This is a genomic window from Actinokineospora diospyrosa (genome assembly GCF_024171925.1).
GTDB classification, from domain to species: domain Bacteria; phylum Actinomycetota; class Actinomycetes; order Mycobacteriales; family Pseudonocardiaceae; genus Actinokineospora; species Actinokineospora diospyrosa.
This window is the reverse complement of the sequence record NZ_JAMTCO010000018.1, coordinates 1-115,343: the sequence shown is the minus strand read 5'-3', so window position 1 is coordinate 115,343 and position 115,343 is coordinate 1. Positions and strand designations below refer to the sequence as shown.

The 115,343-nt window shown below is 69.6% G+C and carries 116 protein-coding genes and 1 rRNA gene (1 of these 117 running past the window's edge); 99 read left to right on the top strand and 18 right to left on the bottom strand.

Annotation, left to right across the window (positions count from 1 at the left end; all coding sequences use genetic code 11):
• Positions 1-371, top strand: partial view of a S1 family peptidase gene (locus tag LV75_RS31195; protein ID WP_253890950.1) — the end only. The gene continues 397 nt to the left of window position 1, outside the view; only the last 371 of its 768 coding nucleotides appear in the window; its start codon lies off the left edge, out of view; the stop codon is at positions 369-371.
• 13 nt (positions 372-384) lie between these two features.
• Positions 385-819, top strand: coding sequence for a GNAT family N-acetyltransferase (locus LV75_RS31190; protein WP_253890949.1), 435 nt, complete (start codon positions 385-387; stop codon positions 817-819).
• 869 nt (positions 820-1,688) lie between these two features.
• Here LV75_RS31190 and LV75_RS31185 read toward each other — a convergent pair.
• Positions 1,689-2,849 carry an 8-amino-7-oxononanoate synthase gene (locus LV75_RS31185; RefSeq protein ID WP_253890948.1) on the bottom strand — a complete coding sequence of 387 codons (1,161 nt, stop codon included), beginning with the start codon at positions 2,847-2,849 and terminating at the stop codon, positions 1,689-1,691.
• 119 nt (positions 2,850-2,968) lie between these two features.
• Here LV75_RS31185 and LV75_RS31180 point away from each other — a divergent pair, with 119 nt between their 5' ends.
• The 6 genes from LV75_RS31180 to LV75_RS31155 all read left to right on the top strand — a co-directional run bounded on the left by LV75_RS31180 (position 2,969) and on the right by LV75_RS31155 (position 9,456).
• Positions 2,969-3,973 carry a cobalt-precorrin-4/precorrin-4 C(11)-methyltransferase gene (locus LV75_RS31180; RefSeq protein ID WP_253890947.1) on the top strand — a complete coding sequence of 335 codons (1,005 nt, stop codon included), beginning with the start codon at positions 2,969-2,971 and terminating at the stop codon, positions 3,971-3,973.
• Positions 3,974-4,004: 31 nt separating this feature from the next.
• Positions 4,005-5,177 (top strand): bifunctional cobalt-precorrin-7 (C(5))-methyltransferase/cobalt-precorrin-6B (C(15))-methyltransferase, encoded by a 1,173-nt coding sequence (locus LV75_RS31175; protein ID WP_253890946.1) that lies wholly within the window; start codon positions 4,005-4,007, stop codon positions 5,175-5,177.
• Positions 5,178-5,549: 372 nt separating this feature from the next.
• Positions 5,550-6,395: an alpha/beta hydrolase gene (locus tag LV75_RS31170; RefSeq protein WP_253890945.1), complete on the top strand. Its 846-nt coding sequence runs from the start codon at positions 5,550-5,552 to the stop codon at positions 6,393-6,395.
• Positions 6,396-6,447: 52 nt separating this feature from the next.
• Positions 6,448-7,371, top strand: a complete 924-nt coding sequence (locus LV75_RS31165) for a hypothetical protein (RefSeq protein WP_253890944.1) — start codon at positions 6,448-6,450, stop codon at positions 7,369-7,371.
• A 109-nt stretch (positions 7,372-7,480) separates the two neighbouring features.
• Positions 7,481-8,692 (top strand): uroporphyrinogen-III C-methyltransferase, encoded by a 1,212-nt coding sequence (cobA, locus tag LV75_RS31160; RefSeq protein ID WP_253890943.1) that lies wholly within the window; start codon positions 7,481-7,483, stop codon positions 8,690-8,692.
• A gap of 98 nt (positions 8,693-8,790) precedes the next feature.
• Positions 8,791-9,456 (top strand): COG1470 family protein, encoded by a 666-nt coding sequence (locus LV75_RS31155; RefSeq protein ID WP_253890942.1) that lies wholly within the window; start codon positions 8,791-8,793, stop codon positions 9,454-9,456.
• 25 nt (positions 9,457-9,481) lie between these two features.
• Here the strand turns inward: LV75_RS31155 and LV75_RS31150 are convergent, their stop codons facing one another.
• Positions 9,482-10,471 (bottom strand): helix-turn-helix domain-containing protein, encoded by a 990-nt coding sequence (locus LV75_RS31150; protein ID WP_253890941.1) that lies wholly within the window; start codon positions 10,469-10,471, stop codon positions 9,482-9,484.
• A gap of 350 nt (positions 10,472-10,821) precedes the next feature.
• On the opposite strand from LV75_RS31150, the gene aspS reads away from it, so the two are divergent.
• From aspS to LV75_RS31120, 6 genes are all read left to right on the top strand, one after another.
• Positions 10,822-12,642: an aspartate--tRNA ligase gene (aspS, locus tag LV75_RS31145; RefSeq protein ID WP_253890940.1), complete on the top strand. Its 1,821-nt coding sequence runs from the start codon at positions 10,822-10,824 to the stop codon at positions 12,640-12,642.
• A gap of 1 nt (position 12,643) precedes the next feature.
• A complete protein-coding gene (locus LV75_RS31140; protein WP_253890939.1) occupies positions 12,644-13,576 on the top strand; it encodes a DUF389 domain-containing protein in 933 nt (310 codons plus the stop codon).
• Between the two features lie 175 nt (positions 13,577-13,751).
• Entirely contained in the window at positions 13,752-14,978 is a 1,227-nt protein-coding gene (locus LV75_RS31135; RefSeq protein ID WP_253890938.1) for a hypothetical protein, read from the top strand.
• A gap of 82 nt (positions 14,979-15,060) precedes the next feature.
• On the top strand, positions 15,061-15,909 hold the full coding sequence (locus LV75_RS31130) for an SGNH/GDSL hydrolase family protein (RefSeq protein ID WP_253890937.1): 849 nt from the start codon (positions 15,061-15,063) through the stop codon (positions 15,907-15,909).
• A 10-nt stretch (positions 15,910-15,919) separates the two neighbouring features.
• Positions 15,920-17,020: a pyridoxal-phosphate-dependent aminotransferase family protein gene (locus LV75_RS31125; protein WP_253890936.1), complete on the top strand. Its 1,101-nt coding sequence runs from the start codon at positions 15,920-15,922 to the stop codon at positions 17,018-17,020.
• 126 nt (positions 17,021-17,146) lie between these two features.
• The gene (locus tag LV75_RS31120; RefSeq protein WP_253890935.1) at positions 17,147-18,193 is read left to right on the top strand and encodes a zinc-dependent alcohol dehydrogenase family protein; all 1,047 of its coding nucleotides are present in this window, start codon (positions 17,147-17,149) and stop codon (positions 18,191-18,193) included.
• A gap of 123 nt (positions 18,194-18,316) precedes the next feature.
• Here LV75_RS31120 and ssuE read toward each other — a convergent pair whose 3' ends face one another.
• The 4 genes from ssuE to LV75_RS31100 all read right to left on the bottom strand — a co-directional run bounded on the left by ssuE (position 18,317) and on the right by LV75_RS31100 (position 22,137).
• On the bottom strand, positions 18,317-18,853 hold the full coding sequence (ssuE, locus tag LV75_RS31115) for an NADPH-dependent FMN reductase (RefSeq protein ID WP_253890934.1): 537 nt from the start codon (positions 18,851-18,853) through the stop codon (positions 18,317-18,319).
• Between the two features lie 16 nt (positions 18,854-18,869).
• Positions 18,870-20,081 carry an acyl-CoA dehydrogenase family protein gene (locus tag LV75_RS31110; protein WP_253890933.1) on the bottom strand — a complete coding sequence of 404 codons (1,212 nt, stop codon included), beginning with the start codon at positions 20,079-20,081 and terminating at the stop codon, positions 18,870-18,872.
• A 12-nt stretch (positions 20,082-20,093) separates the two neighbouring features.
• Positions 20,094-21,224 carry a dimethylsulfone monooxygenase SfnG gene (gene sfnG, locus LV75_RS31105; RefSeq protein WP_253891033.1) on the bottom strand — a complete coding sequence of 377 codons (1,131 nt, stop codon included), beginning with the start codon at positions 21,222-21,224 and terminating at the stop codon, positions 20,094-20,096.
• Between the two features lie 268 nt (positions 21,225-21,492).
• Positions 21,493-22,137, bottom strand: coding sequence for a TetR/AcrR family transcriptional regulator (locus LV75_RS31100; RefSeq protein ID WP_253890932.1), 645 nt, complete (start codon positions 22,135-22,137; stop codon positions 21,493-21,495).
• 361 nt (positions 22,138-22,498) lie between these two features.
• Here LV75_RS31100 and LV75_RS31095 point away from each other — a divergent pair, with 361 nt between their 5' ends.
• From LV75_RS31095 to LV75_RS31005, 19 genes are all read left to right on the top strand, one after another.
• Entirely contained in the window at positions 22,499-23,779 is a 1,281-nt protein-coding gene (locus LV75_RS31095) for a cytochrome P450 family protein (protein WP_253890931.1), read from the top strand.
• Between the two features lie 34 nt (positions 23,780-23,813).
• Positions 23,814-25,319 (top strand): GMC family oxidoreductase, encoded by a 1,506-nt coding sequence (locus LV75_RS31090; RefSeq protein WP_253890930.1) that lies wholly within the window; start codon positions 23,814-23,816, stop codon positions 25,317-25,319.
• 198 nt (positions 25,320-25,517) lie between these two features.
• Positions 25,518-26,594 carry an alpha-hydroxy acid oxidase gene (locus tag LV75_RS31085; protein WP_253890929.1) on the top strand — a complete coding sequence of 359 codons (1,077 nt, stop codon included), beginning with the start codon at positions 25,518-25,520 and terminating at the stop codon, positions 26,592-26,594.
• Between the two features lie 466 nt (positions 26,595-27,060).
• Complete coding sequence (locus tag LV75_RS31080) at positions 27,061-28,452, top strand: class I adenylate-forming enzyme family protein (protein WP_253890928.1); 1,392 nt, start codon at positions 27,061-27,063, stop codon at positions 28,450-28,452.
• 100 nt (positions 28,453-28,552) lie between these two features.
• Positions 28,553-28,831 (top strand): acyl carrier protein, encoded by a 279-nt coding sequence (locus tag LV75_RS31075; RefSeq protein WP_253890927.1) that lies wholly within the window; start codon positions 28,553-28,555, stop codon positions 28,829-28,831.
• Entirely contained in the window at positions 28,824-29,072 is a 249-nt protein-coding gene (locus tag LV75_RS31070) for a hypothetical protein (RefSeq protein ID WP_253890926.1), read from the top strand. The genes LV75_RS31075 and LV75_RS31070 overlap by 8 nt, the downstream gene beginning before the upstream one ends.
• Complete coding sequence (locus LV75_RS31065) at positions 29,065-30,207, top strand: beta-ketoacyl-[acyl-carrier-protein] synthase family protein (protein ID WP_253890925.1); 1,143 nt, start codon at positions 29,065-29,067, stop codon at positions 30,205-30,207. Before LV75_RS31070 ends, LV75_RS31065 begins: the two co-directional genes overlap by 8 nt.
• Positions 30,204-30,878 carry a beta-ketoacyl synthase chain length factor gene (locus tag LV75_RS31060; RefSeq protein ID WP_253890924.1) on the top strand — a complete coding sequence of 225 codons (675 nt, stop codon included), beginning with the start codon at positions 30,204-30,206 and terminating at the stop codon, positions 30,876-30,878. The genes LV75_RS31065 and LV75_RS31060 overlap by 4 nt, the downstream gene beginning before the upstream one ends.
• Positions 30,875-32,503 (top strand): class I adenylate-forming enzyme family protein, encoded by a 1,629-nt coding sequence (locus tag LV75_RS31055; RefSeq protein ID WP_253890923.1) that lies wholly within the window; start codon positions 30,875-30,877, stop codon positions 32,501-32,503. The genes LV75_RS31060 and LV75_RS31055 overlap by 4 nt, the downstream gene beginning before the upstream one ends.
• Positions 32,500-33,762 carry a beta-ketoacyl-[acyl-carrier-protein] synthase family protein gene (locus LV75_RS31050; RefSeq protein WP_253890922.1) on the top strand — a complete coding sequence of 421 codons (1,263 nt, stop codon included), beginning with the start codon at positions 32,500-32,502 and terminating at the stop codon, positions 33,760-33,762. The genes LV75_RS31055 and LV75_RS31050 overlap by 4 nt, the downstream gene beginning before the upstream one ends.
• Before the next feature lie 32 nt (positions 33,763-33,794).
• Positions 33,795-34,325: a hypothetical protein gene (locus LV75_RS31045; protein ID WP_253890921.1), complete on the top strand. Its 531-nt coding sequence runs from the start codon at positions 33,795-33,797 to the stop codon at positions 34,323-34,325.
• Positions 34,326-34,470: 145 nt separating this feature from the next.
• Positions 34,471-35,547: a 4-hydroxyphenylpyruvate dioxygenase gene (gene hppD / locus LV75_RS31040; RefSeq protein WP_253890920.1), complete on the top strand. Its 1,077-nt coding sequence runs from the start codon at positions 34,471-34,473 to the stop codon at positions 35,545-35,547.
• 59 nt (positions 35,548-35,606) lie between these two features.
• Positions 35,607-36,518, top strand: coding sequence for a phytanoyl-CoA dioxygenase family protein (locus LV75_RS31035; protein ID WP_253890919.1), 912 nt, complete (start codon positions 35,607-35,609; stop codon positions 36,516-36,518).
• Positions 36,519-36,569: 51 nt separating this feature from the next.
• Positions 36,570-38,537, top strand: coding sequence for an FAD/NAD(P)-binding protein (locus tag LV75_RS31030; RefSeq protein ID WP_253890918.1), 1,968 nt, complete (start codon positions 36,570-36,572; stop codon positions 38,535-38,537).
• A 9-nt stretch (positions 38,538-38,546) separates the two neighbouring features.
• A complete protein-coding gene (locus LV75_RS31025; protein WP_253890917.1) occupies positions 38,547-39,017 on the top strand; it encodes an acyl-CoA thioesterase in 471 nt (156 codons plus the stop codon).
• A gap of 13 nt (positions 39,018-39,030) precedes the next feature.
• Entirely contained in the window at positions 39,031-39,819 is a 789-nt protein-coding gene (gene fabI, locus LV75_RS31020; RefSeq protein ID WP_253890916.1) for an enoyl-ACP reductase FabI, read from the top strand.
• 12 nt (positions 39,820-39,831) lie between these two features.
• Positions 39,832-40,764 carry a LipP1 family hormone-sensitive lipase gene (gene lipP1 / locus LV75_RS31015; RefSeq protein ID WP_253890915.1) on the top strand — a complete coding sequence of 311 codons (933 nt, stop codon included), beginning with the start codon at positions 39,832-39,834 and terminating at the stop codon, positions 40,762-40,764.
• Between the two features lie 51 nt (positions 40,765-40,815).
• On the top strand, positions 40,816-42,138 hold the full coding sequence (locus LV75_RS31010) for an aminotransferase-like domain-containing protein (RefSeq protein ID WP_253890914.1): 1,323 nt from the start codon (positions 40,816-40,818) through the stop codon (positions 42,136-42,138).
• A gap of 22 nt (positions 42,139-42,160) precedes the next feature.
• Complete coding sequence (locus tag LV75_RS31005) at positions 42,161-42,775, top strand: hypothetical protein (protein WP_253890913.1); 615 nt, start codon at positions 42,161-42,163, stop codon at positions 42,773-42,775.
• 462 nt (positions 42,776-43,237) lie between these two features.
• On the opposite strand, the gene LV75_RS31000 is transcribed toward LV75_RS31005, so the two are convergent.
• Positions 43,238-44,059, bottom strand: a complete 822-nt coding sequence (locus LV75_RS31000; RefSeq protein WP_253890912.1) for an FG-GAP repeat domain-containing protein — start codon at positions 44,057-44,059, stop codon at positions 43,238-43,240.
• Between LV75_RS31000 and LV75_RS30995 the strand changes: the two genes are divergently transcribed.
• The 8 genes from LV75_RS30995 to LV75_RS30960 all read left to right on the top strand — a co-directional run bounded on the left by LV75_RS30995 (position 44,019) and on the right by LV75_RS30960 (position 49,380).
• Complete coding sequence (locus LV75_RS30995) at positions 44,019-44,819, top strand: Hint domain-containing protein (protein ID WP_253890911.1); 801 nt, start codon at positions 44,019-44,021, stop codon at positions 44,817-44,819. The two genes, LV75_RS31000 and LV75_RS30995, sit on opposite strands and share 41 nt — an antisense overlap.
• A gap of 13 nt (positions 44,820-44,832) precedes the next feature.
• Entirely contained in the window at positions 44,833-45,327 is a 495-nt protein-coding gene (locus tag LV75_RS30990; protein ID WP_253890910.1) for a hypothetical protein, read from the top strand.
• Between the two features lie 265 nt (positions 45,328-45,592).
• A complete protein-coding gene (locus tag LV75_RS30985) occupies positions 45,593-46,606 on the top strand; it encodes an RHS repeat-associated core domain-containing protein (protein WP_308211077.1) in 1,014 nt (337 codons plus the stop codon).
• Entirely contained in the window at positions 46,539-47,036 is a 498-nt protein-coding gene (locus LV75_RS30980) for a Hint domain-containing protein (RefSeq protein WP_253890909.1), read from the top strand. Before LV75_RS30985 ends, LV75_RS30980 begins: the two co-directional genes overlap by 68 nt.
• Before the next feature lie 337 nt (positions 47,037-47,373).
• The gene (locus LV75_RS30975; RefSeq protein ID WP_253890908.1) at positions 47,374-47,832 is read left to right on the top strand and encodes a hypothetical protein; all 459 of its coding nucleotides are present in this window, start codon (positions 47,374-47,376) and stop codon (positions 47,830-47,832) included.
• A 149-nt stretch (positions 47,833-47,981) separates the two neighbouring features.
• Positions 47,982-48,452, top strand: a complete 471-nt coding sequence (locus LV75_RS30970; protein ID WP_253890907.1) for an SMI1/KNR4 family protein — start codon at positions 47,982-47,984, stop codon at positions 48,450-48,452.
• A gap of 164 nt (positions 48,453-48,616) precedes the next feature.
• On the top strand, positions 48,617-48,949 hold the full coding sequence (locus tag LV75_RS30965) for a hypothetical protein (RefSeq protein WP_253890906.1): 333 nt from the start codon (positions 48,617-48,619) through the stop codon (positions 48,947-48,949).
• A 74-nt stretch (positions 48,950-49,023) separates the two neighbouring features.
• Entirely contained in the window at positions 49,024-49,380 is a 357-nt protein-coding gene (locus LV75_RS30960; RefSeq protein WP_253890905.1) for a hypothetical protein, read from the top strand.
• 3 nt (positions 49,381-49,383) lie between these two features.
• Here the strand turns inward: LV75_RS30960 and LV75_RS30955 are convergent, their stop codons facing one another.
• Together LV75_RS30955 and LV75_RS30950 are read right to left on the bottom strand one after the other, a co-directional pair.
• Positions 49,384-50,217, bottom strand: coding sequence for a class II glutamine amidotransferase (locus LV75_RS30955; RefSeq protein ID WP_253890904.1), 834 nt, complete (start codon positions 50,215-50,217; stop codon positions 49,384-49,386).
• A gap of 77 nt (positions 50,218-50,294) precedes the next feature.
• On the bottom strand, positions 50,295-51,782 hold the full coding sequence (locus LV75_RS30950; RefSeq protein ID WP_253890903.1) for a substrate-binding domain-containing protein: 1,488 nt from the start codon (positions 51,780-51,782) through the stop codon (positions 50,295-50,297).
• 185 nt (positions 51,783-51,967) lie between these two features.
• On the opposite strand from LV75_RS30950, the gene LV75_RS30945 reads away from it, so the two are divergent.
• The 4 genes from LV75_RS30945 to LV75_RS30930 all read left to right on the top strand — a co-directional run bounded on the left by LV75_RS30945 (position 51,968) and on the right by LV75_RS30930 (position 54,072).
• Positions 51,968-52,570, top strand: a complete 603-nt coding sequence (locus LV75_RS30945) for a DUF5701 family protein (RefSeq protein WP_253890902.1) — start codon at positions 51,968-51,970, stop codon at positions 52,568-52,570.
• Between the two features lie 41 nt (positions 52,571-52,611).
• On the top strand, positions 52,612-52,962 hold the full coding sequence (locus LV75_RS30940; RefSeq protein ID WP_253890901.1) for a DMT family transporter: 351 nt from the start codon (positions 52,612-52,614) through the stop codon (positions 52,960-52,962).
• A 74-nt stretch (positions 52,963-53,036) separates the two neighbouring features.
• Positions 53,037-53,528, top strand: coding sequence for a TetR/AcrR family transcriptional regulator (locus LV75_RS30935; protein WP_253890900.1), 492 nt, complete (start codon positions 53,037-53,039; stop codon positions 53,526-53,528).
• Between the two features lie 40 nt (positions 53,529-53,568).
• Positions 53,569-54,072, top strand: coding sequence for a hypothetical protein (locus tag LV75_RS30930; protein ID WP_253890899.1), 504 nt, complete (start codon positions 53,569-53,571; stop codon positions 54,070-54,072).
• 61 nt (positions 54,073-54,133) lie between these two features.
• Here LV75_RS30930 and LV75_RS30925 read toward each other — a convergent pair whose 3' ends face one another.
• Positions 54,134-54,337, bottom strand: coding sequence for a hypothetical protein (locus tag LV75_RS30925; protein WP_253890898.1), 204 nt, complete (start codon positions 54,335-54,337; stop codon positions 54,134-54,136).
• A gap of 118 nt (positions 54,338-54,455) precedes the next feature.
• Between LV75_RS30925 and LV75_RS30920 the strand changes: the two genes are divergently transcribed.
• The 10 genes from LV75_RS30920 to LV75_RS30875 all read left to right on the top strand — a co-directional run bounded on the left by LV75_RS30920 (position 54,456) and on the right by LV75_RS30875 (position 63,826).
• Positions 54,456-55,319 (top strand): helix-turn-helix domain-containing protein, encoded by an 864-nt coding sequence (locus LV75_RS30920; RefSeq protein ID WP_253890897.1) that lies wholly within the window; start codon positions 54,456-54,458, stop codon positions 55,317-55,319.
• Between the two features lie 5 nt (positions 55,320-55,324).
• Positions 55,325-55,516 carry a DUF397 domain-containing protein gene (locus tag LV75_RS30915; RefSeq protein ID WP_253890896.1) on the top strand — a complete coding sequence of 64 codons (192 nt, stop codon included), beginning with the start codon at positions 55,325-55,327 and terminating at the stop codon, positions 55,514-55,516.
• Positions 55,517-55,696: 180 nt separating this feature from the next.
• Entirely contained in the window at positions 55,697-56,992 is a 1,296-nt protein-coding gene (locus LV75_RS30910; RefSeq protein WP_253891031.1) for a replication-associated recombination protein A, read from the top strand.
• Positions 56,993-57,089: 97 nt separating this feature from the next.
• Entirely contained in the window at positions 57,090-57,506 is a 417-nt protein-coding gene (locus LV75_RS30905; protein ID WP_253890895.1) for a DUF948 domain-containing protein, read from the top strand.
• Positions 57,503-57,769 carry a hypothetical protein gene (locus LV75_RS30900; protein ID WP_372504264.1) on the top strand — a complete coding sequence of 89 codons (267 nt, stop codon included), beginning with the start codon at positions 57,503-57,505 and terminating at the stop codon, positions 57,767-57,769. The genes LV75_RS30905 and LV75_RS30900 overlap by 4 nt, the downstream gene beginning before the upstream one ends.
• Before the next feature lie 60 nt (positions 57,770-57,829).
• Complete coding sequence (gene alaS / locus LV75_RS30895) at positions 57,830-60,493, top strand: alanine--tRNA ligase (RefSeq protein ID WP_253890894.1); 2,664 nt, start codon at positions 57,830-57,832, stop codon at positions 60,491-60,493.
• Complete coding sequence (ruvX, locus tag LV75_RS30890; protein WP_253890893.1) at positions 60,490-60,984, top strand: Holliday junction resolvase RuvX; 495 nt, start codon at positions 60,490-60,492, stop codon at positions 60,982-60,984. The genes alaS and ruvX overlap by 4 nt, the downstream gene beginning before the upstream one ends.
• Positions 60,981-62,165: an endolytic transglycosylase MltG gene (mltG, locus tag LV75_RS30885; RefSeq protein WP_253890892.1), complete on the top strand. Its 1,185-nt coding sequence runs from the start codon at positions 60,981-60,983 to the stop codon at positions 62,163-62,165. The genes ruvX and mltG overlap by 4 nt, the downstream gene beginning before the upstream one ends.
• A complete protein-coding gene (locus tag LV75_RS30880; RefSeq protein ID WP_253890891.1) occupies positions 62,152-62,997 on the top strand; it encodes a shikimate dehydrogenase in 846 nt (281 codons plus the stop codon). The genes mltG and LV75_RS30880 overlap by 14 nt, the downstream gene beginning before the upstream one ends.
• 259 nt (positions 62,998-63,256) lie before the next feature.
• Positions 63,257-63,826, top strand: coding sequence for a prepilin peptidase (locus LV75_RS30875; protein WP_253890890.1), 570 nt, complete (start codon positions 63,257-63,259; stop codon positions 63,824-63,826).
• A gap of 60 nt (positions 63,827-63,886) precedes the next feature.
• Here the strand turns inward: LV75_RS30875 and LV75_RS30870 are convergent, their stop codons facing one another.
• Both LV75_RS30870 and LV75_RS30865 read right to left on the bottom strand, forming a co-directional pair.
• A complete protein-coding gene (locus LV75_RS30870; RefSeq protein WP_253890889.1) occupies positions 63,887-64,105 on the bottom strand; it encodes a hypothetical protein in 219 nt (72 codons plus the stop codon).
• Positions 64,106-64,210: 105 nt separating this feature from the next.
• Positions 64,211-64,768, bottom strand: coding sequence for a hypothetical protein (locus LV75_RS30865; RefSeq protein ID WP_253890888.1), 558 nt, complete (start codon positions 64,766-64,768; stop codon positions 64,211-64,213).
• An 848-nt stretch (positions 64,769-65,616) separates the two neighbouring features.
• On the opposite strand from LV75_RS30865, the gene aroC reads away from it, so the two are divergent.
• The 4 genes from aroC to aroQ are packed head-to-tail and all read left to right on the top strand — an operon-like array spanning position 65,617 to position 68,883.
• Positions 65,617-66,807: a chorismate synthase gene (gene aroC, locus LV75_RS30860; protein WP_253890887.1), complete on the top strand. Its 1,191-nt coding sequence runs from the start codon at positions 65,617-65,619 to the stop codon at positions 66,805-66,807.
• Positions 66,804-67,340 carry a shikimate kinase gene (locus tag LV75_RS30855; RefSeq protein ID WP_253890886.1) on the top strand — a complete coding sequence of 179 codons (537 nt, stop codon included), beginning with the start codon at positions 66,804-66,806 and terminating at the stop codon, positions 67,338-67,340. Before aroC ends, LV75_RS30855 begins: the two co-directional genes overlap by 4 nt.
• Positions 67,337-68,446 carry a 3-dehydroquinate synthase gene (gene aroB / locus LV75_RS30850; protein ID WP_253890885.1) on the top strand — a complete coding sequence of 370 codons (1,110 nt, stop codon included), beginning with the start codon at positions 67,337-67,339 and terminating at the stop codon, positions 68,444-68,446. Before LV75_RS30855 ends, aroB begins: the two co-directional genes overlap by 4 nt.
• Complete coding sequence (aroQ, locus tag LV75_RS30845) at positions 68,443-68,883, top strand: type II 3-dehydroquinate dehydratase (protein WP_253890884.1); 441 nt, start codon at positions 68,443-68,445, stop codon at positions 68,881-68,883. The genes aroB and aroQ overlap by 4 nt, the downstream gene beginning before the upstream one ends.
• Before the next feature lie 67 nt (positions 68,884-68,950).
• On the opposite strand, the gene LV75_RS30840 is transcribed toward aroQ, so the two are convergent.
• The gene (locus LV75_RS30840; RefSeq protein WP_253890883.1) at positions 68,951-69,487 is read right to left on the bottom strand and encodes a B-4DMT family transporter; all 537 of its coding nucleotides are present in this window, start codon (positions 69,485-69,487) and stop codon (positions 68,951-68,953) included.
• Positions 69,488-69,525: 38 nt separating this feature from the next.
• Between LV75_RS30840 and LV75_RS30835 the strand changes: the two genes are divergently transcribed.
• From LV75_RS30835 to nusB, 3 genes are read left to right on the top strand one after another with little or no spacing between them, the layout of a single operon-like run.
• Entirely contained in the window at positions 69,526-70,617 is a 1,092-nt protein-coding gene (locus LV75_RS30835; protein WP_253890882.1) for a M24 family metallopeptidase, read from the top strand.
• A 42-nt stretch (positions 70,618-70,659) separates the two neighbouring features.
• The gene (gene efp / locus LV75_RS30830; RefSeq protein ID WP_253890881.1) at positions 70,660-71,223 is read left to right on the top strand and encodes an elongation factor P; all 564 of its coding nucleotides are present in this window, start codon (positions 70,660-70,662) and stop codon (positions 71,221-71,223) included.
• A gap of 1 nt (position 71,224) precedes the next feature.
• A complete protein-coding gene (nusB, locus tag LV75_RS30825; RefSeq protein ID WP_253890880.1) occupies positions 71,225-71,644 on the top strand; it encodes a transcription antitermination factor NusB in 420 nt (139 codons plus the stop codon).
• A 91-nt stretch (positions 71,645-71,735) separates the two neighbouring features.
• Here nusB and bldD read toward each other — a convergent pair whose 3' ends face one another.
• Positions 71,736-72,224, bottom strand: coding sequence for a transcriptional regulator BldD (gene bldD / locus LV75_RS30820; protein WP_018686187.1), 489 nt, complete (start codon positions 72,222-72,224; stop codon positions 71,736-71,738).
• A gap of 253 nt (positions 72,225-72,477) precedes the next feature.
• On the opposite strand from bldD, the gene pyrR reads away from it, so the two are divergent.
• From pyrR to LV75_RS30720, 20 genes are all read left to right on the top strand, one after another.
• The gene (pyrR, locus tag LV75_RS30815) at positions 72,478-73,068 is read left to right on the top strand and encodes a bifunctional pyr operon transcriptional regulator/uracil phosphoribosyltransferase PyrR (protein ID WP_308211076.1); all 591 of its coding nucleotides are present in this window, start codon (positions 72,478-72,480) and stop codon (positions 73,066-73,068) included.
• A complete protein-coding gene (locus tag LV75_RS30810; protein ID WP_253890879.1) occupies positions 73,065-74,015 on the top strand; it encodes an aspartate carbamoyltransferase catalytic subunit in 951 nt (316 codons plus the stop codon). Before pyrR ends, LV75_RS30810 begins: the two co-directional genes overlap by 4 nt.
• Positions 74,012-75,319 carry a dihydroorotase gene (locus LV75_RS30805; RefSeq protein WP_253890878.1) on the top strand — a complete coding sequence of 436 codons (1,308 nt, stop codon included), beginning with the start codon at positions 74,012-74,014 and terminating at the stop codon, positions 75,317-75,319. Before LV75_RS30810 ends, LV75_RS30805 begins: the two co-directional genes overlap by 4 nt.
• Positions 75,316-75,891: a PH-like domain-containing protein gene (locus LV75_RS30800; RefSeq protein WP_253890877.1), complete on the top strand. Its 576-nt coding sequence runs from the start codon at positions 75,316-75,318 to the stop codon at positions 75,889-75,891. The genes LV75_RS30805 and LV75_RS30800 overlap by 4 nt, the downstream gene beginning before the upstream one ends.
• A complete protein-coding gene (gene carA / locus LV75_RS30795; RefSeq protein WP_253890876.1) occupies positions 75,884-77,014 on the top strand; it encodes a glutamine-hydrolyzing carbamoyl-phosphate synthase small subunit in 1,131 nt (376 codons plus the stop codon). Before LV75_RS30800 ends, carA begins: the two co-directional genes overlap by 8 nt.
• On the top strand, positions 77,014-80,340 hold the full coding sequence (gene carB, locus LV75_RS30790; RefSeq protein ID WP_253890875.1) for a carbamoyl-phosphate synthase large subunit: 3,327 nt from the start codon (positions 77,014-77,016) through the stop codon (positions 80,338-80,340). Before carA ends, carB begins: the two co-directional genes overlap by 1 nt.
• The gene (gene pyrF / locus LV75_RS30785; protein WP_253890874.1) at positions 80,337-81,212 is read left to right on the top strand and encodes an orotidine-5'-phosphate decarboxylase; all 876 of its coding nucleotides are present in this window, start codon (positions 80,337-80,339) and stop codon (positions 81,210-81,212) included. The genes carB and pyrF overlap by 4 nt, the downstream gene beginning before the upstream one ends.
• Positions 81,213-81,580: 368 nt before the next feature.
• Positions 81,581-81,898 carry an integration host factor, actinobacterial type gene (gene mihF, locus LV75_RS30780; protein ID WP_018686179.1) on the top strand — a complete coding sequence of 106 codons (318 nt, stop codon included), beginning with the start codon at positions 81,581-81,583 and terminating at the stop codon, positions 81,896-81,898.
• Positions 81,895-82,515 (top strand): guanylate kinase, encoded by a 621-nt coding sequence (gmk, locus tag LV75_RS30775; RefSeq protein WP_253890873.1) that lies wholly within the window; start codon positions 81,895-81,897, stop codon positions 82,513-82,515. The genes mihF and gmk overlap by 4 nt, the downstream gene beginning before the upstream one ends.
• The gene (gene rpoZ, locus LV75_RS30770; RefSeq protein WP_092776269.1) at positions 82,512-82,799 is read left to right on the top strand and encodes a DNA-directed RNA polymerase subunit omega; all 288 of its coding nucleotides are present in this window, start codon (positions 82,512-82,514) and stop codon (positions 82,797-82,799) included. The genes gmk and rpoZ overlap by 4 nt, the downstream gene beginning before the upstream one ends.
• Entirely contained in the window at positions 82,796-84,043 is a 1,248-nt protein-coding gene (gene coaBC / locus LV75_RS30765) for a bifunctional phosphopantothenoylcysteine decarboxylase/phosphopantothenate--cysteine ligase CoaBC (protein ID WP_253890872.1), read from the top strand. Before rpoZ ends, coaBC begins: the two co-directional genes overlap by 4 nt.
• 52 nt (positions 84,044-84,095) lie before the next feature.
• The gene (metK, locus tag LV75_RS30760; protein ID WP_253890871.1) at positions 84,096-85,301 is read left to right on the top strand and encodes a methionine adenosyltransferase; all 1,206 of its coding nucleotides are present in this window, start codon (positions 84,096-84,098) and stop codon (positions 85,299-85,301) included.
• A gap of 79 nt (positions 85,302-85,380) precedes the next feature.
• Entirely contained in the window at positions 85,381-85,773 is a 393-nt protein-coding gene (locus tag LV75_RS30755) for a DUF5313 family protein (protein WP_253890870.1), read from the top strand.
• Positions 85,774-85,794: 21 nt separating this feature from the next.
• Complete coding sequence (locus LV75_RS30750) at positions 85,795-87,843, top strand: primosomal protein N' (protein ID WP_253890869.1); 2,049 nt, start codon at positions 85,795-85,797, stop codon at positions 87,841-87,843.
• Between the two features lie 82 nt (positions 87,844-87,925).
• Entirely contained in the window at positions 87,926-88,471 is a 546-nt protein-coding gene (gene def / locus LV75_RS30745) for a peptide deformylase (protein ID WP_253890868.1), read from the top strand.
• A complete protein-coding gene (fmt, locus tag LV75_RS30740; protein WP_253890867.1) occupies positions 88,471-89,397 on the top strand; it encodes a methionyl-tRNA formyltransferase in 927 nt (308 codons plus the stop codon). Before def ends, fmt begins: the two co-directional genes overlap by 1 nt.
• Positions 89,394-90,824 (top strand): RsmB/NOP family class I SAM-dependent RNA methyltransferase, encoded by a 1,431-nt coding sequence (locus LV75_RS30735; protein WP_253890866.1) that lies wholly within the window; start codon positions 89,394-89,396, stop codon positions 90,822-90,824. The genes fmt and LV75_RS30735 overlap by 4 nt, the downstream gene beginning before the upstream one ends.
• Positions 90,821-91,321: a flavoprotein gene (locus LV75_RS30730; RefSeq protein ID WP_253890865.1), complete on the top strand. Its 501-nt coding sequence runs from the start codon at positions 90,821-90,823 to the stop codon at positions 91,319-91,321. The genes LV75_RS30735 and LV75_RS30730 overlap by 4 nt, the downstream gene beginning before the upstream one ends.
• Positions 91,318-92,298 (top strand): asparaginase, encoded by a 981-nt coding sequence (locus LV75_RS30725; protein WP_253890864.1) that lies wholly within the window; start codon positions 91,318-91,320, stop codon positions 92,296-92,298. Before LV75_RS30730 ends, LV75_RS30725 begins: the two co-directional genes overlap by 4 nt.
• Before the next feature lie 32 nt (positions 92,299-92,330).
• A complete protein-coding gene (locus LV75_RS30720; RefSeq protein WP_253890863.1) occupies positions 92,331-92,978 on the top strand; it encodes an O-methyltransferase in 648 nt (215 codons plus the stop codon).
• A gap of 923 nt (positions 92,979-93,901) precedes the next feature.
• Here LV75_RS30720 and LV75_RS30715 read toward each other — a convergent pair.
• The 3 genes from LV75_RS30715 to LV75_RS30705 are packed head-to-tail and all read right to left on the bottom strand — an operon-like array spanning position 93,902 to position 97,137.
• Positions 93,902-94,645, bottom strand: coding sequence for an HNH endonuclease family protein (locus LV75_RS30715; protein WP_253890862.1), 744 nt, complete (start codon positions 94,643-94,645; stop codon positions 93,902-93,904).
• The gene (locus LV75_RS30710; protein ID WP_253890861.1) at positions 94,642-96,000 is read right to left on the bottom strand and encodes an AAA family ATPase; all 1,359 of its coding nucleotides are present in this window, start codon (positions 95,998-96,000) and stop codon (positions 94,642-94,644) included. The genes LV75_RS30715 and LV75_RS30710 overlap by 4 nt, the downstream gene beginning before the upstream one ends.
• 51 nt (positions 96,001-96,051) lie before the next feature.
• The gene (locus LV75_RS30705) at positions 96,052-97,137 is read right to left on the bottom strand and encodes an FAD-dependent oxidoreductase (protein WP_253890860.1); all 1,086 of its coding nucleotides are present in this window, start codon (positions 97,135-97,137) and stop codon (positions 96,052-96,054) included.
• A gap of 245 nt (positions 97,138-97,382) precedes the next feature.
• Here LV75_RS30705 and LV75_RS30700 point away from each other — a divergent pair, with 245 nt between their 5' ends.
• The 3 genes from LV75_RS30700 (at position 97,383) to LV75_RS30690 (ending at position 100,127) form a co-directional block, all read left to right on the top strand.
• Entirely contained in the window at positions 97,383-98,300 is a 918-nt protein-coding gene (locus LV75_RS30700; RefSeq protein WP_253890859.1) for an amino acid ABC transporter permease, read from the top strand.
• Positions 98,297-99,058: an amino acid ABC transporter ATP-binding protein gene (locus tag LV75_RS30695; RefSeq protein ID WP_253890858.1), complete on the top strand. Its 762-nt coding sequence runs from the start codon at positions 98,297-98,299 to the stop codon at positions 99,056-99,058. Before LV75_RS30700 ends, LV75_RS30695 begins: the two co-directional genes overlap by 4 nt.
• Positions 99,059-99,242: 184 nt before the next feature.
• The gene (locus tag LV75_RS30690) at positions 99,243-100,127 is read left to right on the top strand and encodes a transporter substrate-binding domain-containing protein (RefSeq protein ID WP_253890857.1); all 885 of its coding nucleotides are present in this window, start codon (positions 99,243-99,245) and stop codon (positions 100,125-100,127) included.
• 59 nt (positions 100,128-100,186) lie between these two features.
• Here LV75_RS30690 and LV75_RS30685 read toward each other — a convergent pair whose 3' ends face one another.
• Positions 100,187-100,885: a GNAT family N-acetyltransferase gene (locus tag LV75_RS30685; RefSeq protein ID WP_253890856.1), complete on the bottom strand. Its 699-nt coding sequence runs from the start codon at positions 100,883-100,885 to the stop codon at positions 100,187-100,189.
• Positions 100,886-101,027: 142 nt separating this feature from the next.
• On the opposite strand from LV75_RS30685, the gene LV75_RS30680 reads away from it, so the two are divergent.
• From LV75_RS30680 to LV75_RS30615, 14 genes are all read left to right on the top strand, one after another.
• A complete protein-coding gene (locus LV75_RS30680) occupies positions 101,028-102,056 on the top strand; it encodes an LLM class flavin-dependent oxidoreductase (RefSeq protein ID WP_253890855.1) in 1,029 nt (342 codons plus the stop codon).
• Positions 102,053-103,387, top strand: a complete 1,335-nt coding sequence (locus LV75_RS30675) for an NtaA/DmoA family FMN-dependent monooxygenase (RefSeq protein WP_253890854.1) — start codon at positions 102,053-102,055, stop codon at positions 103,385-103,387. Before LV75_RS30680 ends, LV75_RS30675 begins: the two co-directional genes overlap by 4 nt.
• Before the next feature lie 89 nt (positions 103,388-103,476).
• Complete coding sequence (argC, locus tag LV75_RS30670; RefSeq protein ID WP_253890853.1) at positions 103,477-104,496, top strand: N-acetyl-gamma-glutamyl-phosphate reductase; 1,020 nt, start codon at positions 103,477-103,479, stop codon at positions 104,494-104,496.
• Complete coding sequence (gene argJ, locus LV75_RS30665; RefSeq protein ID WP_253890852.1) at positions 104,493-105,677, top strand: bifunctional glutamate N-acetyltransferase/amino-acid acetyltransferase ArgJ; 1,185 nt, start codon at positions 104,493-104,495, stop codon at positions 105,675-105,677. Before argC ends, argJ begins: the two co-directional genes overlap by 4 nt.
• Positions 105,674-106,552 (top strand): acetylglutamate kinase, encoded by an 879-nt coding sequence (gene argB / locus LV75_RS30660; protein WP_253890851.1) that lies wholly within the window; start codon positions 105,674-105,676, stop codon positions 106,550-106,552. Before argJ ends, argB begins: the two co-directional genes overlap by 4 nt.
• Before the next feature lie 2 nt (positions 106,553-106,554).
• Positions 106,555-107,760, top strand: coding sequence for an acetylornithine transaminase (locus LV75_RS30655; protein WP_253890850.1), 1,206 nt, complete (start codon positions 106,555-106,557; stop codon positions 107,758-107,760).
• A gap of 1 nt (position 107,761) precedes the next feature.
• Positions 107,762-108,682, top strand: a complete 921-nt coding sequence (gene argF, locus LV75_RS30650) for an ornithine carbamoyltransferase (protein WP_253890849.1) — start codon at positions 107,762-107,764, stop codon at positions 108,680-108,682.
• Complete coding sequence (locus LV75_RS30645; RefSeq protein ID WP_253890848.1) at positions 108,679-109,215, top strand: arginine repressor; 537 nt, start codon at positions 108,679-108,681, stop codon at positions 109,213-109,215. The genes argF and LV75_RS30645 overlap by 4 nt, the downstream gene beginning before the upstream one ends.
• Complete coding sequence (locus LV75_RS30640; protein WP_253890847.1) at positions 109,208-110,404, top strand: argininosuccinate synthase; 1,197 nt, start codon at positions 109,208-109,210, stop codon at positions 110,402-110,404. The genes LV75_RS30645 and LV75_RS30640 overlap by 8 nt, the downstream gene beginning before the upstream one ends.
• Positions 110,405-110,471: 67 nt before the next feature.
• A complete protein-coding gene (argH, locus tag LV75_RS30635) occupies positions 110,472-111,899 on the top strand; it encodes an argininosuccinate lyase (RefSeq protein WP_301320122.1) in 1,428 nt (475 codons plus the stop codon).
• Positions 111,872-112,597: an SGNH/GDSL hydrolase family protein gene (locus LV75_RS30630; protein WP_253890846.1), complete on the top strand. Its 726-nt coding sequence runs from the start codon at positions 111,872-111,874 to the stop codon at positions 112,595-112,597. Before argH ends, LV75_RS30630 begins: the two co-directional genes overlap by 28 nt.
• Positions 112,591-113,217: a DNA-3-methyladenine glycosylase gene (locus LV75_RS30625; RefSeq protein WP_253890845.1), complete on the top strand. Its 627-nt coding sequence runs from the start codon at positions 112,591-112,593 to the stop codon at positions 113,215-113,217. The genes LV75_RS30630 and LV75_RS30625 overlap by 7 nt, the downstream gene beginning before the upstream one ends.
• Positions 113,218-113,265: 48 nt before the next feature.
• Positions 113,266-114,540 carry a tyrosine--tRNA ligase gene (gene tyrS / locus LV75_RS30620; protein ID WP_253890844.1) on the top strand — a complete coding sequence of 425 codons (1,275 nt, stop codon included), beginning with the start codon at positions 113,266-113,268 and terminating at the stop codon, positions 114,538-114,540.
• Positions 114,541-115,131: 591 nt separating this feature from the next.
• Positions 115,132-115,343, top strand: a 16S ribosomal RNA gene (locus LV75_RS30615); the annotation flags it as partial.

The following is a 115,343-nucleotide window of genomic DNA, read 5'->3' as shown; positions in this document are numbered from 1 at the left end:
CCTACCGCCCGCTGCCGCTGGCCGCCGACTGGGCCCAGTACGCCGCCGACCGCCCCGCCACCATCCTCGGCTGGGGCCGCGTCGCCGAGACCGGCCCGGCCTCCCGCTACCTGCTCGGCGCCGAGGTCCGCATGGTCGACGACACCGAGTGCGCCGCCGACTACGACAGCTTCCGCAGCACGCCGATGGTCTGCGCGGGCCTGCCCGAAGGCGGCATCGACACCTGCCAAGGCGACTCCGGCGGCCCCCTGGTCGTCGACGGCAGACTGGTCGGCATCGCCTCGTGGGGCCAGGGCTGCGCCGAGGCGGGCAAGCCGGGCGTGTACACCCGCGTCTCGACCTACGTGGACCTGATCAGCGACCACCTGTGATATCCACGCCCCCGTGACCCTGCACATCGTCCCCGGCCCCGCCCTGACCCCCGTTGACCTCTACGCCCTCCTGCGGCTGCGGGTCGATGTGTTCGTGGTGGAGCAGGAATGCCCCTATCCGGAGCTCGATGGGCGCGATCTGCTCCCCGACACGGTGCACGTGTGGTGGCAGCCGGAGTCTGTTCCCTTGGCCTGCCTACGAGTCCTGGGCGCACCCGGCGGCGAACGGCGAATCGGCCGAGTGTGCACGGCTGCAGATGCACGGGGTACCGGGCTGGGCAGCCATCTCATGACTGCCGCATTGGAGATCGTCGGAGCGGACGAGAGCGTGCTGGACGCACAGCTGCATGCACAGTCGCTTTATGCGCGGCATGGGTATGAGGTTGAGGGAGAACCGTTCGACGAAGACGGAATCCTGCATGTTCGAATGCGCCGAGCAGGGTGCTGACGGCTGATCGTACTGAGGGCTGTCCACAACGTCTTCTTTTGTCCACAGGCTGTGGTCGCTGCTGCCGGTTTGTCGGTGTCTCTCGGTAAGCTGTATATCGGGGGCTCTCGGTTCAGTTGATCTTGCGGTGGGCGGTTGTGGTGGTTGGTTATCCACAACGCCTTCTGCTGTCCACAGGATCCGGTTGCTGGTCTCGTTCTGTCGGGCGTTCTCGGTAGGCTGTATATCGGGGGCTCTTGGTGTAGATGATCTTGCGGAAGCGTTCTGTGGCGGGTGGTTGTCCACAACGGTTCCGTTTGTCCACAGGGCGTTGTTCACTGCTCCCGGGTTGTCGGTGCTGCGCGGTAAGCTGTGTATTTGGGGGCTTTCGATCAGGTTGATCTTGACGTCAGCCGTTGCTGGGGGTGCGGGGCAAGGGATTCGGGCCTCCGCCTTCGGCTCCGGTGAACGGCTCGCCTTCGGCATTGCATCTGATCCGCGATTTTCGAGCTTTGCTCGATGCGGTGGACCTGTTTTGCGCGGGGCCCCTACGACACCCGTGGCAGAACCGCAAAGCAGGGGCCGAAAAGACTGGCCCTGCCGCGCGGAAACGCTACGGGTGCCGTCCCCCCACACAAAACAGGTCCACCCCATCGAGCAGTTGGCACCAGCGAGTCCGACTGTCCAGGTGCTGGGAAAGTGGGTTGAGGCGGACCTGACGGGGGGCCAGTTGGCACCGCAGGGTCCGAGTGTCCAGGGGCTGGGTTGGCAGGGCCGACGAGAGCGGGCTGAGATAGCGCCGCAGCTTCCGAGTGTCCGGGGCTGGCCAGGTGGGTTGGGGCGGACTGACGGCAGGCGGGTTGGCGCCGGAGGCTTCCGGGTGGGGGAAACTACTTGGGTGCGCAGCGGGTGATTACGTCTACTGCTCGGTCGATGTCGCCCTCGGTCAGGTCGGCGCGGGCTGTCAGCCTCAGTCGGGAGATTGAGTCCGGGACTGAGGGTGGGCGGAAGCAGCCGACCCAGACGCCTGCGGCTCGGCAGTCGTTGGACCAAGTGAGTGCCGCGTCCGGTGATGGCGCTCGGACGGAGACCACGGCCGCGCTTGGGTCGCTTACCGAGAGTCCGGCGGCGGAGAGGCGTTCTGCGAGGGTCATTGCCACGGTCAGGGCGCGCTCGGCCCTCTCCGGCTCCTCCTTCAAGACGTTCAACGCCGACAATGCTGCTGCCACGCTGCTGGGCGCCAAGCCCGTGTCGAAGATGAAACTGCGTGCGTTCTCCACCAAGTGCCGAATCACGCGGCGCGGACCGAGAACCGCGCCCCCCTGTGCCCCAAGCGATTTCGACAGCGTCACCGTAGTGACCACGTCCGGGTCGCTGGAGAGTCCCGCAGCGGACACCGCTCCTCGGCCGCCTTCGCCGAGGACGCCTAGGCCGTGGGCGTCGTCGACGATGAGGGCGGCGTTGTTTTCCCGGCATGCGGCGGCGAGTTCCGCGAGTGGGGCGAGGTCACCGTCCACACTGAACACCGAGTCGGTGACGTACACGGCTCGGTCGGTTCGGCGGGTGGACAGGGCGCGGGCCGCTGCGGCTGGGTCGTTGTGGCCGACCACGGCGACCTCGGCGCGGGAGAGCCTGCAGCCGTCGATGAGGGAGGCGTGGATGTGGGAGTCGGTGACGATGGAGCAGTTCTTGCCGGACAGGGCGGTGACCGCGCCCAGGTTCGCGGCGAAGCCGGAGGAGAACACCAGTGCCGCCTGCGTGCCGCAGAAGCGGGCCAGGTCGAACTCCAGTTCGCTGTGCAACTCCGTCGTCCCGGTGACCAGGCGCGAGCCGGTCGCCCCCGCGCCCCAGCGCAGGGTGGCGGCCGCGGCGGCCCCGGCGACGCGCTTGTCCCTGGCCAGGCCCAGGTAGTCGTTGCCAGCGAGGTCGAGCAGGTCCGAGTCGTACCTGCGCGGCCGCAACTGCCTGCTCAGGCCCGCCTTGCGGCGGTCGTCGGCGTGGCCGTCGAGCCAGTCGAACACCTGGTTGGCGGGGTTGGGGGCGTCGCTCACGGGCACGAGTCTGACACCGGGCCAGGCGCGCGGGTGGGTGGGGTGAGTAGGCACCGGCTCGGGTGGGCGGGGGCGGGGGCACGCGGGCAGGACGATACGGTCGGGGAATGCGTGGCGCCGTGAGTTTCGTGGGAGCTGGACCGGGTGCGGCCGACCTCATCACCCTGCGCGGTGCGGCCCGGATCGCCGAGGCCGACCTGGTGCTCTACACGCCGAGCGCGGTGGACCCGCTGTGGCTGCGCGAGCACACCAGGGCCGACGCCGACCTGGTCGACCACGCCCGGCTCGGGACCGACGAGCTCGCCGAGCGCTACCGCGGGCTGGCGAGCAGGCACCAGAAGGCGGTCCTGCTGATCGCCGGTGACCCCGCGCACTGCGCTGACCTGCGCGAACAGCGGGAGCTGTGCGTCAAGATCGGCCTCGACGTCGAGGTGGTGCCCGGGGTGTCGCCGGTGTCGGCGGCGGTGGCGGCCACCGGGAACTCGCTCACCGAGACCGCGGGCGCCGACACCGCGATCATCACCGACGCGGCCACCGAGGCCGACTTCGAGCGCATCCGCGACCTCGCCGCCGACGGTCGCACCCTCGCCGTGCACGCCCCCGCCGCGCGGGCCGCGGAATTGGCCGAGGCGTTGACCGCAGCCGGGTTGGACCCGCAGGTGCCCGTGGTGGTGGCGCACAAGGTGAGCTGGGCGGACGAGAAGGTGCTGCGGACCACCATCGGTGAGCTCGTGGCCGAGGTGAAGCGCGCCAACCTGTGGCGGCACGCGCTGTTCCTGGTCGGAGACGTGCTGCGGCAGGCGAAGCCGAGGGCCGGGTACGCGCCGCGGTCGGTGGCGGGGGAGCAGGGCAAGCGGTGGACGTCGCGGTCGTGGCGGTCCGCGGGCTCCTGGTCGCGCAAGACCGACACCGGCGCCCCCGACACAGAGACCCCCGACGCCGAGAACCCCGACACGGAGAACACCGGGATCACCGACAGCCCCGGCGTGCCCGAGCAGACCCGCCCCGAGCCGGTCGAGGCAGTCGTTCCCGAGCCGAAGCCGGTGGTCAAGCGCACCGCCGCGGCCAGGAAGCAGCCGCCGAAGACCGCCCGGGCGACCGCGCGCCGCACCACGAAGAAGTGAGTGCTCTTCGCGAGCGTGGTCGAATGTCGCCATGACGGTGACCCTGTTAGGCGGCTCGTGGTCGGCACTCGACGATGAGCTGACAACCGTTCTGGACGCCGCGGACCTCGTCGTCGGTCCCAAGGCGCTGCTGGCCGGTTACACCGGTTCGGCGCGGGTGATCGAGACGACCGGCCCGCTAGCCGAGTCGACTGTGGACGCTCTGGCCGCCGCCGGGTCCGCGGTCGTGGTGACCACAGGTGATCCGGGGTTCTTCGGCGATCTGCGAGCGCTCAGGGAGCGCGGTGTCGCCGTGCTCGTGCGGCCCGGTCCGACCGACGTGCAGCGCATGGCCGCCCTGCTGCGCCGCCCGTGGGACGACATCACCGTGGTCAGCGCCCGCGGCCGCGACTTCCGCCGCGCCGTGAACGTCTGCCGCGCCCGCCCGGCCGTCGCCGTGCTCACCGCGCCGGGGGCCGGGCCCGCCGAACTGGCCGCGCAGCTGTCCGGGTGGCGCCGCCAGATCGCCGTGCTCGAGGACCTCGGCGGCACCGAGGAGTTGTCCATTGTGGACCTCGAAGCGGCCGGGGAGCGGACCTGGCGGGAGCCGAACCTGGTGCTCTGCCTGGCCGTCGCCGAATCGGTCGGGCTGGCGTCGTGGGTCGCCTGCGGTGAACCCGTTCCCCCGCGGGGCGGTTGGGCGCTGGGCGAAAGCGCTTTCGCCACCCGCGCGGGCGTCGGGACCTCGCCGGAGGTCCGCGCGGTCGCGCTGGCCCGCCTGGCGCCGCGCCCCGGTTCCCTGGTGTGGGACGTGTGCGCGGGCTCCGGTGCCATCGGCATCGAGGCCGCCCGCCTAGGGGCCGCGGTGATCGCCGTGGAGGCCGATCCCGGTCTCTGCGTCCGCATCGTCGCCAACGCCGCCGCGCACGACGTCGAACTCCGCCTGGCCGACGACGAACCCCTCGACCGGCTGCCCCGCCCGGACTCGATCTTCCTGGCCGACGCCCGCCCGGACCTGGTCCGCGCCTGCGCGGGCGCCGGTGCCGACCGGGTCGTCGTCCTGGTCGCCGAACTCGACCGCGTCACCGACACCCGGCGGTCCCTGGCCGGTGCGGGCTACCAGGTGGACGGCTGCCAGTTCAGCACCGCCGCCCTGGTCCCCGGTCACGACAGCACAACGCTCGCGCCCGCCGCCTCCGCCTTCCTCCTGTGGGCCACCCGCTGACGCAATACACAGAATTGCGAACTGGTCCACGACCGGCCCGCAAAACCCGGTTCCGGTTCCCGGCGCGACGATGATCGTCGACCGGGTGGTGGTCCCGGTGGCCGAATGGACGCGCCCACCCCCCATCGGTATTAGGCCGAATGCGTGAATGTATCGCCAAAGGTGCTGGTGAACCGAATGTGGGACGAATTCGCCCGCGTTGTCACACGCCGATCTGGACCCGTTGTCCGCCAACGGAGAGCGTTGCTGCAGGTGGCGGGGGTCGCCCGTACTGGGAGCGCTCTCCCGGCAACCGTTTCACTACGGAAGGGGCACAACGCGGCAGTAGACCAATAGGATTCGGCGCAGGGGTCCGTGAGGAGCGGAGAACTTGTGAACACTGCGCGAACTGTTCGGTTGTCCCGGCGCTCGGTGCTGTTGGCCGGGGCCGGGCTGGGCGCTGGGCTGGTGGCGGGTTGCCAGCAGGCCGGGCCGACGGCGTCCCCACCGGAGAACGTGCTGCAGACCAAGGCTCCCACCTCCGAGGTGGCACCGGTCGTCACCGGTCGCAACCTCTCGGCCGGTCGCTACCGCGAGGTGGACATCGTCATCATCCGCCCCGAGGGCGTGCCGCCGGAGCCGATCCCGGTGTGCATCGCGTTGCACGGCGGCCTGGGCGGGGCGAAGGTGTTCCTCGACTACGGCGTGCCGCAGGTGTTGACCCAGATCGTGAAGGACGGCGCGCAGCCGTTCGCGATCGTCGCGGTCGAGGGCGGCAACTGGATCGGCAACAAGGACGACGACCCGCACCGCATGCTCAACGAGGACCTGCCCGGCTGGTTGACCTACCACGACCTGGCGAGCACGCCGTTCTCCGTCGTCGGGTTCGGCGAGGGCGGTGCCGCGGCGCTCAACCAGGGCCGTTCCCCCGGGTTCCAGGCGGTCGCCGCGATCAGCCCGATGCTGTTCGCCTCCTGGGACGCCGCGCAGCGCACCAACATGTTCGACAACCAGGCGCGCTGGGAGCGGCTGGAACCGTTGCGCCACACCATGGAGCTGGGCAAGACCCCGATCGGCCTGTGGTGCGGCACCGAGGACGCCGCCCGGTTGGACCTGACCAAGCAGTTGGCGCAGAAGGTCAAGGCGGTCAAGACCTCCTTCGGGCCCGGCGGGAGCGACGACGCGTACTTCCGCGCGGCCATCCCCGATGCGCTGAAGTTCGTCGCGGGCTACCTGTAGCCTTTTTCGGGCGGCACGCTAAAGACCGCCGCCGACGACCTGGGGACCAGCGATGACCGACCGACCCGACCAGCCCGAGCCGCAGCACCCGTCGATCCCCGAGCCGAGGCGCACCGACCACACCGGTGCGATCCAGTTGGGCATCGTGGCGCTGCGCCCACTGCACCTGCCGGACTTCGTCGGCGGCATGTTCGGGGCGCTGCGGCGCAACGCGGGCGCCTTGCTCGGGGTGTCCTTCGGGGTGTCCCTCGCCGCGGAACTGCTGCGCAGGCTGCTGCTCACGCTGTTCGTCGGTGACCTGCCGCCGCTCGACACCCTGTCGGGCAAGCAGTTGGTCTGGGCGGACTTCAGCCCGTACCTCGCCGACCTCGTGATCACCGCGGCGACCCTGGGCCTGTTCACCCTGCTGCTGGTCGCCGTGGTCAACGTGGTCGTGCCGCGGGCGGTGTTCGGCCACACGACCAGCGCCAGGCACGCCCTCGGCGAGGCCGGGCCCACCCTGGGCCGGTTGATCGCGACCGCCGCCCTCTTGGTGGTCATCTTCACCGCGCTGATCGCCGTCGCCGTCCTCCCGGTGGCCGCCGCGGGCGCGGGCGGGATCCTCATCTCGATCCCCGCCCTGGTCGGCCTCGTCTACCTGTCCATCGCCTTCACCTTCGCCCGCGCGATCGCCGTCGTCGAGGGCCTGGGGCCCAGCGCGGCCCTGGACCGCTCGCGCAAACTCGTCCACGCCGTCGGCTGGTGGCGCTTGGCGGGCATCACCGCGCTGGTCGGCTTCGTGCTCGGCCTGATCACCGTGGTGGTCAACACCCTCTTCGCCCGGATCAGCGGCGACAGCGTGATCGGCGAGATCCTGGCCGTCGTGCTGGCGGGCACCTTCACCGGCGCGGTCAGCCTCACCATCGAGAGCCTCCTGTACGTCGACTACCGGGCCCGTTCCGAAGGCATCGACGGCCTCTGGCTCAAGGCGGGCTGACCCGCGCGGGCGCCGATCGTGACTGGGGTGTGATCCGGCGCGTCACGCCCGTCACACTGTCGGGCGGCGATTGCCGGTGCGGCCCGGGTGACCAGGCATGCTGTCCCGCATGGCAGTTGAGCAGCACTACCTGGCCGGTCTGGACCTGGCAGGCCGCCGGGTCGTCGTCGTCGGTGGGGGGACGGTGGCGCAGCGGCGCTTGCCCCGCTTGGTGCGCAGCGGCGCGGCGATCGAGGTGGTGTCCCCGGAGGTGACGCCGTCGGTCGAGGCGATGGCGGACGCGGGCGAGATCACTTGGCACAAGAGGGTCTTCCAGGCGGGGGATCTCTCGGACGCTTGGTACGTGTTGTGCTGCACCTCGGACACTGCGGTGAACGCCACGGTGGCTGAAGAGGCCGAGAAGACGCGCGTGTTCTGTGTCCGTGCGGACGCCGGTAGCGCCGGTAGCGCTGTCACACCTGCCACTGGTGACCACGACGGCCTTCTTGTAGGCGTACTCGCGGGCGGGGAGCACCAGCGTTCCGCGGCCATCCGCGACGGCCTCCTCGACGCACTGCGGGAAGGCCGGATCGAGGACCAGGAGCGGGAGCCCGCCGGGGTGGCGCTGGTCGGTGGTGGCCCGGGTGACCCCGAGCTGATCACCGTGCGCGGACGGCGGTTGTTGGCCCGCGCGGACGTGGTGATCGCCGACCGCCTAGGGCCAAGGGATCTGCTCGACGAGTTGGCGCCCTCGGTCACCGTCATCGACGCAGCCAAGATTCCTTACGGGCGCGCAGCGAGTCAGGACGCCATCAACGACGCTTTGGTCGAGCACGCCAAGGCGGGCAAGTTCGTGGTGCGGCTCAAGGGCGGCGATCCTTACGTGTTCGGGCGTGGGTTCGAGGAAGTGATCGCCTGCGCTAAGGCAGGTGTGCCTGTCACGGTCGTGCCGGGCGTGACCTCGGCTTTCGCCGTCCCCGCTGTCGCCGACGTTCCCGTCACACACCGGGGAGTCGCGCACGAGGTCGTTGTCGTTTCAGGGCACATCGGCCCTGACGACCCCAACACCCTCACCGACTGGGCGGCGCTGGCGCGGCTCGGTGGCACCATCGTCGTGATGATGGGCGTGGACAAGCTCGCGGCCATCGCCAAGGCCCTGATCAGCGGCGGTAGGTCCGCCGACACCCCGGTAGCGGTGATCCAGGAAGGCACCACCCGATCTCAACGGGTCCTGCGCTCCACTATGGACCGAGTGGCCGATGACCTGGTCGCGGCCGGGATCCGACCCCCCGCGGTCACGGTCATCGGAGAGGTGGCCGGACTTATTAGCGCGCTCGCTTAAGACAACAATCAGTACCCGTACTGCGTCGACTACGGATTGTTCCGCGTATGTCCGGACGGTGATGGTGAGGGTCCGCAGACCCAGAGGAGATCCCCACCGTGGCCTACGCGATCGACCCGTTCCTCAGCCCTAGCACCAGCCCGGGCGACTTCACCCTGTCCGTGGAGCCCCTCACGCTCCGCGTGGGGCGGCCTGGTGGCGCCACCGCCATCATCGCGACGAAGGCGGGAGCCGAGGCCCACACGTTGACCCTGGCGGTCACCGGGCTGCCCTGCGGGGCGATCGCCACGTTCGAGCCGAAGGTGGTCGACGCGGGCCGCTCGACCCGGTTGAGCATCGCGATCCCGGAGAAGGCGAGCCCGGGGGTCTACCCGGTCACCGTGCACGCCACGGCCGCGAACGGCATGACGGCACGGGCGTACCTGTCACTGACCGTCGACGACGCGTCGACGCACAGTGGCATCAAGGTGCGCTTAGCGCCCGAGGAGTCGACCACCCAACCCGGTTTCCTGACCCAGACGCGCGTCACCGTCTCCACGGACGAGCCCGTGGAGCTCAGCGTTGACGGCGTCCCGCCGGGGACCCGGGCCACGTTCAGCCCGGCGCGGTTGCCCGTCGGCGGCGGCGCCTGCACCCTCTGGATCTTCACCAGCCCGTCCGCCGCGCCCGGCGCGTACCCCATCGTCGTGTCGGCGCGGGGTGCGCACGGGCGCGTCGGCGAGGCCATCTTCGCCCTGACCATCACCGGGTGGGACCGGCCCTAGAGCCGGTCCCCGGTCCTGTGACCGGCTAGTCCGGCCACTCCCACCGCACGCAGAGGATCCCGGGACCGAAGTCCAGGGCCACCGCGTGCGCCTTGCCGTCCAGGGTGACGTCCAGCTTGCGCCGGTTGGTCACCTGGTCGTCCATGTCGACGGTGTACTGCTCCAGGTACGCGGGTAGCGCTCTGGGGTCGAAGCGCAGTTCGAGGACGAACTCGCGCACCGGTCCCGGGAACTTGCGGCAGTAGCTGTCGTCGCCGCGCGAGTACGGCGGTCCCGGGTGCCGCAGCGCGTAGTCCACGATCGTCGTCTCGCCCCGGTTGAGCGGCTGGTCGAGCAGGATCTCCCCTGCCAGCAGCCCCGCGGTGGGGTCTTGGGCGACCCGGCCGATGCGACAGGTGTCCCCCGCGACGATCTCGGGGAACGGCCTGCCCGGCACTTCAAGGTCGTAGACCAACAGCGTGCGATCGGCCCCGTCCCGCTCGGCGCGGAATACCTGGCGGATGTTGAGGGCCTTCTCGCCGCGGTCGACGGCGATCTCCATCTTGTCGTGCTGGCTGATCTTGGTCAGCGCGCTGTCCGTGGTGAAGTCGATGCGCTTGAGCAGGTGCGAGACCGGCTCGCTGTTGCCCCACAGCGCCTCGACGGTCAGCCGGGAGGACTCCCGGTTGACCCGCCCGCGCGGCCGCGGCGGGCCGAGCAGGGCGATCAGCGAGCCGGTGGGCACCCCGAGGACGTCCTCCAGATGGCCGAGCGCGGCCAGCGACTCCGCCCGCTCGGGCCTGCGCCGCCCGGACTGCCAGTAGCTCAGCGCGGTGACGCTGATGGACACGCCGCGGGCCCGCAGCCGGTACTGGATCCGGTCGAGGCTCAGGCCGCTGGCCTGGATCGCCGACCGCAACGCCGTGGGGAACGCGTCGGCCGCCAGCGACTCGGGCTGCTCGGCTGTCAACGCATGGCGGACACTCCCGTTCTGGTGAAGCTCACGAACTGGCTCGCGGGTGATACCGCTACCCATGTTCACTCCCTGGGTTACCCCTTACGCCCTGACGGTCACATTACGTCTTAGGGGCCCCGCTGGGTAGCGTCAGTGTTAATTCATGGGTAACCGGATCACTCCTGGGGGTCACCGGATAGCCTTAATGGCGCCGGTGCTATACCGCCGAACGGTCCATGAGAACCCTCCATAGGGTGCACCGGGACCGTTCCCGTTCCCATATGGCCGACCCGCCATGGGTCCCCGGACCGGTAAGCATAAACCTGCTGGACAGGGCCTTATGACCGTTGGTTAGCCTGGCTGCCACAGCCGCGGGTCCGCGCCCGCGAATCCGCACGTCACAACCTGATCGCGACAGGAGAGCGCACACCGTGATCCGCACGCACGAGGCCGGAACCCTCCGCGCCGAGCACGCCGGGCAGACCGTCACCCTCACCGGGTGGGTGGCCCGCAGGCGCGATCACGGCGGGGTCATCTTCATCGATCTCCGCGACGCCTCGGGCGTGTCGCAGGTCGTCTTCCGCGAGGGCGAGATGGCCGAGCGCGCCCACCGGCTGCGCGCGGAGTTCTGCGTGAAGGTCGTCGGCGAGGTCGCCGCCCGCCCGACGGGCAACGAGAACCCGGAGATCCCGACCGGCGCGATCGAGGTGCTGGCCACCGAGCTGCACGTGCTCAGCGAGTCCGCGCCGCTGCCCTTCCCGCTCGACGACCACCTGAGCGTCGGTGACGAGGTCCGGCTGCGCTACCGCTACCTCGACCTGCGCCGCAGCGCGCCCGCCAAGGCCATCCGGTTGCGCAGCGAGGTCAGCCGGATCGCCCGCGAGGTGCTGCACACCGAGCGCTTCGTCGAGGTCGAGACCCCCACGCTGACCCGCTCCACCCCCGAGGGCGCCCGCGACTTCGTCGTGCCCGCCCGGCTGCGGCCCGGCTCCTGGTACGCGCTGCCGCAGTCGCCGCAGCTGTTCAAGCAGCTGCTCATGGTCGGCGGCCTGGAGCGGTACTACCAGATCGCCCGCTGCTACCGCGACGAGGACTTCCGGGCCGACCGCCAGCCCGAGTTCACCCAGCTCGACATCGAGATGAGCTTCGTCGAGCAGGACGACGTGATCGCGCTCGGCGAGCGGATCATCGGCGCCGTCTGGCGCGAGCTGGCCGGGCACGACATCAGCGCGCCGCTGCCGCGGCTGACCTACGCCGACGCCATGTCGCGCTACGGCTCCGACAAGCCCGACATCCGCTTCGCCGTCGAGCTGACCGAGCTCACCGAGTACTTCGCCGAGACCCCGTTCCGGGTCTTCCAGGCGCCTTACGTCGGTGCCGTGGTCATGCCCGGGGGCGCGAGCCAGCCGCGCAAGCAGCTCGACGCCTGGCAGGAGTTCGCCAAGCAGCGCGGCCACAAGGGCTTGGCCTACGTGCTGGTCCAGGAGGACGGCACGCTCGGCGGCCCGGTCGCGAAGAACCTGTCCGAGACCGAGCGCGAGGGCCTGGCCAAGGCCGCGGGCGCCGAGCCGGGCGACTGCGTGTTCTTCGCCGCGGGCAACACCAACGACGCCCGCGCGCTGCTGGGTGCCGCCCGCCAGGAGATCGGCCGCCGCTGCGGGCTGATCGACGAGTCCGCCTGGGGCTTCGTGTGGGTCGTCGACGCCCCGATGTTCGAGGAGGCCGCCGCGGCCCAGTCCGCCGGTGACGTCGCCGTCGGCGGCGGTCGCTGGACCGCGCTGCACCACGCGTTCACCTCGCCGAACGCGGAGTGGATCGACCGGTTCGACCAGGACCCGGGCAACGCCCTGGCCTACGCCTACGACCTCGTGCTCAACGGCAACGAGATCGGCGGTGGCTCGATCCGTATCCACAACAAGGACGTCCAGGAGCGGGTCTTCCAGATCATGGGCCTGGACAAGGACGAGGCGCAGGAGAAGTTCGGCTTCCTGCTCGACGCTTTCGCCTTCGGCGCGCCCCCGCACGGCGGCATCGCCTTCGGCTGGGACCGGCTGGTCATGCTGCTCGCGGGCCTGGACTCGATCCGCGAGGTCATCGCCTTCCCCAAGACCGGCGGCGGCTTCGACCCGCTCACCGCCGCGCCCGCGCCGATCACCGCCGAGCAGCGCAAGGAGGCCGGGGTCGACTTCAAGCCCGCCAAGCCGACCGCGTCGGCCGCTGCGACCGACCCAGCCGCGGCGGACGCAAGCTGACGTGCTGCACCTGAGGGCCGTCTGCCCGCCCGCGAGCACTGAGCGGGCGCTGGCGGTGCTGCGCGAGCACCCCGGCGCCACCCACCTCGTGCTGTTCGCGGGCGCGGCGATCGATCCGAAGGGCGACGTGCTCGAGGCCGACGTGGCCCGCGAGGCGACCGACGAGGTCCTGGCCGCCCTGTGCGACCTGGGCATCGACCGCGACGGGGGCATCACCCTCGAGCAGATCGACACCTCGCTGTCCGACGCCGCCGACAAGGCCGAGCTGGACGCCCCCGGCGACGGGGCCGACGCGCTGGTGTGGGAGGAACTGGTCGCCCGCACCGGCGAGGAGTCCCGGCTCAACGCCACCTACCTGGCGTTCCTGGTCATCGCCTGCCTGCTCGCCGCGGCCGGGGTGATCACCGACTCGGCGGTGACGATCGTCGGGGCCATGGTCGTCGGCCCCGAGTTCGGCCCGCTCGCGGCGCTGGCGGTCGGCCTGGTCTGCCGCCGGGGTGACCTGGTCCGCCGGGCGGGCACCGCCCTGGCCGTCGGGTTCCCGGTGGCCATCGCGGTGACCGCCGGGCTCACCTGGGTCGGCGGCCGGGTCGGGTTGCTGGACGCGGCCGCGATCAGCGGTGACCACGATGTGGACTTCGTCTACCAGGTCGGGGTCTGGTCGCTGGTGGTCGCCGTGTTGGCGGGCGCGGCCGGGATGCTGTCGATGACCTCGGCGAAGTCGGCCGTGCTGGTGGGGGTGTTCATCTCGGTGACCACCGTCCCGGCCGCCGGGTACATCGGGGTCGCCGCGGTGCTCGGGCAGTGGGGCAAGGTGCTGGCCTCGGCGGGGCAACTGGCCGTCAACCTGGTCGGGATCGTGCTCGCCGCGGCCCTCGTGCTGCTCGTGCGCCGCCGCGTCCCGGCGCGCAACCGGCCGCTCTCGCGCGGCTGAGCCGTCCCACCCGCTGGGAGCCCGCCGGTGGGTGGTACACCGGAAACCGGCCACGTGCTGTGATTTCTTGGCGGACCCCTCGTCGCGACCCGGGTCCGACCACTACGGTCTTCTCCGGCGGGAATGCTGACCGGGCCGGTTCGGCCCCCTACGATCGGGAGCAGGGTCAGAGGAGATGAGTGTGGAGATCGCCGCCGATCCGCCGGGCACCGGCGAACCGGACGGCCCCGGCGAATCCGATCAACTCGCGAGCGCGGAGGTGCTGGCCACCGTCGTGGCCGCCGAGTCCGTGCTGAGCAAGCGCTTCGGCGCGCGCATCCACCTGGCCGAACCGGAGGACCTCGGCGGCAGCGAGCGCTCCATCGTGCTGCGGGTGAAGGTCGCGGCCAGCCCGTTCTCCCTGCCGCGCACCCTCGCGGTCAAGCGCTACGTGCGCCCGGCAGGCGGGGCCACCCGCGACAGCTGGGTCCGCGAGGCGGTCAGCTACCAGCTGTTCACCGCCCTGGCCGCCGAGGACCGGATGTGCCCGGAGCTGTTCGCCCACGACAGCGGCACCAACCTGCTGGTCATGGAGGACCTGGGGCGGGCGCCGACGCTGGCCGAGAAGCTGCACGGCGACGACGCGCGCGCCGCCGAGGGCGCGCTGCTGTCCTGGGCCCGCTCGCTGGGGCGGCTGCACGCCTCCACCGCGGGCCGCGAGGCCGACTTCGACGCGCTGCTGCGCAGGCTCAGCCCGCCCAAGTCCAAGGACCCGCTGACCGTGGACGGCCCGGTCGCCATCGAGGCGCTGCCGCTGCTGCTGGCCACCGAGTTCGGCGTCGACACCGGCCCGGCCGCGCACGAGGCGGCCAGGCACACCCTGGCGCTGCTCGACACCGCGCGGCACCGGGCGTTCAGCCCGTCGGACTCCTGCCCGGACAACAACCTCATCACCAACCGCGGCGTGCGCTTCCTGGACTTCGAGGGCGGCTGCGTGCGGAACATGATGTTCGACGCGGCGTACCTCACCGTGCCGTTCCCGTCCTGCTGGTGCGCCTACGCGCTGCCGCCGGGGATGACCGACGCGATGCTGGCCGCCTGGCGGGCCGAGGTGCGGGTCATGTGGCCCGACCTCGACGACGACGCCGTGCTCGGCCCCCGGCTGCTCGACGCCCAGCTGTTCTGGGTGTGGCTGACCACCTGGCAGTTCCTCACCGTGCCCGACGTCGAGCAGCTCGGCTCGGGCGGCTCGGTCGCCAAGCCGCACCAGGCCGACGTGCTGGTCGCCCGTTGGGTGGCGCTGGCGGCCGCGGCGCGGCTGGCGCGCTCCGGCGCGGTCGCCGAGCACGCGCAGGCGGTTGTCACGGCGCTGCAGTCGCGGTTCGGTGAGCGTTCGCTGCCGCTCTACCCCGCGTTCGACTGACACCGAAGTCTTCGCCGGTCCGACCCCGGGCGGACACCGCGATCTCACCGCCGGTGAGCCGGCGCGTCGCATCGTTGTCCGCGTGACCGCGCTGGGGATCGAACGCAGCACACCGCCGACCCGACCCGACCCGCCCGCGACGTGGACCGCGAGGACCCTGGCCGTCCTCGGCGACTCGACCGCGGTCGGCATCGGCGACCCGAAGCTCGGTGGCGGGTGGCGCGGCTTCGGCCCGCTGCTGGCCGCGGCGCTGGGCGCCGAAGAGCACAACGTGTCGGTCAACGGCGCCCGGCTCGCCGACGTGCGCGCCGTGCAGTTGCCGCGCGCGCTCGCCGTCCGGCCGGACGCGGCCGTGCTGATCGCGGGGATGAACGACACCCTGCGCTCGGACTTCGACCCCGAGGCGATGCGCGCCGACCTCACCGACATCGTCACCTCGCTGCGCGCGGTCGGCACCGAGGTGGTCCTGGTGCGCTTCCACGACCACGCCCGCGTGTTCCGGATGCCCGCCTCGCTGCGCCGCGCGCTGCGCACCCGCATCGACCGCCTCAACGCGGTGATCGAGGCCGTCGTGGCCGACACCGGCGCCGCGCACCTCGACCTGGACGCGATGCCCGGCGCCTACGAGACGACGACCTGGAGCGTCGACCGGCTGCACCCGTCCGAACTCGGTCACCGGATGCTGGCGAAGGCGTTCGCCGAGCAGTTGGTCGGCCGCGGCTGCGTCCAGCCCGCCCCGGTGAGCCTGGTGTGCGAGGGCGGCCTGCGGGTCGGCCCGCTCGCCCACCTGGCCTGGCTGGTCGTCAAGGGCATCCCGTGGCTGTGCAAGCGCGGCGGCGACCTGGTGCCCTACGCGCTGGGCATCATGCTGCGCGGCCACCGCGAACCACCCTGTGGACAACTCGCGGCGGACCCGGTGGCCCGTCCGTAAAGTTCACCCCATGGCACTGATCGACCGCACCCTGCTCGGCCCGGGACCGTCCAACCCCTACCCGGAGGCCACCGCCGCCCTGTCCGCGCCGCTGCTCGGGCACCTGGACCCGGAGTTCCTGCGCGTGCTCGACGACACCTGCGCGCGCCTGCGCCGGGTCTGGGGCACCGCGAACGAGCGCACGCTCCCGTTGTCCGGCACCGGGTCCATCGGCATGGAGGCCGCGTTCGCGAACTTCGTGCGCCCCGGCGACGTCGTGGTCGTGGCGGTGAACGGCCTCTTCGGCGAGCGCATGGTCGACGTGGCTGGCCGCTACGGCGCGGACGTGGTCCGGGTGGACCACGACTGGGGAACGCCGATCGACGTGGAGCGGGTGCTGGCCGCGCACCCGGAGCCGTCGCTGGTCGCCGCGGTGCACGCGGAGACCTCGACCGGGGTGCTCAGCGACATCCGGGCGCTCTCGCTCGCGGTGCACAAGCGCGACCAGCGCGCCTTGGTCCTCGCCGACTGCGTCACCTCCCTGGCGGGCGTCGAGGTCGCCATCGATGCCTGGGACGTGGACCTCGCGTACGCGGGAACCCAGAAGTGCCTGGGGGTCGCGCCCGGCCTGGCCCCGTTCACCGTGTCGCCGCGCGCCTGGGACCGCCGGGTGAAGCGGCCGCCGACGTGGTACCTCGACCTGAACCTGATCGGCGCCTACGTGGACGGTTCCAGCGGCGGCCGCACCTACCACCACACCGCGCCGGTCGCGATGATCACCTCCTTGCACGCCGCGCTGGGGCGGATCCTGGAGGAGGGCTTGGAACAGGTCTGGGAGCGCCACCGCGCCGCGGGGGCGTTGCTGCAGGAAGGCTTGGTGGAGCAGGGTTTGCGGCTGTTCGCCGCCGAGGGCCACCGGCTGCCCGAGCTGACCACGGTGCGCGTCCCGGACGGTGTCGACTCGGCCAGGGTGCGCCAGATCCTGCTCACCGAGTACGGCATCGAGATCGGCGCCGGGGCGGGCGCCTTCGCCAGCTCCGTCTGGCGGATCGGCCTGATGGGCCACAACGCCCGTCCGGACCGGGTCGAACTCGTCCTCGCCGCCCTGCGCGCCGCCATCGCCAAGGCCTGATCGCACTTCGACAATCCGCTGTGGACTGTCAGATGTGTTGCGCGGCAACCCGCGCGGGCTCATTCACCGTTGTCGCGCCGGGCTTACCCAGCTGAGTTCTCGATTGTCTACTGTGGAGGTTGTCTGATGCGTGGCACGGTGCTGCACGCCACCGGGGACGTCCGGCTCGACGAGTTGCCCGACACCGCGGTGCGCCGCCCGACCGACGCCCTGGTCCGGGTGGTCGCGTCCTGCGTGTGCGGGTCGGACCTGTGGGGCTACCGGGGGATCTCGCCGGTCGAGGGGCCCAAGCGGATGGGGCACGAGTTCGTCGGCGTCGTCGAAGAGGTGGGTGCCGAGGTCCGCACGGTCCGCCCGGGCGACTTCGTCATCGCGCCGTTCGCGGTCAGCGACGGCACCTGCGTCCACTGCCGCAACGGGATCCACACCTCGTGCGCGAGCGGTGGCTACTGGGGCGGCACCGCCCGCGCGGGCCACGACATCGACGGTGGGCAAGCGGAGTACGTCGTCTCGCCCTTCGCCGACGGCACCCTCGTCGCCACCTCGGGTGTCCCCGACGACTCGCTCGTGCCCAGCCTGCTCACCCTGTCCGACGTGATGGGGACCGGTCACCACGCCGCCATCGCGGCCAAGGTGGGTCCCGGCGACAACGTCGTGGTCGTCGGCGACGGCGCGGTCGGGTTGTGCGCGGTCCTGGCCGCCGCTCGACTGGGTGCCGAACGCGTCATCGCCATGTCCCGCCACGCCGACCGCCAGGCCCTCGCCACCGCCTTCGGCGCGACCGACATCGTCGCCACCCGCGGCGAGGAGGGCGTCGCCGCGGTCAAGGACCTGCTCGGCGGTGGCGCGGACGCGGTCCTGGAGTGCGTGGGGACCAAGGAGTCCATGGACCAGGCCCTGTACTCAGTTCGCCCGGGTGGTCGGGTGGGTTACGTCGGCGTGCCCGCGGGCGGGCCGGAGTTCCCGGTCCGCCACCTCTTCGCCAACAACATCGCTATTGGCGGGGGAGTGGCGCCCGTTCGCGCGTACCTCGACGAACTGCTCGCGGCCGTGCTGAGCGGGGAGATCGATCCGGGCAAGGTGTTCGACGCCGAATACCCGCTCGACCGGGTCGCCGACGCTTATGCCGACATGGACAACCGAAAGGTCGTGAAGGCCCTGCTGCGCCCTTGACCGCGCATTACGAGGCGACTCACCGTTGGGCCCATCTCGACCGGGAGGCCGAGGCGCCAACCGGTTGCACAGACCCAACGGTGAGTCGCGTGGCCGCCCTGCAACGGCCATTCCCCCTTGGCCTTACGTCGCCAGCACCGGTAATACCCGCGAGAACGTGTCCACCACCGAGAGCAGTGGCGCCTCCGCGTCCGGGTGCAGCACGACCCCCGTGTCCGACACCTCGATGTGCCGGTCGAGCACGAACCACCCCGGCACGATGTGGTGCGCCCCGAGCGACGACAGCACCGGCCGCAAGGCGTAGTCCAGGGCCAGCACGTGCGCCGGGCTTCCCCCGGTCAGCACCGGTAGCGCCGTCTTGCCCGCCAGCGCGAACTGCGGCAGCAGGTCCAGCAGCGTTTTCAGCAGTCCCGAGTACGCCGCCTTGTACACCGGCGAGGCGACCACCACCCCCTCCGCCGCCTCGATCGCCGCGGTGACCTCCGCGATGGCCGGGTCGGTGGTGTCGGCGTGCAGCAGGGCGGCCGGGGGCAGGTCGCGCACCCGCACCAGCCGCACCTCGTGGCCGTGCGCGCACAACCGCTCGGCCAGGTGCGCGGTCAGCGCCGCGGTGCGGGAGGTGGCCGACGGGCTGCCGGAGAGGACGACGATCGAGGACAACGCAACCTCCAGGGGGTCAGGAGTACCAGGTGGGCTCGGGGACCTCGTCGCGCAGGACGAAGGCGCCGACCTCGCGCCGCTTGTAGGCGACCGGGTCGTGCAGGGTGTGCGTGCGGACGTTGCGCCAGAACCGGTCGAGGCCCTCGCGGCTGGCGGTGGCGCGGGCACCGGTCACCTCGAAGACACCGCTGGTGATCTCCAGGGCCACCTCGGTCGCCCTGGCCTTGACCGCGGCCACCCGCACCTCGTGCTCGCCGCGCTCGCGTTCGGTGACCACCTCCGGGTGCTGGTGGATGACCCACCCCTCGGCGGCGACCTGGTCGGCCAGCGCTTCGACCGCCCACAACTTCGAGGTGAGGTCGCCGTAGACGTCGAGCACGTAGGGCTCGTCCACCGCGCGCTCGTGGCCGCCGTGCAGCCAGGACCGCGACTTCTCCAGGGTGTAGGCGCGGGCGGTCTCCAGCGCTCCGCGCGCGATGCCGAGGTAGAAGTTCACGAACACCAACTGGATCGTGGGCACGTTGAGCGTGTTGTAGACCCGTGGCGTGAACACCTTGTCGACGTAGCCCGCCGCCGAGGCCCAGTCGACCCGCACGCCGGAGATGGTGACGCTGCCGGACTCGGTCAGCCGCTGCCCGATGTTGTCCCAGTCGTCGTGGAAGGTGAGGCCTTCGATCGTGGACGGGACGATCGCGAAGATGTGCTTGTCGGTGCCCTCCAGCACCCCTTCGAGCACCGTCAGGTCCGACACCTTGCTGCCGGTGGAGAACGACTTCCGTCCGTTGTAGACCAGCGACGAGCCCTCGTCGGTGATGACGACGTCGTCGTCGCGCGGGTTGACCGCCCCGCCGAAGAAGAAGCGGTTCTTGGTGGCCAACTCCTCTACCGCGAGAACCTGTTCGGGTGTACCGACCAACCGCGCGGCCCAGAACCAGAGGTAGTGGTACCCGAGCAGTTGGCCGACGGAACCATCCGCCTTGGCCACCTCGCGCACGACCCGGTACGCGGTGGGCCAGTCCTGCCCGCCGCCGCCGTGCTCAGCGGGGCCCAGCAACGTAACCAGACCGGAGTCCTTGAGCAGCTGCACTTCGGCGTAAGGGGTCTTCGCCTCCTTGTCGCGGGAGACGGCGTCAACCGCCAGCAGTGCGGATACCTCCGCCGCGCGGGCCAACCACCCGGTGGCGGTCGTCGGAGCGGACTTGGTCCAGTCGGCCTCGGTGGTGGTCATCAGTCCTGCCTCTCAGTGGGTCGCGGGTTCGGGAACACCGGCTCCGCGGTCGGCGTCGGCCTCGAGGGCGCGCACGATCGGGAGCACGTGGGTGCCGAAGTACTCGACTTCCTCGTGGTAGTGCAGAAATCCGAGCAGGGCCAGGTCGACGCCGCGGGCGCGGTACCCGACCAGCCGCTCGGCGATCTGTTCCGGGGTGCCGATCAGCTTGCTGCGGAACCCGTCGTTGTACTGGACCAGGTCCTCGAACGACGAGTCCGCCCACATCCCCTTGCCGTCGGGGGTAGAGCTACCGGCCTGCCGCACCGCGTCGCGGAACCCGCGCACGGCGTCGGGGTTGGCCTTGGCCACGATCTCGCGCAGCGTCTCGCGGGCCTCGGCCTCGGTGTCGCGGGCGATGAGGAACCCGTTGAGCCCGAACCGGACCCGCCGACCGTGCGCGGCCGCCGCGGCGCCGACCTCGGCGACCTGCTCGCTGACGCCGTCGAAGTCCTTGCCGTTGCTGAAGTACCAGTCTGAGACCCGCCCCGCCATCGCCCGGGCCGCTGTCGAGTTGCCGCCCTGGAAGATCTCCGGGTGTGGCCGGTCCGGGCCGCTCAGCGGCTTGGGCTTGAGGTCGAAGCCGCGCAACCGGTAGAAGTCCCCGGCGAACTGGGCGTCGTCGGTGGTCCAACTGGCCCGCAACACCCGGATGAACTCCTCGGCGCGGCGGTAGCGCTCGTCGTGTTCCAGCCAGGGTTCACCCAGTGCGGTGAACTCGCCCTTGAACCAGCCGGACACCACGTTGACCGCGGCCCGGCCACCGGAGAGGTGGTCGGCGGTCGCGATCAGCTTGGCCAGCACCGCGGGGTGCCACAGCCCGGGGTGCACCGCGGCGATCACCTTCAGCCGCTGGGTCGCCAGCAGCAGCGCGAGGCTGAAGCTGGTCGACTCGTGCTGGTAGGCCGCGCCGTAGCTGGCCATGTACCGGACCTGGCTCAGCGCGTAGCTGAAGCCGTTGTTCTCGGCCAGCACCGCTAAGTGCCGGTTGTACTCGTAAGACCAGTCGGTGCGCTGCTCGATGTCGCTGACGACGAGGCCGCCGCTGACGTTGGGCACCCAGTACGCGAACTGCAGCGGCTCGGGCTGGCGGGAGTTGGACAGGCTGGGGCTGGGCGGGTGGGAGTCAGACACGTGAGCTCCACGGGGTCGGCACGCTGAAGGGGACCGGTCATGGCCGGTCGGGGGGAACGGTTCAGCGGAACGCGCTTCAGCGCGGACAGGCCTGGCTGCAGACCCTGGCGAAATCCACGTGCCTGCGCCTGGTCAGGCTGCGGGCGGGATACGCGGTGTACACACACCTATCCGAACACCGGGCAAGCACGCGGTCAACCGGTGCGCCGGTGCGTCCAGCGGGTGGGACCGGGGTGCGCTACCCGGCCGACGGCAGTAGTGCCGGGTCGGCCGCGACGCCGCGCAGCAGCCGCAGGATCGCCGCGCGGGAGCGGTCGTAGACGGCGAAGTCGTCGTTGAGCACCGAGTTGGCGTTGGCCGTCTCCATGAACGCGATCAGCTCGAAGGCCAGCTGGTCGCTGTCGACCTCGCCGGTCAGCTCGCCCGCCGCGCGCGCGTCGTCGAGGGTGCGCGCGATGAGCGCGGACCACTTGGCCGACAGCGCCGCGAGCGTGTCGCGCACCCGGCCGGGCTGGGCGTCGAACTCCGCGGAGACGGCGAAGAAGAAGCAGCCGCCGGGGAACACCCGGCCGCGGGAGTAGTCCTGCCAGCTCAGGCACAGCCGCCACACCTTGTCGATGCCCGCTGGCTGCTCGAGCACCGGGGCGACCACGGTGTCGACGTAGATCCGCAGCGCCGCGTCGATGGTGGCCAGCTGCAGCTCCTCCTTGGAGCCGAACAGGCCGAACACGCCGCTCTTGCTGATCTCGAGGTCGCTCGCGAGCCTGCCGAGCGACAGGCTGGTGAGCCCCTCGATGGAGGCGATCTCGACCGCGCGCGCCACGATGAGCCCGCGGGTGTGGTTGCCCCGCTGGACACGACCGTCCACTCGAGCCTGGGTCATCGGTGCACTCTCAAGGAAGCTGTCACGGGCAAGGACATCTCGGGCGGCGAGCGGTGCCTGGTGGGCACCGCCGGTGCCGCGCTGCTGGCGGGAAGCCGTTGGGCCTGCTGGGAGTTGCGCGGTGTCAGACGATCTTACTCCTGCCACCGCGCGTTTCCGCCATGGTAGCGCGCAGTTTCCGGTTGTCCGCCGCCGAAGTGTGTCCGAACGGGAGCGATCGGCGGCACCTCGGGCCACTACCAGCCGGTACGGCGTACCGAAAATAACCGCACGACCGATCGGACTCTGTGTTAGGCTCGGCCCGTCCGGCCGCCGGGCTGTGACGGGGGACAGCGAGCCGAACCGGTACCTGAGGAGCGTCGTGTCTGGAGACCGAACCGCCAGCAAGTCCTTATCCGAGCGCCCTGCCGAGGAGGAGGACGTCCTCGTCTTCCGCGCCTCGGACATGCAGGACCCGCACGCCGTGTACGACCGCCTGCGCGCGGAGTCACCGGTGCGCGAGGTGCTGATGCCCAACGGCCTCAAGGTCTGGATGGTCACCAAGCACTCCGACACCCGCGCGGTGATGACCGACCGCCGCTTCTCCAGCGACCTGGTGCACGGCCGCAAGCTGGTGGAGACCGGCTCCGACGTCCGCGCGACGCAAGAGGACTACGGTTCGCAGTTCGGCAGGCACATGCTCAACGTCGACCCGCCGGACCACACCCGGCTGCGCCGGTTCATGGCCAAGGCGCTCACCCCGCGCCGCATGGAGGGCCTCAAGCCCACCGTGCTGACCCTGGTCGACGAGCTGCTCGACGCCTTCGACCCGGCGGGCGAGATCGACCTGATCGGGCAGTTCGGCAGCCCGCTGCCGCTCACCGTCATCTGCGACCTGTTCGGCGTGCCCGCCGCCGACCGCGCCGACTTCCACCGCTGGGCGCTGGCCATCGGCACCGACTCCGCCCCGGTCGCGCTCACCTCGGACAACCGCTCGGACGAGGCCAAGTCGTCGGCGGCGGCGATGGCGGGGTTCCTGCTCGAGCTGATCGACCACAAGCAGCGGCACCCGGCCGACGACCTGCTCACCGCGCTGATCACCGCCCGCGACGAGGGCCAGGAGCTGACCGCGATCGAGGTCGTCTCGATGGCCTTCCTCACCCTGTTCGCCGGGCACGAGACCGTGGTCCACCTGATCGGCAACGGCACCCTGGCGCTGCTCACCCACCCCGAGCAGCTGGACCTGCTGCGCGGCGACCTGTCGCTGCTGCCCAACGCGGTCGAGGAGTTCCTGCGCTACGACGGCCCGGCCAACACCTCGATGATGCGGTACTCGATCGAGGACGTGGAGATCGGCGGGGTCACCATCCCGGCAGGCTCGTTCGTGGCCACCATCCTCACCTCGGCCAACCGCGACGACGAGTTCTTCCCGCACGCGGCGACGATGGACATCACCCGGCCGATGGGCGGGCACATGACCTTCGGCCACGGCGTGCACTACTGCGTCGGCGCGCCGCTGGCCCGCATCGAGGGCAGGGTGGCCTTCGAGCGGCTGCTGACCCGCTACCCCAAGCTGCGCCTGGCCGTGGACCCGGAGCAGCTGGTGTGGCAGTCCAACACGCTCATCCGCGGGCTGAGCAGATTGCCGGTCCTGGTCGGCTGACCGGCCGACCACCACCACACGAAGAAGCGGGTTCATGACACACGATGTGATCGTCGTCGGCGCGGGCGCAGCGGGCTGCGTCGTGGCAAGCAGGCTGTCGCAGGACCCGACCCGCTCGGTCCTGCTGCTGGAGGCGGGCCCGCACTACGACACCGAGTCGAGCTGGCCAGCCGACCTGCTCGACGGGCTCGGGTTCCCGCGCAGCCACGACTGGGGCTTCGCCAGCGCCCCGCTGACCCACGGCGGTCACACCTTCCCCATCCCGCGCGGCAAGGTCGTCGGCGGTTCCACGGCGGTCAACTACTGCGTCGCGCTGCGCAGCAGGCCCACCGACCACCGGGCCTGGGCGGCGCTGGGCCTGCCGCGCTGGGCCTGGGACGAGGTCCTGCCGGTCTACCAGGCCCTGGAGATCGACCACGACACCGAGCCGCGCACCCCGCCCGGGCGCACCCCCGTCCGCCGCTACCCCCGCGAGGAGCTGACCGACTCCCAGGAGCGCTTCCTCACCGCCTGCGAGAAGGCGGGCTTCGCCCTCGTCGACGACCACAACGCCGCCGACTCCCTCGGCGCCGGGCTCACCCCGCTCAACCAGGTCGGCGGCAGGCGCTACAACTCGGCGCTGGTCTACCTGGCCGAGGCCCAGGAGCGCCCCAACCTCACCATCCGCTCCGGCGCCGACGTCGACACCGTGCTGATCCGCGACGGCCGCGCGGTCGGCGTGCGGCTGGCCTCCGGTGAGGAACTGGCCGCCGAGCAGGTCGTGCTCAGCGCGGGTGCCTACGGCAGCCCGGCGATCCTGCTGCGCTCCGGTGTCGGCCCGGCCGAGCACCTGCGCGAGGTCGGCGTCGACCTGGTGGCCGACGTGCCCGGGGTCGGCTCGAACCTGCTGGAGCACCCGTCCACCCCGGCCGTCTTCGCCACCGCCGAGGAGACCGCCGCGCGCCGCCCCGCCCCGCTGCGCACGATGCTGTCGGTCAAGACCAGCCGCGACGAGCCGGACGTGGACATCCACATCCACGCCATGGCGACCATGCCCACCCGCGCCCCGCAGGGCCACCCCACCGGGTTCGACCTGCTGATGACCTCAGCCCTGGTCGCCCCGCACTCGGTCGGCTCGGTCCGCCTGCGCTCGCGGGCGGCCGCGGACCTGCCCGTGGTCGACACCGGCATCTACCGCGACCCGCGCGACGCCGCCCGCGTCGCCGAGGGCCTGCGGGTGATCCGCAAGCTCGCCGAGCAGTCCCCGCTGGCGAGTCTGCTGGTCGGCGAGCGGTTGCCGGGGGCGGCGGTGGCCGACGCGGACCTGGTCGACGCCGTGCACGCGACCGTCGGCACCTACAACCACCCGGTCGGCACCTGCCGGATGGGCCGGACGGGTGATGTCGACGCGGTGCTCGACGAGACCTGCCGGGTGACCGCGGTCGAGGACCTGCTGGTCATCGACGCGTCGGCGATCCCGGTCAGCCCGAGGTCGACCACAACGCTGCCCGTGCTGATGCTCGCCGAGCGGGCGGTGGCGCTCAACTGGCCGAACCTGTGACTCTCCGCACCCGTGCGGTAACCCAGGTCACCGTGGGAGAGCGTCGCTAAACCGCTGTCTGGGGAGAAAAACGTACGAACGATCGGCCTTGTTGGGTACACTGACGCCCGAGGTCGACCGGCGGGGCAGGGTCCCGACCGGAGGGCATCGACCACCGGGCGCTGTGGTTGGGGGACTTTCGTGGCGGAGAGTCAGGGGATGGGTGACTTGCTGTGCCTCGAGGACTGGCAACGGGCCGCGCAGGCCCGATTACCGGGGCCGACCTGGGGTTTCCTGCAGGGCGGCAGCGGCGCTGAGCTCACCGTCGCGGCGAACCGGGCCGCCTTCGACCGCCGCGTGCTGCGGCCGAGGGTGCTCGTCGACGTGACGAAACCGGACCTGGGCACGACGCTGCTCGGTGATCCGCTGCGCGCCCCCCTCGCCATCGCCCCGATGGCCTACCACCGCCTCGTGCACCCCGATGGCGAGGTGGCGACCGCGCGCGCCGCGGGCGAGTGCGGTCTGCCGTTCGTGGTGAGCATGTTCGCCAGCCGCACGCTGGCCGACATCGCCGCCGCCACCACCGCGCCGCTGTGGCTGCAGCTGTACTGGTTGCGCAGGCGCGACGCGCTCGCCGACCTGGTCCGCCGCGCCGAGGCCGCGGGTGTGCGCGCGCTCGTGCTGACCGTCGACGCGCCGCGGGTGGCCAAGCGGCTGCGCGACCTGCGTTCCGGGTTCGCCCTCCCGGCCGATGTCACCGCCGCCAACATCGATCCGGCGGCCATGGCCGTGATGGCGCGAACGGGGGAATCCGGTTCGTCGATCCAGAGTCATTCCCGCGAGCAATTCGACGCCGCGATCACCTTCGCCGATCTGGCCTGGCTGCGCGCGCTGACGCCTTTGCCGCTGCTGCTCAAGGGAATTCTCACCGCCGCGGACGCCCGGCTCGCCGTCGAGCACGGTGTCGACGGGATCGTGGTGTCCAACCACGGCGGACGCCAACTCGATTCGGCCATCCCGGCTATTGACGCGCTCGGCGAGGTGGTCGAGGTGGTCGCGGGTCGGGTGCCGGTGCTCGTCGACGGCGGTGTCCGCCGGGGCACCGACGTGCTCAAGGCGCTCGCGCTCGGCGCGGCCGCCGTGCTGCTCGGCAGGCCGGTGCTGCACGGGTTGGCCGTCGCTGGTGCTGGTGGCGTAACCGCTGTGCTGTCGACACTTCGCGAGGAGTTGGAAGAGGCGATGGTCCTCGCGGGCGCGCCGCGACTGTCCGATGTCGACGCCGAACTCGTCCGTTAGCAGCTGTCGCGGTCGTACTGTCCTGAATTGACGGATACCACACGATTGGGTTTTCTGGTGTTCCCATCGTCCGATGTATCTACTAGTCGGTACCCGACTCCTGTAGGCAATCGTTGCGCGTTCACTTATTTTCTCGCTGTTCATTCGATCATTGTCTTGCGGTGTGATCGTGCCGACGAAAACCAGTTGCGCGAATCGCTTGCGGGACCGGGATTGCGCGCAGTAACGTGGTTGTGAGGGTGAGTTGCCGGGGGCGCTGCCGCGCGGGCGCCGACGGTTTCACCGCCCAGGGTGGACTGTTGTAGTCGTGGACCGTGCTCGTCGGTGTTAGTCGCCAGTCGCACTGTGTTCGTCCGTAGACGATATGCGCTGAACCGTCCCATAAGGGATCCTCAATCCGATTTACGGGTATCGACTCCTATTAGGGGGGAAACACATGCCGGGCGAGACCCACTTATCCTCGGTCGTGACCGAGGCACCCGCTGGCGGGGAGTGGGTGGACGAGCTGCTGCTCGCCGGGGCCGATGGCGAGCTGGCGCTGTGGTTCGGCGCCCCGGTGGACCGCCGGTCGCTGCGCGCGCTGGTCGAGCGGCGCGAACGCGAGTTGGTCGCCGCCGGACTGGCTCCCGGTGGGAGTGTCTCGTTGCGACTGCCACCCTCGCTCGGCTTCGTCTCGGTGCTGCTGGCCGCCTGGCGGTTGGGCGGCCAAGTGTCCCTTTTGGACTACCGGCTCACCCAGCACGAGGTCGACCAGGCGGTCGCGCGGTTGCGCCCGCAGTTGCTCGTGCAGCCGAGCGCACCGGTGTCCGGTGCGCTGCGCGCGCTGTTCGACGTGGAGCCCGCCTACCTGCCGCAGGCCGGTGGTGAGCAGGCGCGCACCGCGCACTCGTTGATCCAGCTCAGCTCCGGGTCCACCGGCCCGTCGAAGGTCATCGGTCGCACCGCGGCCGACGTGATCTCCGAGCTCGAGCGCTACAACCGGATCGAGGGCATCCCGCAGCGCGGTGAGCGCGCCGTGGTGCTCGCGTCCATGGTCCACGTCCTCGGCCTGGTCGGCGGCCTGCTGCACGGCCTCAACGCGGGCGTCCCGATGGTCGTGCCGCAGCGGGCAACCGTCGACGGCATCCTCAAGGCGCTGGCGGGCGGCGACGAGCCGACCACCCTGATCGGCGTCCCGTCGCAGGCGGAGGTCCTCGCCGCGGTCGCCGAACCGCCGGACCTGCCCGGCTTCCGCCGCATGATCACCGGCGGCGAGCTGGTGCGCGCCGAGCTGTGGCGCGCGCTGACCGAGGGCTACGGCATCACCCTGGGCAACATGTACGGGATGACCGAGCTGGGGGTCATCGCCACCGACATCGACGGCGAGCACCGCCCCGCGCTCACCCCGGCCCCCGGCATCGCCGTGCGGGTCGAGGGCGGCGAGGTGCTGCTCGGCCGCGAGAGTTCCCCCTACCTCGGGCTCGTCGACCCGTCCCGCTGGGCCGACGGGTGGCTGCGCACCCGCGACGCGGGCGAGCTCGACCCGGCGACCGGCCGGGTCACCATCCGGGGCAGGCTCGACTCCCAGGTGTCCATCGGCGGGCTGAAGGTCGACCTCACCGAGGTCGAGCAGACCCTGGCCGAGGCGCCCGGGGTGGACGCCGCCGTCGTGCTCTACGACGAGGGCATCCAGGCGTACGTGTCGGTGTCCGCGCTGGTCGGTCCCGGCGAGATCGACTCGTGGCTGCGCGAGCGGCTGGCGGGCTACAAGCGGCCGCGCGCGGTGCACGTGCTCCCCGCCCTGCCGCGCACCTCCAGCGGCAAGCTGCTGCGCGACCGCGCCGCGTTGCGCTCGGCCGCGCGCGACACCCACAACTAGCCACACCGGTCCCCACCAGGCGCGGCCCGTCCCGGGTCCGCGCACGGTCGACCGCGCCCGCACCCGGGCCGGTCACCAGTTCCGCGACGAGAGGAAAGCCATGAGCAGCAAGGAAGAAGTCCGCGCGTTCGTCATCGACGCGCTGGTCGGTCTGCAGTACGCGACGCCGGATGTCGCTGGCGACACCCAGCTCGGCCCGGCCGGTCTCGACCTGGAGTCGCTGTCGATGGCCGAGCTGACCGTGCAGCTGGAGGACCGCTTCGGCGTCAAGATCGACGAGGACGAGATCGAGCAGGTCTCGCTGATGACCATCGACGAGTTCGTCGCCGACGTCGCGGGCAGGCTGGAGCCGGTCGCCGAGGGCAGCGTTCGTGAGTGAGACCACCGCGGCGCCCACCCGCGCGGACGTCGTCGAGATGATCTCCGGCTACCGCGCCCAGGTGTCCAAGGCCGACACCGAGGACCTCGACTCGCTCGAGCTGGCGTGGCTGCTGCACCAGGCCGAGCAGCGCTACGGCGTGGAGCTCGACCTCGACGACGCCGACCTGTCGCGGATGTACACCGTGGCCGGTGCCGCCGAGGTGCTCGCCGACCTGGTGGGTGGGCGTCACGATGGCTGAGGCGGGCGGGGTCGGCGGGGCGGGCGTGGTCGTCACCGGGGTGGCCGCGGTCGCGGGCACCGGGTGGGACCTGGCCGCGCTCGGGGCGCGCACCGCGGCGGGTGAGCCCGCGTTCACGCCGGTGACCCGCTTCGACGCGGGCCGCTACCGCACCGACCTCGCCGCGCAGTTGCCCGGGGACCCGGTGCTGGCCGACGAGCTGGTCTCGATCGTGGGCACCGCCTGCGAGCAGGCCGGTCTCGGCGCTGCCGAGCGCGCGGTCAGCCCGCTGCTGGTCGCCGTGCACGGCGACCCGGCGGTGGCGCGGCTGCCCGAGTCCGAGCGCACCGGCCCCGGCGCCATCGCCGCCTCGATCGCGCGCCGGAGCGGGCTCGGTCCGGCACCCCGGGCGTACATGACCGCCTGCGTGGCGGCCAGCACCGCGGTCGCCGACGCGGCCGCGATGATCTCCCACGGCCGCGCGCACCGGGTCGTGGTCGCCGCCGGGTACCTGGTGGAGCAGGACAACTTCGCCCTGTTCGACGCGGGCCGCTCGCTGGCGCCCGACGGCCACGTGCGCCCGTTCAGCGCGGGCAGGCAGGGCATGCTGCTCGGCGACGGGATCGCCGCGGTGGTGCTGGAGTCGGCTGAGGAGGCCGCGCGGCGCGGCGCGGCACCGCTCGCGCGGATCGCCGGGTGGGGTCGGGCGGGCGACGCCTTCCACATCACCCAGCCCGATCCCGAGGGCGGCGGCATGACCAGGGCGGTCACCGCGGCGCTGCGCAAGGCGGGCCGCGTGCCCGCCGACATCGGCTACATCAACGCGCACGGCACCGGCACCGCGCAGAGCGACGTCGCCGAGACCGCCGCGCTGCACCGGGCCCTCGGCGCGGACGCGGCCCGGATCCCGGTGAGCTCGTCGAAGTCGGTGCACGGCCACACGTTGCAGGCCGGTGGGCTGGTGGAGCTGGCGGTCACGGTGCACGCGGTGCGCACCGGGCGGCTGCCGGTCAACGCCGGGTACGTCGGCCCGGACGAGCGGTGCGGGCTGAACCTGGTCCTGGACCGCCCGGTGGAGCGCGAGGTCGACTACGCGCTCACCCTCAACTCCGCCTTCGGCGGCGCGAACACGGCATTGGTGGTGGCACGGGTATGACCACGACGACGGACACCGCACTCTCCATTGTGGACTTGTCGGATCTGTCGGATCTCGACTTGTCCACAGTGGAGCTGGAGGTGCTCGCCGAGGCGCGGTGGCCGGGCGCGGATCCTTCCGCGCAGCCAGCCCCGTTGCCGGGGTTCGTCAGCTCGTCCTTCGCCCCGCTGATCGCCCAGGCCGCCGACGACTGCCTCAGCCAGGTGCACGGCAGCGCCCCGGCCCCGGCCGAGCGCGGCGACCGCACGGCGGTCGTGGTGGTCAGCGTCCGCGGTGACCTCGGCACGTCGACGGCCGTCGCGGCCGCGGTGGACGCGGGCAAGCGGATGCCGCCGATCCTGTTCTTCCAGTCGGTGGTCAACTCCGCGGCGGGCCGGGTCGCGGTGACCTGGGGCCTGCGCGGCCCGGTCGTGTGCACCAGCCCGGTGGCCGACCCGGTCGCCGACGCCGTGGCGGTGGCCGACCTGCTCATCGCCGACGAGGCGGCCGACGAGGTCCTGCTGGTGCTCGTCGAGCAGGGCGCCGAGGAGGCGAGGGCCCTGCTGCTGGGCAGGGCGGCCGCGCCGCTCACAGGTACGGCACCCACCAGCACAGCGCTCACAGGTACGGCACCCACAGGCACAGCATCGACAGGCGCAGCGCCCACGAACGAGCAGAGGAGTTCGCAGTGACCGTCAAGACAACCCGGGCGCAGCTGGCCGCAGACCCGGACCTGGGCATCGGCAACGTGCTCAGCACGCTCGTGCGCAACGGCTACGGCCTCGACGAGCCGACGCTGAGCTTCGACACCGCCGTCGACGGCCACCCGGCGTGGGAGCCGCTCACCCTGCGGCAGCTGGAGTTCCAGGTCGCCTCGCGCGCCTCGATCTTCCACGCCAAGGGCATCGTCTCGCGCGACCCGGTCGCCATCTACGTGACCGACTCCGCGGACCTGGTGCTCAACTACCTGGCGCTGGCCCGCATCGGCGCGATCCCGGCGCTGGTGAACAAGAACCTGCCCGGCGAGACCGCCGCGGTCTACATCACCCGGGTCCGCCCGGTCGCCGTGCTCACCGACGCCGCCCACCGGGCCAAGCTCGGCGACGGCGTCGAGGGCGTCGGGCTGTTCATCGACGTGGCCGAGCTGCTCAACGGCGACCCGTCCGCCGCGCCGGAGCAGTACCGCCACCACGCCGACGACCCGGTGGTGATCACCCACTCCTCGGGGACCACCGGCATGCCCAAGGCGGTCGTCGCCTCGCACTCGAGCCTGTTCGCCTCGGTCCGCCACCGGCTGCGCCTGCCGCGCGCCCAGGGCGTCGACCGGATGCTGAGCGCGCTGCCCGCCAACCACGCGGCGATCGTCATCGCCACCAGCCTGGCGCTGAGCAACCGCTCGCAGCTGCTGTGCCTGTCCGAGCAGTCCGGCACCAAGGTGCTCGAGGCGATCGACCGCTGGAAGCCGACCTGCGTGCTCGGCTTCGCCGCGACCTGGCCGGAGCTGGTCTCGCACGACCTCACCGGCTACGACGTGTCCTCGGTGCAGTTCTGGTGGAACACCGGCGACTGCGCGCACGAGGCGCACATCCGCAGGCTGATCTCCGTCGGCACCCGCACCGTGGTCAGCGCCCAGGGCGTGAGCCAGGTGACCGGGTCGGCGTTCATCGACGGCCTGGGCTCCACCGAGATGGGCCACTCGCAGTTCTTCATCACCCACACCCCCGACACCGACCGCTACGGCCGCTGCATCGGCAAGCCGCACGCGTTCGCCGACATCGCGGTGCTCGACGACAACGGCGACAAGCTGCCCGTCGGCGAGGTCGGTCAGCTCGGTGTGCGGTCCCCAACGCTGGCGCCGGGGTACTGGAACGACTCGGTGACCACCTATCGCAGCAGGCTCGCCGGGTACTTCCTCACCGGTGACCTCGCCTATCGCGACGCGGAGGGGTACTACTACCACGTCGACCGCGCTGTTGACGCCATCGACCTCGGCGAGGGCAAGCGCCTTTACACCGCGCAGTCCGAGGAGCGCGTGCTCGCGTCGAACCCGGACGTGCTCGACTGCACTGTTGTCGCGGTCAAGGACGACGAGGGTCAGGTGGCATCCGCGGTGCTGTTGACCCTCAACGCTGGTGCGGACACCTCTATCGACCACACCGCGGCGGTCAAGGCGGCGCTACCGGAGTACGTCGCCGCGACCATCCGCGAGGTCGTTGTCGTGAACGAGGACGACATCCCGCGCGGCGCGACCGGCAAGGTCCGCAAGGTCGTCCTCCGCCAGCAGCACGCCGACAAGCTGCGTTCGGTGACCGCGTGAGCGCCGCGGGCCGCAGTGCGGTCATCACCGGCATCGGCATGATCACCCCCGCGGGCCGGGGGGCGACCAGCACCTTCGACGCGCAGTGCGAGGGCCGCTCCGGCATCGTCACCCCGCCGCGCGACCACGTCGTGGCCACCTGGATCGAGAACGCCGGTGTGGCACCGGAGGTCGACCCGGCGTCGATCTACGACCGGGCCGACCCGTGCCTGGACCGCTACGTGCTGCTCGCGCTGGCCGCGGCCGACGACGCCATCGCCGACGCTGGCCTGGTGGTGGGCGAGAACGCTGACCCGCACCGGATCGCCACGGTCGTCTCCAGCGGCGGCGGCGGTCTGCTCACCTACGAGGAGCAGGCCTCGGCGCGCCGCGCCAAGGGGCGCACCGGGATCAGCCCGTACATGATCCCCGGCATCCTGCCGAACATGGCCGCCGCGCGGATCGCGCTGCGGTTCGGCCTGCGCGGCTACAGCGCCGCCGTCGCCACCGCGTGCGCCGCCGGTGCCCAGTCGATCGCCGACGGGCTGCGGCTCATCCGCGCGGGCGACGCGGACGTGGTGGTCTGCGGCGGCACCGACGCGCCGCTGCACCCCAGCATCGCCACCGGGTTCGTCAACGCCCGCGCCACCGCCAACGGCTGGGCCGACCCGACCCAGGCGAGCCGCCCGTTCGACAAGGGCCGCAACGGTTTCGTGCTCAGCGAGGGCTCCTGCGTGGTCGTGCTGGAGAGCGTCGAGCACGCCAACGCGCGCGGTGTCGCGGGCTACGCCGACCTCATCGGCTGGGGCGGCACCACCGACGCCCACCACCTCACCGCGCCGCGCGCCGACGGTGAGGGCGCGGCGGAGGCCATGCGCCGCGCGGTGGCCAGCGCCGGTGTCGCACCGTCTGATGTGGACTACATCAACGCGCACGGGACCAGCACCAAGCGCGGTGACGTCGCCGAGACCAAGGCCGTGCACGACGTGTTCGGCGCGCACTCCCCGGCGGTCAGCGCGACCAAGTCGGTGATCGGGCACTCGCTGGCCGCGGCCGGGGCGATCGAGGCGGCGGTGACCGCGCTGGCGATCGCCAAGGGCACCCTGCCGCCCACGTTCAACCTGGCCGAGGTCGACCCGCGCTGCGAACTCGACCACGTGCTGGACAAGCCGAGGCAGGGGCCGGTGTCGGTCGCGCTGTCGAACTCCTTCGGGTTCGGCGGGCACAACATCAGCCTCGCCCTCGCCCCGGCGAGCACCACGGCGAAGCGGTTCGGCTGATACCGGGAACACACCTGTCGGGGAGGCACGCGATGAGCGGGACCGAAGTCGAGAACGAGCGGGTCGAGTCCGATGCCGACCCCGGCGCGCCGCCGCTGCACGAGTTCTGGTGGCTGCACGACGCCCGCTGGTACCAGGGCGTGCTGCGCCGCTTCGGCCAGGAAGCGGCGAATGAGATCAATGCCGAGGCCATCCGGTTCGTGTTCCGCCGAATCGCCCGCTGGTACCGCCACCAGCACGGTCTCGACTTCACCGCGATGTCGCTCGAGGAATTCGTCAAGTGGTTCGAGGAAATTCCCAAGGTGTCCTGGAACTCGGCGATGATGACCGCCGAGCACGCGGTGACCGGCGACAACGAGTGGGAAAGCGTCATCACCAAGAACTACTCGCTGCGCATGCTGGCCGCCGCACGTGCGTTGGAGGGGTACGAATGCCCGTGCCCGCAGATGCGTGAGGGCTGGTTCGAGGGAATGGGGGTCACCGTGCGTGATTCCCGGGTGTCGTGCGTGCGTACCGGTGGTGAAGTGTGCCGATTCCACGCGGTTATGGACCACCAGTCATGACGATTGTGGTAAACATGTTCTAGTGCCGGGTCGGCCTCAACAATCGACAATCCAGCGCGGTTGATCACATCACCCGCGTTTATTTCCGGCGCCGTCGAACCCCGGTGCCCATCGGTAGCGGAGTCATTCCCGAAGGGGGAAGAATATGGATATCCAGGACATCGACCACGTCGAGCTCTACGTCGGAGACGTCCAGCAGTCCGCGTTCTACCTGTGCACCGCGCTCGGCTTCCGGGTGGCGGGTCAGGGCGGACCGGAGACGAGCCTGCCCGACGACCGGTCGCTGCTGTTGCGGCACGGTCGAATACAGCTCCTGCTCACCTCCGGGCTCAACCCGCGCAGCGCCGCCGCCCAGTACGTGGCCCGCCACGGCGACGGCGTGTCCAGCCTGGCGTTCACCGTGGCCGACGCGAAGGCCGCCTTCGCCGAGGCCGTGGGCCGCGGCGCGACCGCGGTCGCCGAGCCGGTCACCCACACCGACGGCGACACCAGCGTCACCATCGCCGAGGTCATCGGCTTCGGCGACGTGCGGCACCGGTTCATCGAGCGCCGCGGCGAGCGCGACGAGTTCCTGCCCGGCGTCATCGGGATGCTGACCCACGACGTCGAGGAGGGCGACAGCCTGCTCGACATCGTCGACCACATCGCCGTCTGCCTGCCCGCGGGCACCCTCGCCCCGACCGTCCAGTTCTACAAGGACGTCTTCGACTTCGAGCAGATCTTCGAGGAGTACATCGAGATCGGCGACCAGGCGATGGACTCCAAGGTGGTGCAGAGCAAGTCCACGAAGGTCACCTTCACCCTGATCGAGCCGGACAGCACCCGCCGCCCCGGTCAGATCGACGACTTCCTCGCCCGCCACGACGGCGCCGGTGTGCAGCACCTGGCGTTCCTCACCGACGACATCGTCGGCTCGGTGGAGACCTTCGCCGCGCGCGGTGTGCAGTTCCTGTCCACCCCGGCGAGCTACTACGACGCGCTGCAGGAGCGGCTGGGCCGGGTCGACCTGGGGGTCGAGGCGCTGCGCCGCACCAACGTGCTCGTCGACCGCGACCACTGGGGCGAGGTCTTCCAGATCTTCACCCGCTCGATCCACGCCAGGGGCACCTACTTCCTGGAGGTCATCGACCGCCACGGTGCCAAGACCTTCGGCAGCGGCAACATCCGCGCGCTCTACGAGGCCGTGCTGCGCGCCTCGGAGAGCCCCGCCACCGCGGGTTGAGCCGCACGCTCCACTGTCATATCGGGGACTGTGACATTTCGGCAAAAGGGGATTCCAGCGTGACCACGCAACTGCGTTCGTTCGACCTGACCGAAGACGAGCTCGCGTTACTGCCGACCGACGACGAGGTCCAGTTCTACGCCGAGCACGGGTGGTACCTGAGCAAGAAGCTGTTCACCGACGAGGAGATCGACACCCTCGTCGCCGCGAGCGAGGCGTTCTACGGGGGCCACCGCGACCGCACGCTGCCCGCGCACCCGCCGCGCCTGGCGTACTGGACCCCCGAGAAGGGCGCGGTCCAGCGGCACAACGACTACGTGCACTACGAGGACGACACGATCGGCGCGATCCTGCGCAAGCCGCTGCTGGGCGCGGTGGCCGCGCGGCTGGCCGAGGCCGAGGAGATCCGGGTCTTCCAGTCGACCCTGATCTACAAGCAGCCCAAGCCCGACGACGTCACCAACATCGTCCCGTGGCACTTCGACAAGCACTACTGGTCGACGTCCACCTCGGAGCGGATGCTGACCGCGTTCATCCCCTTCCACGACTGCCCGGAGGAGATGGGCACGATCACCATGGTGGACGGCAGCCACCTGTGGAAGGAGATCGGCGACAACGACACCACGAACCGCCACTTCGCCGAGCGCGACCGCTCCGAGCTCGACCAGATGCTGGAGGACAACGCGGCCTTCAACAACGTCGAGGTGAAGAAGGTCCCCATGGAGATCCCCAAGGGGCACGTGAGCTTCCACCACTGCAAGACCTACCACGGCAGCGGCGCCAACGTCAGCGACCGCCCGCGCCGCGCGATCTCCCTGCACCTGCAGGACGGCGCGAACGCCTACCGCGACTTCCGCACCTCCGATGGCACCCAGGTCAACTACAACCACGACTTCATCGTGCGCAAGACCGCCGCGGGCACGCCGGACTACGCCGACCCCGAGTACTGCCCGGTCACCTGGAAGGCCTGACCGCCAGCCCCTGATCACGTGGGCGGGTGGCGCCCCGGCGAGAGGAACGAGATGGCCTTGAGTGTTGACCCGTCCCGCACCGGTCGGATCGCCGTGTGCGTGGTCGGCATGGGTCCGCGCGGCCTGTCGGTGCTGGAGCGGATCTGCGCCAACGCCAGGGACTTCCCTCGGGTGGAGCTGACCGTCCACGTGGTCGACCCGCACCACCCCGGCGCGGGTGACGTCTGGCGCACCAGCCAGGACCGCCAGTTGCTGCTGAACACCGTCGCCTCCCAGGTGTCGATGTTCACCGACGAGAGCGTGGACCTGGCGGGGCGGCTGGAGGTCGGACCGAGCCTCTATGAGTGGGCGCGGTTCTTGGTGCTGATGGGCAACTCCGAGGGCTACCCGGAGGAGGTGCTGGCGCAGGCCCGCGAACTCGGGCCGGACAGCTACCCCTCCCGGTCGTTCTACGGTCACTACCTCAAGTGGGTGTTCCGCCGCGTTGTGCGGCAGGCCCCCGGAACGGTGCGGGTGGAGGTGCACCGCTCGCGGGCGGTGTCCCTTGAGGACGCCACCAGCACCACCGATGGGCCGCAGACCGTCTTGCTGGAAGACGGCACTCGACTCGATGACCTCACCGCGGTCATCTTGGCGCAAGGGCACGTCCGGGTCCGGCCGAGCGCGGCAGAGCGGTCGTTGTCCGCTTACGCCGCCGAGCACGGCCTGACGTATGTGCTGCCGTCCAACCCGGCCGATGTGGACTTGTCGTCGATCCAGCCCGGCACCGCTGTCGCGTTGCGTGGGCTGGGCCTGAACTTCTTCGACCACCTCGCGCTGTTCACCCTGGGGCGTGGTGGACGGTTCGATCGAGTCGACGGCCGGTTGGTCTACCGCCCGTCGGGACGTGAACCCAAGCTATACGCGGGATCCCGCCGTGGTGTGCCGTACCACGCGCGTGGGGAGAACGAGAAGGGCCCGTCCGGTCGCCATGATCCCGCGGTGATCACGCCAGAGGTCATCGCTGGCTTGCGGGCTAAGGGCGGCATCGACTTCCAGGCGGATCTATGGCCGCTGGTCGCTAAGGAGACCGAGACGGTCTACTACTCGACGCTGATCACCCAGCGCGAGTGCGGGTGTGTGGCGGAGCGGTTCCGTGAGCGCTACCTTGACAGGCGGTGGGGCGACCCGGCTGAGGCTCTGCTGCTTGATGAGTACGGCATCCCTACTGCGGATCGCTGGGACTGGGAACGGATCGCAACCCCGTACCGGGGACAGATCTTCGCCGACCAAGAGGCGTTCCAGGAGTGGTTGCTGGACTACCTCCGCTCGGATGCCGTGCGGGCGAAGCAGGGCAACCTCACCGACCCGGTCAAGGCCGCGCTGGACGTGATGCGCGACCTGCGCAACGAGATCCGCTTGGTCGTCGACCACAGCGGCCTTAGTGCACAGTCGCACCGGGATCACCTCGACGGGCACTACACGCCGCTGAACGCGTTCCTGTCGATCGGTCCGCCCGCTGCGCGCATCGAGCAGACGGTCGCGCTGATCGAGGCGGGCGTGTTGCAGGTGATGGGACCCGGCGTGCGGGTGCGTGCCGACACCGACCAGCCGGGTTTCGTGCTCGAGTCGCCCGCCGTGCCCGGGTCGGTGGTGCGGGCGACCGTGCTGATCGAGGCCCGGTTGCAGGAGATCGACCTGCGTCGGACGGCCGACCCGTTGATGGGGAAGCTGCTGGCGTCCGGTCAGTGCCGCCTGCACAAGGTGGGGGAGTACGAGACCGGCGGCCTCGCCGTCACCGCTCGGCCCTACCGGGTCATCGACGCCGACGACCGGGCTCACCCGCGCCGGTTCGCCTGTGGTGTGCCGACCGAGTCGGTGCACTGGGTGACAGCGGCGGGAATCCGCCCCGGCGTGAACTCGATGATCCTGGGTGACTCCGACTCGATCTCCTTGGCCTGCTTGGGCCTGGCCACGCCGGTGGTGCTGCCACTACCGCAGCCGGATGAATCCGGCAAACTATCCGCACGGTCGTGCTAGGTTGGGGTCATGACCGAGACATCACTCCGAAGTGGACCGTCGACCGAGCCGGGCACCTTCCGGCACGCGACCCGGGTCTTCTTCGACGAGCTGGACCCGATGGGCATCCTGCACAACGCCAGGTACGCGGTCCACGTCGAGCGCGCGACCGCGGCGTTCTTCGAGAGCAACGGCTTCACCTGGGAGGCCTCGATCGAGGACAACCCGGACAAGTTCCACGCGGTGCGCCGCTTCGAGGTCGACCTGGAGCTGCCGTACCTGGGCACCGGTCCGCTCGACGTGGACCTGTGGCTCGACCACCTGGGCTCCACCAGCCTGCGCTACGGCTTCCGCTGCGTGGGACCCCAGGGCCAGACCCACGCGAGCGGCCTGCGGTCGGTCGTGAAGCTCAACCCCAAGACGTTCCGGCCGGAGCCGTGGACCGAGCGGTGGCGCGCGGCGCACCTGTCGGTCCTGGGCCCGGCGCGCTCATCAGGCTGATTGCGGAGGGACCGTGCCAGGACTGCTCGACGGGAAGCGGCTGCTGATCACCGGGGTCATCACCGACTCCTCGATCGCCTTCGAGGTGGCGAAGTACGCCGCCGAGCAGGGTGCCCAGGTCATCCTCACCGGCTTCGGGCGGATGTCGCTGGTCGAGCGGCTGGCCAAGCGGCTCGGTCCGGACGTGCCGGTGATCGAGCTGGACGTCACCGACGCGGGCCAGCTCGCGACCCTGGCCGACCGGGTCCGCGAGCGCGCGGCCTTCGCCGACGGCCTGGACGGGGTGCTGCACGCGGTCGCCTACGCCCCGCCCACCTGCCTCGGCGGTGAGTTCAGCCAGGCGCCGTGGGAGGACGTGTCGACCGCGGTGCACGTGTCGACGTACTCGTTCAACGCGCTCGTCGCCGCCTGCCTGCCGCTGCTGGGCCCCGGCTCCTCGGTCGTGGGCCTCGGGTTCGACGCGCAGGTCGCCTGGCCCACCTACAACTGGATGGGCGTCGCCAAGGCCGGGCTGGAGGCGGTCGTCCGGTACCTGGCCCGCGAACTCGGGCCCAAGGGCATCCGGGTCAACCTGGTCAACTCCGGTCCGCTGCGCACCAAGGCCGCCGTGTCCATCCCCGGCTTCGCCCAGCTCAAGGCCGACTGGGACACCCACGCCCCGCTGGGCTGGGACCCGCACGACGCGCGCCCGGTGGCCACCTCCGTGTGCGCGCTGTTCTCCGACCTGCTCCCCGCCACCACCGCCTCGGTGCTCATGGTCGATGGCGGAGTGCACGCCATGGGCCTGGCCATGGGCGCCTGAGAGGACACCGCCATGCCTTTGGACCCGCAGGTCGCCGCGATGCGCGAACGCAAGATCGCGCAGGACACCCCACCGCTGTACACGCTGTCGCTGGCCCAGGCCCGTGCCGATGACCTCGCCTCCATCCAGGCCGCAGGCGGCACCCCCGAGCAGGTGGGGTCGGTCGTTAACGACACGTATCCCGGTCCGGACGGTGACATCGACATCCGCGTCTATAGGCCGGACGTCGAGGGACCGTTGCCGGTCCTGTTCTACTTCTTCGGCGGTGGCTGGACTCTTGGCACCATCGACACCTCCGACGCCATCTGCCGCAGGCTGACCAACGCCGTCGGGTGCGTCACTGTGGCCGTCGGGTACCGGTTGGCGCCAGAGCACCAGTTCCCGGCTGCCCTGGAGGACTGCTACGGCGCCGTGGAGTGGTTCGCCGCCAACGGGTCTCGCTATGGCGCGGACGTCAGTCGTATTGCGGTCGGTGGGGACAGCGCGGGCGGCAACCTCGCCGCCGTTGTCTCGCTGATGGCGCGCGATAGGGGAGGCCCCGAGCTGCGGTGTCAGGTGCTCGTCTACCCGAACACCGACTACACGGCGTCGACAGGCTCTATGGCCGAGAACACCGACCCGGCGTTCTTCAACAGCCGGTCAGTGGCCTGGTACTGGAGCCACTACCTGGCAGACCCGCCTTCCGACGGCATGGACCCGGCGGTGTCGCCGCTGCGCGCCCTCGACCACAGCGGCCTACCGCCCGCTCTAGTGATCACCGCGGAGTACGACCCGCTGCGTGACCAGGGCGAAGAGTACGGCCGCAAGCTGTCCGCGGCAGGCGTACCGACGGTGGTGAGCCGCTACGACGGTATGGTGCACGGCTTCTTCGCGATGGCCGGGGATCTGGACGCCGGTGCGCGGGCCCAGGAAGAAGTTGCTGCATATCTGCGGAAGTTCCTGTAGTTAAGTGCCTGTAGTTGGGTGACTTTGGTCCGGACGGCGAGGGGTGCAGGCGTGTCATTAGAGGCCATCTCCGGGGTGCTGCTGCGTGCGGCCGACCTCCACGGCAGCGTCACCGACCCGGGCATGGAGTCGATGAACTTCCTCAACGAGGTCGTCGGCCGGTTCCCGGACGCGATCTCGTTCGCCCCGGGGCGGCCGTACGAGGGGTTCTTCGAGACCAGCCAGGTGTTCGACTACCTCAAGGCGTACACCGAGTACCTGGCGAACGACCTGGGCTACACCGAGTCGCAGGTGCGGACGAACATCTTCCAGTACGGGCGCACCAACGGGCACATCCACGGCCTGATCGCCCGCACTGTCTTGAACGACGAGGGGATCGAGGTCGACCCGCAAGCGGTCGTCGTGACCGTCGGTTGCCAGGAGGGCATGCTCCTCACCCTCCGTGCCCTCTTCGCGGGCCCGGATGACGTGCTCCTGGTCAGCTCCCCCTGCTACGTCGGCATCACCGGCACCGCGACGGTCCTGGACATCCCCATCCACCCCGTCCCCGAGGGCCCCCACGGCGTCGACCCGGCCGCCGTCGCCGCTGCCGCCGCTGAGGTCCGCGCCACCGGCAAACGCCCCCGCGCGATGTACCTGGTCCCCGACTTCGCCAACCCCTCCGGCTCCAGCATGCCGGTGTCGGCGCGCGAAGAGTTGCTGCGCGTCGCCGAGCAGGAAGACCTGCTCCTCCTCGAGGACAACCCGTACGGCTTCTTCCTCCGCGAAGGCAACCCCCGCCCCACCCTCAAGGCGCTCGACCGCGGCAAGCGCGTCATCTACTTAGGCTCCTTCGCCAAAACCGGCTTCCCCGGCGCCCGAGTCGGCTACGTCCTGGCCGACCAGCCGGTTGAATCCGCGGACGGCACCGTCGGCCTCCTCTCCGACTCCCTGTCGAAGATCAAGAGCATGACCACCGTCAACACGGCCGCCCTCAGCCAAGCAGCCATCGGCGGCATGCTCATCCAAGCCGACTGCAGGCTGCGCGACGCCAACACCCAGGCCATCGCCTTCTACCGCAACAACCTCCAGACGGTCTTGGACCAACTGGAGCACCACTTCCCCCCGGAGGTCCGCACCCCCCTCGGCATCTCCTGGAACGCCCCCGAAGGCGGCTTCTTCCTGGTGGTCAACGTCCCCTTCCCCGCGAACGACGCCGCCCTAAACCGCGCCGCCCGCGACTACGGCGTCCTCTGGACCCCCATGAACTACTTCCACCACGACGCCGAGGGCGACTACCAGCTGCGCCTCTCTTGCAGCGCCTTGGACCCCGACACCATCGTGGAAGGCATGACCCGCCTGGCTTCCTTCATCAAAGACACCATCCAGAGCTGACGACCGCCTGGAACTGGCCACCATGAAAGCCGCCGTGTGGAAGCGGCAGATCCAACCGCTTCTCGTGGGAAACCCGGAGTGGAAGTTCCAGGGCGCGTTCTGCTACCGCGCCCCGGTCGTCCACGTGGCCTACGGCGTACTGGCCGAGAGCTCGTCCTATGACACCGGCACCTACCTATGGCGCGTCTTCACCCCGCTCTTCCACGCACTCGACCACCTAGACCTCTCATTCTCGAAGCGCCTGGACCCCGGCCGCTTCTACGAGGGCGACAACACCCTGACATCCGCCGTCCAAACCGTCCTCACCAGCATGGCCGCCACCGACGACGCCGCCAAACTGGAACACATAGCCAAGTACGACGGGGTTTTCAAGGGCAACATCCAAACCGCAGAAAGCGCCGGATACGCCCGCTACCTCCTCGGCCGTCGAAAGACCGCATTGCTGGCCCTCCGGCGCGTGGCGGACTACGAGTCGGATCGTCCTGAGATGTGGGACGCTTCGGAGCGAGCACAGACAATCCTGGACCTCGACTCAAGTAGCGGAGAGGACGCGGTCAAGGCCACCCTGCACCAGTGGTCCCGCGACGGCGCCGCCCGCTTGAACCTCGTGGACCGTTCCGAGAAAGCTCAACCATGATCGAATCCGAGGTGGTCGTCGCCATCAAGGTGGCGGAGTCCCTCAGCCGAGAACTCGACGACGACTAGGTCGAGTTCTGGTCACTGCTCTGGCACCTACGCCGAGCCCTACCCGAAGCCGTCGACGACCTTCTCCGAACGCTCTCCCAAGCAATCCTGACCGCCCTCACCGACTCCAACGTCGCCCTAGGCGACCTGGACGGCAAAACCGGCACGTTTCTCCCATGGGACAACCCATCGACCTCGGTAGCCACAGCAATGTCGATGTGGCAAGACCTCGGCCGCGACCCGAACATGGGCGACATCGGCTGGCTGGCGAGAACCAGGTGAGCCGGGCAGGGAAAGCCCAGTGTCGGGGCGCCACGTCCACGTAGGGGCGGTGGTGTGACCAATGGTGCTGGCCACACCACCGCCATGGAGCCGATCACCGACTCATCGGTTCCTCAACCAGTCCCGACGGGGATCACCAACCGGTGGCGATGGCGGTACCGGTGCCGTTTGACCAACCTCCAGCGCCGTTGGTGGTGTAGCGGGTGAGGGTGCCGGTGAAGCGGGTGAGCATCGCGAGGGGTTGGTTCGCGACGTAGTACTTGGTGAAGCCGAAGAAGGTCGCGCCGGTGAAGCCGGAACCGATGACGGTTCCCGCCCCGTTGCCGGTGCCGGTGTTGTCCCCGGGGTACATCCTGAGCTGGCTCGTGCTGCTCTGCCGGGTGATGATGTCGGGGTGGTTGTCGCCGTTGAAGTCGGCGATGCCCCACGGGGTGAGGTCCGAGCTCCAGCCGGTGCCGATCTGGATGCGGGTCGCGGTGCCGCCGGTGAGGTCCCCGGGGTACACCCACTGGGTGCCACCGGAGTCGACGGCGATGATGTCGTGGTGGCCGTCGCGGGTCCAGTCGGTGATGCCGTAGAAGGTGTAGCCGCACCAGCCGGTGCCGATCTGGGTGGGCAGGCCGAACCCGGTGGGTGAGCCGGGGTAGACCATCTCGTTGCACGTGCTGTCGTTGCGCGCCACCAGGTCCGGGTAGTTGTCGTGGTTCCAGTCGGCGAGGCCGATGGGTGTGATGAACTGCCAGCCCGCGTTCCCAGCCTGGCGCGGCACACCGAGGATCCCCGACGGCACCGGTTGATACACCAGCAGTTCACCGGCAGGCGTGGCGACGTAGATGTCGGTCTGCTCGCTGCCGGTGGTGGGGTTGGCCCAGGTGATCGCGCCGAACGACCGCAGGTTCGCGCTCGTCGGCGGGATGACCGTCCCGGCGGAGGTCGGCGTCGATGGCGATACCAAGGTGCTGCTGGGAGACGGCACTGAAAAGCCGATCCGCGATATTCGACCGGGTGAGAAGGTCCTCGCTGCGGACCCCGAAACTGGCGAGCAGAGCGCGCGAGATGTGATCGCTACGTGGCCACACAAAGACACCGTTCAGCAACTTGTACTTGCGGACGGCAGTACTATTGATACGACTGCTGGTCACCCTTTCTGGAATTTAACCGAGGGGGAGTGGCTGCCCGCAAAAGCGCTGCATCTCGGGGATCTCCTGCTCGATTCGAGTGGTTCACCGGCCGCTGTCGTGGGCTTACGAGAGGGCTACAGTCGGTCCGTCGAGGTATTCAATCTCACTGTCGATACCGCTCACACCTTCTTTGTGGTAGCTGGAGAGACTGCGGTACTTGTGCACAACAGGTGCGGTGATGATCCGAACCTTCCTGGAATCGCGAAATCCAACTATCGAGGTCGATTTATCGCGACTATGAGAAATGGCGGGTTTCAGGACCTGCCGAACGACTGGGATGCGCACCACGCGATCCCGCAGGAGTATCGAAATCATCCTGAGTTCGTTGACTTCGATTTTGATGCGCCTAGTAATATTCGCGGAATCCCAGGTGGTAGGATGAAATCGCGCGGAGCGAACGTCCATCAAGACATCACGCTTCAATGGAAGTACTTTAAAGAGACCAACCCAAATGCGACGCGCGCTCAAATTGAAGCTTATGCGGCCCAAATTGATAGGGGATACAGTGCTTACTTCTGGGCAGAGCCTAAGTGACTGGATCGACCGTATGGCTAGCATGGTGGACAAATTGGTCACGGGTTTTGAAGCGTATTACGGATATTCGCCGGGGGATAACAAGGTCTCCAGGCGAACTGAAGAACTTTCTTCGAAAGAAGTAGATGAGTTGGTTTCGCGGGGAGCTTCAAGTGGCCTGATTCCATTCTATCATTCGGTGGCGGACGTATCACTTCCTGCTGTTGGAAATGCATGGTTCATCGATTCGGCTGACGAAGTCATTCGATCCGCCCAGTCCGGGCTCCTGCCTTCCAAGGTGGCCGGTGCGTTGAGTGGGAGGATTGTTGTTTTCGGCACCGATGGTGGCGGTGGTCTTCTAACCGTCGTCGCCGGAGATGAAAGAGTCTATCGGCTCAACGGATGCTTCGACATCGACAGCTTCGATGTTGATGACTCAGATGTTCAGGTGGTGTCAAAAGACTTCGGAAGCTTCGTGGAAATGTTGGAGGTATGCCTCGCTGACACGATCGCGCCGATCGGGTCCTGACACGCACGGCTGATGGGAGTTCCCCTACAGTCAAATGTCTCACCTAGAGTAGCTCATGGCCGCCAACGAGGTTGGCCACGTGCCCGTGCTGCTGGAAGGATCCTTTACATGCCACAGCGTCGATTGCGAGATCACACCACTCTCTTCGGATGCGTACAGTAGGGTTGGTCAGGGACTCTCTATTTCTTGGAATTATGTCCTGGCCATCGACGAAATTCTGTGACGATGCAGTCTGCCCGACGATCACAGGGTTGATTGGGTTCGCGTGTCGCGACTCGTTGGGCTGTGGCGGTGCTTGGTGTGGTCCTGTTGGTGCTTAAGGACGAGCCCGATTCGAGGGCGTATCCGGTTAGCCGATCGGATACACGGTGAACTCACCGGAACCCGCTTCTACCCCCTCACCGCAGGCGGCCAAGCGGTCCGCACCGGATCCGGCACGAACTACCACTTCGAGATCACCGACCCCCACAACACCGGCAGCCTGGTCCTCAACAACACCGCCCAAACCCCCATCTGGCGCCAGTCAACCCCGTACGGCGAGGCCCGAGGCCCCCAGCCCGCCTGGTCCACCCAACACGGCTTCCTCAACAAGCCCGTCAACACGGCCACCGGCCTCACCGACGTCGGCGCCCGCAAATACGACCCCACCCTCGGCCGCTTCATCTCCGTAGACCCCATCCTCGACCTGGCCTCCCCCCAGTCCTGGACCGGATACGCCTACGCCAACAACAACCCCACCACCTACTCCGACCCCACCGGCCTCATCGCCGACTACGACAACATCGGCCTGGAACACTCGCAGTACAACCTCCAGGGCGACGGCGGCGTCCCGCGCGCTGCGGTCAAGGGCAAGGGGCGCAACTGCGACTCCTGTGCAACGGTGGCAAGGGCTGGGCCACCCCCCACGGCGGTGTTCCCTCCAATGTCGGCTCCCACGGCCGCGCCGTCATCGACCTCGGCCGCACCGACTACCGCCCCGCCGTCAACGACCGCTACTTCACCTACTCCGACGGCGAGTACGAAGCGGTCGCCGGCTTCGAGCACATGCTCGAACCCATCCCCGGCCACGTCCCCCGGACTACCCCTGGTGGGTACAGGTCCTCGTCCAGGTAGTCGTCGCGGGCGCCTTGGTAGCAGGCTTCGCCTGCGTCGGATCCGGCGGTCTCTGCGCCGCCATCGCTGCCGGAGCTCTCGAATCAACCGCCCCACCGATGACCGCCGTACCCGCAGTCGGAGCAGGCGCCGTAGGCGTAGCCAAGGGCGTCAGCGTCATCGATGAAGCGGTGAGCGCCTCAAGCACCCCGGTGAAGGTGGAAGGTGCCACCGCCAGGGCGGCGAACGCCGTGTGCAGTTTCAGTGGCGACACTGCGGTTCTCATGGCCGACGGCACCGGAAAGCCGATCGAGGATGTGGCAGAAGGTGATCTGGTCGTGGCGGCTGATCCCGAGATCGGGGAACAAGGCCCGCGTCGTGTCACCGCTACCTGGCCCCACACCGACACCATTTACCAGTTGGCCCTCACCGACGGCCGCCGTATCGACACAACTGAAGATCACCTGTTCTGGAACGCCAGCAGGCAGAAGTGGCAGCGAGCCGACGCGCTGAAGCCCGGCGATCAACTTCTGACGGCGGAAGGCGGCCGCGTGGCTGTGCAGGGGATGGTCAGCGGCGCTGGGAGGGTGGATCGCGCCTACGTTGACCGTCGATGACTTGCACACGTACTTCGTCCTTGTTGGTAACACTCCCTCACGAACCCGCTGCTACGCAGAGTCCTGTCACCAGCGGCACCTTCGCAGGCGGGACGCGGTATGTTGTGCCTGGTGTAGGTGGTGAGCAGGGGTACGGTGTGACATTCGATAGCGAGGGCTTGTTCCAGTACTTCGGGCGGTATTGATGAGTAGAGTGATTTCCCCCTGGCCGCTTCCTGACGACGGACCGAAAGAGTTCGACGCGCTCGCCGGTCGTCTGGTTGGTCGAAGCTTGTCGGCTGTTCGTTACCGCTTGCTCCCCGAAGGCCGATGGCCTCACGGGCACCGGCACGACCAAGTGCACGAGATCGACACGGCTGCTGTGTTCTTGCTGGTCGGTGGGGATGTCCTCGAGGTCCGCTGGGAGATGCGCGGACTGAACGAATGGCTCGGAGTCGGGCTGTTCATAGCGGGCGATCTCCCAGCGTCTGATCCGGATGACTTTGTTGACGTGAGCGGACTGCCCGAATGGCATCCGCTACTCGGTGTGCCAATCGTTGGTGCGGCCCGTTCTTCTCATGTGCCGAACGAGGGTTGTCCGGACGAGGTCTGGGCGTTGCGATTGGACTTCTCCAGTGGCGCGTCAGCAGTCCTCGCCCTGGGTGAGATGGTGGACGGCCATCTTGGGTACCTACCGGATTCACTGGTTGCGATTTTCGATGAGGCTGAGGCGCGGAACTACCGGCTTCCGTCGAGCCGTCAATCGGCATGGTGTGAGTCGGTGGCCGAGGTACCGCGGGATCGTGACCTCGGCTGAAGCCAATACCAATCATTTCACCGATCGCTACATTCAGAAGTCTCCTGGCTCGAGTCGGCACTTTGATGGTGCGCCGTACTGGAAGGTGTGGAGCCTCCTGAATCAGTTGACGTAGTCAACGAGACGTTCTACAACAGGCTAGAAGGTGGGTGCGCGTAGTGGATAATGCAAGCGACTTTTTTGACTTCTTTGAGTCCCAGGTCAAGCTGTGGCGGCCTGGCGCGGCGTTCACCGGACTTTCCGGCGAGAAGGTCGACGAGATTCGTGCCGACCAAGGTGTCGGCCGCCTCCCATCGTATTACGCGGAGTTCCTCCGGAGGATGGGCGGTGGCGCTGGAGGGTTTCTTGAAGGGACTGACGTGTTCTACCCTGAGGTCATAGGTGTGCCTGCGGACACGCGTGAGTTGCTGGCTGAGAACGGTGCAGATCACCTGTTGGCGAGTGATTCTGTGGTCTTTGCGATACATGGAGGCTATCTGGCGTACTGGTTTGGCCAGGGCTTGGACAACCCTCCAGTTGTCCTCTATCGCGAAGGTAGCTCCGAGATATTGCGAACATGGGAATCCTTCAGCGGTTTCCTATTGGATGAATTGGCTCGATGTCTCCACAGGATCACCTGACCCCGCGGTAGCTGCTGCGATCGCTGCTGGGCGAAGGCTGGCCACTGTTCGGGGTGCAGGCAGGCTGTAGGGTGGGCGTACTACAAGCTTGAACGTCCTCGAAGCGAACCAACTCAAGTACCGCACAATCGTCGAGTTTCCCGGCTGACCCAAGAAAGCGATCTGTGAACGAGAACGAGGTGGTTGTCGCCATTGAGGTGGCGGAGGCGCTCAGCAGGGAACTCGATGATGACTACGTGGAGTTCTGGTCCCTGCTCTGGCACCTTCGGCGCGCCCTGCCCGAGGCGGACGACGAGCTGCTGCAGGCCGTGGCGCGCCCTATCCTGGTGGCGCTCACCGGTTCCGGCGTCGTCCTGGGCGATCTGAACGGTGACACCGGCACCTTCCTCCCCTGGGGCAACGCGTCGACTGCTGTTGACACAGCAATGGCGATGTGGCGGGAACTGGGTCGCGATCCGAACATGGGTGACATCGGCTGGCTGGCGCGGACCAGATGAGCGCAATCCTTTTGTTGGCCGCTTGATAGTGCGCTACGCTGGAAGGTGTCGAGTGGGAAAGTGGTGATCCGGCAATGACTGAGCTGCCTGTCCGCCCTCTCGTGGCGTTCTTGAGGGCTGTGGCGATTCTCGCTCTGGATGCTCGGCATCAGCTGGCCTGGTTGGGCTCTCTGGGGTTGCCTGGTGAACCCGCGCTTGCCGACGAACTCGCGCTTGAGTTCGATGCGGGCTACCGGTTGTTGCCCCAGTTCATTTCGAATGGATGGCTCCAGGCTGATGTGCGGGAGCTGCTCGACGCAATCGATGCGGCTCTCGCCACCATGAGCGAGAAGGAGAATCGCGATGTTTGGGCGGTGGAGGCATTGGCCACGGACCAGCGTTGGGAGGACGTTCGCGGCCTAGCCCGGAGCGTCTTGACATCGTTGCAGTAGAGCTCACCCGGTCGTGCCAGGGGAGAACGGCCGGATTTCCTCCACGCCGTCGTGTGTGGTCAGGTAGGTCGATTCGGGTACTTCACGCCATGCGCCCCGCAAGCTGCCCAGCGGCTCGGACACGACAAGTCGTGCGTCGTCGGAAAGTAGCTGCAGTTCCGGGCTGTCCGGGTATTGCTGGCGCAGCGTTGAGATGTCGGTGCTGTGGAACAGGGAGCGGGAGCGGCCCTCGCTGGAGTAGCGGAACGCCCAGGTGGTTTCTCCGTTGGTGGTCGCGACGGTGAGTTGGATCGGGTATGCGATGCCGTGGCGGTGGCCGACTTGCTCGACGAAGCCGATCGCTTGGGCCATGGCGGCGGGCGGGTCGTGTTCCAAGCCCATGGTCAGCGCGAGGTAGAATAGCACCTCGGAGTCAGTTGATCCCTTGATCGCGGGGTAGAGGTCCGGGTCGACGGCGAGGACCAGGTCGCGCTTGATCTCCGAGAAGCCCGCGATCGCCCCGTTGTGCATCCACAGCCAGCGGTCGTGGCGGAACGGGTGGCAGTTGGTCTGCTGCACCGGCGTGCCGGTAGTGGCCCGCACGTGTGCGAAGACCCGGCCTGAGCTGGCTTGGGCGGCCAGCTCAAGCAGGTTGCTGTCCTGCCAAGCGGGTTGGATGTTGTGGTACACCCCGGGTGTTCCCCGGTCGCCGTACCAACCGATGCCGAACCCGTCACCGTTAGTGGTTTCGACACCGAGTTGGGACTGTTTGCTTTGCACGATGAGGGAGTTCTCGGGCTTGTAGAGCAGATCCTCCAGCCGCACGGGCGAGCCTGAGTACGCGATCCAACGACACATACTGACCTCCTTGCGCCAAGCCCACCACCGCCGCCGCACCACCGGCATCGCACACGCTGGATGAGACCGTGCGCGGACTACTTCACCGGCTGGCACAGCACCGGATTCGCCAGGTCCGCGCACGGCTGGTGCCCCTCCACCCGGATGATGTCCCGCCCCACCTCATTGGTCAGGTACCGCAAGAACGCCGCCCCCAGCGAATCCGCGGGCAGTTCGTCGAACGTGTACGCGTACTCCGTCTCCCAGAACGGGTACGCGTGGTGATCCGCCTTCACCAACTCCGCCTCGCTCCCGTCGATCCGCACCTGCACGACCGACGCCACCCCCTCCGCCGCGTGGGCCTCGCTGTACCCGATCGCCCCCGGCACCTCCGCGACCGCGCTCAGCACGCTCTCGGTCCCCGGCCGTTCGCACCGCGTGACCTGGGCCGTCGCGAGCTTGTCCAGGGTTCGGCAGTTGGTCGAGTTCGGCGCGAGTTCCAACTGCCCCAGCACCCGGGACTCCAAGGCGCGCCGGGTGCCGGAACTGCTCTGCCTGCTGACCAGGTGCACCTCGACGTCGTTGCCGCCCACTTCGGACCAGTTGGCCACCTCGCCCGCGTACAGCGCGCGGACCTGCTCGGTGGACAGGTCCCTGATCCCTGCGTCGGCGTGCACCACCAGGGTGAACAACGAGAACGCGATCGGGCGACCGATCAACCTCGGATACCCGTCCGCTTTCGACCCGTCGGAGAACGCGATTACCGCTGCGGTGCCACCCGTGCGGTTGAGCCGCTCTATGCCGTCGGCGCTACCTCCCGTTTCAACCGCGATTCGGGCGTCCCCGCAAGTGCGTTCGTACTGCCGCGCGGCGCTGCGCAGCACAGGTGCGAACGCGGTCGACCCGATCACCACGAGCTGCCCGTGCCCGCAGTCGAGCGGGTCAGGATCGCCGAGCAGGCTGCCCACCCCCAGCGACACGATGACTAGCACCAGGAACGCGGTCACCCACCGCGCCCGCCGCGACGGCCCCGTTCGGCTTGCCGTCTCTAGTACCCGTCCGTCCCGCACGCCCCCCTTGATCGCGCCGACTACCACCGGGTCCGGGTACTGCTCGGTCCCCGTTCCCTCTAGGACCGCCAACACCTTGTAGTGAGCTTTGCGGTTAAGAGGCACCCGCGGCAGATCGATCGTGTTGTCTGCGTAGGCGAGCCCGGACTCCGCGCCGAAGAACTGCTCTAGATGCGCGTCGCTCAGCTCCGTGATGGCCATGTCCACCACGCGCCGCTGCGGGAAGCTGATTCGCAGCCCCACCTTGTCGTCGTCCGGGGCGGCGTAGTCCCCGCGATCGACGTTGGTCGCCCCTGCGTTCTCTACGCGCAGCAGCACCAGAGTCGGGTCGTCGAGCGCGGCGTCGCTGTCGCCTACCCGCAGCCGCAGCGGTCCGCCGGGGCGTTCGCCCACGCGGATCCTGGTGTCGAGCTGCACCCGGTACCCGAGCCGTTTGCGCCCGACGACCAGCGACTCCCACAGGAAGGTCACGATCGGTACCGCCACACCGATGGCCGCGATGAGCAGCTCCCACATGGCTCCTCCGGGGGGTGAGACAGCGCGACCGTACCGACGGTCGACGTCCGTCCACCCTGGACACGCGAGGGTGTCGAGCAGTGTTAACCCGGAGTTTGACCCGATCGTGGTAGGGCTCGGGAACATCGGCCGCGTCGCGGGCGTTGGACGGAAACCCCCTACCCGAAACCCCTGGAGGCTCGCGCGTGCCCCTTCCTCCGCTCGACAAGCAGATCCAGCGACTCCACGACTTGGGCATCCCCGAACTGGCCGGGCTCACCGACCAGGACCTCGCCCTGCCGGACAGCGACAGCGCGCTGCTCGTAGTGCACCCAGACCGGCTCAAGGCGACAGAAATAGCCCCCCTGTTGCGGCACAAGGACAAGCCCGGCTTCGTAGTGGTGGACATGGCGGACCTCGACGACTTCGCGCCGACAGTGGAGTTGCCTGACAAGCCCGTCTATCTGGTGACTGACATTGACCGCGGCGACGACATGGCCAACTGGACGCCAGAGGAGGCGCTGCCGGCGATTGCGGGTAAGAGCCGCACCCCGCTGACGCTGGGGGAGGGGATCCAGTGGTTGCTCCACGAGCCGGAGGCGTTGGAGCGCAACCTCTGCTTCATGACCATCGCGTCACGCCTGCGCAGGCCGAGCGGCAAGTTCGACACGCGCACCCCGGCGATCTGGATCAGCAACGGCACCGGCCGCGACGGCAAGGAGAACAAGGACGCCCCCAAGGTCGGCTGGTGCTGGTGGGGCAACCGGCACACCTGGCTCGGCTTCGCGTCCGCCGCGAGCCGCGCGTAGGTAAGTTGGACATCCGTACATGTACAGTCATACATGTACGGATGTCCAACTCTGGGGAGTGCGCGATGCTCGCGTGGGTGTACCTCGGCCTGGCGATCACCTTCGAGGTGGTCGCCACCAGCCTGATGAAGTCGACGCAGGGCTTCACCCAGCTCTGGCCGACCGTGACCGTGCTCGCCGGGTACGCGATCGCGTTCTTCATGCTGGCCAAGGCGTTGCAGCAAGGCATGGAGATCGGCGTCGGCTACGCGATCTGGTCCGCCCTCGGCACCACGGTGATCGTCATCGTCGGCGCGTTGTTCCTCAACGAGGCGCTCACCCCGGTCAAGGTCATCGGCGTCGTCCTGGTGGTCGCGGGCGTGGTCACCCTCAACCTCGGCGGTGCCCACTGAACCGCCGCCGCGACCCCCAGGCGCGTCGTCAGGAGATCATCGACGCCGCGTGCGCGCTGATCCCCAGCCTCGGCGTGGCAGGCCTGACCCACCGCGCCGTCGCCGCCCGCGCAGGGGTCCCGGTCGGCTCGACCACCTACTACTTCGCGACCCTTAACGACTTGACCGCGGCCGCCTTGGAGCAGGTCTCGGACCATTGGGCCGAGGACCTCGCCGGGCTGGCCGCCCGCCTGGGCGCCGCCGACGACCCGGTCGCCACTGTCGCCGAGTTTGCGGTCGACTGCCTGTGCGGTGCCGACGAACGAGCGGTGGTCGAGGCCGAGTTGTACCTCGCCGCCACCCACCGGCCGGAGTTGCGACCGCTCGCCGAGCAGTGGCGCGCGGACCTGGTTCGCGTGCTGGAGCACCGGTTCCCGGCCGACCGGTGCCCTGCCGCTGCCGCATTCCTGGACGGCGTGCTCATCGACGCGCTGACCAGCGTGCGACCGCTGACCCCCGCGGTCGTCGAGCAGGCATTGCGCGCCCTGCTCGGCGTTGCCATCACCCCAACCGGCAGTTGCCGATAGTCTCCACCACTTCGACGCCGCGAATGGCTACTGTGGACTGGTGATCGACCGTGGCCCCTCCCCGAAACCCGCCATCATCACGCTGGTTGTCATAGCGCTCAGCGGGGCCATGGTGTGGCTGTGGCCTGCGTTCATGGCGAACCTGGACCCCCGGGCCTACCAAGGCAGCAGCACCGGCCACGGCATGAACGACATCGCGCGACTGACCCGGGTTGAGCTGCCGGACTGCGCGAAGCCCTTGACCCGGTACTACATCCTCCCGGAAGGCCCGGAGAGCGTCAGCCTGGACTTCGCCGCGCCCGACGACTGCGTGGACTCGTTCCTCGTCTCCTTGGGCGTGCGCCCGGACCAGCCGGACCCGCTGATGTCCGAGTACGCCCTGATCTATGCGCCCGACGGGGCGAACTGGACCCTTTCGGCGGATGGGCCGGTCCGGTCGTGGCGGGTGGTTCTTCCTGGGCTGTACCGGGAGCAGGTCGATGTCACCGTTGACCGGGGGGCACGCCCGGCGCGCGTTTTCCTGCACGCCTTCGCCATCGATTGACCGAATCGCATCGACCTGCTGGGTTCCCGGCACCGCCACCGGTGGTTGCTGATAGTTTGCCCTAGCTCAACTGGCTGATCGCCGAGTTCGCCAGGTCGACCAGTTGCGCGAGGTTGTTCCTGCTCATGGTCATCGTGTACTCGCCAGCCTGTCCGAACTGCAGCGACGCCTGCCCGTTCTCGACGGACTCCAGTCGCATCGGGACGTCGTGCGCGAGGTCGATCCAGGCCTCGACAGAAACGCCCGGTTGGGTGAACAGTGCCATGGGATGCCGCCTTGTGTCCTAGAGTGATCGGGACTTAAGCCCGACTGTCGCGCTGAATGTTAGGGCGACTGTCGGGCTTCGACAAGACGCACAATCGGGTGAACCGAAGGGGTCGGCCATGGGCCACGCGCGGCCTACATTCGAACGCAGGCAACTGGGCTTGGTGCTTCGCCGGTTGCGGGAACGCACCGGGATGACCCAACAGGCCAGCGCCGAGGTCCTCGGCAAGGTCCGCTCCCGGATCGTCCAACTGGAGGACGGCAGCGCCACCGCCAGCATGGAAGACCTCGACAAGCTCCTGGATTGCTACAACGTCACCGGCGACGAACGCACCACGGTCGTCGAACTAGGCCAACAAGCCCGCCGCCGCCAAAAGCGCCGCGTCCACGTAGACAATCTGCCAGATGCCTACCGCCGCTTCGCCGACTTGGAAGCCAGCGCCTCCGAAATCAACTGCTTCGAGACCGGGGTTATCCCTGGTCTGTTGCAGTCCGAGGGCTACATCCAAGCTTTGCTTGCCGAAGCGGATGGCGTGCTGTGGTCCGCAGATGACTCCCAAGGCGAAGATCGTTCGGTCTACCGCCTGGATCGCCAGTCTCGACTGCTGGGCGAAGGGGATCGGCGCATCATGCGCTTCGTCGTTACCGAGGATGCCTTGCGCGCCAACATGGGTGCGCCCGAAGTGATGCGCGAGCAGTTGACGCACCTGCTCGCACTGATCGACAAGATGCCAGACCTGAACATCCGTGTCCTGCAAGCAGACTCCTACGGCAACCCGTTGCGAGGATCTGGCTTGACCATCTTCGGCTTCGGTGAGCGTGGGACACCGATCGGCTACTCATCACCCGTTTTCGGTCCGTCAACTTATTACGACGGTGAACCAGAAGCCACGGCTATGCTTCGAGCGTTCTACCGGTCCTGGGAGGCGGCCTTGAGTCGCGAAGCGTCCCGCCGGTTGATTCAGCACATCGCGAAGGAGTAGCTCCCATGGTTGCCCAGGTCTGGGACACGGGTTGGTTCAAGAGCAGTCGTAGTACGGCGGCTACTGAGAACTGTGTCGAGGTCCGCCTGACCACCACCACCGTCGGCATCCGCGACACCAAGAACCGCGCGGCAGGCGCCCTCTCCGTTCGCCCGGCCACCTGGTCCGCACTGCTCACCGACCTCAAGAACGCCTAGCTAGCCACCAGTCCGCGTACGGCCCAGAGTCCAGCGGCGCACATGCCGGGGGGCTCTGGTCCACCCCACCTCCTGGGCTGCCTTACTCGCCTCCACCAAGGTCGACGCCTACACCAGGTAGCGTCGACTCCTGTGGAACAGGAGTTCGATCTCTTCGGCGCCCCCGCCTCCAACGACGCTGTGCGCAAGGCGCTGGCGAACACCCCTCTAGCGGTAAGGATGCGCCCCGCCACCCTCGACGAGGTCCTCGGCCAAGACCACCTCCTAGGCCCCGGCGCCCCCCTACGCCGCCTAGTCGAGGGAGCGGCCCCCGCCTCGATCCTGCTCTACGGCCCACCCGGCACCGGTAAAACCACCCTCGCCACCCTCGTCTCCAGCGCCATCGGACGACGCTTCGTGGCCCTGTCCGCCCTCTCTGCAGGCGTCAAAGAGGTCCGCGCGGTAATCGAAGAGGCCCGTCGACGCCTAACGCACTCGGGTGAGTCCACCGTCCTCTTCATCGATGAGGTGCACCGCTTCTCCCGCACCCAGCAAGACGCCCTCCTAGGCGCCGTAGAAGACCGAATCGTCCTCCTAGTAGCGGCTACCACCGAGAACCCGTTCTTCTCCGTGGTCTCCCCGCTGCTCTCCCGCTCTCTAGTCCTCCAACTCCAGCCTCTTACCGACACAGACGTCCAAACGCTGGTCAGGCGGGCTGTAGCCGACGAACGCGGACTCAACGCGAAAGTCACCCTCGACGAAGACGCCGAAGCACACATCGTCCGCCTTGCCGGTGGTGACGCTCGCAGGGCTCTTACCGCCCTCGAAGCCGCCGCAGACTCGGCTCTCTCCACCCGCGAAGGCTCTATAGACCTCGCCACAGTCGAGGCCACCGTCGACAAGGCCGCCGTCCGCTATGACCGGCAAGGCGACCAGCACTACGACGTCACCTCCGCGTTCATCAAGTCCATCCGCGGCTCCGACGTCGACGCTGCCTTGCACTACCTCGCCCGCATGATCGAGGCAGGCGAAGACCCACGCTTCATCGCGCGTCGCCTCGTCGTGCACGCCAGCGAGGACATCGGCATGGCGGACCCGACCGCCCTCCAGATCGCTGTCGCCGCGTCGCAGGCCGTCCAGCTGATCGGTATGCCCGAAGGCAGGCTCGCCTTGGCTCAAGCGACCATTCACCTGGCCACCGCGCCCAAGTCCAACGCGGTCTACACCGCCATCGACTCCGCCCTCGCTGACGTCCGCGCAGGGGGAGCCGGGCAAGTGCCACCCCACCTGCGCGACGGCCACTACGCCGGTGCGAAGAAACTCGGCAACGCCACTGGCTACCAATACCCCCACGACGTCCCGGAAGGCGTTCTTAGCCAGCAGTACCCACCGGACGACCTGCGTGGACGCGACTACTACGAGCCCACCCAGCGCGGCGCGGAACGACATCTCGCCGACCGGGTACCCAAGCTGCGCCGGGTCATCCGAGGCGAGTAACCGAGTCGCTCGACACCCGCCTGACCGCGCACACTGGTACGGAACCGGCACGGTAACCTGGCGCCGATCAATCGGGGTCAGGCCATGAGGAGGGCTCGTGACAGCAGGGCAGATCGCCGCGCTGGTGGCCGCAGGCGCGTTCGTACTGCTTGTAGTGCTGCTGGGCATCGTGCTGGCCAAGCTCGGCCGCACGCTCGACGAGGCCACCATCGCCATCCGCAAGGCCCACGAGAACAGCGACCCGCTGTTCTCCGGCGCCAACACCACGCTCAACCACGTGAACACCCAGCTTGAGCGGGTCGACGGCATCACGGCCAACGCTCAAGCCGTCACCGGCAACGTCTCGGCGTTGACCTCGGTGTTCACCGCCACCCTCGGTGGCCCGCTGGTGAAGGTCGCCGCGCTGTCCTACGGCGTCAGCAAGGCCGTCCGGGCCCGGCGTAAGGCCAAGGGCGAGCTAGAGGGCAAGCACTCCCGCTCCGGCCGCCGCGCCCGCAAGGGAGCCCGGTCGTGATCCGCCGTGTCTTCTGGCTAGGCGTCGGTATCGCCGCCGGGGTCGCTCTTAGCCGCAAGGCGAAGCAGACCGCTCACGCCATCACCCCCGCGGGGATCGCGGGCAACCTCGGCGACGCCGTGCACGAACTCGCCGGGGCCATCGGCGCGTTCGGCGCCGACGTGCGCGCTGGCATGGTCGAGCGCGAGGAAGAACTGGCCGACACCGTAGAGCGCCGCTCCGGTGTCACCCCCGGCGCGCGAGCGCGCAGGGCGAACGGCTGACCCACCCCGCCGTTCGCCGCGCCCGCCCGCCGAACCCCTGACCACTTGAGGACAACTCCAGTGCAGACCCACGAGATTTCCAGCCGATTCCTGGACCACTTCAAGCGCAACGGCCACACCCAGGTGCCCAGCGCGTCGCTGATCCTCGAGGACCCGAACCTGCTGTTCGTCAACGCGGGCATGGTCCAGTTCAAGCCGTACTTCCTCGGCCAGGCCCCCGCGCCGTGGCACACCGCCACCAGCGTGCAGAAGTGCGTGCGCACCGGCGACATCGACGAGGTCGGTAAGACCACCCGCCACAACACCTTCTTCCAGATGGCGGGCAACTTCTCCTTCGGGGACTACTTCAAGGCCGGTGCCATCGAGTTCGCCTGGGAACTCATCACCAACAGCGTCGACAACGGCGGCTACGGGTTCGATCCGGACCGTCTATGGGCGACCGTCTACAACGACGACGACGAGGCCTTCGACCTCTGGCGCAAGATCGCGGGCCTGCCCGAGGAGCGCATCCAGCGCCGCGACGGCAAGGACAACTACTGGGACATGGGCATCCCCGGTCCCGGTGGGCCCTGCTCCGAGATCTACTACGACCGCGGCCCGCAGCACGGGCGCGACGGTGGCCCTGTCGCCGACGAGGACCGCTACCTGGAGATCTGGAACCTCGTCTTCATGCAGGACGAGCGCGGCGAGCTGAGCCCCAAGGAGGGCCACAAGCCGGTCGGGTCCCTGCCGACGAAGAACATCGACACCGGTATGGGCATCGAGCGCGTCGCCACCTTGCTCCAGGGTGTCGAGAACGTCTACGAGACCGACCTCGTGCGACCTGTTATCGGTAAGGCCGAGGAGATGTCAGGCCGCCGCTACGGCTCCGGTAGCACGGTCGACGACGTTCGCTTCCGCGTCATCGCCGACCACGCCCGCAGCGGCATGATGCTCATCGCGGACGGTGTCACCCCCGGCAACGAGGCCCGCGGTTATGTCCTGCGCCGTCTGCTCCGCCGCATCGTTAGGTCTGTCCGCCTGCTCGGGGTGAACGAGCCGGTCTTGGGCGAGTTCGCTGCTGTCGTGCGCGACACGATGTCGCCCTCTTACCCCGACCTGGCCAACGACTTCCCGCGCATCGAGTCCGTGATGCGCAAGGAAGAAGAGGCGTTCCTCGCCACCCTGGCCAGCGGTTCGAAGATCTTCGACCTCGCCGCTGAGCAGATCAAGGCGGACGGTCGCGCGCTGGTACCCGGCGACAAGGCCTTCCAGTTGCACGACACCTACGGCTTCCCGATCGACCTCACGCTGGAGATGGCCGCCGAGAAGGGCCTCACTGTCGACGAGGCGGGCTTCCGCGAGCTCATGGCCGAGCAGCGCGCCCGCGCGAAGGCCGACGCCGCTTCCCGTAAGACCGGTCACGGCGACCAGACGGTCTATCGCGACCTCTTGGCGCAAGGCCCGACCGAGTTCCTCGGCTACGAGGTCCTCTCCGCCGAAGCCACCGTGCGCGGTCTGGTCCGCGAAGGGGCTCGTGTCCGCAGCGCGTCTGAGGGCGAGATCGTTGAGGTTGTCCTCGACCGCACGCCCCTCTATGCCGAATCTGGTGGCCAGGAGAGCGACGCGGGCACCATCACCGGTCCCGGGGTGGAGCTAGAGGTCCTCGACGTGCAGAAGGTCGCCCGCAAGCTGTGGGTGCACCAAGTGCGCGTGCGCAGTGGTGAGGTCGTCGAAGGCCAGCATGTCGAGGCTCTTGTCGACCACGAGTGGCGGGTTGGCGCGCGACAGGGCCACTCCGGCACGCACGTCGTGCACGCCGCGCTCCGCGAGGTGCTCGGCCCGACAGCCCTGCAGAGCGGCTCTTACAACAAGCCGGGTTACCTGCGCCTGGACTTCGCCTGGGGCAACGCCCTGTCGGCGGAAACGCGCAGTGAGATCGAAGAGGTCTCTAACCTGGCCGTTCGCCAAGACCTGCCCGTGCGCGTCGTATACACAGATATGGGCGGCGCTCAGGAGTTGGGCGCGGTAGCCCTCTTCGGCGAGACCTACGACGAGACCGTCCGCGTCATCGAGATCGGCGGCCCCTGGTCGCGCGAGCTCTGCGGTGGCACGCACGTGGAACACTCGTCGCAGATCGGCCCGATCACGCTGCTCGGCGAGTCCTCCGTCGGCTCCGGTAGTCGCCGTCTTGAGGCCTATGTCGGCATGGAAGCGATGCGCTTCCTGGCCAAGGAACGCGCTCTAGTGCAGAACCTGGCCACCATGCTGAAGGTCCCCAACGACGAGGTGCCCGCCCGCGTAGAGGCTTTGGTAGACCGCCTGCGCAACGCGGAGAAGGAACTGGAGAAGCTGCGCGCTGGCCAGCTCTTGTCCTCCGCGGGCGACCTTGCCGGTAAGGCCGAAGACCTCAACGGGACCGCTCTTGTCGCGTTGAAGGTGCCCAACGGCATCGGCGGGAACGACCTGCGCACGCTAGCGACCGAGGTGCGCAACCGGCTCGGTACGCGATCCGGCGTCGTCGCGTTGTTCTCGACAGACGGCGACAAGGTGAACTTCGTGGTCGCCACCACCTCGGCCGCCCGCGACGCGGGAATCGCCGCGGGCAAGCTCGTCCCGTCGTTCTCCTCGGCCATCGAGGGACGTGGCGGCGGCAAGCCCGACATGGCCCAGGGTGGCGGTGCCAACGCGAACGGTGTCGACGAGGCGGTGAACGCCCTGCGCAGGGCGTTGGCCGGGTCGTGAACCCGAAGCCCGATCGGCCGGGGGCCGACGACCCGGGGCGTGGCCGCAGGCTCGCCGTGGACGTCGGCTCCGTCCGCGTCGGCGTCGCCGTGAGCGATCCGACTCCCATCTTGGCCTCCCCGCTCGTTACGCTGTCCCGCGACGAGCGGTCGGGCAGCGACCTTGACCGGCTCACCGAGCTCGTCGCCGAGCACGAGGTGGTCGAAGTGGTGGTCGGTTTGCCCAGGACGCTCGCCGCGCGGCACGGCGCGGCAGCGGAGTCCGCGCGCGCCTACGCGGCCGCCTTGGCGGCCCGCGTCGCCCCGGTGCCGGTCCGGCTCGTCGACGAGCGGCTGACCACGGTCACAGCGACCAGGATGCTCAGCGACCGGGGAGTCAAGGGCAAGCGGCAACGCGCGGTGGTCGACCAGGCCGCCGCCGTGGCGATCTTGCAGTCGTGGCTCGACGAACGCTCGGCGGCGCTCGCACGATCTGCGGAGGCGGAATCATGACCGACGATCTCGACTTCTTCGAGGAGCGGGAGGACGACGCCAAGCGCAAGCCGCGCCGCGACCGCAGGCGCGTCAAGCTCGCGGTGTTCGGACTCGTCGTGCTGGCCATCATCGGCGGCGGGGTCTGGTTCGGCCTGCGCACCCTGGCCGGGATCGGCGACTACGACGATTTCGCGGGGGCGGGCGAGACCGACATCGTCGTCGAGGTCAAGGGCGGTGACAGCACCGGCGTCATCGCCAACCGGCTTAAGGACGACGGTGTCGTCGCAAGCGCTCGAGCCTTCACCGAGGCGGCCGAGTCCGAGTCGAAGGTCCGCTCCATCCAGCCGGGCTACTACGTCATGCGCACAAAGGTGTCCGGTGCCGACGCCGTCGCTAAGATCGTCAATCCGGCCTCTCGCGTGGGGAACCTGCAGATCAAGGCAGGCACCCAGTTCGACGACGTGACCAATGGCGCCAACGTGACACTGGGCGTGTACTCCCTGTTGTCGAAGGCGTCGTGCGCGCAGCTCAACGGTAAGAGCACTTGCGTGCCCGTCGAGGAGTTGCGCAAGGTAGTGGAAACGGCGGATCTGACCACTCTTGGCGTGCCCGACTGGGCTGTGCCGGATGCGTCGAAGTCGCCTGAGCCCAAGCGCAAGCTCGAGGGCCTCATCATGCCGGACGTCTACGAGGTCCGGCCGGGGTCCACCGCTGAGGACCTCTGGAAGAAGCTGATCGCAGACTCCTCCGCCCGGCTGCAGAGCATCGGTATGCCTGCCTTGGCCGACGCGACCGGCTTCACCCCGTACCAGATGCTGGTCATGGGGTCCCTGGTCCAGCGTGAGGCCATCGCCGCCGACTTCTCCAAGGTCTCCCGCGTTACCTACAACCGGCTCGCGAAGACCATGAAGCTGGAGTACGACTCCACGGTCAACTACGTGCTCGACCGGCCCGCGATCCGCACCAAGCCCGAGGACCGCGCTAAGTCTGGCCCGTACAACACCTACGCGAACACAGGTTTACCCCCCACCCCGATCGCCGCAGTGAGCCGAGAGGCACTAGAGGCCGCTGCCAAGCCTGCTGACGGCACCTGGGTGTTCTTCGTGCGCTGTCAGAAGGACGGCACGTCCTGCTTCGCGAACACGCTTGATGAGCACAACGCGAACATCGCCTTGGCGCAGCGCAATGAGGCCTACTGAGGTTCGACGGGCGGCCGTTCTCGGTTCGCCTGTCGCGCACTCCTTGTCACCTGTTCTTCACGGCGCGGCGTACGAGGCTCTTGGCCTGCCTTGGACCTATGAGCGCGTGGAGTGCGACGAGTCGCAACTACCTGGTCTAGTAGCCGGGCTGAGTGACGAGTGGGTCGGCCTTTCGGTGACCATGCCGGGTAAGCGTGCCGCGCTGTCGTTTGCCTCTAAAGCCACTCCGCGCGCGGTCGCGGTAGGTGCTGCGAACACGCTTGTCCGTGATGGCTCCGGTTGGCTTGCCGATTGCACGGACGTTGATGGCGTTGTCGGCGCCTTGCAGGCATCCGGGTGTCTCGGGGGATCCCTTGGCGTGGTCCTGGGTGCCGGTGGGACTGCGTGCGCGGCGCTGGCGGCCTTTGTGGACTTGAAGATCACCTCCGCCGTGGTCGTGGTGCGGGATCCGGCGCGGGCGGCCGAGGCCGTGGCGTGCGCCGAGCGGCTCGGCCTGCCGTTGACGGTGTCCCGCTGGGCCGACACGGACTTCGCCGCGCTCGCCCGGGAGGCCGAGGTGCTGGTGAACACGGTGCCGCCCGCCGCGACCGAGCCGCTGGTCGCCGAGTTGGCCGCCGCCGCGCACCTGCTGGACGTCATCTACCACCCGTGGCCGACCCCGCTGGCCACCGCCGTGTCCGCGGCCGGGGGCGAGATCGCCACCGGCCTCGACATGCTGCTGCACCAGGCGTTCGGGCAGGTCACCCACTTCACCGGGCAACCGGCCCCGCGCCTGGCCATGCGCGACGCCCTGTTCGCCGCGACCGGCGGAATCCTCCCGCTACCGCTGTAGTCCCCTGGAATTTGTCAACTGGCTATCCCCACCGTATTGAGTGAATGCGCGGCGCCTCCTCCTCTCGCTAACTTGGAAAGCGAGAAAGGAGTTCGCCATGACAATCCAGCTCCCCGTCAGACTTCTCGCCGCGCCCGGCGGATCCCCGCCGACACGGTTCTTCGCCGTCGCCATTCCGGCTGCCGCGGCGCTCTGCGTTCCGGTGCCTGCCGCATTTCACGCCATCGCTGTATCCACAGTTGCGGCTACCGCGGGATATGTGGCTGGGGCGGCAGCCCGCCTTGCCGTGCCCCGGTATGCGGTGCCTCGCCGGTGGTACGAACTGCCCACGGCAGCGCTATGGGCGCTCGTTGCCGCTGCCTGGCACGGTGGGCTCATCCCCTGGTGGTGGGTACCCGCAATCGCTTTCCTGGCCTGGCTGGTGGTCTCGTTGACCGCCCTCGACCTGCACCACCGACGTCTGCCCAACCAGCTAACCCTGACCGCCTTCCCCGTCACCCTTGCCCTGCTCGCCTTCGCTGCTTCCGCCTCGCATGTCGATCTCCTCGTCGAGGCCCTCTTAGGCGCTCTTGCGCTTACCGCCTTCTATGCCCTCGTTAGGGCCGCAAACCCTGAAGCTATTGGCATGGGCGACATCAAACTAGCGCCAACCCTAGGTCTCTTCTTGGGTATCGGCGGACCAAATTTCGTCCTCTTAGGTCCGCTCATCGCCTCTTCGCTGACTCTGCTCCTGCATTGCGTCCGGCACGCCAGTTGGCGGCACCACATCCCTTACGGGCCTGGACTGCTGGCTAGCACCTTCGCTCTTGCCCTGCCGGTCTTCTCCTAGGCCGCCTGGTCGGAGGTGGGGGATTGGCGGGGGCACGTCAAGTGGTCAGTGCCCAAGTGGTCAGCGCCGAACCGGGATGAGTGCGGAGCGGGGACTGGCGCAGGGGACCCGGTCGGCCGCGGTCGGGTCGGTGAACACCAGCACCGACTCGTCGAGCCTGCTGACGGTCAGGGAGCCATCCACCGTCTCGTTCACCTCGCCCGACACGAGGAGAAGGGGAGTGCTGTCGATGGCCAGGTGTACCTCGGCTCTCTCGATCTCCCATGCTCGCAAAGTCATGGGCGCAGTATCACTGTCGCCCGCTCCCGCTCACCATGACATTTCCGCTCACTGAAAGGACTCTAGCCATGACAACGCACTTCGCCAGCGGGCCGCTTCTCGGGGTCAGCGGTGGACCGGTATCAAGGTGGAGAGGGGGTTGGACCAGGGGACGCGGTCGATGTCGTCGGGGTTGGTGAAGACCAGGACGCACTCGTCGAGTCTGACGATGTCCACGGTGCCGTTGCCGCGTTCGATCACCTCGCCGGAGACCAGGGCAAGGAGGTTCCCGCCGATGACCAGGTGTACTTCGGCCAGGAGTCCGGTCTCGGCGTCGGCGAGGACGACGACCTCATCGACGTCGCCTGTCGGGAGTTCGGGGAGGGGACGCCAGCGGTAGATGCCGTCTGCGGGCCGGTACTCGTAGTGGGCGCCGGGCCACGGGAACAGGCCCCATGCGTCGTCGCTCTGGTAGTCGGTGATGCTGAAAGCCTCGCCGTGGTCGAGGTTGGCTTGGAGTCCGTTCATCTGTACGAAGGGCACTTCGGGGTCCTCGAACTGGGGGCCATTGCCCTCGAAGTTCTCGCGTAGAGCGAACTCCTCCCCGACCCACGACTCGACGCGTCTGCCTCGCAGTGCCGCGAACTCCCTGGCGCGCTCAACTTCCCACGGTCTCAGTTCCACCGGCGCAGTATCGCCGCGGCTCGATCTCTGGTGCCATCGCATTTCGCGATCACCAAGGAGTCCTCTTCGGACCGGCGCATCACCTGTCCCTCGACCTGCTCGGCGACGCGTTTCCGTTGCAGGGGGTCGGTGTTCAGGCCGATCGGTCAGCCTGGGCGGGGGTGGGTACCGGGGCTCAGTCGCCGGATCCGGTTGCTGGTCCGAGTCGGGTGGCCTTGCCGCTAGGTCGTCGTAGGGCTCGACTGGTGGATGGAGTTCGGGCGAGGGCGTCGTGGCCGGGGTCGACTGGGCGGGTCGACTGGGCGTGGCGTGTGGGCGGCGAGAGGGTGGCGTCGGCGGTGAACGGGGCCTGGGCGACGGTTGCGGCGCGGCTGGGAGGTGCGACTGGGCGGTCTGGGAGGGGTGCGGTTGGGATCGGTGAGGTGCGCTTGGGAGGTGCGATTAGGAGGTGCGGTTGGGATTGGTTTGGTGGGGTGCGGCTGGAGATCTGGGAGGTGCGGCTGGGATTGGTTGCGGCTGTGATCGGTGAGGTGCGGCTGGGAGTGATGACGTGCGGCTGGGAGGTGGCGAGGTCGGCGATGCTGCGCCAGGTCAGGCAGTTAGGTGACCTTCGGGCAGGTCGTTGACCTGCTGTCTGGCCGGGTGAGTGACCCTGGATCGAGAGTGCCGGGGGTGGGCGGCATTCCGCCGGATCACCGGGTGGTGTGAGCGGCGGGGTGGTCGAACAACCAGGCGGACAAGGTGTTTCGGTGGGCGAACACGGAAAGGGGGTGAGTGGCGGGTCTCACGTGGAGGTTGGGCGATTGGCCGGACGCGGGCGGGTCTGGGTGTCATGACAGGATCTGGGCGTGCTGCGTTGGATAACCGCTGGAGAGTCACACGGGCCCGCGCTGGTCGCCGTGCTGGAAGGCATGGTGGCGGGCGTGGAGGTCACCACGAGCGACCTCGCGGGGCAGTTGGCCCGCCGCAGGTTGGGGTTCGGGCGGAGTCCGCGGATGGGCTTCGAGACCGACGAGTTCGAGATCCTCGGTGGGGTCCGGCACGGGCTCACCCAGGGCGGGCCGATCGCGGTGCGGATCGACAACGCCGAGTGGCCCAAGTGGGAGAAGGTCATGGCGGCCGATCCCGTGGACGCGGCCGAGTTGGCCGAGCTCGGGCGCAACGAGCCGCTGACCCGGCCCCGGCCGGGGCACGCCGACCTGCCGGGCATGCAGAAGTACGACTTCGACGAGGCCCGGCCCGTGCTCGAGCGCGCCAGTGCCCGGGAGACCGCGGGGCGCACCGCCCTGGGCACGGTGGCGCGGGCGTTCCTGCGGCAGCTGCTCGGGGTCGAGGTGGTCAGCCACGTCGTCTCGATCGGCAAGGCGGTGGCGCCGGACGGGCCCGCGCCGGGGCCCGGTGACCTCGACGCGGTGGACGCGAGCCCGGTGCGGGCGTTCAGCCAGGCGGGGACCGACGCGATGGTCGCCGAGGTGGAGGCGGTCAAGAAGGCCGGGGACACCGTCGGTGGGGTCATCGAGGTCATCGCCTACGGGCTGCCGCCGGGCCTGGGGTCGCACGTGCACTGGGACCGCAGGCTCGACGCGCGGTTGGCCGGGGCGCTGATGGGCGTGCAAGCCATGAAGGGCGTGGAGATCGGCGACGGCTTCACCACCGCGCAGCGGTGGGGCAGCGAGGCGCACGACGAGATCGACCGGGCCGAGGGCACCGTCACCGGCGTCAGCAGGCGGTCCAACCGGGCCGGTGGGCTCGAGGGCGGCATCACCAACGGTGAGCCGCTGCGGGTGCGGGTCGCGATGAAGCCGATCTCCACCGTGCCGCGCGCGCTGTCCACTGTGGACGTCGTGACCGGTGAGCCCGCCGTGGCGATCCACCAGCGGTCCGACGTGTGCGCGGTGCCCAGGGCCGGGGTGGTCCTGGAGTCCGTGGTGGCGCTCGTGCTGGCCGAGGCGGCGCTGGAGAAGTTCGGCGGCGACTCGCTCGGCGAGAGCAAGCGCAACGTCGAGGGGTACCTCGACGCGCTGCGCAGGCGCTGGTGAGCCCGATAGCGGTGGTCGTCGGGCCGCCGGGGGCGGGCAAGACGACCATCGGCGAGGGGCTGGCCGCCGCGTTGGGGGTCGGCTTCCGCGACACCGACGCCGACGTCGAGGCGGCGGCGGGCAAGCCGATCACCGACATCTTCACCCAGGACGGCGAGGCGGTCTTCCGGGCCGCCGAGGCCGCCGCCGTGGCGACCGCGCTGGTCGAGCACGGGGGTGTCCTCGCGCTCGGCGGCGGGGCGATCCTGGCCGAGGCCACGCGGGCGCTGCTGGTCGAGCACACGGTCGTCTTCCTCAACGTCGGCATGGCGGAGGGGGTGCGGCGCACCGGGCTGTCCGCCGCGCGGCCGCTGCTGGCCGGGGTGAACCCGAGGGCGACCTTCAAGCTGCTGCTCGACCAGCGCCTGCCGCTCTACCGCGAGGTGGCCACCATCGAGGTGCCCACCGACGCCGCCGTGCCCGAGGAGATCATCGCCAACCTGGTCGCGGCCCTGGGCGCGCGGGCCGGGACGACCCCGGAGGGGGAGCAGTGAGCGAGCAGCCGTGGCGGATCCGGGTGGCCACCGGGGCGCCGTACGAGGTGACCATCGGGACCGGGCTGCTCGGTGAGCTGGTCGAGGCGGTGCGCGGGGCGTCGAAGGTCGCCGTCATCCACACCTCGACCCTCGCCGCGACGGCGACCGCGACCCGCGACGAACTGGCCGCGGCCGGGGTCGACGCGCACACCGTGGAGATCCCCGACGCCGAGGACGGCAAGGCGCTGTCGGTGGCGGCGTTCTGCTGGGAGGTCCTCGGCCGGATGGGGATGGACCGCCAGGGCGCGATCGTCGGCATCGGCGGCGGGGCGGTCACCGACCTGGCCGGGTTCGTCGCCGCCACCTGGATGCGGGGCATCCGGCTGGTCAACGTGCCGACGACGCTGCTGGGCATGGTCGACGCCGCGGTGGGCGGCAAGACCGGGATCAACACCGAGGCGGGCAAGAACCTGGTCGGCGCCATCCACGAGCCCTCCGCCGTGCTGGTCGACCTCGCCACGCTGACCACCCTGCCGCGCAACGAGCTCGTCGCCGGGATGGCCGAGGTCATCAAGGGCGGGTTCATCGGCGACCCGGTGATCCTCGACCTCATCGAGGCCGACCCCGAGGCCGCGCTCGACCCGACCGGGGCCGTGCTGCCCGAGCTGGTCCGGCGCAAGATCCAGGTCAAGGCCGACGTCGTCGCCGCCGACCTGCGCGAGTCGAGCCTGCGCGAGGTGCTCAACTACGGGCACACCCTCGCCCACGCCATCGAGCGCCGCGAGCGGTACCGGTGGCGCCACGGCGCCGCGGTCAGCGTCGGGCTGGTCTTCGCCGCCGAGCTCGCCCGGCTGGCCGGGCGCCTGGACGACGCGACCGCCGACCGGCACCGGTCGATCCTCACCTCGGTCGGCCTGCCGGTCAGCTACGACGCCGACGCGCTGCCGCAGTTGATCGAGGGCATGCTGGGGGACAAGAAGACCAAGTCCGGCGTGCTGCGGTTCGTGGTCCTCGACGGTCTCGCCAAGCCCGCCCGCCTCGAGGGCCCCGACCCGGCCCTGCTCGCCGCCGCCTACTCCGCGGTCGCCGCGGACGGCGGTCGCACCGGAGGTGTCCTGCTGTGAAGGTCCTGGTGCTCAACGGCCCCAACCTGGGCAGGCTCGGCCTGCGCGAACCCGAGGTCTACGGCAGCACCACGCACGCCCAGCTCGCCGACCGCTGCCGGGTGACCGGCGTCGAGCTCGGCCTGGACGTCGAGGTCCGCCAGACCGACCACGAGGGCGAGATGATCGGCTGGCTGCACGAGGCCGCCGACGCGGGCCACCCCGTCGTCCTCAACGGCGCCGCGTGGACCCACTACTCGATCGCCATCCGCGACGCGGTCGCCCAGCTGACCGCGCCGCTGGTCGAGGTGCACATCTCCAACGTGCACAAGCGCGAGGACTTCCGCCACCACAGCTACATCTCCGCGCTGGCCGCGGGCGTCATCGTCGGCCTCGGCATCGACGGCTACTTCCTCGCCCTGCGCTGGATCGCCGACAACGCCATCCGGTCCGCCTGACACCCAGGACGCTCGTGGACACGCCCGTGCGGGTGTCTGGGAAGTTCTCGTTCGGCCGCCGCGGAACCTAGTCCGACCGCGCGCGGCGCGGACGCGGCGACGGGGTCGGCCGAATGCGTCGCGGGCGCGGTGATGGCGACCGGGACGTGCCGGTGCGGGCCTCGGGCGCGGACGCTGAACCCGGGTCACCGTCCGGCGGGCTGACTGCGGGGCGACGCCCGTCCAGGTGCGGGCCGACGACCAAACCCAGCGCCGCGGGGACCAGCACGAGCAGGGCCGTGAAGGCCGCCCCGCCGGTAAGTGCCTGGCCCAGGGCGCTCGGGCCGGTCTGGTCGACGAACAGCCCCCGCCCGATCACCCCCAGCACCGCCGAGCCCCAGCCCGCGACCAGGGCCGCGGCGACCCACGTCCGACCCCGGTCCGGCAGCCCGCGCCACGCGTCCACCGCCGCCCACACCGCCGCCGCGGCGACCAGGACGCCCAGGACCACCGCCGACAGCGCTGTCCAGCCGGTCGGGTCGGTGGCCTTGGCGGCCGCGACGGTCACCGCCGCCACCGCGTGCACGGCGGCCAGGGTGGCGCCTCGGGTCAGCCAGGTTCGCATTACCCAAGAGTAGGCGGCGGCGCTCTAAGCTCAAGGTCATGTCCGACCCGCACGAGCGACGACGCGCCGCGTTGCGCAGCACCCTGCGCGACCGGGGCCTCACCGCCCTCCTCATCGGTGACCTGCGCAACCTGCGCTACCTCACCGGGTTCACCGGCTCCAACGGGGCCCTCCTCGTCCACGTCGACGGCGATGACCGGACGGTCTTCTGCACCGACGGGCGCTACCAGGAGCAGTCCGCCGAGCAGGTGCCCGGCCTGGAGCGGCTCATCGACCGCGCCAGCGCCCAGGCGCTGGCCGCGCGCGCCGCGGCCGACCGGCTGGGCGTGCTCGGGTTCGAGAGCCAGCACGTCACCGTGGACGGCCTCGACGCGCTCAGCCGGGCCGCCGAGGGGGTCGAGCTGGCCAGGGCGCCGCAGCTGGTCGAGGCGCTGCGGCTGGTCAAGGACGACACCGAGGTCGAGGCGCTGCGGCAGGCGTGCGCGATCGGTGACGCCGCGCTCGCGGAGCTGATCGCCGAGGGCGGGATCCGGCCGGGGCGCACCGAGCGTGAGGTCGCCCGCGACCTCGAGGACCGGATGCGCGATCACGGTGCGGCAGCACCGGCCTTCGACACGATCATCGCCACGGGTGCCAACTCGGCCATCCCGCACCACCGCCCCACGGACGGGGTCCTTCGGACGGGTGACTTCGTCAAGCTCGACTTCGGCGCCCAGTTGCACGGCTACCACTCCGACATGACCCGCACCCTGGTCCTGGGCACCCCCGCGGACTGGCAGCGCGAGATCTACGACCTGGTCGCCGCCGCCCAGGCCGCCGGGACCGCCGCGCTGCTGCCGGGCACCCCGGTGTCCGTTGTGGACGCCGCAGCGCGCCAGGTCATCGAGGACGCCGGGCGTGGGGCGCAATTCCTGCACGGGCTCGGCCACGGTGTCGGCCTGCAGATCCATGAGGCACCGAGCCTGGCGAAAACCGGCGAAGGTACACTTTCGGCCGCAATGGCGGTCACCGTCGAGCCGGGTGTTTACCTGTCCGGGCTCGGTGGCGTCCGCATCGAGGACACGCTCGTCGTGCGGGATTCCCATCCCGAGCTCCTCACGCAGACCACCAAGCAACTCATGGTCGTCTAGACCCGGCGGACGGCCACGCGCGGACAACAGGAGATCCCCCCAGTGGCCTCGACCAACGACCTGAAGAACGGCCTGGTGCTCAACCTCGAGGGCCAGCTGTGGACCGTCACCGAGTTCCAGCACGTCAAGCCGGGCAAGGGTCCGGCGTTCGTGCGCACCAAGCTCAAGCACGTGCTCACCGGCAAGGTCGTCGACAAGACGTTCAACGCGGGCGTCAAGGTCGAGACCGCCACCGTGGACCGCCGCGAGATGACCTACCTCTACAAGGACGGCTCCGACTTCGTCTTCATGGACGGGGAGAGCTACGAGCAGACCTCCATCAGCGCCGAGACCGTGGGCGAGGAGTCGCGCTTCCTGCTGGAGAACGGCACCGCGGTCGTGTCCTCGCACGAGGGCGTGCCGCTGTTCATCGAGCTGCCGACCTCGGTGGAGCTGGTCATCGAGCACACCGACCCCGGCCTGCAGGGCGACCGCTCCACCGGCGGCACCAAGCCCGCGCGGCTGGAGACCGGCGCCGAGATCCAGGTGCCGCTGTTCGTGACCACGGGCGAGAAGGTCAAGGTCGACACCCGCGACGGCCGGTACCTCGGCCGAGTCAACAGCTGACGTGGGCGCTCGCAGCAAAGCACGCAAACGGGCCGTGGACCTGCTCTTCGAGGCCGCCGTCCGCGGGGAGGACCCGGTCAGCCTGCTGGCCGACCGGGTCGGCTCACCCGACGTCCCCCCGGTCAACGACTATACGGTGACCTTGGTCGAGGGCGTCACCACCCACCGCGCCCGCATCGACGAACTGCTCACCGAGCACGCCGAGGGCTGGACGCTCAACCGGATGCCCGCCGTGGACCTCGCGGTCCTGCGGTTGGGCCTCTACGAGCTGCTGTGGGCCCAGGACGTGCCGGACGCGGTCGCCATCGACGAGGCCGTGCAGCTGGCCAAGTCGCTGTCCACCGACGACTCCCCGCGCTTCGTCAACGGGGTCCTCGGTCGCATCGGCGGCATCGCCGACCGCCTGCGCGCCACCCTCTGACGGCCCCCCGCCCGAGGCGGCTTCAGGGCATAAAGAACACCCGACCGGGCAGCATCCCCGTCTGCGCGGTCGGGTGTCGGCGAGGGCGAATCTAGTCCTCCTTGGACGGGCGCGCCTCGGGGGGCAGCACGCCCCAGTCGATCAGCTGCTCGGTGAGCTCACCGGGGGTCATGTCGTAGATGATCGCCAGCGAGCGCAGGTCCTCGGTGCGGATCGACAGCACCTTGCCGTTGTAGTCGCCGCGCTGGCTCTGGATGGTGGCGGCGTAGCGGGCCAGCGGACCGACCTTCTCCGCGGGCAGCTGCTGCAGCCGCTCCAGGTTGATCACGATCTTGGTGGCGGGCTCGGCACCGGAGGGGACCCGGCCCTCGGGGAGGAGTTCCACCACCGGCACGCCGTAGAAGTCGGCCAGCTCGGCGAGCTTCTGGACGGTGACGGCGCGGTCTCCGCGCTCGTACGAGCCGACCACGACGGCCTTCCAGCGGCCACCGGACTTCTGCTCGACGCCGTGCAGCGACAGCCCCTGCTGCTGGCGGATGGCGCGGAGCTTGGCCCCTAGCGCCTTGGCGTAGTCGCCCATGCGGCGGTTCTCCATTCGTTCGCCCCGTCGGCGCTATGGACTGCCGCGGGTAGCTTCAAATCAACACGCAGAGTAATGGTTACCCAGAGTTGTCACCAGGTCAAGCTGGTTCGCCAAGGACACAGTTCCCACCCCGCCCTGACCACCCGGTCAGTGGCCGAAGTCATGCTGGTACGGTCGGGGCGATCCCAGGTCAGAGGGGTCGCTAGACACCTTTAATGACCCGTCCGGCGAGGCGGGGAAGGAGTCCCCAGTGCCGCCACGGCCCCGTGGCGCGCCGGAACCGGCCGAGCGGCGCGAGCTGCTCTCCGCCGGTGACGTCGCGCGCACCATCGCCCGAATGGCCCATCAGGTCATCGAGAAGACCTCGCTCGGCGCGTCCGGCGCCAGTCCCGTCGTGTTGCTCGGCATCCCCACCCGGGGCGCGCCGCTGGCCCTGCGGCTGGCCAAGCGGGTGGCCGACTTCAGCGACATCCAGGTCCCCGTCGGGGCGCTCGACGTCACGCTCTACCGCGATGACCTGCGCCGCAAGCCGACCCGCCCGCTCGGGCAGACCGCGCTGCCGCCGGGGGGCATCGAGGACGCGCTGGTCATCCTGGTCGACGACGTGCTGTTCTCCGGCCGCACCATCCGCGCCGCGCTCGACGCGCTGCGCGACGTCGGCCGCCCGCGCGCGGTGCAACTGGCCGTGCTGGTCGACCGCGGTCACCGCGAACTGCCCATCCGCGCCGACTACGTGGGCAAGAACGTGCCCACCGCGCGTTCCGAGGAGGTCCACGTCCTGTTCACCGAGACCGATGGCCGCGACGCGGTCCTGCTGCACCGGGCCGGTGATGGCGCGTGAAGCACCTGCTGGGCACCGAGGGCCTGGACCCGGCGACCGCCCTGGCCATCCTCGACACCGCCGACGGCCTCAAGCGCACGCTGCTGGGCCGCGAGGTCAAGAAGCTGCCCACGCTGCGCGGTCGGACCGTGATCACCTGCTTCTACGAGGACTCCACCCGCACCAGGGTCTCCTTCGAGATCGCCGGGAAGTGGATGAGCGCGGATGTGGTGAACGTCTCCGCCGGTGGATCTTCGGTGAAGAAGGGCGAGTCCCTGCGCGACACCGCGTTGACGCTGGCCGCCGCGGGCGCCGACTGCGTCGTGGTGCGCCACCCCGCCTCCGGCGCCGCGCACCGCTTGGCGTCCTGGCTCGCGCACACCAACACCAGCGTGGTCAACGCCGGTGACGGCACCCACGAGCACCCGACGCAAGCGCTGCTCGACATGGCCACCCTGCGCGAGCGCCTCGGTAGCGTCGAGGGCCGCCGGATCGCGATCGTCGGTGATGTCCTGCACAGCCGGGTAGCGCGGTCCAACGTGCACCTGCTGACGTCCTTCGGCGCGGAGGTCGTGCTGGTAGCCCCGCCGACGTTGCTGCCGACCGGTGTCGCTGACTGGCCGGTGGGCGCTGCGGGCTCGCTGCGCATCTCCCACCAGCTCGACGCGGAGCTGCCCACTGCGGACGCGGTGATGATGCTGCGCGTGCAGGCCGAGCGCATGCACGGCGGTTTCTTCCCGTCGGCCCGCGAGTACTCGATCGCCTACGGCCTCAGCGAGGCCCGCGCGGCGATGCTGCCCGACCACGCGGTGGTGCTTCACCCGGGTCCGATGCTGCGCGGCATGGAGATCTCCGCCGCCGTGGCCGACTCGCCGCGCGCCGCCATCACCCAGCAGGTCGCCAACGGCGTGCACGTGCGCATGGCGGTCCTGTACCACCTGCTGGCCGGAGAGGAGGACGCCGCGTGAGCACCAGCCCCAGCACGACAACGGTCATCAAGGGCGTGCGCCCGTACGGCGAGGACGCGGTCGACATCGAGGTCACCGACGGCGTGATCACCGCCATCGGCCAAGGCCTCGCCAACAAGGACACCGCCGAGACCATCGACGCGGCGGGCCTGGTAGCCCTGCCGGGCTTCGTCGACCTGCACACCCATCTACGCGAACCGGGCCGCGAGGACACCGAGACCATCGAGACCGGGTCCCGCGCGGCCGCCCTCGGCGGCTACACGGCGGTCTTCGCCATGGCCAACACCGACCCGGTCGCCGACAACGCCGTGGTCGTCGAGCACGTGTGGCGCCGCGGCCAGGAGATCGGCCTGGTCGACGTGCACCCGGTCGGCGCGGTCACCGTCGGCCTCAAGGGCGAGAAGCTCGCCGAGCTGGGCACGATGGCCCGCTCCAGCGCCCGGGTCCGGCTGTTCTCCGACGACGGCCTGTGCGTGGCCGACCCGCTGATCATGCGCCGGGCGCTGGAGTACACCAAGGCGCTCGACGCGGTGATCGCCCAGCACGCCGAGGAACCCCGGCTGACCGTGGGCGCCCAGGCGCACGAGGGCGACCTGGCCGCACGGCTGGGTCTGGCTGGCTGGCCGTCGGTCGCCGAGGAGGCCATCGTCGCCCGCGACTGCCTGCTGGCCAAGCACGTCGGCGCCCGGCTGCACGTCTGCCACGTCTCCACCGAGGGCACCGCCGAGGTGCTGCGCTGGGCCAAGGCGCGCGGCACCCGGGTCTCCGCCGAGGTCACCCCGCACCACCTGCTGCTCGACGACGAGCGGCTCAGCACCTACGACCCGGTCAACAAGGTCAACCCGCCGCTGCGCACGACCACCGACGCGAAGGCGCTGCGGCAGGCGCTGGCCGACGGCACGCTCGACTGCGTCGCCACCGACCACGCCCCGCACGCCGCCCAGGACAAGGACTGCGAGTGGTCCGCCGCGCGCCCCGGCATGCTCGGGTTGCAGACGGCGCTGTCCATCGTGGTGGCGACCATGGTCGAGCCGGGCCTGCTGGACTGGCGCGGCGTCGCGCGGGTCATGAGCGAGCGGCCCGCCGAGATCGCGGGCCTGCCGGACCAGGGCCGCCCGATCGCGGTGGGGGAGCCCGCCACGATCACCCTCGTGGACCCCGCCGCCCGGTGGACGGTGCGCGGCGCGGAACTGGCCAGCATCGCCACGAACACCCCGTACGAAGGCATGGAGCTACCGGGCGCGGTCGTGGCCACCTTCCTGCGCGGCAAGCTGACCGCCCGCGACGGGAAGGCCACCGCGTGAACCGCTTCACCCTGACCTTGCTGTTCCTCGCGGTGCTCGCGTTGTTGGTCCTGCTCATGTGGTGGGGCTACCGCAACCGCGCACGCAGACAGGCCGAGGTTCTCCCGCCGTTCCCCGATGCGCCTGCCGCCCTCTTGGCGGCGATCAGCGATGGCACGGCCGTGACGCTCTTGCCGCCGAGCACCGGCGTCTACGCGAGCACGGTCACGACCGCGAGCTGGCAGGACCGGGTCGCCATCGGTGACATCGGCTTCCGCGCCGACGCGACCGCCTACCTGGTCGCCGACGGTGTCCTGATCGACCGCGTCGGCGCCACCGCCGTGTGGATCCCCGCAGGCGCGGTCCGCGAGGCCCGCACCGAGGCGGGCATCGCCGGGAAGGTCATGGGCGGCGACGGGCTGCTCGTCGTGCGCTGGGCGGTCGACAGCCACGAGTTCGACACCGGCTTCCGGGCCGACGACAAAGACGACTACGACCGGTGGGTGCCCGCCGTGCGCGCTCTGTCTTCCAGCAAGACGAGCCCCAGCGGCCCGACCCCCACCGACGCACCGGAGGTACGAGACGGTGAGTGAGACAAGCACACGGACCGCGGCCGCGCTGGTCCTCGAGGACGGCAGGGTGTTCCGCGGTGAGGCCTTCGGCGCCACCGGGACCACCTTCGGCGAGATCGTCTTCTGCACCGCGATGACCGGTTACCAGGAGACCCTGACCGACCCGTCGTACCACCGCCAGATCGTGGTCGCGACCGCCCCGCAGATCGGCAACACCGGCTGGAACGACGAGGACGACGAGTCCGGTCGCATCTGGGTCTCCGGGTACGTCGTGCGCGACCCGGCCCGCATCGCCTCGAACTGGCGCTCCACCCGCTCCCTCGACGACGCCCTCGTCGAGCAGGGCGTCGTCGGCATCAGCGGGATCGACACCCGCTCGCTGACCCGCCACCTGCGCGAGCGCGGCGCCATGCGCGCGGGCGTGTTCTCCGGCGGCGACCTCGCCGACCCCGAGGCCATGCTCCAGCGCGTCCAGGAGAGCCCGCGCATGCTGGGCGCCGAACTCGCAGGCGAGGTCAGCACCGACAAGGCGTACGTGGTGCCCGCCGACGGCGAGCGCCGTTTCCGGGTGGCCGCGCTGGACCTGGGCATCAAGTCCAACACCCCGCGCATGTTGGCCGCCCGGGGCATCGAGACCCACGTGCTGCCTTCGACGAGCACCCTCGATGAGCTCTTGGCCATAGAGGCCGACGGTGTCTTCCTCTCCAACGGCCCCGGCGACCCCGCCACCGCCGACCACGCCGTTGCGCTTACCCAGGGCATCTTGGAGCGCCGGATCCCGCTGTTCGGCATCTGCTTCGGCAACCAGATCCTCGGCCGCGCGCTGGGCCTGGGCACCTACAAGCTGCGGTACGGCCACCGCGGCATCAACATCCCCGTCATCGACGTGGCCACCGGCACCGTCGCCATCACCGCGCAGAACCACGGGTTCGCGCTGGAAGGCGAGCCCGGTAAGGACTTCGACACCCCTTACGGCAAGGCCACCGTCAGCCACTACTGCCCCAACGACGGCTGCGTGGAAGGCGTGCGGGCCCTCGAAGCCCCCGCTTTCTCCGTCCAGTACCACCCAGAGGCCGCCGCGGGCCCCCACGACGCCGCGAACCTCTTCGACCGGTTCGTGACCCTGATGGAGGGCGGCGAGTAATGCCCAAGCGCGAGGACATCAAGCACGTGCTGGTGATCGGGTCCGGCCCGATCGTCATCGGCCAGGCCTGCGAGTTCGACTACTCCGGCACCCAGGCCTGCCGGGTGCTGCGCGAGGAGGGCCTGCGGGTCAGCCTGGTCAACTCCAACCCGGCGACGATCATGACCGACCCGGAGTTCGCCGACGCCACCTACATCGAGCCGATCACCGCCGACTTCGTCGAGAAGGTCATCGCCGCCGAGCTCGGCGCGGGCCGCCCGGTCGACTCGATCCTGGCCACCCTCGGCGGGCAGACCGCGCTCAACACCGCGGTCGCCCTGCACGAGCGCGGCGTGCTGGAGAAGTACAACGTCGAGCTCATCGGCGCCGACATCGACGCCATCCAGCGCGGCGAGGACCGGCAGAAGTTCAAGGACATCGTCGCCGACATCGGCGCCGAGACCCCGCGCAGCCGGGTCTGCCACTCCATGGACGAGGTCCGCGACACCGTCGCCGAGCTGGGCCTGCCGGTGGTCATCCGGCCCTCGTTCACCATGGGCGGCCTCGGCTCCGGCATGGCCTACACGGCCGAGGAGCTCGAGCGGCTCGCCTCGACCGGGCTGGCCGAGAGCCCGGTCACCGAGGTCCTCATCGAGGAGAGCGTGCTCGGCTGGAAGGAGTACGAGCTCGAGCTGATGCGCGACAAGAACGACAACGTCGTGGTCATCTGCTCGATCGAGAACATCGACCCGATGGGCGTGCACACCGGCGACTCGGTGACCGTCGCGCCCGCGATGACGCTGACCGACCGCGAGTTCCAGCACATGCGCGACGTGGGCATCGACGTGCTGCGCGCGGTCGGCGTCGACACCGGCGGCTGCAACATCCAGTTCGCGATCAACCCGGCGACCGGCCGGATGGTCGTCATCGAGATGAACCCCCGGGTGTCGCGCTCGAGCGCGCTGGCCTCGAAGGCCACCGGCTTCCCGATCGCCAAGATCGCCGCGAAGCTGGCCATCGGCTACACCCTCGACGAGATCCGCAACGACATCACCGGCGAGACCCCGGCCAGCTTCGAGCCCGCCCTGGACTACGTCGTGGTGAAGGTGCCGCGGTTCGCCTTCGAGAAGTTCCCCGGCGCGGACCCGACGCTGACCACCACCATGAAGTCGGTCGGCGAGGCCATGTCCATCGGCCGCAACTTCGTCGAGGCGCTGGGCAAGGCGCTGCGCTCGATGGAGACCAAGGCGGCCGGGTTCTGGACCACCCCCGACCCGGAGACCTCCCTCGACGCGCTGCTGACCCAGTTGCGCCTGGGCCACGACGGCAGGCTCTACACCGTCGAGCGGGCGCTGCGGCTGGGCGCGACCGTCGAGCAGGTGCACGAGGCCTCGGGCATCGACCCGTGGTTCGTCGACCAGATCGCGTTCCTGGTCGGCCTGCGCCGTGAGGTGGAGACCGCGCCGGTGCTCGACGAGCCGCTGCTGCGCCGGGCCAAGCGCTGCGGCCTGTCCGACCGCCAGATCGCCGCGCTGCGCCCGGAGTTGGCGGGCGAGGACGGCGTCCGCAGCCTGCGCCACCGCCTGGGCGTGCGGCCGGTGTTCAAGACCGTCGACACCTGCGCCGCCGAGTTCGCCGCGCACACCCCGTACCACTACTCGGCCTACGAGCTCGACCCGCACGCCGAGACCGAGGTGCTGCCGCAGACCGAGAAGCCGAAGGTGCTCATCCTCGGTTCCGGCCCCAACCGCATCGGGCAGGGCATCGAGTTCGACTACTCGTGCGTGCACGCGGCGATGGCGCTGCGCGCGGCCGGGTACGAGACGGTGATGGTCAACTGCAACCCCGAGACCGTCTCCACCGACTACGACACCTCCGACCGGCTCTACTTCGAGCCGCTCACCTTCGAGGACGTGCTCGAGGTCGTGCACTCCGAGCAGGCGTCGGGCACCGTCGCGGGCGTGATCGTGCAGCTCGGCGGGCAGACCCCGCTCGGGCTGGCGCAGCGGCTGGCCGACGTGGGCGTGCCGATCGTGGGCACCCCGCCCAGCGCCATCCACCTCGCCGAGGACCGCGGCGCGTTCGGTGACGTGCTGACCGGCGCGGGCCTGCCCGCCCCGAAGTTCGGCACCGCGACCTCCTTCGCCGGTGCCAAGCGCATCGCCGACGAGATCGGCTACCCGGTGCTGGTCCGCCCGTCCTACGTGCTCGGCGGGCGCGGCATGGAGATCGTCTACGACGAGCAGACCCTGGCGGGTTACATCCAGCGCGCCACCGAGGTCAGCCCGGAGCACCCGGTGCTGGTCGACCGGTTCCTCGACGACGCCATCGAGATCGACGTCGACGCGCTGTGCGACGGCACCGAGGTCTACCTGGGCGGGGTCATGGAGCACATCGAGGAGGCCGGGATCCACTCCGGTGACTCCTCGTGCGTGCTGCCGCCGATAACGCTGGGCCGCACCGACATGGAGGCCGTGCGCCGCTCCACCGAGTCCATCGCCTTCGGCGTCGGCGTGCGCGGGCTGCTCAACGTGCAGTACGCGCTCAAGGACGACGTGCTCTACGTGCTCGAGGCCAACCCGCGGGCCAGCCGCACCGTGCCGTTCGTGTCCAAGGCGACGGCCGCGCCGCTGGCCAAGGCGGCCGCGCGGATCATGCTCGGCGCGACCATCGCCGAACTGCGCGCCGAGGGCATGCTCCCGGCCACCGGTGACGGCGCGGAACTGCCCGCGGCCGCCCCGGTCGCGGTCAAGGAGGCCGTGCTCCCGTTCCACCGCTTCCGCACCCCCGAGGGCCAGGGCGTCGACTCGCTGCTGGGCCCGGAGATGAAGTCGACCGGCGAGGTCATGGGCATCGACGCCTCGTTCGGCAAGGCGTTCGCCAAGTCCCAGACCGCCTCCTACGGCTCGCTGCCCACCTCGGGCCGGGTGTTCGTCTCGGTGGCCAACCGCGACAAGCGGGCCATGGTGTTCCCGGTGAAGCGCCTGGCCGACTTCGGCTTCGAGGTGCTGGCCACCTCGGGCACCGCGGAGGTGCTGCGCCGCAACGGGATCCCGTGCACCGTGGTGCGCAAGCACTTCGAGGGTGAGAACAACATCGTCGACCTCATCCGCGAGGGCGGCGTCGAGATGGTCATCAACACCCCGTACGGCAACCACGGCCCACGGGTGGACGGCTACGAGATCCGCACCGCGGCCGTCTCGCGCGACATCCCCTGCATCACCACGATCCAGGGGGCCGCGGCGGCCGTGCACGGCATCGAGGCGCTGATCCGCGACGACATCGGTGTGCGGCCGCTGCAGGACCTGCAGGCCGCGCTGCGCGCCGACTGGGACAAGGGCCGATGAGCCGGGCGCCGTTCGGGACCCGGCTCACCGCGGCCGTCGCCGCCCGCGGCTCGCTGTGCGTGGGCATCGACCCGCACCCGGGCCTGCTCGACCAGTGGGGCCTGCCCCGCGACGCGAGCGGCCTGGAGCGGTTCGCGCTGACCTGCGTCGAGGCCTTCGCGGGCGAGATCTCGGTGATCAAGCCGCAGTCGGCGTTCTTCGAGGCCTACGGCTCGCGCGGGGTCGCCGTGCTGGAGCGGGTCATCGCCGAGGCCCAGGCGGCCGGGGCGCTGGTGCTGCTCGACGTCAAGCGCGGTGACATCGGCTCAACGATGGCCGCCTACGCCCAGGCGTACCTGTCGGACTCGTCCCCGCTGGCCGCCGACGCGGTCACCGTCTCGCCCTACCTCGGGTTCGGCTCGCTCGACCCGGCCATCGAGGCGGCCGAGGCCACCGGGCGCGGCGTGTTCGTGCTCGCGCTGACCTCCAACCCCGAGGGTGCGAGCGTGCAGCGCGCCCTGGTGGGCGGGTTGGGCGGGGTAGATGGGCCCGGCGGGGTGAGCGTGGCGCAGTCGATCGTCGACCAGGCCGCCGCGCGCAACGCCGCCCAGCGCGCGGCCACCGGGGCCCCGCTGGGCTCCGTGGGGCTCGTGGTGGGCGCCACCGTGGGTCGTACGGGTCTGGACCTGTCCGCGCTCGACGGGCCCGTCCTGGCCCCCGGGCTGGGCGCGCAGGGCGCCGGGGCGGCCGAGTTGGCCGCGGTGTTCGGCCCGACCCTGCCGCGCGTGCTGCCCGCCAGCTCGCGCGACGTCCTGCGGCACGGTCCCGACGCCGCCGCACTGCGCACCGCCGCCCTGCGGGTGCGCGACGAACTGGCGGCCGCCGCGCGGTAGCACAACCCCCTCGCGCCACCCTCCGGACGCCCGAATCGGGCCGTCCGGGGGGTTTTGGCGCGCCCGCGTGGTGTTCACGCAGGTAGACGGCTATGGGCTGACCGGGTGTGTTCAGGGGGTTCCCGGGAGTGGCGGAGGCGACACTTTCGCGAACCGCCGGTGTCGCCATCGCACTGCGTGACCGGTTCTGTGATCGCCGACACGGCGGTATCGTCGCAGGTCACGCTCGTCCAGATCACGCGTTGTTGATCAACTTCTGCCCGGGCGTCACGGACCGCACATGCTGGACCCGCGTTGTCCCCGCAGGCCAGGGGTCGGTAACGTCGCGGCACCGATCCGGAAGAAATCCCACCCCCACGGAGGAAATCGTGGCCCTTCCCCAGCTGACCGAGGAGCAGCGGGCCGCAGCGCTGGAGAAGGCGGCTGCCGCCCGTCGCGCCCGAGCCGAGCTCAAGGAGCGCCTGAAGCGAGGCGGAACCACCCTCAAGGACGTGCTGGCCCAGTCTGACAACGACGAGGTCCTGGGCAAGATGAAGGTCACCGCGCTGCTCGAGGCCCTCCCGGGCGTCGGCAAGGTGCGTGCCCAGCAGATCATCGAGCGCCTGGAGATCGCGCCGAGCAGGCGCCTGCGCGGACTCGGTGACCGCCAGCGCAAGGCGTTGCTGGCCGAGTTCAGCGGCGAGTGACCGAGAAGTCGCAAGGCCGTGAGCCGGGACCGGGCGTTGCGCCCCGGTCCCGGCTCGCTGTCGTGTCGGGCCCGTCCGGGGTCGGCAAGTCGAGCGTGGTCGCCGAACTGCGCAGGCTGCACCCGGACATCTACTTCAGCGTGTCGGTCACCACCCGCCGCCCGCGGCCGGGCGAGGTGGACGGCGCGCACTACCACTTCGTCGACCGCGCGGAGTTCGCGCGGATGGCGGGCTCGGGCGAGCTGCTCGAGCACGCCGAGTACGCGGGCAACTGCTACGGCACCCCGCGCGGCCCGGTCGAGGTCGCGCTGGCCGCGGGCAGGCCCGCCGTGCTGGAGATCGAACTGCAGGGGGCCCGCCAGGTGCGCCTGGCCATGCCCGAGGCGCTGCTGGTGATGCTGGTGCCGCCCTCGTGGGACGCGCTGGTGTCGCGGCTCACCGGTCGGGGCACCGAGGATCCCGAGGTCGTGGCGCGCAGGCTGGCCGTGGCGAAGGACGAACTGGCGGCCGAGGCCGAGTTCGACGCGGTCGTGGTGAACGCCGATGTGCCGACCGCCGCCAAGGAGTTGCTAACCTTGGTACTTCCGGACCCCTCGAACCAGGAGTGCACCGAGTGATCACCCCTACCGAGCTTGGCGCTCTCGGCGAGCCGACGACGCAGCTCGAAGGCATCACCAACCCCCCGATCGACGACCTGCTCGACAAGGTCAGCTCCAAGTACGCGCTGGTCATCTACGCGGCCAAGCGCGCGCGGCAGATCAACGACTACTACGCGCAGCTCGGCGAGGGCCTGCTGGAGTACGTCGGCCCGCTGGTGGAGCCCGGTCCCCGGGAGAAGCCGCTGTCCATCGCCCTGCGCGAGATCCACTCCGGCCTGCTTGAGCACACCGAGGGCGAGTGACCTCGCGGCCCAAGGTCGTTCTCGGCGTCGGTGGCGGGATCGCCGCCTACAAGGCCTGTGAGGTCTTGCGCAGGCTGACCGAGTCCGGTCACGACGTGCGGGTGGTACCGACCGAGGCCGCGCTGCGGTTCGTCGGTGCCGCCACGTTCGAGGCGCTCTCGGGCAACAAGGTGCACACCGGTGTGTTCTCGGACGTACCGGAGGTCCCGCACGTCCGGTTGGGCCAAGAGGCCGACCTGGTCGTCGTGGTGCCCGCCACCGCGGACCTGCTCGCCAGGGCCGCGCACGGGCTCGCCGACGACCTGCTGACGGGCACCCTGCTCACCGCGCGGTGCCCGGTGCTGATGATCCCGGCGATGCACACCGAGATGTGGGAGCACCCGGCCACCCAGGCCAACGTGGCCACCCTGCGCTCGCGGGGGACGGTCGTGACCGAGCCCGCCAGCGGCAGGCTCACCGGGGCCGACACGGGTAAGGGCAGGCTGGCAGACCCGGCTGAGATCGTTGACCTCGCCCGGCTGCTCTTGCACCGCCCAGACGCCTTGCCGCGTGACCTGGAGGGTCTCCGGGTCGTCGTCTCCGCGGGCGGCACCCGTGAACCGCTCGACCCGGTCCGCTACCTGGGCAACCGGTCCTCCGGCAAGCAGGGCTACGCCCTCGCCCGCACCGCCGCCCAGCGCGGCGCCCAGGTGACCTTGGTCTCGGCGCACACGCTGCCGCTGCCGGAGCCCGCCGGTGTGGACGTCGTCCGGGTGGGCACCGCCGCGCAACTGCGCGATGCCGTGCACGCGGCCGCGGGTACCGCCGACGTGGTGGTGATGGCCGCCGCCGTCGCCGATTTCCGGCCGGTCAGCTCGGCCGAGTTCAAGATCAAGAAGACCGATCGGGACCCGGCCCCTATAGCACTCACCCGCACCGCGGACGTACTCGCTGAGCTGGTCGCGGCCAGAACTGCCGGTCTTCTTCCAGACTGGCAGGTAATCGTCGGATTCGCGGCCGAGACCGGCGATTCCGGGGCCGATGTCCTCGACCATGCACGGGCCAAGCTCAAACGCAAGGGCTGTGACCTGCTCGTGGTGAACGCGGTCGGCGAGGGCAAGGCGTTCGAGACCGAGGACAACGCCGGGTGGCTGTTGTCGGCGGCTGGCGCCGAACGCCCGATCGCGTTGGGCTCGAAGGCGCAACTCGCGAGCGAAGTCTGGGACTCCGTAGTGGAACTGGTCCAATCTTCAAGCCGCTCCTGAGGGCGCTTCAGTACAGTTGCCCCGACACAGGGCGGACGATGTGGGGTAACTCGTGAGCGAGAACGGCAGCCGTAGGCTCTTTACTTCCGAGTCGGTCACCGAAGGCCACCCGGACAAGATCTGTGATGCGATCAGTGACGCGGTCTTGGACGCGCTGTTGGCGAAGGACCCGCGGTCGCGGGTGGCGGTGGAGACGCTCGTGACGACCGGCCAGGTGCACGTGGCCGGTGAGGTGACGACGGAGGCTTACGCGGATATCCCGAGCATCGTGCGGGATGTGATCCTGCGGATCGGGTACGACTCGTCGGCGAAGGGGTTCGACGGGAACTCCTGTGGTGTGAATGTGGCGATTGGTGCGCAGTCGCCGGATATCGCGCAGGGTGTGGACACGGCGCACGAGACCCGTGTGGAGAACGCTTCGGACGAGATCGATCGTCAGGGTGCGGGTGACCAGGGTTTGATGTTCGGGTACGCGTGCACCGACACCCCTGAGTTGATGCCGTTGCCGATCGCGTTGGCGCACCGGTTTTCGAAGCGTCTGACGAAGGTTCGCCAGGACGGTTTGGTGCCGTACTTGCGGCCGGACGGCAAGACCCAGGTCACCATCGAGTACGACGGTGATCGGGCTGTTCGGCTCGACACCGTGGTCGTGTCCTGGCAGCACGCCGAGGGCGTTGACCTGGAGCGGCTGCTCGGGGTGGATGTGCGCGAGGGTGTGGTGGTGCCCGAGTTGGGGGAGTTGGATCTCGACACCGCCGGGGTGCGGTTGTTGGTGAACCCGACCGGCCGGTTCGTCATCGGTGGTCCGATGGGTGACGCGGGCCTGACCGGCCGCAAGATCATCGTCGACACCTACGGCGGCATGGCCCGCCACGGTGGTGGCGCGTTCTCGGGCAAGGACCCGTCCAAGGTCGACCGCTCGGCCGCGTACGCGATGCGGTGGGTCGCCAAGAACGCGGTCGCCGCGGGTCTGGCCGACCGCATCGAGGTGCAGGTGGCCTACGCCATCGGCAAGGCTGCCCCGGTCGGTCTGTTCGTCGAGACCTTCGGCACCGAGAAGGTGGACCCGGCCAAGATCCAGACCGCCGTCCGCGAGGTGTTCGACCTGCGCCCGGCCGCGATCATCCGCGACCTGGACCTGCTGCGCCCGATCTACGCGCAGACCGCGGCGTACGGGCACTTCGGCCGCCCGGAGTTGGACCTGCCGTGGGAGCGCACCGACCGCGCCGACGACCTGCGGACCGCCGCGGGCGCTTAAGAGCACGTGTGTCACCTCTCCTCCACGGGTAACCGTGGGGGAGAGGTGATGTTTTGTGGGGACACCTACGATCCACGGCGTGCACTTCCAGCGACCCGGACCCCTGCGGTGGCTCTGGTACGCCATCGGCGGCACCCTGCCCGACCGCTACCGGCCGTGGGTGCTGTGGGACCTCACGGCCCGCACCTGGGTGTGGCGGCACTTCGCGCGGGTGATGGTGCTGTTCAGCCCGCTGTGGCTGCTGTTGTTCGTACCGGGCCCGCTGTCGCTGCGGTTCTCGATGGTCGCCGCCGGGTACGTGACCGGGCTGTACTTCTCGCTGTCCTTCATGGAAGACGCGTGCGAGAGGCGCCTCATCAAGCACGGCTATCCCATCGGCCTCAACCGCCGCATACGCGAAGAGGCCGAAACCGGGGACCGCTCCGAGATCGTGGCCCTCTACGCCGCCTACCACCAGGACCGTTCGGACTAGGCGTCTGGTAGACCAGCCCCTATGTCCGAACCCGACCCCGACGCCCTGTTCGACGTCGCGGTGTCGAAGCCCGCCCCGGCCCCGGCCAAGGGCAAGCAGGTGGCGGCCGCCGAACTGCCCGTCGCGAAGGTGTGGGTGGACGCCCCGTTGGCGCACCTCGACCGCACCTTCGACTACCTCGTGCCCGCCAAGCTCGATACCGAGGCGGCGCCGGGGTGCCGGGTCCGGGTCCGGTTCAACCGACAGCTGACGGACGGGTTCATCGCCGAACGCGTCGCGGAGTCCGATTTCGACGCCAACCGGTTGTTGTTCCTGGACAAGGTTGTCTCGCCGGAGCCTGTTCTCTCTCCCGAGGTCGCTGGGCTCTGCCGTGCCGTGGCCGACCGCTATGGCGGCACGATGATCGACGTTCTCCGGCTGGCAGTCCCACCTCGCCATGCGCGTGTTGAAGCCGAAGAGGCCGGTGAGCCCGCCGACGCACCCGCTGTGCCGGATCTGGAGGGGTGGGCGCGCTACCCGCGTGGGGCCGCGTTCCTGGACGCCTTGAAGGCTGGACGTCAGGCGCACGCGGTGTGGCAGGCGCTTCCGGGCGAAGACTGGCCACTGCGCTTGGCCGAGGTCGCGGTCACGGCAGCGTCATCGGGGCGTGGGGCCGTGATTGTCGTACCCGACCACCGCGACGTAACGCGCGTGAACGCTGCCTGCGTCGCTCTGGCAGGGGAAGACGCTGTGGTGGCGCTGTCGGCGGATCTGGGGCCCGCCAAGAGGTACCGGGGATGGCTGAACGTTCGCCGTGGGGTGGCGCGGATCGTCGTAGGCACCCGCGCGACCGCCTACGCGCCTGTCGCGGACCCGGGCGTCCTGGTCGTGTGGGACGACGGGGACGACCAGCACTCCGACCCGAGGTCGCCGTACCCGCACGTGCGGGACGTGCTGATCCAGCGCGCCACCCGCACGGGGGCGGCCATGGTCGTCGCCGGGTTCGCCCGCACCGCCGAGGCCCAACTCCTGGTGGACACGGGATGGGCGCCGGAGATCGTCGCCGCCCGCACCGAGGTCCGGGCGGCCGCGCCTCGGGTGACCGCGATCGGCGAGCACGACTCGCAGATGGCCCGAGACCCGGCCGCGAGGACTGCCCGCGTTCCCTCGGTGGCCTTCGACGCGGCTCGGGCAGCGCTAACGGCTGGGCATCCGGTACTGGTGCAGGTTCCTCGGCGGGGCTATGTGCCCGCGTTGACGTGTCAGGACTGCCGGGCTCCAGCGCGCTGCCGTCGGTGCGCGGGCCCGTTGGGCATACCGCCTGCCGGAGCTGAAGCCCGCCCGCCCGCGTGCCGGTGGTGCGCGGCGACCGAGGCCAACTTCCGGTGCCAGAACTGTGGTTCCCGTCGCCTACGGGCCGCTGTCATCGGAGCTAAGAGGACCGCGGAGGAACTAGGTCGCGCCTTCACCGGATTCCCTGTCCGGACCTCGGGAGCGCAAGAGGTGTTGGCGACCGTCAGTGCCAAGCCCGCTCTCGTAGTGGCGACGCCCGGCGCGGAACCCGTAGCCGAGGCCGGTTACGGGGCCGCCCTGCTCCTCGACGGCTGGGCACTTCTAGGTCGCGCCGACCTGCGCGCGACCGAAGAAGCCCTACGCCGCTGGATGACCGCCGCCGCCTTGGTGCGCCCAGCGGACGACGGCGGCCGTGTCGTGGTCCTCGCCGACTCCTCGATCCAGCCGGTCCAGGCCCTCGTCCGCTGGGACCCCGCCTGGCACGCGAGCATCGAACTGGCCGCCCGCACCGAGTTGGGCTTCCCACCCGCCGTGCGCATGGCGTCCGCCGACGGCAGCCCCGCCGCCGTTGCCCGGCTCCTGGCAGACCTACCGCTCCCACCCACCGGCGAGATCCTCGGTCCCGTCCCCCTGGGGGACCCGGACGCACCCGACCCCCGTGAGCGGGTCCTCATCCGGGTCGCCCGACCGCACGGCCGGGAACTCGCCGCTGTGCTGGCCAAGGCCCAAGCGGTCCGCACCGCGCGCAAGGACCCCGACCCGCTGCGCGTCCAACTCGACCCGCTCGACCTCATCTGAGGCCTGCCCCGCTGGTGGTGGTCATGGGCACCTCGACGGGCGAATAGACTGGTCCGACCGACCTGTACCGAGGGGATGACGTGTGACCGTCCAGCCGATCCGGCTCTTTGGCGACCCCGTGCTGCGCACCCCGGCCGACGAGGTCGTCGACTTCGACCGGGAGTTGCGCAACCTGGTGCGCGACCTGTGGGACACCATGCGCGACGAGGGCGGGGCAGGCCTGGCCGCACCCCAGCTCGGTGTCGGTCTGCGCGTGTTCACCTACGCCTGCGACGGGGAGGAGGGGCACCTGGTCAACCCGGTGTGGACCTCCCTCGACGAGGAGACCCAAGAGGGGCCGGAGGGCTGCCTGTCCATCCCGGGCTTCTCCTGGGACTGCCGCAGGCACCGCAACGTGGTCGCGCGCGGGTTCAACGAACATGGCGAGCCCATCGAGATCCAGGGCAGCGACCTGCTGGCCCGCTGCATCCAGCACGAGACCGACCACCTCGACGGCGTCCTGTTCCTCGACCGCCTCGACGACGACACGCGCAAGCAGGCGATGAAGGAGATCCGGCAGGCCACCTGGTTCGACGGTGCCGTGCCGACTCTCAAGCAGAGCCCGCACCCGCTGTTCGGGGCCCGCTGATGCGCTTGGTGTTCGCGGGCACGCCCGAGGTGGCGCTGCCTTCGTTGCGCGCGCTTATCGCGTCGCGGCACGAGGTGGCCGCTGTCATCACCCGCCCCGATGCCCCTGCCGGGCGCGGTAGGCACACCTCGCGTTCTCCCGTCGGCGAGCTCGCCGACGAGCACGGCATCGAGGTCCTCACCCCGCACAAGGCGTCCGACCCGGCGTTCCTGGACCGGTTGCGCGAGATCGGCCCGGACCTGTGCCCGGTCGTCGCCTACGGGGCCCTGCTCCGGCAGGCCGCACTGGACATCCCGCCACACGGTTGGGTGAACCTGCACTTCTCCGTGCTGCCCGCCTGGCGCGGTGCGGCCCCGGTGCAGGCCGCGATCCGCCACGGTGACGAGATCACCGGCGCCAGCACCTTCCGCATCGTCCGCGAACTCGACGCGGGCCCGGTCTTCGGTGTGCTCACCGAGCCGATCCGCCCCGACGACACCGCGGGTGTGCTGCTCGAGCGGCTCGCCGAGGCGGGCGCCGGACTCCTCACGTCCACTGTGGACGGAATCGAGTCGGCCGAGCTCGCCGCCGTCGAGCAACCCGCCGACGGCGTCAGCTACGCCGCGAAGATCTCCGTCGACGACGCCAAGGTCGACTTCGCCCGGCCAGGCCTCGCGGTGGACCGCCTGGTCCGCGCGGTCACCCCGGAACCGGGGGCGTGGGCGTGGTTCCGCGGTGAACGCCTCAAACTCGGCCCGCTCACCAGAGCCGAGTCCGACACCCCGCTGGCACCTGGCGAGGTGCTGGTAGAGCGCAAACGCGTTCTCGTGGGTACCGCCACCTGGCCGGTGAGCCTCGGTGAGGTTCAGGCCCAGGGGAAGAAGCGCATGCAGGCCACCGACTGGGCCCGCGGCAGCCGCATCGAGCCGGGGGAGCGAGTCGGATGACCCAGCCAGGAAAACGCGCACACCGACCGTCGCGGCCCAACCGCGCGCACCCGCCGCGCAGGCCCGCCACCCCGGAGCGCCCGCCCATCGACGACCCGGCCCGGCGCGCCGCGCTCGACGTCCTGCAGGCCGTGCGGCACGACGACGCCTACGCCAACCTCGTGCTGCCCAAGCTGTTGCGCGAGCGCCGCATCACCGGCCGCGACGCCGCGTTGGCCACCGAACTCGCCTACGGCACCTGCCGCGCCTGGGGCCTGCTCGACGAGATCCTCGCCGAGTGCGTCGACCGGCCGCTGAGCAAGGTCGAGCCGGTGCTGCTCGACGCGCTGCGGCTGGGCGCCTACCAGCTCATGCGCACCCGCATCCCGGCGCACGCCGCCGTGGCGTCCACCGTGGACCTGGTGCGCCGCGACCTCGGCCCCCGCGTCACCGGCTTCGCCAACGCCGTGCTGCGCAAGGTCACCGAGCGCGACGAGGCCGGGTGGCTGGAGGTCATCGCGCCCTCGCGCGACGAGGACCCGATCGGGCACCTCGCCGCGTACACCAGCCACCCGCGCTGGATCGCCCGCGCCTTCGCCGACGCCCTCGGCAGCACCGGTGACGAGCTCGCCGACGCGCTGCGCGCCGACGACGAGCGACCCGCCGTGCACCTGGCCGCCCGGCCCGGTGAGGTCACCGCGGAGGAGTTGGCCGCGATGACCGGCGGCGACCCGGCGCCGTACTCGCCTTACGGGGTCCGGCTGGAACCGGGCTCGGGCGACCCGGGCGACCTGGAGGCGATCCGCGAGCGCCTCGCGGGCGTGCAGGACGAGGGCAGCCAGCTGTGCGCCGTCGCCCTGACCCGCGTCCCCGTCGAGGGCGCCGACACCCGCTGGCTCGACCTGTGCGCGGGTCCCGGCGGCAAGGCGGCGATGCTGGGCGCGCTGACCGCGATCAACGGCGGCACCCTCGACGCGGTCGAGATCGCCCCGCACCGGGCCCGGCTGGTCGAGCAGATCACCACCGGCCTGCCGGTCACCGTGCACGTCGCCGACGGCCGCGAGCCGGGCTTGGCTGGTTCGTTCGACCGCGTCCTGGTCGACGCCCCGTGCACCGGGCTCGGCGCGCTGCGCCGCCGCCCCGAGGCCCGCTGGCGCCGCCACCCCGAGGACGTCGGCGACCTCACCAAGACCCAGCGGGAACTGCTGACCAGCGCGCTCGGGCTGGTCCGCCCCGGCGGGGTCGTGGCCTACGTCGTGTGCTCGCCGCACCTGTCGGAGACCGAGGGCGTGGTGTCTTCGGTGGCCAGGGCCACCGGCGCGACCGTGCTCGACGCCCGGCCGAGCTTCCCCGAGGGGATGCCCGGGCTCGGCGACGGTCCGTTCGTGCAGCTCTGGCCGCACCGGCACGGCACCGACGCCATGTTCTGCGCCCTGCTCCGCCGATGATCCTCGCTGTGGTGGCCGCGGCCGCCGCCGGTGTCGACCAGCGGCTGCGCGTCGAGGTGGCCGAGCCCGCCGCCGCGCGCGGGTGGCGCTTGGCGATCACGTTCACCCCGACCGCTGGCCAGTGGATGGACGCGGTGGGGGAGACGGGGCGGTTGCAGGCGTTGACCGCGCTGCCGGTGCGCAGCCGGTCGCGGTTGCCGGGCGAGCCGAAGCCGTACCCGGTGCCCGACGCGTTCCTGTTCGTGCCCGCCACGGCGAACTCGCTGGCCAAGTTGGCCCTCGGGATCGCCGACAACCAGGCCCTCACCGCGCTCGGCGAGGCGCTGGGCACGCCGGGGGTACCGGTGGTGATCCGCCCGCAGGCCGCCGCGGCGCAGCGCGCACACCCGGTGTTCACCCGGCATCTGGACACTCTGCGGGAGGTGGGCTGCGTCGTGTCCGACGCCGACCCCGCCGACCCGTGGGAGCCGTTGCTCGACCTGTTGGAGGGACCATGACGCGCGTCGCCGTGATCGGGATGGGCGGGACCATCGCGATGGCACCGAGCGCCGCGGGCGGGGTCGTGCCCGCCCTCGACGCCGCCGACCTGATCGCCGCCGTGCCCGGGCTCGCCGAGCTCGGCCTGGAGATCACCGCGCGCGGGCTGCGGTCGCTGCCCAGCCCGTCGCTGGGCTTCGCCGACCTGGTGGCGCTGTCGGCGGCCGTGCGGGCCGAGATCGACGCGGGCGCGGCGGGCGTGGTGGTCACCCACGGCACGGACACCATCGAGGAGACCGCGCTTTTCCTGGACCTGACCGTGGACTCCGACGTCCCGGTCGTGGTCACCGGCGCCATGCGGCACCCCACCTCGGCGGGCGCCGACGGTCCGGCGAACCTGTTCGCCGCGATCCGGGTCGCGGTGTCCTCGGCCGCCAGGGGCCTCGGCACCCTGGTGGTCATGTCGGACGAGGTGCACGGCGCCCGGTTCGTCCGAAAAGGACACACGAGCAGCACCGCCGCGTTCGTCTCGCCCGGGTTCGGCCCGCTCGGCCTGGTGGTGGAGGGCGAACCCCGATTGCGCGGCACACCACGGGTGCCGCTGCACCTACCCGCCACCGACGCCGTGTCCCGACTGCGGGTCGGCCTGGTGACGGTCGCCCTGGGCGACGACGGCGAACTGCTGCGCCTGAGCGGTCCGGCGTTCGACGGGCTCGTGCTCGCCGGGTTGGGCGCCGGTCACGTGCCCGTGGAGATGGTGCCGGTGGTGGCTGAGCTCGCAGCCCGTGTGCCGGTGGTGCTCGCATCGCGCACCGGCTCAGGACCGGTCCTACGGCACACCTACGGCTACCCCGGCTCGGAACGGGACCTACTGGACCGCGGCCTACTGCACGCAGGCTTCCTCGACCCGGCTAAAGCCCGCGTCCTGCTGCTCTTGCTCCTGGCTGATGGCGCGGACCGGTCTCGCATCGCGAGTGCCTTCGACCACTACCGGTGACCTAACGACCGCGTTCGGCTTAGATGGCGCTCATGGACATAGTCTCCCCGGCGCTCAGCGACTACCTGCTTGCCCACTCCTCCCAGCCCGACGACCTGCTCCGCGAGCTGGCCGCGGAAACCGCCGCCGAGTTCCCCGACTCCGCCCAGATGCAGATCAGCCACGACGAGGGCGAACTCCTCACCATGCTGGTCCGCCTGGTGGGCGCCCGCACCGCCGTCGAAGTAGGCGTCTTCACCGGCTACTCGTCCCTCTGCATCGCCCGCGGCCTCCCCGCCACCGGCACCCTCCTAGCCTGCGACGTCAGCGAGGAGTGGACCAAGATCGCCCGCCGCTACTGGGACCGCGCGGGGGTAGCCGACAAGATCGACCTGCGGATCGCGCCCGCACTCGACACCCTGCGCGAACTGCCAGAGGCACCAACGATCGACTTCGCGTTCATTGATGCCGACAAGACGGGCTACCTGTCGTACTACACAGAACTGGTGCCGCGGCTGCGCCCTGGCGGTTTGATCGTGCTGGACAACGTGCTGCAGAGCGGCCGCGTGGTCGACCCAGCCGCCACCGACCGCAACACGGTAGCGATCCGAGAGGTAAATGCCCAGGTGGCGGCGGATCCACGGGTGGAGGTTGCGATGCTGCCGGTGCGGGACGGGATTACGTTGGCACGCAAGCGGTAGGGACTGTGCCTGTTGTGGCTTACGACGGGCTTGGTTGCCTATAACGGATCTGCCGTCCACTGGTCTGCTGTCCGCGGGTCCGTTGTCCGCTGGTCTGCCGTCCGCTGGTCTGTTGTCCGCGGGTCTGCTGTCCACAACGGTTCTGGTTGTCCACAGGGGCCGCTTCGGTGCTGCCGTTTTGTCGGGGCTCGTCGGTAGGCTGTATATCGGGGGCTCTTGCGGCAGATGATCTTGTAGGCGGCTGGTTGTGGTGGTTGGTTGTCCACAACGGCTTCTGCTGTCCACAGGGCGTTGTTCGGCGCTCCCGGCTTGTCGGTGCTGCGCGGTAAACTGTGTATTTGGGGGCTTTCGATCAGGTTGATCTTGACGTCAGCCGTTGCTGGGGGTGCGGGGCAAGGGATTCGGGCCTCCGCCTTCGGCTCCGGGAGTCGCCTCGTCGCCTGGCGGCAACATCGGCGGAGATCCGCGGCAATGCGACAAGCTCGATGGGGCGAACTTGTTTTGCGCGGGGCCCCTACAACACCCGTGGCAGAACCGCAAAGCAGGGGCCCAAAAGCAGGCCCTGCCGCTGACGACGCTACGGGTGTTGTCCCCCCACGCAAAACAAGTCCGCCCCATCGAGCCGGCCTGGCACCAGCGAGTCCGACTGTCCAGGCGCTGGGAAGGTGGGCTGGGGCGGACCTGACGGGGCGCAGGTTGGCACCGCAGAGTCCGAGTGTCCACGGGCTGAGCAGGTGGGTTGGGTCGAACCTGACGGGGCTGGGCTGGCACCGCTGGGTCTGAGTGTCCAGGGGCCGGGTTGGCAGGGCCGACTCGGTGGGCTGGCCCGGCACCAGTGGCTTCCGAGTGTTCAGTGTTCGAGGTTCTAAGAGCCAGTAAGGCACTGGGCGGGAGTTGAGGCCGGTAGCGCCAACTCGTCTCTCTTACTGCTGAGACGTGAGCTGAGTTCGTAGGCGTGGGCGAAGAAGGACGGCGAGCAGGGCTGGTTGGTCGGAGAAGATTTCTTCGGCTCCGGGGCGGGTGCTGTACCGGACCATGGCTTGAACCACGTCCGCGAACGGCTGCTCCCGCACAGTCCGCACCACCTGTCGCATGGTGTCTTCGTCCTCCGCTAAATGCGCAGTTTCCCAACGCTCAAACAAGAAGCCCAGTGTCAACCGTGCCTCCTGTCGCCCCCGCGTCAAGATGTCCCGGTTCAAGCCGCACACCTGCGTCGTCACCTCACCCCGCTCTGTAAGAGGCCGATACCGCCCCAAAGTCAGCGACAGCGCCAAGTGCTCGAACGGGTCGTCCACAGTCGGGTCTAAGAGGAGTGCTCGGCCACGGGCGTCGCGGGGGAACTGGTCGCGCTTGTGGTGGCTGTTGCAGACAGAGCAAGCCAGTAAGTGGTTGGTCCAAGCGAACGTCAGCAAGGGAGTTAGGGCTACCGGGGAGAAGTGGTCGACGTCGGTGCCTTGGTTGTCGCCGCAGTACATGCAGCGTTCTCGGCCTGGGGCGAACTCTCGTAATCGGCTGCCGATGGAGGTGCGCAGTGTTGCGCGGGAACGCCAAGAGGTGCGGGCTTTCGCGGACTGCTCCTTGCGTGGGATCGCTCGCAGGGCGTCGGTCGCGCGTTGCAATGACTCCGCCAACTCGTCCGGGAGTGGCGGGCGGGTCAGGCGGATCATCGGTGGTCGTCGCCTGCTATCAGGCGGGCGGCGACCTCGGTGACCCTGGCTGACGGGGAGCTGGTGAGGGTTTGTTTGAGCTGGTGGTAGCGGGTGCGCTCCTGCTCGTCGGCCACTCCGTCGAGGACCTTGAGTTCCAGTTCGACCAGCAGGTGCCGTAGCTGGATCGCGCGGTTTGAGTACGCGGTGTCCAGGCCGAACAGGTCCGAGAGCACCGCGTCGTCGCCGGTGCCGTAGACGATGCGCTCCCACAGGTCCGGGTCGACCGTTTGCGGGCTCATGTCCTGGTCGGGGCCGGGGAGGCGGATCAGGCCCGCCGGGTCGGCGGATTGGCAGATGTAGGGGCTGTGCGTGGTGACCAGGAACTGGATCTGCGGGAAGTGCTGCTTGAGCCACTCGCCGATGCGCTTCTGCCAGGACACGTGCAGGTGCGCGTCGATCTCGTCGATGATGACCACGCCCGGTACGCCCACCACCGTGCCGTCGGGGTCCAAGTGCAGATCGCCATAGCTCTCGTAGAGCTGCTTAAGCAGGTCGACGACTAGGGCGACGACGGTGCGGTAGCCGTCGCTCATCTCGCGCAGGGGGAAGCGGTGGCCGCCGTCGGAGACCCAGAGGCCCTCGGAGTCGACCTCGTTGATCCGGTAGTCGTCGGGCAGCAGGCCGTCGCCGAGGATCCGCAGGGCGGACTCCTTGAGGTACTTCGCCCCCTCGCGCCGCTCCAGGGCCCGCAGGTGCTGCTCGATCAACCACGCCACGCCCTCGGCCAGCGAGGCGTCTTCGTGGAACAGGCTCGCCATCCGCGCGACGCTGCCCGCGCCGAGCATCAGCCGTTGCACGTCGCCGGTGCCGCCGATGAGCCTGCGGAACGGGCCGTACGCGGCGCAGAACCAGCCGGACGGGTTGTCGTGCCACGGTCCGTTGCGCGGCGCGGTCTTGGCGCGGCCGTCCTCGCTGTGCTCCTCCAGCGACGGCTGCACCGGGCGGCGCGCCCAAGCGGTGTCCTCGGCGTCAGCGGCCGTCCAGCGCAGGCCTGCCCAGAACGGCCGCTCCGGGGGCCGCCCCTTCTTGAACCGCTCGAAGTTCAGGTCGAAGGTGAGTTGCACGGCGGCCGTCGCGTCCGACTTGCCCACCGAGATCCAGTTGTCGAAATCGGCTACCAGCGTCCGCGCCGCGGCAGGCCCGCCGACGGCCAGGGCGATTCCGCGCAGCAGCGACGTCTTACCCGACCCGTTGCGGCCCGCCAGGACCGTCCACCCCGCGTAGCTGTTGTCGGGCCTGCGCAGGTCCAGGTCGACGATCCGCCCGTCGTGGAAACCCCGGACGTTGACCAGCCGGACCCGCGAGACATACATGCCCCGATTCTACCGGCCCGCACCGACAACCACCCCGGATGACCTGGCCTTTCAGAGCGCGAACCGAGCGGGCGGGCGGGCCTCTCCGGTCGCCAGGGCGGCCAGCACCTCACCCACCGCGGGCAGGAACTTGAAGCCGTGGCCGGAGAAGCCCGCGCCGATCACCACCGGGCCCACCCGGTCGAGGATGAAGTCGGAGTCGGTCGTGCTCGTGTAGGTGCAGCTGATCGGCGTGAACGCGTCGGGGTCGACACCGGGCAGCCAGGTCCGCGCGTAGTCGCGCAACGCGGCCAGCTGCCCCGGTTCCGCCGTGAAGTCGCGGTCGTCCGGGTCCACCACCGGTCCGACGCCGTGGAAGCCCGCCTTCACGCCGAGCCCCGGTGTGGCCAACCCGTAGACCCCGCTCGGGTACGGGTCGTCGATGTGGTGCACGAACGCTGGCCACCCGGCCGTCTCCGACGCGAAGTACGCGGGCTGCTCCTGCGTGACCCGCAGCGGTGGCAGGCCGACGATGCCGTCCAACAGCTTCGCCGACCACGCCCCCACCGTCACCACCGCTGTTCGCGCGACAACGGTGCCCTCGTCGGTGTCCACCTCCGCAAGATCGCCGCGGATCCGCAAACGGTGCACTGGACTCTCGTGGCGTACCTGCGCTCCGGCCAAGACGGCTGCCGACTGGAGAGCGCGCACAGCGGCGTCGGCGTCGAGCGTCCCGCTCACGGGGTGGAAGAAAACGGTGCCCTCGAACCTGATCCCCGGCCAGCGTTCGGCGGCCGCAGCGAGCGATAGGAACGTTCCTGGACTGCCCGCCCGCGCCACCGCGGCGGCCAGGTCCGCGAACGACACCTGTCCGTGGCTGACACCCCCGGTGATCTCCAGGAGAGCCGTGCCCGTCACCGATTCGAGCTCCTGCCACAGCGGGTGCGCCCGCTGCGCCAACTCGACGTAGTCGGATTCCGGGTACGTCACCCGGAAGATCCGGGAGGCTCCATGCGATGCGCCGAACGTGTGACCCGCGGCGAACCGCTCCACCAGGAGCACGTCGAGTCCCCGCTCGGCCAAGCGCCACGCGGCCGCCGAACCGACGCCACCACCGCCGATCACCACCGCGTCGACAACGCGGGCCGAAGTGGCCACAGCACACCTCCACGCGGTCGACGGAACTCCGCGGTCCACTATGGACCACGGGGGCATTTCCGCTCAGTTTCCGGATCGCCAGCCGCCTTGTCCACGAGTCGATCATGGCTCTCACATGCTGAACACCGGCTCTCTGAGCTCTGCGGAGATCTAGCATCTGCCGCGTCAACCACGCGCCAATCCGTGGAGCCCCCGTGACCTCCTCCCCACCGAAACCACCGCCGGAAACCGAGTTAGCGAAACCCGTGCAAGAAACGACCGACGAACTGGTCGAGAAACTGGCCTCCCGCAAGGTTGTCCCGTTGCGCCATCCGTGGCGGTGGGCGGCGGCCGCCGTCGCACTGGTGCTGCTCGCCCAGGCGGCGCACGCGCTGGTCACCAACGACGCCTTCCAGTGGGACGCCTTCGGCTACTGGTTCTTCCGCCCGGTCGTCCTCGAGGGGCTGCTGCTGACCTTGCAGCTCACCGGGTTGGCCGCGGTGTTCGGCCTCATCGGCGGGATCGCGCTCGCGCTGATGCGCCTGTCGCGCAACCCGGTGCTGCGGTCGGTGGCGTGGGGGTACATCTGGCTGTTCCGGTCGATCCCGCTGATCGTGCTGCTGCTGTTCCTCGCGAACGTCACCGCGCTGTACCACACGCTCAGCCTCGGAATCCCGTTCGGCCCGTCGTTTGTGGAGTTCAGCGCGAACGACCTGCTCAGCTTCTACTTCGTCGCGGTTCTGGGTCTTAGCCTCAACGAGGCCGCTTACGCTGCCGAGGTCGTGCGCTCCGGCATCATTTCCGTTGACCAGACGCAATTGGAGGCCGCTGCAGCGCTTGGTCTGCCGAAGTCCCGGCAGTACCGACGAATCATCTTGCCGCAAGCGACCAGAGCGATCATTCCCGCTTACGCCAACCAGCTCATCGGCTTGCTCAAGGGAACGTCGGTCGTCTACATCACCTCGCTGCTAGAGCTCTTCGGCGTCGTACAGAGCCAAGCGAGCGTGAACAGCGGCCAGATCATCCCGCTGCTCATGGTCGGCACGATCTGGTACATCGTCCTGACCAGTGTCTTGTCGGTGATCCAGTACTACCTGGAGCGCTACTTCTCCCGGGGAGCACTGCGCATCCTGCCGCTCACCCCGTTCCAACGGTTCCTCCGCGCGGCAGGAGTAGCGCGATGACAGTCGCAGTCACCGTAAGAGGCGCAGTCAAGACCTACGGGCCACACCGCGTGCTTGATGAGGTTGACTTCACCGCGCGGGCGGGTGAGGTCACGGCGATCATCGGCCCGTCCGGCTCAGGTAAGTCCACCTTGCTTCGTGCCATCAACCACCTTGAGCCTCTGGACAGTGGATTCGTCACTGTCCACGGCGAGCTCATCGGCGTCCGGATACACCGGGGCAGGCTTCGCGAACTCAGCGAACGGGCCATCCTGCGCCAGCGTTCCCACATCGGGTTCGTGTTCCAGAGCCTCAACCTGTTCCCTCACCTGTCCGTGGTGGAGAACGTCATCGAGGCCCCGATCGTCACCCAGGGTGTGCCGAAGCGAGAGGCTATAGCGCGCGCCAAGGAGTTGCTGGCGAAGGTAGGTCTATCGGACAAGGTCGACGCGTATCCGCGCCAACTCTCCGGCGGACAGCAGCAACGGGTCGCCATAGCCCGGGCGCTCGCGTTGGAGCCCAAGCTCATCCTGTTCGACGAGCCGACCTCGGCCCTCGACCCCGAACTGGTCGGCGAGGTGCTCACGGTGATCCGGGACCTCGCCGCGGCGGGCACCACCATGGTCGTGGTCACGCACGAGATCGGGTTCGCCCGCGAGGTCGCCGACCACGTCGTGTTCCTCGACGCCGGCCGCGTCGTCGAAGAAGGGCCGCCCAGCGAGGTCTTGTACACCCCAAGCCACGAGAGGACTCGCGAGTTCCTCGGCAAGCTCGTCTGAACCCGTTGTGCCGAACGGGTTCTCAATCACGGTGAATCAAACGAAGAAGAGGACAGCCATGCCCAGATCTGCCCGGTTAGCGTTAACAGCCACCGCTGCCGTTGTGGCGCTCGCGAGCCTCAGCGCTTGCGGGTCGTCGGAGCCGCCTGCCGCCGCAGCGGTAGATGCCAGTGGAAACACTGTTGTGACTGTCGCCGCGAACACCGACTTCACCACACCGCTTCAGTTGACCGTACCGAAGGTCGAGGCGATCCGGGCCAAGGTGCCCAAGGCGATCCTCGACCGGGGCACCCTGGTCATCGGTGTTGGCGGTCTGCCCAACAGCACCCCGCCGTTGGACCTCATCGGCTCTGACCAGAAGACCCTCACCGGCAGCGAACCGGACCTGGGCCGTCTTGTCGCCGCCGTCCTCGGGCTGACCCCGGACGTGCAGAACGCCTCTTGGCAGAACCTGTTCGTGCGGCTGAAGTCCGGCCAGTTCGACGCCGGGTTCTCCAACATCACCGTCACCGAGGAGCGCAAGACTCAGGGTCTCGCGTTTGCCTCTTACCGCAAGGACAACCTCGGCTTCGAGGTGAACAAGAACAACCCGTGGAACTTCGATGGCACCTACCAGAGCCTCGCGGGTAAGACTGTCGCGGTGAACACCGGCACCAACCAGGAGAAGATCCTGCTTGAGTGGCGCAACAAGCTGCAGGCCGAGGGCAAGACGCTGGAGGTCCGCAACTTCGCGGACATCAACAGCACGTACCTGGCGCTGGCGTCCGGTCGGATCGACGCGTACTTCTACCCCAACCCCACCGTCGCTTACCACGCGGCCAAGACCGCCTCGACGCCCAACCCGACCCGCAGCGCGGGCTCTTACTCCGGTGCGGGCGCCACGTTGCAGGGCCTGATCGCCGCCACCACCAAGAAGGACAGCGGCTTGGCCGAGCCGCTGGCCGAGGCGATCAACTACCTGATCGAGAACGGTCAGTACGCCAAGCTCCTCGCCGCCTACGGCCTCAGCGACGAGACCGTCCAGCGTTCCGAGGTCGACCCGCCCGGGTTGCCCATCAGCAACACCTGATCTGACCAACGCCTGACATGACAAGGCCCTGGCTCCCAAGAGGAGTCAGGGCCTTGCTCTTACGCGGGCTGAGTTACCGGCACCTGCACGGCAGTGAACCGCACGTGCCTTCTTAGCTTGAATCCGAGCGTCTCATAGAGGCGGATGGCGTTGGTGTTAGCCGCACCTGTGTGCAGGAACGGAACCTCGCCGCGCGCACGGATCCCGGCAGCGACAGTCAGGACCAACCGTGTCGCCAGACCCTTCCCGCGGAAAGCCGGGTCGGTGCACACAGCGCTGATCTCGGTCCAGCCCGGCGGGTGCAGCCGCTCCCCGGCCATCGCGACCAACGCCCCCTCGTGGCGGAAACCGACGTAGTTGCCCAACAGGATCGTCCGGGGCAGGAACGGTCCCGGTTGCGTCCGTTGCACGAGCTCGATCATCTCCGGGACGTCGGCGTGAGTCAGCCGGATCGCCTCGGGGTCCACCTTCGGCGCCAAGTGGTCGTCGACGAGCTGCACACCGGCGATGTCCAGGGTCGTCTCCCAGGCCTCCGCGGGCTGGGGCAGCCCGGGGGACACGAGGACCTCTTTGCCGGGACCGGCGAGCGCGGCGATGTCGGACCACACTTGGCTGCCCGCTTGGTGGTTCGCGCCCAGGAACGGGGCGACGTCCACCGGATACCGGGCAGCGTCACCGTGCCGCTCGGCCAAGTGCGCGTGCGCGCCGTTCAGCGACGCCCACACGGCGTTGTCCAGCAAAGACTCGTCAGCGCTCACACTCGCTCCTCGATCGACCGGGGAATCCAAACACAGCAGGCGTCTTGGCTGCCGCGGATATTCCCCGCGCGGGTGGGCTTCCCACATGCTGGGTCGCCCCTCCCGCGCTCTCTAATCTCGGATTTGAGGACTGGGAGGGAACATGTCGTTGTTCTTGGCGGTCGAACTAGACGGTGCGGGCGCGCACCCGGCCGCGTGGAGGGCTAGTGGCGCTGCCCCTGCGGCGGTGATCCTGCCTGGCCCACTTCGTGAGATCGTGACGGCAGCTGAAGAGGGTGGCTTCACCCTCGCGACGTTCGCCGACTCCCCAGTGCCGCCAAGCATCGGCGTTGACATCGCCGGACGACTGGAAGCGGTGGGGCGAGCCGCGTTCGTGAGCACTACGACCTCGCGGATCGGCCTAGCGCCGTCCGTGCCGACAGCGACAACTGAGCCGTTCCACCTCGCAGCGCAGATCGCGAGCCTGGACCACGCCTCCCGCGGTCGCGCTGCCTGGGTTGTCGAGGGCTCTGACTCTGCCGAGCTCGCGACAGTCGGCACCGATGGCCCGCCAGGCGAGGCTGCCGAGGTGGTGGCTGTCGTGCGCGCGCTGTGGGACTCGTGGGAAGACGACGCGGTCATCAAGGACGTCGCCACTGGCCGCTACCTCGACCCGGACAAGGTCCACCACGTCGACTTCGTCGGGTCCTCGTTCAGCGTCAAGGGCCCGCTGATCACGCCGCGCCCACCGCAGGGCCAACCGGTCGTGCTCGCCGCCGACACCCTGGGGGTGGCGGCCGACATCGCGCTGGTGTCCGGGCAGGACCGGCTGCGGGAGCGGGCCGACGCGGCTCGCGACACCGGGGCCGGACTGGTGTTCGCCGAGGTCGAGGTGGTCCTCGACGCGCACCGGCCCGCCGCGTCGCGCCTGGCCGACCTGAACCGGGCGACCCCGTGGACCACGCGCCGCACCCGCTACACCGGCTCCGCCGAGGGCCTGGTGGCGCTGCTGGCGGACCTGGCGGGCACCTTCGACGGCGTGCGGCTGCACCCCGCGGTGCTCGCCGTCGACCTGCCGCTGCTGGTCGAGCAGGTGCTGCCCGCCCTGGACATCCCCGCCCGGGGCGACACCCTGCGGGCGAGCCTCGGGCTGGTCAAGCCCACCAACCGCTTCGAGGGGAGCACCCGGTGACCGAGCCCCGCCTGCACCTCGGCGTCTTCTACACCGGCGTCGGCCAGCAGTACGCCTGGTCGGACCCGGGCAACGCCGACCACACGACCATCGACACCTTCGTCCAGATCGCGCACACCCTCGAACGCGGCTTGTTCGACGCCTTCTTCCTCGGCGAGGGGCTGCGTGTGCGGGAGAACCGCGGCCAGGTCCTGGCCACCGACGTGGCGGGCCGCCCCGACGCGATCACCCAGCTCGCCGCGCTCGCGGGCGCCACCACCCACATCGGCTTGGTCGCCACCCAGAACGCGACCTACAACTTCCCCGCCGACCTGGCCCGCAGGTTGGCCACGCTCGACCTGCTCTCCGACGGCCGGGCGGGCTGGAACGTCGTCACCACCGACAACGCCTGGACCGGCGAGAACTTCCGCCGTGGCGGCTGGCTGGCCCACGACCGCCGCTACGAGCGCGCCACCCAGTTCGTCGAGGCGGCCAAGGCGATCTGGTCCTCCTGGGCTGACGACGCCATCGTCGGTACCGACTCCTGGGCCCGGGCAGGCTCCATCCGAGCGGTCGAACGGCACACCGACCTGGTCGAGCTGACCGTCGTGCCCACGGTGCCGCGCAGCCGTCAGTGCCGCCCGGTCCTCTTCCAGTCGGGTGACTCACCCGGCGGCCGCGACCTCGCCGCCCGTCACGCCGACGTGGTCTTCTCCGCGAACACCGAGTACGAGAAGGCCCTCTCCTACGCGGAGGACCTACGCAACCGCCTCGCCTCTTATGGCCGCTCCCCGGACTCCTTGCGCATCCTTCCCGGCGCCGGGGTGGTCTTGGGCGCCACCGACGCCGAGGCGACCGAACGCGCGGAGTGGCTCCACCGGGAGCAGATCAACCCGCAGCGGGCGATCGGCTTCCTGGAGCAGTACTGGGGCAAGGACCTGTCCGCCTACGACCCCGACGGCCCACTACCCGATATCGAGCCCGACGAAGGTGAGCTCGACCCCTCGCGCGGCACGATCTCCATCGCCAACCGCACCGGCAAGCTCGACCGCATCCGCCAGTGGCGCGAACTCGCGGAAGACAAGAACCTGTCCATCCGGGAACTCGTCTTGGCCATCCACCCTCGCGAGCGCATCTTCGTGGGGACACCCGCGCGCATCGCCGACGAGTGGGCCCACTACGTCCGCACCCGAGCGGTCGACGGTTTCAACCTCACCCCGCACCGCCTACCGGGCACCATCGACGACGTGGTCAACCTCTTGGTCCCTGAGCTGCAAGAACGAGGGGTCTACCGGACTCACTACGAGGGCACCACGCTCCGGGAGCACTTGGACCTACCGCCGATCTCCTGACGGTGACGCCGCCCGGCTCGGTGTGGCGGCGTTCACGATCGGGGGATAGTGGATTGAGTGGGTTTGCATGAACATGCATACTTATCCACATGACGGTGCGGACAGCGGTGGCCGGGGCGAGCGGCTACGCCGGGGGCGAGGTGCTCCGGCTCCTGCTCGGCCACCCCGAGGTCGAGATCGGGGCCCTGACCGCGGGCGGCAACGCGGGCGCGCGACTCGGGCCGCTGCAGCCGCACCTGGTGCCGCTGGCCGACCGGGTCCTGGTGGAGACCACCGCCGAGACCCTGGCCGGGCACGACGTCGTGTTCCTCGCGCTCCCGCACGGTCACTCAGGTGAGATCGCCGCGCAACTCGGGCCGGACACGCTCGTCATCGACTGCGGCGCCGACCACCGGCTCAGCAACGCCCAGGACTGGGAGCGTTGGTACGGCTCCGCGCACGCCGGGCACTGGCCCTACGGCCTGCCTGAGCTCCCCAACGGCCGCGACAAGCTCAAGGGCACCAAGCGGGTAGCCGTCCCGGGCTGCTACCCCACGGTCAGCTCCCTCGCTCTAGCCCCCGCCGTCGAACACGGCCTCATCACCGACGACGTCGTAGTCGTCGCGGTGTCTGGGACCTCCGGCGCGGGTAAGAGCCTGAAAACGAACCTCTTGGGTTCCGAGGTCATGGGCTCCCTCAGCGCCTACGGCGTCGGCGGTACCCACCGGCACACGCCCGAGATCATCCAGAACCTCAGCGCCGTCGCCGGTCGCCGAGTCAACGTCTCGTTCACCCCGGTTCTTGCGCCACTCCCGCGCGGCATCCTTGCCACCTGCACGGCGCCACTCACCGGCACCGGCAACGTGCGCGAGGTCTACGAGCGCGCCTACGCCGATGAGCCGTTCGTATACCTCTTGCCGCAAGACCAGTGGCCGACCACGGCTGCGGTTCTCGGCTCTAACGCCGTCCACATCCAGGTCACCGTTGACGAAGACCTGCAGCGGCTGGTCGTGGTGGCCGCCATCGACAACCTGACCAAGGGCACGGCGGGTGCCGCTGTGCAGTCCATGAACATCGCACTCGGCCTCCCGGAGACGGCGGGCCTGTCCACTGTGGGGGTCGCACCGTGAGCGGGAACATCAACCGGGACCAGGGAGTGGCCGCCGCCGCCGGGTTCCGGGCGGCCGGGGTCGTCGCGGGCATCAAGTCCAACGGCAAGCCCGACCTGACCCTCGTGGTCAACGACGGTCCGTCGACCGCCGCCGCCGGGGTGTTCACCCGCAACAAGGTCAAGGCCGCGCCCGTGTTGTGGTCGAGCCAGGTCCTCACGACCGGCTCCCTCAAAGCGGTCGTCCTCAACTCCGGCGGCGCCAACGCGTGCACCGGCCCTGAGGGCTTCCAAGACACCCACGCCACCGCCGAGAAGGTCGCCGACGTGCTCGGCGTCGGTGCGATCGACGTCGCTGTTTGCTCTACCGGCCTCATCGGCGAGCGCTTGCCCATGGACGCCGTGTTCTCCGGGGTCGACCTCGCTACTAAAGAGCTCGCGACCGGCGCGGAAGCAGGCCTCGCCGCCGCGACCGGGGTGATGACCACCGACACCGTCCCCAAGCAGACCGCCCTTACCCACCCCGACGGCTGGACCGTGGGCGGCTTCGCCAAGGGCGCAGGCATGTGCGCGCCCAACATGGCCACCATGCTCAGCGTCATCACCAGCGACGCGTCGGTTGACGCCACCGCCGTTGACGCCGCCCTGCGCACCGCCGTCGAGTCCACCTTCAACCGGCTCGACGTCGACGGCGGTACCTCCACCAACGACACTGTGCTGCTGCTGGTGTCCGGCGCTTCCGGTGTCGAGGTGGCCCCTGCGGAGTTCACCGAGGCCCTCACCGCGGTCTGCGCCGACCTGGTCGCCCAGCTCCAGGCAGACGCCGAGGGCGTCACCAAGCACGTCACCATCACCGTCCGGGGTGCCGCCACCGACGCCGAGGCGGTCGCCGCCGCCCGCACCATCGCGGTCGACAACCTCTGCAAGACCGCGTTCTTCGCCAGTGATCCCAACTGGGGCCGCATCGCCATGGCCGTCGGCAACGCCCCCACGCAGTTCGACCCGGCCAACCTCGACATCACCCTCAACGGCGTTCAGGTCTGCCGGGCCGGTGGCCGCGGCGAAGACCGCTCGGCGGCAGACCTGTCCGGCCGCGACATCCTCGTGGAGATCAACCTGCACGCGGGCGAGGGCACCGGCACGATCCTCACCACCGACCTGTCGCACGCCTACGTCGAAGAGAACAGCGCTTACTCCTCATGACCGCCCCAGCCGACAAAGCACGCGTCCTCATAGAGGCACTGCCTTGGCTGCGGCGCCTTCATGGCGCGCTGGTCGTGGTGAAGTACGGCGGCAACGCCATGGTCGACGATGACCTCAAGAGGGCCTTCGCCGAAGACATGGTCTTTCTGCGGCTCGCCGGTCTACGCCCCGTGGTCGTGCACGGAGGCGGCCCGCAGATCGGCGCCATGCTCAAGACGATGGGCATCACCAGCGAGTTCCGGGCGGGTCTTCGGGTCACCACCCCGGAAGCGATGGATGTCGTCCGGATGGTCCTCACCGGGCAGGTCAGCCGCGAACTGGTGAGCTTGCTCAACCAGCACGGTCCTTACGCGGTCGGCATCTCAGGCGAGGACGCCCACCTGTTCACCGCCGAACGTCGCACAGCAGTCATCGACGGTGAAGAGATCGACCTAGGCCTGGTAGGGGATGTCGTCGAGGTTAACCCTGCCTCCGTACTCGACATCGTTGGCGCAGGCCGCATCCCGGTAGTGTCTACTGTGGCCGCAGACCGCAATGGCGTTACCCACAACGTCAACGCCGACACCGCAGCCGCCGCACTGGCGATCGCCTTGCGCGCTGAGAAGCTGGTAGTCCTAACTGACGTCGAAGGCCTCTACGCGAACTGGCCAGATCGCTCATCCTTGCTGCACGAGATCCGCGCGAGCGAGCTGGCCACACTGCTGCCGGACCTGGAGAGCGGCATGGTCCCCAAGATGGAGGCCTGCCTGCGCGCGGTCACCGGCGGCGTCCCGCGCGCGCACGTCATCGACGGCAGGCTCGCGCATTCGGTTCTGCTCGAAGTGTTCACCAGCGGCGGCGTCGGGACCATGGTGCTGCCGGACGAGGGGGAGTAGCGATGATCGGGTCCAACCTGGACGGACAGGCGCGGTGGAAGTCCGCGCTGATGGACAACTACGGCACGCCCGCGCTCACCGTCGTGCGCGGTGAGGGCGCCTACGTGTGGGACGCCGATGGCACCCGCTACCTCGACCTCGTCGGCGGCATCGCCACCAACGTGCTCGGCCACGCGCACCCTGCCGTCGTCGCTGCGGTCACAGCGCAGATCGGCACGATCGCGCACACCTCCAACCTCTACGTGAACCCGGTCGCGGTTGAGCTCGCCGAGGCGCTGCTCGACATCGCTGGCCTCACCGGCGACGCGAAGGTCGTGTTCAGCAACTCCGGCGCCGAGGCCAACGAGGCCGCGTTCAAGCTGGCCCGGCTCACCGGCCGCCGCAAGGTCATCGCCACCCACGGCGCCTTCCACGGCCGCACCATGGGCTCGCTCACCCTCACCGGCCAGCCGCCCAAGCGCGAGCCGTTCCAGCCGCTGGTCCCCGGCGTCGAGCACATCCCCTTCGGTGACGTCGAGGCCCTGCGCGCCGCCGTCGACGCCGACACCGCCGCGGTGATCCTCGAACCCGTCCTCGGCGAGGGTGGCGTCATCCCCGCCCCCGACGGCTACCTGCAGGCGGCCCGCGAGATCACCAGCGCTGCCGGGACGCTGCTCATCCTCGACGAGGTGCAGACCGGCATCGGTCGCCTGGGCAGCTGGTTCGCGTTCCAGCAGGCGGGCATCACCCCGGACATCTTCACCCTGGCCAAGGGCCTAGGGGGAGGGTTGCCACTCGGCGCGTGCGTGGCCGTTGGCGCTGCCGCAAACCTCTTCGCCGCGGGTCACCACGGCACCACCTTCGGTGGCAACGCTGTCTGCGCCGCTGCCGGTCTCGCTGTGCTTCGCACCATCGCCGCCGACGGCATCCTCGAGCACGTCGCAGCGCTCGGTAAGGACATCACCGCAGGCATCGAGGAGCTCGACCACCCTCTTATCGCTGGCGTTCGCGGTAACGGCCTACTCCTCGGGGTAGCCCTAACCGCGCCCATCTCGGGTGCCGTCGCCACCGCCGCCGCGGCCAAGGGGTACCTGGTCAACAACGTCCAGGCCGACGCGATCCGCCTCGCCCCGCCGCTGATCCTCACCGACGAGCAGGCGGGCGAGTTCATCGCCGACCTGCCCGGCATCCTCGACACTGCGGCCGCCACCACCCCGGCGGAGGCCTGACATGCCCCGGCACTTCCTCCGCGACGACGACCTGACCCCCGCCGAGCAGCGCGAGATCCTCGACCTCGCCGACCGGCTCAAGGCCGACCCGCTCGAACACCGCCCCCTCGCGGGCAAGGCCGTCGCGGCCATCTTCGAGAAGAACTCCACCCGCACCAGGGTGTCCTTCGAGGTCGGCGTCGCCCAGCTCGGCGGCACCTCGGTCATCGTCGACGGCCGCACCATGCAGCTCGGCCGCGAGGAGACCATCGAGGACACCTCCCGGGTCCTGTCCCGCTACGTCGACGTCGTCGTCTGGCGCACCTACGCCCAGAAGCGCATCGAGGCCATGGCGTCGGCCTCCCGCATCCCGGTCGTCAACGCGCTCACCGACGAGTTCCACCCCTGCCAGGTGCTCGCGGACCTGATGACCATCCGCGAGCGGCACGGCAGGCTCGAGGGCATCACCGCCACCTACCTCGGTGATGGCGCCAACAACATGGCGCATTCCCTGCTGCTCGGCGGCGCGACCGCGGGCATGCACGTGCGCGTCGTCGCCCCGGTCGGCTTCGAGCCCCGCCCGGACATCCTCACCGACGCCACCAAACGCGCCCAGGAGACCGGCGGCTCGGTCACCGTCCTGGACGACCCGCGCGCCGCCGTCGACGGCTCCGACGTGCTGGTCACCGACACCTGGACCTCCATGGGCCAGGAGAACGACGGCCGCGACCGGGTCAGCTCCTTCCGCACGCTGCGCGTGGACGCCGAACTCCTCGGCCACGCCGCCCCCGGCGCCATCGTGCTGCACTGCCTGCCCGCCCACCGCGGCTGGGAGATCACCGACGAGGTGCTCGACGGGCCCGCCAGCGCGGTGTGGGACGAGGCGGAGAACCGGCTGCACGCGCAGAAGGCACTGCTGAGCTGGCTGGTGACCCACCCGTGACCACCTCGGCCGCGACCAGGGCCGCCCGGCAGGCCCGCATCGTCGAACTCGTCAGCGAGCGCGCCATCCGCAGCCAGACCGAGCTGGCCACGCTGCTGCACGCCGAGGGCGTCGAGGCCACCCAGGCCACGCTCTCGCGCGACCTCGACGAGCTGGGCGCGGTCAAGCTGCGCGGCGCCGACGGCGGCGCCCCCGTCTACGTCATCCCCGAGGACGGCAACCCGGTCCGCGGCGTGCAGGGCGGCACGTCCCGGCTCACCCGCCTGCTGACCGAACTGCTCGTCTCCGCCGACGGCTCGGCGAACCTGACCGTGCTGCGAACCCCGCCCGGTGCCGCGCAGTTCCTGGCCAGCGCGATCGACCGGGCCGCTCTGCACGAGGTCGTCGGCACCATCGCCGGTGACGACACCCTCATGGTCATCTGCCGCGAACCGGTCACCGGCCTGGAACTGGCCGACCGGTTCACCGCGATGGCCGCCCGCGCCCAAGCGGGCACCAAGGACTTGGCAAAACGAGGAGAGAACAATGAGTGACAGGGTGGTACTCGCCTACTCCGGTGGGCTCGACACGTCGGTGGCCATCGGCTGGATCGCCGAGGAGACCGGGGCCGAGGTCGTCGCCGTCGCGGTCGACGTCGGCCAGGGTGGCGAGGACCTCGACACCATCCGCAAGCGGGCGCTGGAGTGCGGCGCGGTCGAGGCCGTCGTCGCCGACGCCCGCGACGAGTTCGCCGAGCAGTACTGCCTGCCCGCGTTGCAGGCCAACGCCCTCTACCAGGACCGCTACCCGCTGGTGTCGGCACTGTCCCGCCCGGTGATCGTCAAGCACCTGGTCGAGGCGGCCAAGTACCACGGCGCGAGCACCGTCTCGCACGGCTGCACCGGCAAGGGCAACGACCAGGTCCGCTTCGAGGTCGGCATCGGCGCCCTCGCCCCCGACCTCAAGGTCATCGCCCCGGTCCGCGACTTCGCCTGGACCCGCGAGAAGGCCATCGCCTGGGCCGAGGACCGCAACCTGCCCATCGACGTGTCGAAGAAGTCGCCGTTCTCCATCGACCAGAACGTCTGGGGCCGCGCGGTCGAGACCGGCTTCCTCGAGGACATCTGGAACGCCCCCACCGAGGACGTCTACGACTACACCGCGAACCCGGCCGAGCCGCGCGACGCCGACGAGGTGGTCATCACCTTCGACAAGGGCGTCCCGGTCGCCATCGACGGCGAGACCGTCACCGTGCTGCAGGCCATCCAGGTGCTCAACCGCCGCGCGGGCGCCCAGGGCGTCGGCAGGCTCGACATGGTCGAGGACCGGCTGGTCGGCATCAAGAGCCGCGAGGTCTACGAGGCGCCCGGCGCGATCGCGCTGATCACCGCCCACCAAGAGCTGGAGAACGTCACCGTCGAGCGCGACCTGGCCCGCTTTAAGCGCGGCGTCGAGCAGCGCTGGACCGAGCTGGTCTACGACGGCCTGTGGTTCTCCCCGCTCAAGGAGGCGCTGGACACCTTCATCGCCCGCAGCCAGGAGTACGTCACCGGCGACGTCCGGATCGTGCTCCACGGCGGGCGTGCCGTGGTCAACGGCCGCCGGTCCGAGCAGGCGCTCTACGACTTCAACCTCGCCACCTACGACGAGGGCGACACCTTCGACCAGTCCCTGGCCAAGGGCTTCGTCCAGCTCTGGGGCCTGCCGTCGAAGATCGCCGCTAAGCGCTCCCTGCACCACTGACCCCCACCCGGGCGCGGCAGGCATACCTGCCGCGCTCGGGGGCGCCCCGTCCAGGAAGGACATTTCGTTGAGTCAGCAGGAACCCACCGCATTGTGGGGTGGGCGGTTCAGCTCCGGGCCTGCCGAGGCCATGGCCGCGTTGAGCCTGTCGACCCACTTCGACTGGCGGTTGGCCAGCTACGACATCGCCGGATCCCGGGCGCACGCGCTGGTCTTGCACCGCGCGAACCTTCTTACCGAGACCGAGCTGACCGGCATGCTCAACGCGTTGGACGTGCTTGAGCGCGACGTCGTCGACGGTTCCTTCACACCCGTGGCCGCGGACGAGGACGTCCACACCGCGCTTGAGCGCGGCCTGATCGATCGCGCGGGCACCGAACTCGGCGGCAAGCTCCGCGCGGGCCGCTCCCGCAACGACCAGATCGCCACCCTGTTCCGCATGTACCTGCGCGACGCCGCCAGGATCGTCGCCACCGGCACCCTCAACGTCGTCGAGGCCCTCGTGAGCCAAGCCGACCGCCACCCCGGCGCCCCCATGCCCGGGCGCACCCACCTGCAGCACGCCCAGCCCGTGCTGTTGGCCCACCACCTGCTCGCGCACACGCAGGCACTGCTGCGCGACGTCGACCGCCTCCAGGACTGGGACCGCCGCGCCGCCATCTCGCCTTACGGCTCCGGCGCGCTCGCAGGCTCGTCACTGGGCCTGGACCCGGCCGCCGTCGCCAAGGAACTCGGCTTCGACGCCCCGACCGAGAACTCCATCGATGGCACCGCCTCCCGCGACTTCGCCGCCGAGTTCGCCTTCGTGGTCGCCATGCTCGGCGTCAACCTGTCCAGGGTCGCCGAGGAAGTGATCATCTGGACCACCGCCGAGTTCGGCTACGCCACCCTCGACGACGCGTGGGCCACCGGCAGCTCGATCATGCCGCAGAAGAAGAACCCGGACGTCGCCGAGCTCACCAGGGGCAAGTCCGGCAGGCTGATCGGCAACCTGGCGGGCCTGCTGGCCACCCTCAAGGCGCAGCCGCTGGCCTACAACCGCGACCTGCAGGAGGACAAGGAGCCGGTCTTCGACTCCGTCGCCCAGCTCGAGCTCCTGCTGCCCGCCCTCGCGGGCATGCTCGGCACGCTGACCTTCGACACCGACCGGCTCGCCGCCCTCGCCCCCGCGGGCTTCACCCTCGCCACCGACATCGCCGAGTGGCTGGTCCGCGCGGGCGTGCCGTTCCGGATCGCCCACGAGGCGGCGGGGGAGTGCGTGCGCAGGGCCGAGGCGCGCGGCGCGGGCCTCGAAGACCTCACCGACGCCGAACTGGCGGAGGTCAACCCGGCGCTGACTCCCGAGGTGCGGGACGTGCTGACCGTCTCCGGGTCGATCGCCTCGCGCGACGCGTACGGTGGGACCGCGCCGCGGCGGGTCGCGGAGCAGCGGGACCGGGTCGTGCGACGAGTCGAGGAGTACCGGACGTGGGCGGAGCAGGTCATCCGGAAGTAACTCGCGTCCTGTTCGTCGGCAACAGCTTCACCTACTTCCACAACCTCCCCGAGTTGGTGGTCGCTCTAGCGCGACCCGACCGCGCTGTGTCCGTGGCGATGCTTGCCACTCCCGGCGCGGTCCTCGGGGAGGCGTGGGCGACAGGCGCGCCAACCGCGGCCTTACGCAGCGGCGCTGACTACGTCGTCTTGCAGGAACAGAGCACGCTTGGCGGTGAGCTGGTGGTCGACGGCATACCCCGGCCGCAAGACCCCGCCAAGTTCCACGCCGCGGTCCGCCTCGCCGTAGCCGACATCGTCAGCGCCAATTCCTCTGCGGTGCTCTACATGACCTGGGCCAGGCGAGACGACCCCGACGCACAGCACGCTCTATCGCACGCCTACACCTCCATCGGTGAGCAGCTCGGCGTGGCCGTTTCGCCAGTTGGCATTGCCTGGCGTACCGCGCTGGCAGAACGCCCGGACTTGGTCCTCCACGACGAGGACGCCAGTCACCCCGCTCCTGCGGGCTCCTACCTCGCCGCGTGCGTACTGACCGCGACCCTCTTCGGCCTAGATCCGCGTGGACGCACTAGCCGGGTCACCGGTCAGGCCATCGACTCGGAAGGGGTCTTGGGCGAGCCCGACAGCACGCTCATAGACCTGCCCGAAGCGGATGCCGCCTACCTCCAGGACGTCGCTTGGCGAACCGCATGCTGACTCGCGAAGACCTGGCCGTCGACCCAGTCGACGCCTCGAAGCTTCTCCTCGGCGCCACCTTGCGAGCCGACAGCGCCGACGGCACCGTCGAGGTCCGCATCGTCGAAGTAGAGGCTTACCGCGGCGGGGACGATCCGGCCTCTCACTGCTACCGCGGCAAGACCCCGCGCAACGAAGTGATGTTCGGTCCCGCCGGGCACCTGTACGTGTACTTCGTCTACGGCATGCACTTCTGCGCCAACGTGGTGTCCCTGACCGACGGCGTGCCAGGCGCGGTCTTGCTCCGCGCGGGGGAGGTCATCAGCGGTTTGGACATCGCCCGCGCCAGGCGTCCCTCCTCCCGCTCGGACGCCGAACTCGCCAAGGGACCGGCTCGCCTCACCACCGTGCTCGGTCTCAAGGCAGACCAGAACGGGCTGGACTTGACCGACCCGGCATCCCCCGTCCGGCTCTACAAGGGCGAGCCCGTCCAGGCAGACCAGGTTCGCGTAGGGCCACGCGTAGGCGTCGCCGTGGCCATCGACGTGCCCTGGCGCTTCTGGGTCGATGGCTCCAAGGCTGTGAGTGCCTACCGTCGCGGGGGCAAGAGGGGCATCGTTCGGGTCGTACCTAGCCAGTAGCGCAAACCCGGTGGTCGGCGGCTGTGCGGGGGAGGGAAGATAGCCGCCGTGAGTGAACACATCCTCGACGAGCTGACCTGGCGCGGCTTGATCGCGCAGTCCACCGACCTCGACGCGCTGCGTAAGGACCTCGACGCGGGCCCACTCACCCTCTATGCGGGCTTCGACCCCACCGCGCCGAGCCTGCACGCGGGCAACCTGGTGCCCCTGCTCATGCTGCGCCGCTTCCAGCGTGCCGGGCACCGACCGATCGTGCTCGCGGGTGGGGCCACCGGCATGATCGGCGACCCCCGCGACACCGGTGAGCGGGCCCTCAACACCCTCGACGTCGTCGCCGAGTGGGCCGACCGCATCCGCGGCCAGCTGGAGCGGTTCGTCGACTTCGACGACTCGCCCACCGGCGCGGTCGTGGTCAACAACCTCGACTGGACCCGCGACGTGTCCGTCCTCGACTTCATGCGCGACATCGGCAAGCACTTCTCGGTGAATGTGATGCTCGCCAGGGAGACCGTCAAACGCCGCCTCGAGTCCGACGGCATGTCCTACACCGAGTTCAGCTACCTGCTCTTGCAGTCCCACGACTACCTGCGCTTGCACCAGGCCCACGGCTGCAAGCTCCAGGTAGGTGGCTCAGACCAGTGGGGCAACATCATCGGCGGGGTGGAGCTGACGCGGCGGGTAGCGGGTGCCTCCGTGCACGCGCTGACCGCGCCTCTTGTCACCGACGCCGAAGGCCGCAAGTTCGGTAAGTCCACCGGCGGCGGCAACGTGTGGCTCGATCCCGCTCTGACCTCGCCGTACGCCTGGTACCAGTACTTCGTGAACGTGGGCGACGCCGACGTCTTGCGCTACCTGCGGCTGTTCACCTTCCTCAGCCAAGAGGAGATCCAGTCCCTAGAGCAGGACACCGCAGAACGCCCCCACCTGCGAGCTGCGCAGAAGCGCTTGGCGGAGGAGTTCACGACCCTGGTGCACGGGGAGCGGGAGACCACCCAGGTGATCGCGGCAAGCCAGGCCCTCTTCGGCAGGGGAGAACTGGCTGGGTTGGACCTGTCGACGCTCGACGCCGCCATGGCGGAAGCGCCCACGGGCACGGTCCGGCTGGCTGAAGGGCCGACGATCGTCGACCTGTTGATCGCCTCGGGGCTCGCTGACAGCAGGGGAGCCGCTAGGCGCACGGTCAACGAGGGCGGTGCCTACGTGAACAACGCCAAGGTGACCGACGAGGCCTGGGTACCCGCGAAGGAAGACCTGCTGCACGACAAGTGGCTGGTCCTGCGGCGGGGGAAGCGCAACACCGCCGGGGTGCAGGTGCACGCCTAAGCCCATCCGAGTGGTCCTCTAGTGACCGCGAGTGGCCGTCGCCCGTTCTCGGGCGGCGGCCACTGGTGTTTTCGCAGCTCAGCGCGGTGCAGGGCGAGGTAGACGGCCGATCTCAGAGAAAGTTCACGTGACGGCGGTCACATACACACCGGTCTGAGGGTGGGTTACGGTGGTTTTGCGGCCCGGCACAGGGGTGGTGACCTGCGGTTTCACCCTGTGATGGGTTCCTGGGGGTGCGATTTGACCCTGGGTTTCCGGCCGTGTAACTTTCTCTCTGTCAGCGCGACACGGGCCGGGAAAACCGGAACGAGCGCCAGACAGACTCGGATCGACGAGGGCCGCGAACCAAGCTCCCGCCGCAAGGTGGTAGAGTGGGTGGCCTCAAGTTCGAGAGACAAAGCCAAGATCTACCAGCCTCTGGTGGCGCCGCTCAGCGCGGTCGATCTGGATGTGCGTGTGTTGTTTGAGAACTCAACAGTGTGCCGATTTAAGCCAGTAGAGCTTGAATGATTGAACCCCATTTGTGGGTTCCTTTGAGATGAATATGATGCCAGTTTGGTGTCTGTTTGTCGGGTAACAACTCTTAAAGCATCTTTGGAGAGTTTGATCCTGGCTCAGGACGAACGCTGGCGGCGTGCTTAACACATGCAAGTCGAGCGGTAAGGCCCTTCGGGGTACACGAGCGGCGAACGGGTGAGTAACACGTGGGTAATCTGCCCCATACTCTGGGATAAGCCTTGGAAACGAGGTCTAATACCGGATATGACTTCCTACCGCATGGTGGGAGGTGGAAAGTTCCGGCG

Coding starts and splice junctions, on each gene's coding strand:
- LV75_RS30725 (WP_253890864.1), top strand. CDS start 91,318: ATGACGCGCGTCGCCGTGATCGGGATGGGCGGGACCATCGCGATGGCA.
- LV75_RS30950 (WP_253890903.1), bottom strand. CDS start 51,782: ATGTGGGAGCTGCTCATCGCGGCCATCGGTGTGGCGGTACCGATCGTG.
- LV75_RS30980 (WP_253890909.1), top strand. CDS start 46,539: ATGACCGCCGTACCCGCAGTCGGAGCAGGCGCCGTAGGCGTAGCCAAG.
- LV75_RS31075 (WP_253890927.1), top strand. CDS start 28,553: ATGAGCAGCAAGGAAGAAGTCCGCGCGTTCGTCATCGACGCGCTGGTC.
- LV75_RS31125 (WP_253890936.1), top strand. CDS start 15,920: ATGGCACTGATCGACCGCACCCTGCTCGGCCCGGGACCGTCCAACCCC.
- LV75_RS30715 (WP_253890862.1), bottom strand. CDS start 94,645: ATGATCCGCCTGACCCGCCCGCCACTCCCGGACGAGTTGGCGGAGTCA.
- LV75_RS30915 (WP_253890896.1), top strand. CDS start 55,325: ATGGTTGCCCAGGTCTGGGACACGGGTTGGTTCAAGAGCAGTCGTAGT.
- LV75_RS31085 (WP_253890929.1), top strand. CDS start 25,518: ATGGGTGACTTGCTGTGCCTCGAGGACTGGCAACGGGCCGCGCAGGCC.
- LV75_RS31110 (WP_253890933.1), bottom strand. CDS start 20,081: ATGACCACCACCGAGGCCGACTGGACCAAGTCCGCTCCGACGACCGCC.
- LV75_RS30640 (WP_253890847.1), top strand. CDS start 109,208: ATGAGTGACAGGGTGGTACTCGCCTACTCCGGTGGGCTCGACACGTCG.
- LV75_RS30750 (WP_253890869.1), top strand. CDS start 85,795: ATGTCCGAACCCGACCCCGACGCCCTGTTCGACGTCGCGGTGTCGAAG.
- argB (WP_253890851.1), top strand. CDS start 105,674: ATGACCGCCCCAGCCGACAAAGCACGCGTCCTCATAGAGGCACTGCCT.
- hppD (WP_253890920.1), top strand. CDS start 34,471: ATGGATATCCAGGACATCGACCACGTCGAGCTCTACGTCGGAGACGTC.
- LV75_RS30990 (WP_253890910.1), top strand. CDS start 44,833: ATGGCTAGCATGGTGGACAAATTGGTCACGGGTTTTGAAGCGTATTAC.
- LV75_RS30720 (WP_253890863.1), top strand. CDS start 92,331: ATGGACATAGTCTCCCCGGCGCTCAGCGACTACCTGCTTGCCCACTCC.
- bldD (WP_018686187.1), bottom strand. CDS start 72,224: ATGGGCGACTACGCCAAGGCGCTAGGGGCCAAGCTCCGCGCCATCCGC.
- LV75_RS30680 (WP_253890855.1), top strand. CDS start 101,028: ATGTCGTTGTTCTTGGCGGTCGAACTAGACGGTGCGGGCGCGCACCCG.
- LV75_RS30840 (WP_253890883.1), bottom strand. CDS start 69,487: ATGCGAACCTGGCTGACCCGAGGCGCCACCCTGGCCGCCGTGCACGCG.
- LV75_RS30940 (WP_253890901.1), top strand. CDS start 52,612: ATGTCCAACTCTGGGGAGTGCGCGATGCTCGCGTGGGTGTACCTCGGC.
- LV75_RS31005 (WP_253890913.1), top strand. CDS start 42,161: ATGAAAGCCGCCGTGTGGAAGCGGCAGATCCAACCGCTTCTCGTGGGA.
- LV75_RS30925 (WP_253890898.1), bottom strand. CDS start 54,337: ATGGCACTGTTCACCCAACCGGGCGTTTCTGTCGAGGCCTGGATCGAC.
- LV75_RS31045 (WP_253890921.1), top strand. CDS start 33,795: ATGAGCGGGACCGAAGTCGAGAACGAGCGGGTCGAGTCCGATGCCGAC.
- LV75_RS30880 (WP_253890891.1), top strand. CDS start 62,152: ATGAGGCCTACTGAGGTTCGACGGGCGGCCGTTCTCGGTTCGCCTGTC.
- mltG (WP_253890892.1), top strand. CDS start 60,981: ATGACCGACGATCTCGACTTCTTCGAGGAGCGGGAGGACGACGCCAAG.
- carB (WP_253890875.1), top strand. CDS start 77,014: ATGCCCAAGCGCGAGGACATCAAGCACGTGCTGGTGATCGGGTCCGGC.
- LV75_RS31150 (WP_253890941.1), bottom strand. CDS start 10,471: ATGGGTAGCGGTATCACCCGCGAGCCAGTTCGTGAGCTTCACCAGAAC.
- LV75_RS30960 (WP_253890905.1), top strand. CDS start 49,024: ATGACTGAGCTGCCTGTCCGCCCTCTCGTGGCGTTCTTGAGGGCTGTG.
- lipP1 (WP_253890915.1), top strand. CDS start 39,832: ATGCCTTTGGACCCGCAGGTCGCCGCGATGCGCGAACGCAAGATCGCG.
- LV75_RS31165 (WP_253890944.1), top strand. CDS start 6,448: ATGACCGACCGACCCGACCAGCCCGAGCCGCAGCACCCGTCGATCCCC.
- LV75_RS30730 (WP_253890865.1), top strand. CDS start 90,821: ATGATCCTCGCTGTGGTGGCCGCGGCCGCCGCCGGTGTCGACCAGCGG.
- pyrF (WP_253890874.1), top strand. CDS start 80,337: ATGAGCCGGGCGCCGTTCGGGACCCGGCTCACCGCGGCCGTCGCCGCC.
- LV75_RS30870 (WP_253890889.1), bottom strand. CDS start 64,105: ATGACTTTGCGAGCATGGGAGATCGAGAGAGCCGAGGTACACCTGGCC.
- LV75_RS31120 (WP_253890935.1), top strand. CDS start 17,147: ATGCGTGGCACGGTGCTGCACGCCACCGGGGACGTCCGGCTCGACGAG.
- LV75_RS30625 (WP_253890845.1), top strand. CDS start 112,591: ATGCTGACTCGCGAAGACCTGGCCGTCGACCCAGTCGACGCCTCGAAG.
- LV75_RS31030 (WP_253890918.1), top strand. CDS start 36,570: ATGGCCTTGAGTGTTGACCCGTCCCGCACCGGTCGGATCGCCGTGTGC.
- LV75_RS30955 (WP_253890904.1), bottom strand. CDS start 50,217: ATGTGTCGTTGGATCGCGTACTCAGGCTCGCCCGTGCGGCTGGAGGAT.
- argF (WP_253890849.1), top strand. CDS start 107,762: ATGCCCCGGCACTTCCTCCGCGACGACGACCTGACCCCCGCCGAGCAG.
- LV75_RS30735 (WP_253890866.1), top strand. CDS start 89,394: ATGACCCAGCCAGGAAAACGCGCACACCGACCGTCGCGGCCCAACCGC.
- LV75_RS30655 (WP_253890850.1), top strand. CDS start 106,555: ATGATCGGGTCCAACCTGGACGGACAGGCGCGGTGGAAGTCCGCGCTG.
- argC (WP_253890853.1), top strand. CDS start 103,477: ATGACGGTGCGGACAGCGGTGGCCGGGGCGAGCGGCTACGCCGGGGGC.
- cobA (WP_253890943.1), top strand. CDS start 7,481: ATGGCAGTTGAGCAGCACTACCTGGCCGGTCTGGACCTGGCAGGCCGC.
- LV75_RS31175 (WP_253890946.1), top strand. CDS start 4,005: ATGACGGTGACCCTGTTAGGCGGCTCGTGGTCGGCACTCGACGATGAG.
- LV75_RS30920 (WP_253890897.1), top strand. CDS start 54,456: ATGGGCCACGCGCGGCCTACATTCGAACGCAGGCAACTGGGCTTGGTG.
- LV75_RS30995 (WP_253890911.1), top strand. CDS start 44,019: ATGACCGTCCCGGCGGAGGTCGGCGTCGATGGCGATACCAAGGTGCTG.
- LV75_RS31060 (WP_253890924.1), top strand. CDS start 30,204: ATGACCACGACGACGGACACCGCACTCTCCATTGTGGACTTGTCGGAT.
- fmt (WP_253890867.1), top strand. CDS start 88,471: ATGCGCTTGGTGTTCGCGGGCACGCCCGAGGTGGCGCTGCCTTCGTTG.
- LV75_RS31100 (WP_253890932.1), bottom strand. CDS start 22,137: ATGACCCAGGCTCGAGTGGACGGTCGTGTCCAGCGGGGCAACCACACC.
- LV75_RS30695 (WP_253890858.1), top strand. CDS start 98,297: ATGACAGTCGCAGTCACCGTAAGAGGCGCAGTCAAGACCTACGGGCCA.
- LV75_RS31065 (WP_253890925.1), top strand. CDS start 29,065: ATGGCTGAGGCGGGCGGGGTCGGCGGGGCGGGCGTGGTCGTCACCGGG.
- LV75_RS31090 (WP_253890930.1), top strand. CDS start 23,814: ATGACACACGATGTGATCGTCGTCGGCGCGGGCGCAGCGGGCTGCGTC.
- LV75_RS31135 (WP_253890938.1), top strand. CDS start 13,752: ATGAGTGTGGAGATCGCCGCCGATCCGCCGGGCACCGGCGAACCGGAC.
- LV75_RS30835 (WP_253890882.1), top strand. CDS start 69,526: ATGTCCGACCCGCACGAGCGACGACGCGCCGCGTTGCGCAGCACCCTG.
- LV75_RS30710 (WP_253890861.1), bottom strand. CDS start 96,000: ATGTATGTCTCGCGGGTCCGGCTGGTCAACGTCCGGGGTTTCCACGAC.
- LV75_RS31025 (WP_253890917.1), top strand. CDS start 38,547: ATGACCGAGACATCACTCCGAAGTGGACCGTCGACCGAGCCGGGCACC.